This is a genomic window from Bradyrhizobium sp. MOS001, assembly GCF_004634465.1.
Lineage (GTDB): Bacteria > Pseudomonadota > Alphaproteobacteria > Rhizobiales > Xanthobacteraceae > Bradyrhizobium > Bradyrhizobium barranii.
Window position 1 is genome coordinate 1 of sequence record NZ_SPVJ01000022.1, and the last position, 115,343, is coordinate 115,343.

Here is a 115,343-nt window from a genome sequence, read left to right on the forward strand (position 1 = left end):
GAGGGCTCCGCGCCGGCTCCCGCCGCTGCCACCGTCCAACCGGGCAAATCCAACAGCCGGGGCGAACTCAGGACTGGATAAAACTTGGGGGCAAGGTCACCTGCGCCGTTGTGACCTTCAACTTGCCGATGTGCCCTCGCACCTGCAGGAGTTCGTCGACCGCCACGCCGTCCAGGACATTCGGCAGCTTACCCTGCGGCTTGTCTAAGCATGCCGTTTCAGCGCAAGAAGCCAGCGATCGGCATTCCTCGCTTCGGCTTAATGAAGGAGGGCCTAGTGCTTTGAACACCAGGCCCTAAGTTAGCTGCTTCACGCATCGTGACTCGCGGAAGGTTGGATTAACACTAAAAATCTAACGACGTTCCAACTGTCCTACGCTCGTCTGTTCACCTCACAAACCTGCTCTCTTGAAGAAAAACAGGCGACTCCGCGAAGAAAGCCTGTAGGGATGCAACTCACGACGCTAGCGAAGGCGCTCGGGACTTGGAGCATCGCTTGGCTTGGGCGCTTCCCTCTCTGTGGCCCTGCGCTGCCCACGGAAACCCTCCGGATCGTCGCGGCATGATCCAAAAGCCGGCCTAGTGCCGGGCTTTTTCGTTGAGTAGCCTATTTAGCATCCACGAGTGGCCAGCGCCTAACCGGCGGGTTTTTCTTTGTCCTCGTGCGGCTGCTCGCCACGGTTTTCGGCAGTCTGCTCCGAATCCCCCGGCTTCTTTCCGGCCATGTTCCCAGGGTTGTAATGGTACTTGCCGTCCGGATTCTCGCCCGGCTGCTTCTCATTGGGATTTCTGTTGTTGTCATCGGCCATTGGCTGTTCCTTAGAGGGAGGAACAACATGCAACAGGGCGGGCAATCCCTTAGTTCCTACCGGTGGCCTAATTCGGCCAGTACCCCAAATTAGGACCCCCCCTTCTCTGCGTCCTGGGGTGGGCAACGGCCGCATCCGTTGCCGCGATGAGAAAAACCGTTTGGGTTTCACTGATCTGGTCGAAGCTCGGAGCGCTTCTGCAGGTTGCGTTCGGTTGTTCTGACGGTGTACTCAAAGCGGGTCGAGATCAGCTCCCTCTCGACGCTTACTACTAGTGCCCACGCATTCTTTGCACGCTGTATGTGGGCGGAGATCACGTCTCACCTTCCGCAAGAGCGCGAATCCGCTGAATCGCAATAAACTCCACGGGCGTTCCTATCTCCGCAGTAATACGGTGCCGACCGTGTTCCCCGCTGTGCTTCTTGTCACTGTGGGTTGAGCATGGCAGCATAGCTTTCCGCCGTCATTTTAATCTGCGGTGCGCCTAGAACATTACAAATTGTATTGTTGATTTGAGACCTAAATCATGTGGTTCTATTTCGGGTTAGCGTTCAGCTCATTTTTCTTTGGCGCGGCTGCATTCATCCTGTACGCCGCATTCGATCTCCCGGCCGAGATCTATTTTGATGAGAACTAAGAAAGACCAAGCCTCACATTTTTTTTGCAGGAAACCTGAAACTTCCCCCGTTGGATGCACGTACCTCCCGTTGATTGATTCAACATGCGATGGCGTGAAATCCGTTTGGTTAAGTTCGCTTATCAAGAGCGTTTTAGGAATATTCGATGGACAATGATCGCGTGGATGTTTTTGCTCGTCGCGTGGCCGAGCTCGCTTCACAATTATCGGAACTGGAAATACTCAGAGACAAAGTTGCCGAGGCGCAGCGACGCGTCCTCGGTCGTACCATTCCCTCATCAGGCGCGTTGATGAAGGGACGAAACCGATTGACTTGCTTGTTATAGGAACTCGAGACGCACAGGGTTTCTTAAATGATGCTGAGCTTGTCCCTCAGCTGGCGGAGCGGCCCCGGCATTACATCAAAGCGCCTCTCGGCTGGGGCCGTCTCCCTAAAGAGCTGTTCCAGCGCGAATGGCATCAGGCATCTCAGTGAAGCCCGATCCTTGATGGGCGGCGGCTTCCGACCAAGCGACCATGTTCAATTCGCGTGCCTACTACGCGACCAATACAACCCGTCATAAGTTTCTACCGTCGCTTCGGTTGCTAGCTTCACCATCACTCGGTAAGCGGCGTCATTCGCTTGAGTGAAGCTATCACGGATAGCTGTCGCGAGCTCATTCTCGCTAACCTCCAAGCGTGAAGCCCATCGCAATTCGGCAATTGCAAACATGAGGCGTGAGACACACGCGCACAACCAGGGCTGTCCAAATTCACAAGGTGTAAAGCACGTGCAACAACAACGCTGCGGCATCGTTCACAAGTGGACACTCCATGGGGATAAATGCGGCCTACCCTCGTCTGGCGCCGGTTGGATTCGCCTCCGTTCCGAAGTGCAGGCGGCCTCAGCTCGTCACCCTTCCAAAGCTGAGGTCGCTTGCTCCAAATGGGTGGCTCACCTTAATTCAGAAGCTTCGGGTCGAAATCGATTTCGACGATGACACCTTCGATATCGGGCGTATCTACGCCGAAAATAGACGTGCAGACACGACAAGGCCTTGCGCTCATCGCCGTCGATGTGGAGCTGGATGCGGTAGCCGTCGTACTTGATCTCATGACTCCAATCGACGCCCGACGGGGCTTTCATCCTGAGACTGGCGAGCTGAGGCTTGATGAAGCCCGGCATCGCCGGGCTTGATGAAGCCCGGCATCGCCGGTCGGGTACGCCGCATACGCAACTCACAAAAATAACCCGCCGTCGGGGGGCCAACGACGGGCAGTCTACCTTCCTTCTTCAACGAATCTCCAACTACGGAAGCCTGAGATGTGTTCCATCCGTGAATGCACTCCAACGTCTCCCACAACCGCAAACGCCTTCCCGGATATTTTTGAAGCGCTTCTCGAAGAGCGCACGACGGGATGCGATAAAGAGAACAGCCTATGGGATGTCGGTCTGGCTTGGGATGCTCGGGCCGATGCTGTGCGGTTTGTTCAGGAAGAACTCGCGGTTGCCGAAAGCCGCCTCCGCATACTGGTCAATCGCAACCTGGATGGCGTCGATGTGCCTATGGCACCAGCCCTCACGGGTACCGAGCCTTCTGACAAGCTAACGATCCGCAGCGCGTCATCCGGTAATGGCCGCTGCAATGCCTTGGCCTCGTCCCACGGCGCGTGCATCCACAGGTTCCCGCTCCTCCACCCTGGGAACCGCTCCAGCAACCGAGAAGGCGGCTTGATCAAGATCAACGCCGCCGCTCGACTGCCGTAAAAAGTGGTGCATGGCATCAAGACGACTTTTCACCATCGAACTGACCGCGATTGCGGTCATCGTTCTCAGCATGGCCGTACTCGCGTACATCGGGTTCGCCATTTGGTCAGAACTATGAAGACCGAGGTGCGCCGAGGCCGCCGCTTACTGTTTGGTGATCTGGAGCATGGCATCAATGAAACACTGTCTCGCTGCTTTCGCAATCGCCGCCAGCCTGTGCGCACCAGTTGCGCGCGCCAACGATGCCCTGGAAGCCGAGGTGCGGGCCTACGCCCCGGTCTTCTCCCTCGCCAAAGCATGTGACATCAGGATCAGTGAGGCCACTTCGAGTGACCACCGCGCCATGCTCGAAGCGGTGAAATCCGACCCGAACGCCGACAAACTCGCCTACCGCCTCCATTACGAAGCGCAGACGGCCTACATCAAGGCCCGCGATGGAGGTCAACGGGTCACCTTCTGCAAGGACTTTATCACGGCCAACAGCCAATACGCCAAGGCGCGCTTCACTGCCGTCGTCGAGGACCTCATGAGCGACGTTAGCACAAGTGTACAGAAAGCGATTGCCCACAACGTCTGCGGTGCACCCCCCGTCAAGCTATCCAAGGCCGACTGGAAGCCGTACGCGCAAATCAAACAGATGCTCCAGAACGAGCAAAAGTTGGCCAGGAAAAACGCCGAGGCGAACGGCTGGAACGTCACCGAGGAAACAACGGCGGTCACGGAACAGTTCTGCGCGGCGGTAAAAACCCGATGAGCATCCCGGCGCATCAGCCGGTAGCCCTCGTGCTTGATTTCGTGGACCCAGTCCGGGCCAGACGGCGGCTCGGCCACCTTCGACGGTAGACACGGTTCGTTGAAGCCGGAGGGACGCCGCTGAATCAAAATTCTTCATTCCTTCGAGGCCGTCAAGGAAAGGGTTGTTGAGTTGCGCTCGCGCCGCGCAATCCTCTTTGTCGGCCCCGCGCATGACGATACTGAGTGCGTCATCCGGCAGCGGTGGTTGCAGCGCCTTGGCTCCATCCCACGGTAGGACAGGCAACAGTTTAATAAAATTCGCCACTTAACTCTAAATCAGGTTCCAGATTTTCAGTCCAGTTGAAGGGCGTATGGTTGCTTTCATTAAACCATGCGCTTCCGTTACGTACCTAAAGCCAGCGCGGCCAACGTACCGAGGACTGCACATGAACAAGCATCCTACCGAAGGGCTGCTCTTTTTTGATGGCAGCCAGGATTTGCGGATCATTGCTTACGATGTCAGCCGAACCGGCGCCGTCGTCCACTCAGACCGGCTCGGCCTGCTACCGATCGATTTCTACATCACGTTCGACGACTTTCTGACGGTGGCAAAATGCCGACTCACATGGCGCTATCGCGACGATTTCGGCGTCGTTATCGACCGCTGGCTAGATCTGCGTCAGCGGATCGCGGGCAACCAAGCAGGATAAGGCAGATCGCATCGGCCCCGGCGGACAACCATGAAAACAACGCCGCGCGATTATGTTCGAGCCTCGATCAGAAGCGCTGATGCGCTGGTGTGCCAGCCGTGCTCGCACGGCGACGAGCGAGGGCCGTCAGTGGTTGGTTATGCATCCACCGACGGCCATTTTCTGATGGGCATTTCGTTGTAGCGCGCGTGGTTCAGCTCTTCGGCGGTGAACAAATCGCATGTCCAAGCGCCGCCCATCCATGGGCTGTTGGCTCCATACCCTGCGGTCACTGATTTTCCGTCCGTACTCGATCAACCCGGCGCCAAAGCCACCACACCGACCGTGTACTGCGGCCCTCCCGATTCACGAAGCCGAACGAGAACACGTGGGGGTCATGCGTGACTTCGCCTCGCGCGGCGGCTTCCAGTGCGCTTCGCTGCGATTTGGTCAGTCCTATGTCGTCTGGAGGTTCCTGCGCCATCGCCCAACATTGCCGTCCCGAAGGAAACTATGTCGCGAACCATAGCTGATGATGGTCCACTTTTGAGCGTAGGAACTCCGGGCAAAAGTTGGCCCGCCGGGGCTGGGGGCTGGAAGGCGCCGGAGAGATCTTTGGAGGAGGACATCCGTCAAGGGCGGGGCCGTTGAAGCGCTGAGATAAGTAGCCGTCGTCAGCAAGTGCAATTTGTGCCATTCGGCTTATCAACAACGGAAAGGCCATTGCCGCTGATGGATACACGGGAACCGGTGTTGCGAAGCGAGATTTCGACCATAGTATGTGCGAGCGAATTGGCCGCTTTTTGAAGGATAACTCGAGACCCATGGGGCGCTGGAAAGTAAGTTGGACCGAGCAAGAGGTCGAAAAGCTCAAATTGCTGGCGGGCACCATGCCGCTCTCGCTGATCGCCAAGGAACTTAATCGCACCACAGGCGCCGTGCTGGCGAAGGCGATGGGAGAAAAGCTCACGATAATCGTGCACACACATAGCGGTCGGGCCTGAGCCCAGGCGCCGCAGATTTCGTTTGGCCGGGGGCGGTATGGGCGTGGATCGGGAACGTCAGCGCGGATTGGACGCAGGCCGGCGTTGGGCCAAGGTTGCGACCGCGCATGAGATTGCCACCGTAGTCAGCGGATCATTCGACGACGTTTGCCGCATCATGCCGCCCGATGTATCGGACCACTTCGTTGGCGGCTTCCGTGAGGGGGTGCTCCACGTCTGGCGCGGTGCGTGATTTACCTGCAAGCAATTGGAGTGCGGTATCAAAAGACAAATCTGACGCCGCACGTAGTCCCGTGCCGCCACACTACATGGCAACGCCTCGTCGTCTTGAAGCCATCCAGCGACAGATCGAAATCGCGAGAAAACACGTAGAACGGGCAGTGAAACTTCGCCCCCTGATCGTTCACGTCCTTCACCACGCAGCCATGAACGCCGTCAATTTCGTCAAAGTGAATCATCGCGGGTTGGTTGATTTCAATGCGCGCCAATGCTCGCCGCTCAATCATCGGACCAACTCCAAAAGTCATTGGATCAAAAAACTAACGCGATAATCGGCGCAGACTATCGCGACGATTTGGATTTAAAAGTAAGAGACCATAACTTTTTAAAATTGTACGAGGTTGAAATCTTTCCAAACGTGTGCGCGCGTGGTCCCCGCGCGATCTTGTGCATGTTTCGCGCCCGGCAAACCAATCCAGCCGAGACGACGGGTGGCGCGACGGCGTAGGTAGTCAGCGCGAGATCAAACGATTGGATGCCGTCAAAACGGCGCCAGCAATGCCGCCTTAGCCACTCTTACCGGTGAGGACCTGATCTTGAAACGTAGAAGAGCACGTCATGCCGCCGACCGATCAGTCGCGAAATCATGTTGGCGAACTGAACGAGAGAAAAAATTGCGAGGAATTCCAAAATCATTTCGAAAAGCCTCCGGGTTCGAAAATTCACTATCGTAAAACACGCCCCAGCCCGGAGACCGCAAATCTAAAACTGTTTGCTGCGGCGAAAACGCAAAATGGAACAGTTCCACGAAGAAACAATGAAACAGCTGCTTTTCGGCAACAGCATGAGGAGATTGCAGCGTTCTCGAAAACACGCTGTCATTGCCGCGACGTGCGCAGCATCGGCTTCAGTGCGCGCGGCGATTGCTGTCGCTCACGCCGCAAGTACCGCAGGTAGGCAACGCGGCTTTGACCGAGCCGGAAGCCGCCGCCTTGCCGTTGGATCACGCCTTCGGCTTGGAGCTTGTCGATGTACGTCCGGCTGCAATCGAGGTGGAGCGCCAAGGCAGACGCGCTGACGGTCGCGGGTTTGTCGGATCGCGGTCGGGCGACAGGCTTGGCGACGGGCGCGACGGTTTCGGACATCAGCGTCATTCCTGTTGCGTCGCGGCAGGATAGCTCACGTCCCGTTTCGGCGGCCATAGCAAACCTTGGCCAGCCCGGTCGCGGGTGACCCTACTAGGCGACATCACCCCTCTGGCACCCCCGCCATGCGCAGGCCTTCGTGGATGCGCTCGCGCGCAGTAAGGAAAATCGGATTATCGCTAGGTGCTTCGAGGCGGAACCGACGAAGAGTGAAACTTGGAATGAGTGCAAGTCCAGTTCTTGCAGAAACCCGCGCTTCATCGGCTGCGCCTAGCAGGGCCAAGACTGCGGCGAGGTTGAAATGGTCAGGTGGAAAACTGCGGTTGGCCTCTATGCTCTGTCGCAGCCAATCGACGGCCTCAGCATCAGAACCGAGATGCACTTTGGCTACACCTATAAAAAACATCCATTGATACGCGCTAAGATCGCGAGGGGAGAGACGGAGGGCCCTGAGTTCATGTCCTTCCGTCTCAGCGGCGCGTCCCAGATAGAGCTTTCCCAAACCAATTCCGCCGTGCGCGAAAGCCAAGTTGCGATCAATTGCTAACGCACGCTCGCATTCAGAAATGCCGTGTGCGGCACGGTTCGTCATCAAATAGACGCCGCCCAACGTCAGGTGGGCCAAGGCGTGGTCCGGCGCAAGGGACAGCGCCCTCTCAGATAACACTTCGGCTGCTGCGAGTTGCGCATCGCGGTCATCGTTCACGAAAATTGCTGACATTGCGACGTGGACACCGGCGACGCCGAGCATTGCCGAAATGCTCTCGGGGTCGAGAGCTATTGCTCGCTCAAAAAAGCCGCGCGCTTGGGTCAAATTCTTGGGCGTCCACCCCTTGTATAAGGAGGCAAGGCCCTGGAAAACTAAGTCCCTCGCATCTGGATGCAACGAACGCTCCGCTCGGCGGGCCTCGGCGGCAATGAGTTCGGCATCGAGCGCGTTGGCGAGCCGCGCTATGATTTCGTCTTGCATCTCGAACAAGTCGGCGATGGGTTTGTCGAACCGCTCGGCCCATAGGTGGCTCGCGGTTTCGGCATCGACAAGCTGCACGTTAACGCGAAGCTGGTTGTCAGACCGCTGTACAGAGCCTTCCAGAACATAGCGCACGTTTAGCTCGCGACCTACCTGCTTCAGATCGACTGCCTTGCCCTTGTAGGTGAATGCGGTGTGTCGTCCGATTACCAACGAACCTCTTATTCGTGACAAGTCCGTAGTCAGGCTCTCGGTCACGCCATCTACAAAGTAGTCTTGCTCCGGATCACCGCTGAGATTGGCGAAGGGTAGCACCACGATGGACAGTCGGGGCGTCGAGGGCTGGCTTGGCAGCCTGTCGCTGCTATGCGCTGCCGAGCCAACCGGGACAACCGCAGGCCTCTGGGCGTCGCGCACTGCACCAACGAAGCGGAAGCCCTTGCGCGACAGTGTTCTGATTAGGCGCTGTCTCTCACCCGTGTCGCCGATTGCGTTTCGAGCAGCATTTAGGCGGGTCGTAAGTGCGGCATCGGATACGATGCGTCCTTTCCAGATGGCGCTGATGAGTTCTTCCTTGGTAACGACGCGCTCCCTGTTGCGGATCAGGTATTCGATCAGGTCGAACACCTGTGGCGTGACAGGAACCATGACCTGACCGCGATGCAGTTCCCGCCGATCAACGTCCAACGCATAATCATCAAAGAGGTAGCGCAACTCACAAATCCTCGGGGGCCTGCCGTGAAATCTGGAGACCAAGAGTAAGCCAGAGAGGAGCAAAAGATAAGCTACACGTTTAGCGCGCGTTGTCACGTCCGGCAGGCTCGCTTGGTGCCGTGTTGTGCCCCCTGCAACTGCAACCACGGATTTTCTCACACCAGATTTCCGCGATGGGCGTGGTCGCGCGGTCCCCCCGGAGGGTCGCGGCCTCCACAGTACCTTGGCGACCGTTGAGCCGGTGCGGAGGGGTCGCCATCGTCAGACGGTCCCCGCCCGCGCTCTCCCTACGTTGATTTAGTCAATGTCAGCGATCCCTTAGCGCTCAAGCCATGTTCAGCCGCACCTGAGGGGCTCCCGTCACTTTCAGTGACGCAAGCGCAAAGAGGGAGGTCTGCCATGCATCCGAAGCAGCGTCTTTCGATCAAGTCAGCGACTGTTACCGGGATTGCTGCTAGCGCCTTGTTGGGGCTCGCAGGTCTCACTCTCAATCCAACCCCAGCCAACGCGGTAATTTACTGCACGTATGTTGGCTATCCTGCCGGTTGCGTTGCTCGGGCGGGCGTCGTGCTGAGGCCCCGTCCGGTGGCGCGTGCTGCGGTCCGTCATAACGTTGGTGGCAACGCAAATGGCGGCGTCAATCGCATTGGGGCGGGGCGGTAAAGCCTTCTCGCTGGCGACGTGCGAGAAAGGAGCCGTCCCCGCTTCGTCCCGGTGGCGGCATTTATTGTCCCGGTGCGGAGGACAGGCGACCGAGACTGCGCTGCGGCATCGCGGAATGAAGCACACGTGGTATGTCACTTTTGAAGTTCCGACAGATGGCACGCTGTTGAGGCGGCGACATCCGCGCTTAACCAAAACGTTCGCAACAGAGGCAGAAGCTAAGGAATTTGCGCAAACCAAATTCACCAGTGGATTGATCGTCACTGCCGGAACCATCATCCCTCACCTGCCGAGAAGGGCAATTCCGTCGGTGGAAATTCCAACTAGGCTTGAACTGCACGGCCAAGTTGATCCAGATCAATAGCTCGGTTCTCGACGTTAGTGACATGCTCTGACAGGGCAGCAAATCGGGAGCCTGAAAATGAGAAGCGTTCAGAGGCGAAACTGTTCAGTCGTCGCAGCGCACTCGCTTTCCTCGGATGCGCCGCTGCACTAGGACTTGCCGCTCCGTCTGCAGTTTTGACGGTCTCGCAGGCTGATGCCCAAACCACCACTACGCCCGCCACGCCCACGACGCCGCCCACAGACACACCGAAGTCGGGGACAGAGCGCCGGCAGGAACGGCGAAGCGGGCGAACAGAACGGCGCCAGGAACGCCGCACCGGACTCACAGAGCGACGCCAAGAGCGGCGCACAGGACACGAAGAGCGCCGAGACACCCGCGACGGCACCACCAGCACCGAGCAAAAAAAGTAATTGGTCCAACTACGGCAACCGAGCCGCCCTTCGCGCATGCTGCAGGTAGGTCGTGCGCCCGGCGCCGCCGCGCGCGGCGCACGCCAGCGCATCGGCGACCAAAAGCAGCCGGACCGCGAAACTAGGGCCTATTAGGGCCCGGCACGTTAGGGCGGACCTCACTGCGACCCGGAAGCAGTCGGAATATCCTACGTTTTTCAGGCACTTCCGCCGACTTCAACAGACCCAAAATACTGCTTGCAGCAAGGACCACACGGTTTTGCCGTACGCGCGGCTCGCCATGTTCGCTGCAGATTTTCCAGCCCTGTCGACGGAGCCCGAAAACTACTGGCGAGACGGGCCTGTCAGCGCCGTTCGTCCGCACGAAGCCTCGGGCTCACGCAGAGCAATCCGGCCCGCCCTCTGCCATTCGCACCCGACGCTGCCGCGTCCACCGCAAGCCCGGCTCGCGACACTGACGACCACATGATCATCCCTCAAGGATGAACCTGGATGGGCGACACATACGCCATTTTCTGAATTTCGGCAACGTGGAATATTTTGTACGATGGGATTTGACATGTTTGCGGTGTTGTGCGCGATGGACGAGTCCAAGTCGAGTGAGCGCAAGTGAAATCGTCTCACCGGTCTCGGTGGACAACCGACGTGCTCGCGAAAGCGACTCCTGACAGATGCGCAGCATCGACCAAGATAGAAATAGGATCTAGTGACTGTCCGCTCACGTCGGCAGCTGACATCGCCCTTCACGCAGAAACTCGACGTGATTTCCTAGCTGAATTCTCCTTCAGATGCAACCTTTGCTAGTCATAGGCTTGCGGATATTGCGCATCCAAGGTTTGGAACGTCGCCCCGGAAATCGGCGATAGTGATCACTCCAATCGGTAGCACCTCGAGTGCGCGAACACGGAACGAATCTGAACCTAGCCGACTCTTCTGCGTAGGTGGGCCCTTGCATACCTCGCCCACGCTCGTTCGTTGAATCAAAACGGACCCTTGAAAAAATCAGTTGCTCAAATGGTTGTCGCCGCTGGCCATTGATTGGTGGACGCACCAGGGCTCGAACCTGCGACCGCTGACTAGAGGCAGTTCGCCTATCTCGGTGCGACGCGTCCATATTGGATAGGTCGCAGGCGCAGCTACGCGATGAGCAACGAAGACAGACACTTTTCCGCTACCGACCTGCCGCTTCAGAGAACCCTTGCTCACGCTGGCGGTCGCGCGATTTTTTTTGATCTCCCGGTGCACACGTCGCGCACACGCCGCCATCTAACCAATTGAAAAACCTGAACTCTCGCTCCAATCCATCATGGGTGCCACGGAAAATTTCCAACGCAAGTCATTCATTTTATTGAACTATTTTATCTAGGATCGACCCCGTATGTGACTGGATCGACTGAGAAATTTGGCACGACGAGGCTTTCGCAGATTGCTCCTTCTAGGCTCATCCATGTCCGAATTGGAAGCGAAAATCTGGCCTTCGGATTCTCACCACGCACACGAAAACCCCATGTACACGTCACTCGCGCAGCGCTCGCCCTTTACGCGGGTCACATTGAAGGCGAATTCGCGCAAACCGGGTCGACATTTGGCCGGCACGTTTTGCGGGAGATCACAAGTGGGAAGAGGTGGTACGCAGCGCTCACGGCGATCTTGTGTTGGTGGCAGATGTCTACGAGTCGCGAGCTCTCCGAATTTCCACAACTGAGCTTTGCCGCGGTGCGATCTATGAAATGGCCCAACTCGGCAAATGCGACGAGCCACTAGCGTCAGAGCCATCGAGCGCGCTTGAAACGCAGGTAAAGCACACCGCACAATACGACGATAATGCCAACGACGACAAAGTAGCCGTATTGCGTCTTCAGCTCGGGCATGTTTTCAAAGTTCATGCCGTAAATTCCGGCAATCGCGGTCGGTACGGCCAGTATGGCGGCCCAGGCGGCCAACTGCCGCGTGATCACGCCCTGACGCTGCTGCTCCAACAGATTGCTCACCTCAAAAACCGAAGTCAGAACATCTCGCAGGGAGTTCACCATCGCTTCGACGCGCCGCACATGGTCCAGGACGTCTTGAAAATAAGGCCGAGCGTTGGCGTCAAGACACGGCGTCTCGAGGTGAACGAGCCGGCCGCAGACCTCCGTCATCGGGCCGATAATTCGCTGGAAGCGGATCAGTTCTTGGCGAAGCCCGAAGAGCCGCTTGACGTCCGCGCGGCTAAGAAAGCTGTCGAGAGCGCTTTGCTCCATGGTGAGAACGCGTTCCTCGATCGTCTCGACCACCGGAAGATAGCCGTCGACGATAAAGTCGAGGATGGCATGGAGAACGTAGTCGGGGCCATAGCCCAGCAGGCTGGGGGCTGCTTCGAGCTGGGCGCGGAGATTGCTATGCGCGCGCGCCGAGCCATGGCGAACCGTGATGATGAAATTCTTCCCGACGAAAATTGCGGTTTCACCATAGGCGATGCGGTCGTGCTCGAGATGGGCGGTGCGCGTCATCACGAACAGCTGGTCGCCATAAACGTCGACCTTCGGCAATTGGTTCGCTTTCAGCGCATCTTCAATCGCAAGAGGATGAAGCCCATAGTTCTTCTCGAGCTGTTCAAGCTCTCGTTCCGGAGGCTCGAATAACCCGATCCAGACAAACTCGGATTTGCCCTTGCAATCGATAGGCTCGTCCAATGAAACGGCTTTTGCCTTCTTGCCATGACGATACAAATGGGCTGCTACGACGCTCACAACGAGCTTCCTCCAAACCTGTCGAGCGGTGTGCACCACCCCGTTACCTTAAATCGCCTGCCTTCATTTTGTTGCAGGCTTGGAGCGCGGGATGGTTCGGATTCAATCTGACGGTCGGGCATCGCGTTTGACCCGCGCATGTTGACGGTCAAGCACCAAGGCTAGGATGCGCACGACGACGTCGATCTGCGCATCCGGTGAGGAAGGGCGTTCATCAGGGTCGAATGCGAGTCCAACCACGGCATTCCGGCCTTCGTCGGTCTCCACGGGCCAGAAATCAAAGCGGGAGGCCAGATTGGGATAGATGCCACTGCGTATGACAGTTCCAGTCGCCAGGGACGATCGTGCCGCCTCCAACTCGGCCTCCTGCGGCTCCACGTCTCCGACTTGCTCGAGGGAAACCACCCTGCCCTCCGTAACGAGCATCACGATGACGGGAACCTGGAAGAGCGTTGCCAGTGCCCGGGACGTAACCGAGACGATCGCCTTCGTATTGTCGGCCGCGACGACATCACGGCAATAGCCTTGCAGCAAGGTCGCGCGCCTTCTTGACAGCCTCGCTTCGGTCGCCCTCTGCCGGGAGGTGAAGGCAACTGCACTCACGATGACCCCGACCACGAACAGCAGTCCAATCGCCCAGATGTTCGCGGGGTCATCGACCGCCAATGAGTAGCGTGGCTCGGTCAGGAAGAAATTGAATGCCAGAGCACCTGATATCGCCGAACAGAGTGACGGACCGAGGCCGAGACTCACCCCTGCGATGATCACTGGAAGCACGAAAATAAGCGACAGGTTGGGGATAGTGACGCTGCTGTCAATACCGACAGCGACGACCGTCGCGGCGGCGGTCATGGCGATTGAAGCAACGTAGCGCGCCAGTTCCGATGCTACCGGACCCAGAAGGGGCTCGGCATCAGGCGCCGGCGCGATGTCCTGCGGCAGCTTCGATTCAACATCCGTCACCACTTGAACTCCCGCCTGGCAGGCGACACACGTCGGCCGAAAAGCAAGCCCGTCAGCGTGTGCTTGCGGCGCTGATAGCTAACCGAGCATACAACAACTCCATCCACATGTGAGCCGCATCAAAGGCAAATTCAACGTCGCGCGAAGCGCGCCGTCGCCCGGACTGTCAGGTATTTGATCTTCCGGCTGGCTGAGGCAGCGCCGCGGGTCAGCCATGAGCGCGCGATCATTCCTGTCGAGGACGCGAAGAGGTGATCGACCGCGTGGGGGGAGAGACAGACTCGGCCAGATATTTCGCACGCCATTTCGGCCCTGGGCCGCGCATGTAATGATTTTCCGGCCGGTATCTGGCGGACGGTCCGTACCAGGCCGGGAACAGGAACGTCATCAGCACCTCAAGGGCGCGATAAGTGAGGAGCATCAGCCTAGCGAACGATTCCCTTGCCATATTGCCCCCGAAGCCAGACGCCGCCGATACCCGCGTTCGCACTCTTGGTTCGCACTCTTGGGAGTGAGATCGCGGTCAATCCGGAATGAATTGGTTCGATCCTCGAGGGCAAACCGGCTGCGATGTGATCGCCGCCTAGGCACCCTGGCCTCCACGAACGGATATCGCATGGAAGCATGATGTGGGTGATCGGATAGGAAATCGAGATAGCCCGGCGTCCGCTCATATAGGCGCCGCATAGTGGGCACGACTGCCCGAGAACCGAAGTTCATCAGTCGCCGTCGCGAGCAACGGCAGACATTTGGCGGCCATGACGGTCGTCGCAATGCTGGCGAACGGTCGTCGGCCGGCGGTGCGCTAGTTCTTCTTCTTGGACGCCTTTGCCGCATCAGTGGCGCGGGCGCCACCCCAGGGATCGTACTTCTCGTCAGGCACCGGAATCCTGTCCAGCGCGGCCTTGTAAGCCTTCTCGTCGACCTTTGGCCGGCTTTCGACGGGCGGACCTGAGTTGCCGCGGCCTCGGCCAAAACCCTGTGCGTTGGCTACGAAAGTGGAGGCCAGCACGGCCGCGACGGCAACAACGAGAGCCGGGAGTGCGCGCCTTCCGCCGATCATGCTCATTCCTCCTGCGGCGCGAACGCCTATTGTCCGGATGGTGTGCGTACGCCGTGCCAAGCGTCGCGCACCTGGTGATAGTGGGCCTCCGGCAGATAATCCGGCGTATCGAGATTGAGCGTGCGGACATCCAGCCGGCCGACGGCGCTGAGCAGCGTGTAGGAAGCGATCACCCGGTCGCGCTGCGCCTGGATCTGACGCGAACGGGCCGCGGTGAGGTCCTGCTGGGCGTTGAGCACGTCGATCGTGGTGCGCTGGCCACCGGCCGCCTCGCGGCGGACGCCCTGCAATGCGACGTCTGCCGCCTTCGCCTCCGACTCGGCCGCTGTCAGTGCGACCTTGGTGCCCTCATTGGACACCCACGCGCCGACAACCGCCGTCCGCGACTGGCTCCTGACCTGCTCAAGCACCAGACGGCTTTGCGAGGCGAGTTCCTTGGCCTGGCGCGTCTGGGAGGCCGCGGTACCGCCGTCATAGATTGGTACGTTGATCTGGCCGAGGATCGAGGCCTGATTGGTCGCAAACGTGCTCAGCGTGGAATCCGAATCCTTGGAGCGGCTGGCGTTCGCCTGTACGGCAACCGTCGGGAGCAGACTGCCTTCTGCGACCTCGATCGTGGTCTGCGCGACGTCGACATCGTAGCCCGCACCGAGCACCGCCGGATGCTCGTGATTGGCGGTCTCGATCGATGCCGGCATCGTCACTGGCGATAACCGATCGACCGGCGTGGCCGGCGTCAACTGACCGGGCGGCCCGCCGATCACCTGGACGTAGGTCGCTTTGCTGATGGCAAGCGTCACCTCAGCGGCATTGAGATCGGCAAGGCCCCGACTGAGGCGCGCCTCGGCCTGGGCCGTATCGGTCGGCGTCACATCGCCCGCATCGAGACGCTTCTTCGTCGTCGCCTGGATCTCACGCAGCACTGCGACGTTGGTGCGCTGCGCCTCAACCAGGGCCTGATTGGCCAATACGTTCATATAGGCCGTGACGGCGTCGAGCAGCACGCCCTGCCCGGTGTTACGCAGCGCCTCGCGCCCCGACAGAACCTGATACTCGGCGACGCGCACGCTGTTGGCGGTCTTGAAGCCGTTGAACAGAACCTGGCTGACGGTCACGCCAATCGTCCACGGACGCAGCGTCGCGCCCTGGATCGTATTGTCGGGCAGCGTATTCCTGACCGCCTGCAAACCCGCGCTGAGGCTCGCGACCACCTGCGGCCGGTAGCCGGCGAGCGCCTGCGGCACGTTCTCGTCCGTGCCGCGCTGCCGGGCACGATCGGCGTTGAGCTGCGGGCTCGACTGATAGGCCCGGACCAACGCCTCGGACAGCGTTTCCGCGCGCGATGGCACGCAAACCGTCATCGCCGCCCCGGCAAGGAAAAGTACCAGTGTCCGGCCGGACGCTCGCACAGCCCCCCTGACGATCTTGTTACGCACGCCCCACCTCATTCTGCCGGCGCCAACTGAGGCTGCGCCGCCAGGCCCGGCCGGGTCCGCCGCGAGAACATCGAGATCAGTGCTGGCAGCGTGACCAGAATGACGATCGGCGCCAGCATCATTCCGGCGACAACCACGACCGCAAGCGGCTTCTGCACCTGCGAGCCGATGCCGCTGGAGAGCGCCGCGGGCAAGAGCCCAATGCCCGCGACCACGCAGGTCATCAGCACCGGACGAAGCTGAAGCTCGCCGGTGCGGAGGATCGCGGCACCGCGTTCCATACCCTCGTCGATCAGCGCGTTGTACTGGGACAGGATGATGATTCCGTCCATCACCGAGATGCCGAACAGTGCAATGAAGCCGATTGCCGCCGAGACGCTGAAGGGAATGCCGGTCACGAGCAGGCCCAGGATGCCGCCGAGCACGGCCATCGGGATCACACTCATGGTCAGGACGGTGTCGATGATCGAGCCGAAATTGAACCAGATCAGCATGGCGATCAGCGCGAGGCTGATCGGCACCACGATCGACAGCCGCCGGATCGCATCCTGTAAATTGCCGAATTCGCCGACCCATTCGAGATGCGAGCCCGCCGGCAATTGCACGTTGGCCGCGACCTTCTCCTGCGCCTCCTGGATGGCGCTGCCGAGATCGCGCTCGCGCACCGAGAATTTGATCGGCAGATAGCGTTCCTGCTGCTCACGATAGATATAGGCGGCGCCGGACAGGACCTTGACTGTCGCGACTTCGCTCAGCGGCACCTGCGTGACGCCGTTCGGCCCCTGCGCCCCAATTCGCAAATTCTGGATTGCCTCGGCGCTCTTTCGGAACTGTGGTGCAAGGCGGACGATGATCGGGAAATGCCGGTCGGAGCCCGGCTCGTAGAGGTCCCCGGCGCTGTCGCCACCGATCGCGGTCTTGATCGTCGCATTGATATCGCCCGGCGACAGCCCGTACCGCGCGGCGCGGGCACGGTCGACATCGATCTGGATGGTCGGTTGGCCGAGCGAGGTGAAGACCGCAAGGTCAGTGATCCCCAGAACGGTGGCGAGCTGCGCCTTGATCTTGTTTGCGGTGTCCGTCAACGCCTGGAGGTCACTGCCATACAGCTTGATCGAGTTTTCGCCCTTCACGCCCGACACGGCCTCCGAGACATTGTCCTGGAGATATTGCGAGAAGTTGAACTCGACGCCCGGAAACTTTTCCTGAAGCTGCCCCAGCAGCATGGCGGTCAGCGCGTCCTTGTCCTCGCCCTCAGGCCATTCCTTGGCGGGCTTGAGCGGCGCAAAGAATTCTGCGTTGAAGAAGCCGGCGGCGTCGGTACCGTCGTCTGGCCGGCCATGTTGCGATACCACCGACTCGACCTCTGGCCGGGCAGCGATCACCTTGCGCATCTGGTTGACGTAGGAGTTACCCTCCTGGAGCGAGATGGTCGGCGGCAAGGTTGCGCGGATCCAGAGATTGCCCTCCTCCAGCTTGGGCAGAAACTCGAGCCCGAGCAATCGCACGGCGACGACCGTGATCAGGACCAGGACGGCGCCGCCCGCCAGCACGACGCGGCGATGTGCGAGCGATCGCGCCAGCACTGGCATATAGAGCCGATGCACCCAACGCATCAGAAACGTCTCGGTCTCCTCGACATGGGCCGGAAGGATAATGGCGCTCAGCGCCGGCGTGACCGTGAAGGTTGCAAGCAGGCCGCCTGCGAGGGCATAAGCATAAGTCCGTGCCATCGGACCAAAAATATTGCCTTCGACGCCGCTCAAGGTGAACAGCGGCAAAAAGGCCGCGATTATGATGGCTGCGGCGAAGAAGATCGAGCGCGACACGTCGGAGCCAGCCGTCAGGATGGCATGATGCTTCATGTCCATGACGGTGCGCGACGAGATCGTCGCCCGCTCGCCCGGCGTCAGCCGCTCGGTATGCGACAGGCGCCGGAAGATCGCCTCCACCATGATCACGGTCGCATCCACGATCAGCCCGAAATCGATCGCCCCGACCGATAGCAGATTGGCGGATTCGCCTCGCAGCACGAGGATGGTGACCGCGAAAAACAATGCAAACGGAATCGTTGCGCCGACGATCATCGCGCTGCGCAGGTCCCCAAGGAAGATCCACTGCAACAGCACGATCAGGCCGATTCCGACCACCATGTTCTCCAGCACGGTGTGGGTCGTGGTCTGGATCAGGTCCTTGCGGTCATAGATGCGCTCGATGCGCACGCCAGGGGGCAGGATCGACGAATTGTTGATGCTGGCGACGAGCTCTTCGACGCGCGAAATGGTCGGCGAGCTCTGCTCTCCGCGGCGCATCAGGACGATGCCCTGAACGATGTCGTCGTCCTGATCCTGGCCGGCGATCCCGAGCCGCGGTTGCTCGCCGACGGTGACAGTCGCGACGTCGCGGACCAGCACCGGCGTGCCGCCATTGGAGGCCACCATCGTATTTTCGAGCGCGTGGATCGAACGGATCAGGCCGACGCCGCGAACAACGGCGGATTGCGGGCCGATATTGACGGTGTTGCCGCCAACGTTGACGTTGGCGTTGTTGATGGCCTGTTGAAGTTGCGGGAGCGTCAAGCCGTTCGCCACGAGCTTGTTGAAATCAGCCTCAACCTCGTAGGTTTTGGTCTTGCCACCCCAGCCAGTTACATCGATCACGCCCGGGACGGTGCGGAAACGCCGTTGCAGGACCCAATCCTGCAACGTCTTCAGATCGAGCACGGAGTAGTTGGGCGGCCCCACCAGCCGGTAGCGATAGATTTCTCCGATCGGACTCAGCGGCGAGATCTGCGGCTGCGCATTGTTCGGCAACGGCGGTAATTGCGAGAGGCGGTTCAGAACCTGCTGGAGGGCCTGCTCGTAGGTGTAGTCGAATGAGAACTGCAGCTTGACGTCGGACAAGCCGTACAACGAGATGGTCCGGATCACCTTCATGTTCTTGATGCCGGCAACCTGAGTCTCCAGCGGGATCGTGATGTAGCGCTCGATCTCCTCGGCCGACAGCCCCGGACTTTGCGTCACGATGTCGACCATCGGCGGCGTCGGATCGGGATACGCTTCGATGTTGAGCTGCTGAAACGCGATCAGGCCGCCGGCCAGCATGGCGGCGAACAGGCCGACCATGAGGAAGCGGCGACTGACTGCGAAGGCGACGAGACGTTCCATGTGAACCGGCTTGCCTTGAGTTAGCTGCCGGAAGCGGCACGGTCGATGAACAGGCTTCCGCGCGTGACGATCTTTTCGCCGGCCTTCAGGTTGCCGCGCACCTCAACGAGGTCGCCATTGGTCAACCCGATCTGGATTTCGCGCAGCTCGACGGAACCGTCGTCGCGCGAAACCCAAACCCGGACACGATCGCCCTCGAAGATTAGAGCCTGCTTCGGCACGCCGACTGAGGGACGGTTTTCGCCGGCATAGACCGTAACGTTGGCGAACATTTCCGGCTTGAGCGATCCGTCCCTGTTGTCGATGGTGGCGCGGACCATGAGACGCCGCGTTGACGGATCGATCGCGGCGGCGACGTAATCCACACGCGCCTTGAACTCGCGACCGGGAAGCGCCAGCACCGTAAAGGCGATATCCTGTCCGATGGCGATGTCCGCAGCCTCGCTCTCGCGCACGAAGGCCGTGAGCCAGACCGTCGAGAGGTCCCCGATCACGAACACCGGATCGCTGGCACTGCTGCTGATGAACTGGCCGGGACCGATCTTGCGCTGCACGACCGTCCCGCCGATTGGCGAAGTGATCGGCGTCTCGGCGCTGATCTGGCGCGTCTCCTGGAATTTGATGATCTGATCCTCGGACCGCCCCAGGATGCGCAGCCGATTGTGCGCCGCCTCGAGTGCGGTCTCCGCCGAGCGCATGTCATTCTGCGCTGTGATGAGATCGGCCTGCGCCTGCTGCCAGTCCTTGAGAGGCACCGCTTTGCCGGCATAGAGATCGTTGGCGCGCTTCTCGACGATCTGCGCGAGGTTGAGCTTGGAGCGCGCAGTATTGAGGCTACCGAGCGCCGTCACGAAATCGTTCAGGCCCTGCACGGTGTCGGTGGCTTCGACCACGAACAGCGGCTGCCCGCGCTCGACGACATCGCTGGGCTTCACCAGAAGTTTCACGACACGGCCCGCATAGGGCGAGAAGATCGGCGTGGACCTGTCTTCGTTAACGGCGATCTTGCCCTCCGTGACGTGCTCCGCACGAAACACCCGCTCCGTCACCGGCGCAATCGAGAGCGTGGCCAGCTCGGATGCGGTCGGAACGTAGCGCGGCGGCTTTACCTTGGCCTGGCTCGACATCTCCATGGATTTGCCATGTGACGCGAGCAACCGCGTCGCGCCGACGGCCCCAATGGCAAGCGCGATCGCCGCAGCCGCAAGCGTAACGACTCTTTTCCGGCTAAGGCTCGAACCGGCGTTCATGATGCAAACGTGCGCATTGACTCATGCACTCCCGTGCCTCCTGCGAGGCCTTGGCTTACTTGCCCAAACGGGGCTCAATTCTGAACGCGGCCGCGCCACATTGGAGATCTCGACCCGCGGTCGTACCGCATCGGACCGTGATTGCCGGACATGCCGTCGGCGATCCGCCGTGATGCTCCCAGGCTGTCAAGGCGTCGGCAGCGCGTAGCATGGTTCGCTTGCACAGAACTGACAGCACGTCCTCTCAGCATCACGCTCGCGGCAACAGAGATCACGATCCGCACGGCGCGTCCGCTCACAGGGCACGCCGTGCCGATCGATCTCATTGGCTCGGCCACATCGGATATTTGGGCCCGCCATAGTAGCGCATCTGGTGAGTACCCGGCGCATCTGTTGCAGTGGCACCGAGATCGCTCACGCATCCGGCAAGGCAAGCGCCAAGCCCAACGAGAGCGATCATCGCCGCAACTTTCAGTCTTCGTCTCGAGCCGATCATGCAGTCCCCCTGCCTCCTGGCGTCAATACTTCGCGACCACCGCGTTGCCGCCGAACTTGAAGTCGAGCCCGACCATCACGGTCGAATAGGTGTTCGCCACCGTGTACGGCAGCACACCGTTGGTCGGCGCATCGCGATGGAACGTGCCGTAGTCGAAATAGCGATACTCGAACTTTCCGATCAGATTGTTGGTGAACGCATAAGCGATGCCACCGCCGGCGGTCAGGCCGCTCCGTGTGGCCTTGAACGTGTCCACGCCGACGCCGGGATTGGTGTTGGTGTGCGTCAGCTCGCCATAAGCCCAACCGCCCGTGAAGAACAGCAACAGGCGGTCGACCGCGATGCCGCCGCGCCCCCGGAGCGTGGCACCCCAGCCCAGCTTTGTCGCGTCATTCCAGCCGAGCGCGAAATTGTCGTTGCCCTTGATGTCAGCGCCAAAGCCGTCTGCTTCGATACCGACGACGATGTTGCCGCTCTGCCAGTTGGCGCCGATCTCGCCGCCGCCGAAGCCACCCGTCGATTCGTAGTTCGCCGTGAAGTTGGCGAAGCCCACCGGTCCGGTGGCGTTGTTCACGTTGTGATTGCCGAGCCCCCAGCCGCCGAAGACGCCGACATAGAAGCCGGACCAGTCATAGGCCGGCGCGGCGACTGGCGGAGCCTTGCCGTAGATCGGGAGATCGGCGCCAAACGCCGGCGACATCGCCGTCAATGCGCCCAATGCAACCGTTGTGAGAAGAATCTTTTTCATTGTTAGCCCCTGTCGAATGTCTCTTCCGAAGTGGGTGGCGCTCGCGGCGCCACCCGTCCGCAGAATCAGAAGTGGATGATGATGTCCGCCGAACCGATGACGGCCGTCTTCTTGTTCGGGGGAATGCCGAAGTTGGCGTTACCGTTGAACGCCGGCGCGTCCAGCGCGTGATACACCGACACTTCGGGCCGGATCTCGATCTGCGGCGAGAACCAGTGCTGCCAGCCGATCCCGGTCTCGACGTAGCGCGTCTTCACGCCGGTACGCTGTCCCTGCTTGTCGTCGAACCACTCGAGACGATAGGAGATGTTGTCCATCTTCGTCGGGCTGTAGTTCACGTAGGTCAGGAAGGTCTGGACCGACGCCGTGCACGAGAGCTGGGTTGCGTTGCCGCAATGCGCGCCGAATGGTGCGTTCCAGGGCATGACGTCGAGCGAGAACGGTGTACCGCTGGCCACGAGCGCGACCGAGGCCGGATTGTCGAGGTTGAGCACGTTGTTCTGGTGCTCGTTGTAGGTCTCGAACGAGATGTGCCACTGATCGTTGAACTTGTGATAATAGGTCAACCCGTACCACTGGAGATTGTTGTAGCCCCAGGTGCCGTTGTTGATGCCGTTGGCGATCACGTAGACGCCGTCATTGCCGCTATCGGTGACGTAGCGGACGGCCGCGCTGAAGGTGGGCTGCGCGCCGGGATCTTTCAGCATGGTGCTGTCCGGGAACAGCGGATTTGGATTCGCGTTGGCGATCTTGGCGCCGACATGCCAGGGCATCGCTTCGGTGCCGACTGAGAATCCTCCCTGGATCATCCAGTTCTTGTTCAGCGCGAGCGAGGCGTTAATTCCGGTGTTCGTATAGTTGTCGAACGTGTACGTCATCGAATGCGTATACATGTAGTTGTTCGGCGCGAGCTGCGCCTCGATGTCCGGGATCGAGATGTAGCGGCCGAACCTCAGCAGAAGGCCGTCGGCCAGATAGGGAATGAAGACCTCGCCATAGGCCATCGGCATGTCATAGCCGTAGTTCCTGTTCTGCTGGAGGAGCTGATTGCTCCACAAGCCGTAAGCCGTGGTGTAGCGATAGTTCTCGCCATAGATCGGCGCGATGCGGAAGCCCCAGTCGATGTGGTCCTTCTGGACTGTGTCGGGCAGTCGCTCGATATAGACCACGGCCTGATCGAGCTGAACCGTGTTCGGATTGTAGTCGTATGCTGCCGGCGAATTGCCGCCGCGGACGGTGTTGTTGCTGAGGTTGCCGCCGGCGTTGACCCAGCCATAGACCTGAATGTGCGCGTCGTTCATCCACTGCCCGACCGCCGTGTTGCTCATCGCGTTCATCAGCGGGCTGTCGACCGAGTTCGGACGCGTGACGCCGATTGCAGTCGCACCGCCATAGGGCCATTCGGTGAACGGCATCGGCGGAATGCTCTGCGGTGTCGCAGGCCATCCGTCGCGGCGCGACGCCGCCGCCTTCGGATCGGACGGCGCGGCCTCATGGCCCCATTCGAGCCGATAGTAGTTGATGAAGCGGGTCATGAAGTCCTGACCCAGATAAGAATCCATGCACGCATAGTTCTTGTAGGGATCGCAGAACGTCTTCCCCACGGGCGGAAGCGTGTCCGCTGCATTGGCAGCGCCGCCAATCCCCATCGCGACCAGCGATACGCCCGCCAAAAGATAGTTTCTCATCATATTGCCCCAAGCTGTTGGACCGACGCCTTCCAGGCGCTCTTTCGGTTTGGTTAAGCTTCAGGTGCAATCTTTCGTGAGGCAGGCAAAAAAAAGCGATGCGGTTTCCGGCGCGCGTTCGTTAAAATAAAATAGCGCGAGACGCCTCGCGGGCGTCATTTGCATTCGTAAGCATCAGATGCTCACCGCGTTTGCTCAAATCGTCAGCGAAAAAGTGGTCTTTTGCCGTTAGAACGATGATGCAGCGCAAAAGTTCACTTCGCGCTGTGTCATTTTCGTCATAGTGCGCGACGCGCTGTGCTCGACTTACTCGCAACCAAGCGCCGTTTGCTTGCCACAGCTATTATTTTGCTACGTATGTGCGCCAGATTGTCGATCGAAGATATATGCCTGGACTCGCTAAGCTCGCCACGTAGGCAAATTTGCTTCGCGAGGTTTGATCATGGAAGCCGTGACTTGTGCAGCGCGCGCCAGCGACAACACAACGGCGGACGGTGTCGCGTTCGACCTCGGCTTCCTGCCGAAGGACCTGACGCGGCAATGTTGCAGCTTGATCGAATCGTATCACGAGGTTCACGGCTTCGCCTCGTTGCCCAATATGCTTTGGCACTTTCGCTTGGGCCCGCTGATCGAACGGCACACTGAGCTTCGCCGAATCCTGCGCCGAGCCTCGACGACCCGCAGCTCGAAGAAGGCCAATGACGGCTTCGTGCAGATCGCGACCACGATTCTCTCCCTGGAGATTCTGGCGAGCAGCTTCGCCGGATGGAGCGCGATCTATCCGGTCGCCGGCGAGACCGCGCGTGACGTCCTGAAACAGAGTGCGCACGGGCCGCATATGCCGCTGATGGACTTCTATCTCTATCCGCCCAAGCAGATCAGCGCCGCGGCGGTCGCGGCCCTTGCGCTGCCTCAGACCCGCTCGGCCGACGAAGCCGGCCTTTACCGGGCATCTAGGCCGGAGCTTCTCGGCGAGAAGCGCGCCCTGCAATATGCGAGCTTGGTCCGGCAGGCATAAGACGCCTCACCGCCACGAATCGCGGCGTTGCCCTGAGGCCCGGTACGATCGTTGAGGGAATCAGAACCCGACTTCGCCTGACGCGGAGTCTGGAGCGAACCTTTTCCGTAGAACTACGGAGGCTGCGGCTATTTCTTTTTTATGTTGAACCACTCCCAACATCATAGATTTTCTACGTCGATCTGGAACATCGTTCCTTCGCCGGGTAGTTGACGACATCGAAGAGTCTGCATCACGACATTGAACGGGTTCTGGTGCGCGCCGTTGGTCGACGCATGCCGATAACCATCGAATTTCCGAACATTGTCCGATCGGGTCTTGTTTGACCATTGATCCGTTGCGGCCGACGCGGCCGGAGCCGGATCTTTCGATGTCGCCGTCGGCAAGGGCATGTACGTACTTTGATTCTTCATCCACCTCTGGGCCGCATGTTTTCGATGACGAGCGTGCGGCAGACCGATTCCAAATTGCCATCCTCGGGGATACCGGCCCTGGATGAGGTCGCGTCGCTGCGTGTCGTCGTGTGGCGCAACGTGATCCCGGTGTTGCTGTCGGTTCTGAGCATCGGACTGGTCACCACCGCGCTGTTCGCACTCAGCACGACCTTGGCGTCAAGCCTGGTCCCGATCGCCTACCTCGTTCCAGTCATGTATGCTGCGACTCGATGGGGCGTCTGGCCGGCAATGACGGCATCGATCACGGGCACGGCAGCCGCGGATTTCTTCTTCTTCGAACCTCTTTACAGCTTTCGCGTCGACAACCCGCAGGAGGCGGTCGATCTCCTGCTGTTCCTGATCGTTGCGCTGGTCAGCAGCAATCTGGCCTCGCGGCTGCGCAAGGAAACGGACACGTTGCGACAGCGCGAGAAGGAGATGCATGCGCTCTATGACTTCTCGCGTCGTCTCGCCTCCTGTTTTACGGTCGCGGACTTGATTTCCGCCATCCGTCAACATTTCGAGGTCGCCTTCGGTCACGCGGCAACTCTGTTCGTGACGACCGCGGACGGGCATTTCGAACCGCCTGAGTCCCGCTTCGCGCCACTTTCAGTGCAGGCAACTGCGGCAGCGATGAATTCCGGAGCGGGTCCAGGGTTGCGGACCATCGTCGACGAGCAGCGCGGCGAGATCTGGCTGCTCAGGGCGATCTCGTCAGATTCCGCTATTCACGGCGTGATCGCGGTCAATATCGGTCTGGGTTCCCAGCCAGCGATTGAACGGCGGACTCGACGGATCCAATCAATCCTCGACGAGACCGCGCTGACGCTGCAGCGCCTCGACATCGGCAAGGTGATGGAGAGCGCGCGATTGCGCCTGCAGGCGCAAATGTTACGCGACGCCTTCCATGGAACACTGTCGCACGAGCTTTGCACGCCGCTCGCGGCGATCCAGGGTTCGGCGAGCGTGCTGGAGACCATTCCAGCCATATGTGGGGACGCGCGCATACAAGCGCTGGTCGAGGCGATCTCTGACGAGGCGAGCCATCTCGACGGCTATATCAGCAACCTGCTCAGCGCGACTCGCGTCGCCGCGGGCGGACTGAGTCCGCGCCGCGAATGGGCGGACCCGAGGGATATCGTCCACGGCGCCATCACGCGCCGCGCGCGACGGCTTTCGGCGCATCGGATAGAGGCAACTTTCGCAGATGATCTTCCGCTGCTCCACGTCGACTCGGGCCTGGTGGAGGAGGCTTGCGGGCAGATCCTGGAGAACGCCGCGAAATACTCGCCGTCCGGTTCGACGATCACCGTGGACGTGCGTTGCGAGCCCCATCGCGTGCACGTCGTCGTGTCCGATCAGGGCGTTGGTATCACCGCCGATGAACAGCAAAAGCTTGGGCAGCGATCCTTTCGAAGCGCGCGACATCAGGCATCGGTGCCGGGGTCGGGCCTCGGCTTCTGGATCGCCTCGACCTTCATCCAGGCCAATGAGGGCATGATCACGGTTCATAGCCGCGGCCAAGGACAGGGAACAACAGTATCGATCTCCCTGCCCGCGCTCGAGCCATCCACCTCCGAACCGATCACGCTGACAGATGAGTAAGCCCGCAAACGTCGTTCTCCTGATCGACGACGAACCGAAGATCAGGCGCTTCCTCCGCGCCGGCTTCGAGCTCAACAGCTTCGCCGTGCTCGAGGCCGAAAACGCCACCGAGGCGTTGAAGCTCGCGACCTTCAGTTCACCTGACCTCATCGTTCTCGATCTGGCGCTACCCGATCTTCACGGCGCGGAGGTGCTGGAGCGGATCCGCGCGTGGTCCAACGTGCCGATCATCATCCTTTCCGTCGCTGCCGGCGAGGACGAGAAGGTACGTCTGCTCCAGGCCGGCGCCGACGATTACGTCGTCAAGCCGTTCGGCATGGCCGAACTGCTGGCGCGAAGCGAGGCCGCCTTGCGGCGGTACTTCAAGTCGGCGACGGAAAATCCGGTCGTGGTCGCAGGCCCGCTGTCTGTCGATCTCGTGACCCGTACGGTCTCGCTGAACAACAACCTGGTTCGCCTGACGCGCAAGGAATATCGGCTGCTGCACGTTCTCGCCATGCATGTCGGCCTCGTCGTCACCCACGATCAGCTCCTGAAGGATATCTGGAACGGCAATCAGCGCGACAACATCCAGTACCTTCGGATCCTCGTGCGCAAGCTTCGCCAGAAGATCGAGGCCGACCCCAACCAGCCACGTCTCCTGGTGACCGAGTCGGGTGTCGGCTATCGCCTTCAGAACCGTCTGGACGCCGCGCCGGTGGCGGCACGGGTGAGTTGATGCTTCGCCCTTCTCCAAGACGATCCTTTCACGTCGTCGTGTCCTGGTCCGGCGATGCATGTAAGGATTGGTCCTGGGAAATCCGGCGCAAGCGCAAGCCGATGGGCATCAGGCTTCGTGAAGCCGGGTTTCGCTCGCACCGGGCCGCACACGAGGCCGGACGCATCGCGCTCGAAGATTTCCTCAACGGACTGGTCATCGAGCGCGCCTCGCGATCCGCGCTCTGACCAGGGCTGACCCATACCTTGCGCCGTTCGCGAGTGCTGGCATGCCTGCGCACGACGCGCAGAACACCCATCGTATAAAAATAATATATTTCCATCCCCGAACCGCGTAGCTTGCCCAACAAAAGGGCGAGTGCCGTGGACTTCCTCATTCAAACATTTAGCGTTTTTGGCATTGACGCCCAGTACTGGATGCTTGCGGGCGCGGCCGTTGTCGCAATCTTCATCATCTTCGCCTGGCGAACGCGCGACAGGGATTGACGGGATTGCGCACCGGACCACCGGCACAAACACAGTGATACAATCTCAGGCGACCTTCGACGTATCGCGCGGCCATGTCCGGCGTCTCAATTTACCGAAACCACTCCGCGAGTCCGGAAGCTATTTTTCCTTAATTCTTTTCGGCATTTTGCGATGTCGCGAGCGTACAACGCGCGCGCAAAAAGCGACCTCCGCGCGCTCAAGCAGCCCTTTCGGCATCGCGGAATCCGTGCGCTGTCCCTAACATCATCTCCGAAGGTGAATTGGCCTCATGGCCATGCAGGGGGCTCGAATGTACGGACGATTGAAATCTCTTGTTGTCGCAAGTGTGCTGATCGGGCTCGGCGCGGCGAGCGCCGCAGTCGCTGCCGATCTGCCGTTGAAGGCGCGGCCAATGGCTGCCGCTCCGCTCTACAACTGGACCGGCTGCTACCTCGGCGCCAATGTCGGTGGCGGCTGGACACGGCTGAATACGGCCCGCGCGCTCGACGTCGGCGGCGTGGCTGCACCGAACGACTACGGCCGCGAGAAGGACAGCGGCGTGATCGGCGGCGGCCAGGTCGGTTGCGATTTCCAGACCGGCAATCTGGTGTTCGGCGTCGGCGGCAGCTTCGATTTCGGCAATATCAAGGGCAGCCACGCCTTGACCGACTTCCCCGCCTTCTCCGAAGCGAACAACCTGAAAGAGATCTACACCGCGACCGGCCGCATCGGCTATCTCTGGACGCCGCAATTCCTCGGCTATCTCAAGGGCGGTGCGGCCTTCATTCGGGAACGCAACCAGGTCTTTGCGCCTGGCGGCGCGCTGATCGAGTCCGCAAGCTTCATGCAGCCCGGCATGACCATCGGTATCGGCGCCGAATGGATGTTCGCGCCGAACTGGTCGGTCTTCGCCGAGTATAACTACATGTGGTTCCTCGACGACAGCGCGCGGGCGTTCACACTGGCCGGCGGCGGCGCGGGTGAAGTCATCAACGTCCAGCAGCGTGCCTCGACCGCGCTGGTCGGCCTAAACTACAAATTCCATTGGGATGCCCCTGTCGTCGCCAAATACTGAAGTCTCTCGGCAAACCTCCAACCCCTTGAGCCCCGATACGTCCGGGGCTCCTTTTTTGAGCGAGGCTCCGGTTCAGGCCAGCCCTCCATTGTCCGATCTGTGCAACGCCACCAGGGATGGGGAAGTCTCATGGATTTGCGCTCTTGGCTTCTCATCCTGGTGACGGCCGCCGTCGCGCACGTCATTCTTCATGCCTTGGATCGCCAGATCGACGCCGGCATCCATCGCCTGTCGGAGGCAACGATCAACCATCCTGGTGCAGGCAGCAGGGCGGAGCCCGACATGAGATCGGTGACGGCACGAAGCGCCTACATGCGCAACGAACGTTGAACGCACCTCAACCTCGTCCCGATCCTATGCCGTTCCTATGAGATAAGCCTGCCTGTCCCCTCGAAATCATACTGGCCGCGAACGATATTGGTCGCGCCATTCAGGGCAAACTCTCGTTCCAGTGCGCCCGCGCACCTACTGTAAGGAGTATCTTCGTGCTCCACCCCGCTCCCTTCACCGATCGCGACCAGGTGGTCGAGACCATGATCTCGCTCACCCATCTGTCGAATCTCAATCGCGCGATCGTCGCGGGCCGTGGTAGCGCCGAACTCTATCAGGCGCTGCGCCAGCGCGGCTTCACCCGAATTGGACTGCCCTCCATCTTCTTGCGCAAGCCGGCCTTTTCCGTCGGCCTCATCACCGTGCAAGACATGTTCAGTGAGTTCGAGATGGCGCTGTCCCAGATCGCACCATCTCTCGGCACGACCGCTGCAATCGCGGTGCTGATCAAGTCGAACGAGGCGGGCTTCGCGCTCAAGGTCCGCAAGAAGCTCGAACAGCTCGGCTTCCGAATCGAGGCCGGGGTCAGATGCCGTCAGGGCTTCGTGATGTCCGCCTACCGGCAGGATTCTGCCCAGATGAAACGGGCGGCCTGAAACGCGGAGCTGCGGCTGATTCCGTCTATATGAGTTTCCTATGCGGCGGCGCCGCAGGCGCTCTCGCTTTCCTACGTCCCGCACGTCATCATGCCGCTGCAGGCACGTTGCGGCGAACGATCGCGATGTTTTGGGAGCTTCATGACGTCGCCCTACTACCTCGCCATGGCCGCCTTGTTGGGCCTGGTGACAACGTCCTCCTCCCTGATCGGCGCCGCGATCGGACTTCACGCCCCCTTTTCAAAGCGTCCCCAGGCGCCGCACCTCAATCTGTATTGCCAGCCCTGGAAACGACGCCAGCAACCCCTCAATCGCATTGCAGTGCGAGCAGACGAAGAAGCGGCCCGGCTGCTCCGGATCCTCAAATCCGGGCTTCAACAGGAACAGGCGATCTCCAGTCATGTCCTATCTCCCGAAGTCGATGTAAGCTTCAATGGCCGAACAGCCGGTAGCTCCGATCCGCATCGCGCAAGTGCCGGCTCTCATTGGTCCAGCCTACTGCACGCCGATAGCTGCCGAGCACTGCGGCTTCCTTCAACGCGGCGACGTCGACCTGTTGCGGCGCGTCGGCGAATGGCGAGACGAACAGCGCATCCTCGGGGCAGTAGAGCTCGCACAGGAAGCAGGTTTGGCAATCGCTCTGGCGCGCGATCCTAGGGATGTCGTCGGTCTTGTCGAAGACATTGGTGGGGCACACGTTGACGCAGATGTCGCACGCCGTGCAGCGCTCGACATCGATGACCTCGATCATTCCGCGGCCTCCGCGTACTGAGAGGAACGCAGCGGGCGCGCCGAGGTCCAGACGTCGTCGAGCCCTCCGGTCGTCACGTAGTGGCGATAGCGGTCGTCCTGCTCGGGATAGTCGTCGCGGCGATGCATACCCCGGCTCTCCTGACGCGCCAGCGCGCTCCGATACATCCAGCGCGCCGTTGCGAGCATGGCCGTGGCCTCACGTGCGCGAAGCAGATCCTGCTCGTCTGACGCGCCGGCATTCGATGCCTCAGACCAGAAGCCGTCCAGACGCCATAACGCCTCGCTGAGGCGCCCGGCTTCGCGGAAATAGTTCAGCTCGTACGGAAACACCTCGTTCTGAACGTTCCGGGCGAGCTTGTCAGCCTGAAGCGGTCGCCCGCTGCCGGAGCGAAGCGCAACGCTGCCGCGCCGAAATGCCTGACGCCCGCTTGTGCTGCCCAGTTGATGCGCGAATTCGGCGGCGCCCTGACCGGCCCAATACCCCGACGACATTGCCCAGGCCGCATTGTGGCTACCGCCCCCGGTGAAACCACCGCAGATCAGCTCGCGGGTTGCCGCGTCGCCCGCAGCGTAGAGACCTGGAACGGTAGTCGCGCAGCTGTCGTCAACGATCCGCAGGCCCCCCGTGCCGCGGACGGTCCCCTCGAGGCGAAGCGTGATCGGAAAACGCTGCGTGAACGGATCGAGGCCGGTCCGGTCGAACGGCAGGAAGAAGTTCGGCTGAGATACCCTCATATGCCGCTGGGTCTCGGCGTCGGCCTCGTCGAGCCGGGCGTACACCGGGCCCTTGCGCAACGCCCGAGCAATAATCGACCGGCCGCCCTTGGATGACGCCCCCGGGATCACACTGCCTTCCTCGTCGGTGAAGTTTGCCCAGCTGTAGAACAGGGTCTTGGTCACGGAGCCGAATGCCGGCGAGATAGCATAGGCGTTGGAGAACTCCATGCTGGTGAATTCCGCGCCGGCCTCGGCCGCCAGGAGATAGCCATCGCCGGTCAGAACGTTCGAGCCCAACGTCTTGCTAAGGAACGCGCATCCGCCGGTGGCGATCACCACAGCCTTCGCATTGACCACCCAACGGTCGCCTTTCTGCCGTCGCAGGCCTGCGGTGCCGGCCACCACGCCGTTCTCGTCCACCAAAAGCTCGAGCGCTGGCGAGTGATCCAGAATGGTGACGCCGGCTTGCTTCGTTCGCTTGCGCATCAGCCGCATGTATTCCGGACCCTGGAGCGAATTCCGCTGCGGCTTGCCGTCGTCGTCCGAAGGATAAGGATAGCCCCAGTCGGCGAGCTGGTTGCTCTGGGCGTAGGTCCGGTCCAGCACGCGCGCCATCCAGCGACGGTCCTGGAGGTGGCCACCGAGTTTCTCACGGCTGGCCATCGCGGCCTCGCGGCGTTCCGGAGCGGGGTCGACGTACCAGACACCGGTGCCGGCCGCCGCGGTCGCGCCTGAGGTGCCGCAAAACCCCTTATCCGTCAGCACGACGCGCGCACCACGCTCGGCGGCGCTTATTGCGGCCCATGTGCCCGCGGGACCGCCACCGAGCACCAGCACATCCGCATCGAACACGACGGATCCTGCCGAACTCGATAGCTTCTCGGCACGGCCAGGTGGGTTTGTCATCGCTCGTCTCCGGATTGAATCTGTTCAGAACGCGGGTATCTGACCCGGCAGTTTGTCCTTGATGGTCTGGCGGACCGTATCGTTCTGATAGGCACGCACCAGCTTCGCGACCCAGGGCGCATCCTTGTCCTTCTCGCGAACGGCGATGAAGTTGTTGTAGGGATTGTTGACCGAGGATTCGATTGCGATGGAGTCCTTGCCGGGAATGAGGCCGGCGGGGACGGCGTAATTGGTGTTGATGACCGCAGCATCGACGTCGTCCAGGCTGCGCGGCAGTTGGGCGGCGTCGATTTCACGGATCCTGAGCTTCTTTGGATTTGCGGCCACATCGAGCGCGGTCGGCAGGATCCCCACGCCGTCCTTGAGCTCGATCAGCTTTTCGGCCTGAAGTAGCCGCAGGGCCCGGCCACCGTTCGACGGATCGTTGGGGATGCCGATCGACGCCCCCTCCTTGATCTCGGCAACCGACTTCGCCTTGCGGGAATAGAGCCCGATCGGTGCGACGATCGTCTCTCCGACGGCGACGATCTTGTATCCCCTGGTCTTGATCTGGTTGTCGAGGAACGGCTTGTGCTGGAAGGCATTCGCATCGAGATCGCCGACATCCAGCACGGCATTGGGCAACAGATAATCGTTGAAGACGACGACCTGCACATCGAGGCCGTCCTTGGCCGCGATCTCCTTCACCTTCGCCCAGATGATTTCGGCATCGCCGCCCGATATCCCGACCTTGATCTTCTGATCCGCGGAGGCCGGCGCGGTGAATAGTGCAAAGGCGGCCATCACGAGCAACAAGCGACGTCTCATGGTCTACGATCTCCTTATCGAGCGATAATCTGTTCCGACGTCTAGCCGACGCGGGCAACCAGGACGTCCGCCGTGGCATCCGCGAACTCAGACGACATGTCGTTGAAGAGAGCAAGCTCCTGAACCGTCGCAGCACGCGGACGATGGCTCGAACCGTTGGAGCCTTGAAGGAAGAAACGATCCAGAGCCTGCACAAACCCCGGCGAGCCTGCAATCTCCGATGCGTGCCTCTCGCTTCCCGCCACGAAGGCAAAGCTCATCTGATTGACGTCGACGACATAGATCATGGTGCAGTTTCCCAACGGACGGCGCCCTCCTAGCTGCTGAACCCCGCCGGGATGAAGGCCGGGATCTTCTCTTCGATGAACTGCTTCACTTCCGGCGAGTTGAACACCTGGATAAATGCCTTCAGGCGCGGATCGTCCTTCTTGTCGGGCCGGGCCGTGAAGCGCAGCACGAGCCCGTCATCAACGGTGCGGTCGATGATGAGCGCAGATTTGGGATCCCCGCCGGCCGGAATGAGGTAGGTGATGTTGACGAGCGCCAATGTTACGTCGTCGAGCGACCGATAGGTTTGGGCGGGGTCGAGCTCGACGATCTTGAGGTTCTTTGGATTCTCGATGATGTCGAACTTGCTGACCGAGAAGCCCTTACCGGGCGCCAGCTTGATCAGCTCGGCCCGCTCGAGCAGGATCAGCCCGCGTGCGCCGTTGAGCGGCTCGTTCGGAATGGCGACGCTGTCGCCGGACTTGATGTCGTCGAGCTTCTTGATCTTCTTCGAGAACAGGCCGACCGGCGCAATGACGCCGACCTTGTCGACCTGCACAAGGTTGAAGCCGCGTTGCCTATTCTGAAGCGCGAGATAGGTTGCATGCTGGAACAGATTGGCGTCGACATCGCCGCTGTTCACGACCTCGTTCAATGCCACCCAGTCCGACAGCTCGACGATCTTGACGTCCTGCCCTTTCTCCTTGGCCAGCTTGGCGGCAAAGGACGCCAATTGCCCAACCGGGCCGGCGCTGGTCGCGATCTTCAGCGGCTCGCCGGCGAAGGCGGCCGCCGTGAGAGCAAGCCAGAGACCTGCGGCCTGGGCGGTGCGACGAAGAATTTTCATGATCTCAAGTCCCATTACGATTCAGATGATGTGCCTTACGCAGCCTTGCGCGCCCCAACGTCGGCCTGTGCGAGCGCCTGACCGAGATCCGCCAAGATGTCGTCGGGATGCTCGATCCCCACCGACAGGCGTACGTAGCCGGGCGTGACCCCGGCGGCGAGCTGCTCGGCTGCGGTCAGTTGCTGATGCGTCGTCGATGCAGGATGAATGGCTAACGACCTGGCATCGCCGATATTGGCGACGTGATAGAACAGCTTGAGCGCGTCGACGAAGCGACGGCCGGCCTCGACGCCCCCTTTCAGCTCGAAGCCGACCAGCCCGCCATAGCCGCCCTTCAGATAGGCGTCCGCCCTGCGCCGGTTCTCTCCGTTTTGCAGACCGGGGAAGATCACGTTCGAGACCGAGGCGTGCTTGGCGAGGAAGTTCGCGACCTTCACCGCATTCTCGTTGTGCTGGCGGATGCGCAGCGGCAGGGTTTCGAGGCCCTGGATGAACTGGAAGGCATTCTGCGGCGCGATCGATGCGCCGAGGTCGCGCAGCAGCTTGACGCGGGCTCGCAAGATGTAGGCGATCGGGCCAAGCGGCTTCGCGGCCTCAGTCCAGATCGCGCCGTGGTAGGCCTCGTCGGGCGTGTTCAGAAGCGGAAAGCGATCGGCATGCGCGGCCCAGTCGAAGTTGCCGCCGTCGACGATGGCGCCACCGATCGCGGTGCCGTGGCCTCCGATATACTTCGTGGTCGAATAGACCACCACCGCAGCGCCATGCTCAAACGGGCGTGCGATCAGCGGCGACGCCGTGTTGTCGAGGATCAGCGGCACGCCAAGCGAGCGGCCAATGTCCGCGACCTCCTTGATCGGGAATACGTGCAGCTTGGGATTCGGAAGCGTCTCGCCGAAATAGACGCGCGTCTTGGCGTCGGTCGCGCGACGGAAGTTTTCGGGATCGGCGGGATCGACAAAGCGCACTTCGATGCCGAACTGCTTCAGGGTCTGCGATAGCAGTGTCCAGGTGCCGCCGTAGAGATCGGTCGAGGACACGATATTGTCGCCGGCCTGGGCAATGTTGAAGATCGCGAAGGCGGAAGCCGTCTGTCCAGAGGCAACTGCGAGGGCGGCCGCCCCGCCCTCGAGTGCAGCAAGTCGATCCTCAAAGGCCTGCTGGGTAGGATTGCCGATACGGGTGTAGATCGGTCCGAGCTGCTCGAGTGCGAACAGGCGCGAGGCGTGATCGGCGTTCTCGAACTGGAACGACGTGGTCTGATAGATCGGAACCGCGACCGCGCCGGTGGCGGGGTCGGAGCGGTAGGATCCGCCATGCAACGCCAGCGTCTCGAAGTTCCGGGTCTCCAAGGTCATCTGCAATTCCCTTTCGATCTCGAGAGCGCGCCATGCGCGGCAAGCCGTGCTTGTCGACGAAAATGATGCGGTCGGATTCTGCTGCTGTCGAGCGTGTCTGAAAAATAGCGATGCGCGTGCTGCGTCATTGCAGCTTCGCAACGCGTTTGTTCCCGGTCTTTCGCTGAATTGGAAACAAACTCGCTCGCGCAAAATGTTAAAAATGCTCACGCGAAGAGATGTTCTTTGCAATTGGCGATTGGGCCCGACCATGACGAGACCGCGCGAGCTGCGCTTTAACGCTTTCAACATGACTGCGCCCAGCCACAATTGGGCGGGCCTGTGGTCTCATCCGCGCGATGCGTCCATCGACTACAACACGCTCGATTATTGGGTCGACTACGCCAGGACCGCGGAACGCGGACTGCTCGATGGCATCTTCCTGGCAGATGTGTTCGGCGTTTACGACGTCTATGGCGGCACGGCCGATACCGCCGCCCTGCATGCGGTGCAGCTTCCGAACGCGGATCCGACGCTGCTCGTATCCGCCATGGCGCTCGTCACCAGCCATCTCGGCTTCGGCATCACATCGAACCTGACCTTCGAGCATCCCTATCAACTCGCACGTACGTTTTCGACGCTCGACCATCTCACCAAGGGCAGGATCGGTTGGAACATCGTCACGGGTTATCTCGACAGCGGCGCGCGTGGGATGGGCCTTCCGGCTGGCCGCGCCCATGACGAGCGCTATGACGCGGCCGAGGACTTTCTGACCGCGGCTTACAAGCTATGGGAGGGAAGCTGGGAGGACGATGCGGTTCGCCGCGACCGCGGCAGCCGCGTCTTCACGGATCCCGCTAAGCTCCACCGGGTTCTGCATGATGGTCGCTACTTCAAGGTTGACGGCATCCATCTCGCCGAGCCCTCGCCGCAGCGAACGCCGTTGCTGTATCAGGCCGGCACCTCGAAGCGCGGCCGCGCCTTCGCCGCCCGGCACTCGGAAGCGATCTTTCTCAACGGTCAGACCAAGCCAATCCTCGCACGCGCTGTCCGCGAGATTCGAGAAGCGGCCAAGACCTATGGCCGCGATCCCTACGACATCCGCCTGTTTGCCGGCGCGACCGTGATCGTGGCGCCGACGCGGTCCGAGGCGAATGATCTGCTCGAGGACTACGCACGGCATGTCGATCAAACCGGCCAGCTCGCCTTGTTGTCGGGCTGGACCGGCATCGACTTCTCGACCTACCGGCCCGACCAGCCGATCGAATATGTCGAGAGCAACGCCATCCAGTCGATGGTCGAGAATTTCACGGTCCGGAGCGACCGGCCGGTCAATGTCGGCGACCTCGCCAGATTGAGCCGCGCCGGCGCCCGCTCGCCCTTCGTGGTCGGCTCGCCGCAGGACGTCGCCGACGAGCTGATCGCTTGGGCTGACGAGACCGACGTCGACGGGTTCAACCTGTTCCGCCTGGTCGCGCCGGAGTCGCTGAACGCCTTCGTCGACCTCGTGGTGCCGGAGCTGCAATCGCGCGGCGTCTACAAGACCGCATATCGCGACGGCGCGCTACGCGAAAAGCTGTTCCCGGGACGCGGCCCGCGGTTGCACACGACACATCCCGGCGCGAGCTTCCGGCGCGCGCCTTCGACGACTGCGCTCCAATCCGACGCCGCCGAATAGCAAGGACGGAGCTCACGCCTGCGTGCGATGCTCGCGGAACGCGGCTGCCAGCGCCCCCAAGGCGGCCCGTGACCGCCGATCGGTCAAGGACGAATGAAGCACGATCTCGGACGGCGGCAGCTTGGGAAGCCCAAGCTTCTCGCCGATGTCGATCGTGCCACTCGGCGCGATCCGATACGACAGCGGCGCGATGGCGAGCCCCGCCACGACGGCGGCGTGAACCGCCGAAGAGCCGCCTCCCAGGAACACCTCGATCCATTTGATGCCGACCGCATCCAGCGCCTGCGTGGCTACGTTGCGCACGCCGCAGGTCGGAGCCAGCGCAGCCAGACGTAAGGGCTCTCCCGGCCTGTGCTCGAACCCCTGCGCCGCAAACCAGCCGAAGCGCTCACGCGCCAGCGTCTCGCCATCACGACGATCGTCCTCGCGCTGGACGATGGCCGCATCGAGCCGTCCCTGGTCGAACAGGTCGAGGAGGTTGCGCGAATTGTCGAGCTGGACCTCGATGGTCAAATTTGGATCGTGCGCGTGGAGACGTGACAGCAGGGCTGGGACTTCCGGCCCGGCGACATGCGCAGCGATACCAAGTCCGAAGTGACGCGGAGACGCATTGAGCCCCGCGATCGCGCGTTCGTGAGCAACGATCAGCTCCCGCGCGCCCTGCAGAAAGGCCGTCCCTTGCGCAGACAGCCGGACCGATCGCGGTGTCCGCTCGAGCAACCGATGCCCGATGCGATCCTCGAGCCGCTTCAGCTTGACGCTGATCGCGCCCTGCGTCGTCCCCAAAGCCTTGGCGGCACGCGTGAAGCTGTGAAGGTCGGCCACCATCACAAAGGCTCTGACGGCATCGACATCGAGCGAGAGCATTCCATCATCCGGCTTTGTTGTCTCTGAAATCTATATCGATCGGATTTTGTTGTGGTCAAGGGCCCCCTATGTTCGCTCAGCCTGAAGCGGGCCTAAGCGCACGGGACACCAATCCCTCCCGGAGCGAGCGATGGCGCATGCGTGCTGGCAATCGACACCATGTTTGGAGGTCACGGCCTTGACGGTCTTATCATCACGACGAAACACGATCGCCCTTGCCGCAGCCTGCCTCGCGTCCCTCATGTTCGGCCTGGAGATATCCAGCGTACCGACGATCCTGCCGACGCTCGAGACGGTGCTGCACGCCAGCTTCCAGCAGCTGCAATGGATCATGAATGCCTACACGATCGCGGTCACGACGGTGCTGATGGCAACCGGCACGCTGGCAGATCGCTATGGCAGAAAGCTTGTATTCGTGGTCAGCATCGCCGTGTTCGGCCTCGCCTCCCTGATCTGCGGTCTGGCGGAAGACGCGCTCCTCCTCATCGTCAGCCGCTTCCTCCAGGGCATGAGCGGTGGTGCGATGCTGATCTGTCAGGTCGCGGTTCTCTCCCATCAATTCCGGGAAGGCCCCGAGCGCGCCCGCGCCTTCGCCGCCTGGGGGATCATCTTCGGCATCGGTCTTGGTTTCGGACCGATCATCGGCGCGACGATCGTCGCGGTCTCCGGCTGGCAGTGGGTGTTCCTGATCCACGCATTCATCGCAATCGTCACGATCGCGCTCGCCGTGACCGGCGTGCGGGAGTCGCGCGATCCCGAGGCAAAGCACCTCGACATCGCAGGCATTGCGACGCTCTCGACGTCGGTGTTCTGCGTCGCCTTCTATATCACGGAAGGCCCCGACTTCGGCTTCACTGGCCCAACCGGCCTTACGGTCGCCGCGACGGCCGTTCTGAGCTTCATCGCCTTCGTGTTGGCGGAGTTGCATAGCGCCCGCCCGATGTTCGACTTCTCCGTGTTCCGGATACGCGCCTTTTCGGGCGCGCTGCTCGGATCGGCCGGCATGAATTTCAGCTTCTGGCCCTTCATGATCTACCTACCGATCTTCTATCGCAGCGCCCTTGGTTACGACAACGTCGCAGCTGGCCTTGCGCTTCTCACCTACACGCTTCCGACGCTTGTGATTCCGCCGCTCGGCGAACGGATATTGCTGAGGTTCGGCGGCGGCATCGCCATTCCGGTCGGCCTGTTCGTCATCGGACTTGGCTTCATGCTGATGTGGGCCGGTAGCGGCGTTGAGCATGTTACCTGGTTGACACTGGCACCAGGATGTCTGCTTGCGGGCGCTGGCCTTGCCCTCACCAACACACCGGTGACCAACGTCACGACGGGAGCGGTGTCGAGCACGCGAGCCGGCATGGCATCGGGCATCGACATGAGCGCCCGCATGATCGCGCTCGCCATCAACATCGCCTTGATGGGCTTCATCCTGATCGCCGGCATTTCCTCCCGGCTGAGCAGCGCGCTTCCCGGTGCGCTCGATGCCAGCCATCTGCAACACCTTGCGGAGCGGATCGCCGGCGGCACCGCAGGCATGTCCGACTTCCCCGAGCTGAGCCTCCTGCCGGCAGCGGAAACTGCCGTGCAAGATGCGCTGATCCACGGCTTCAGGCTGATGATGCTCTATGGCGGACTGTCCGTCTGGATCATGGCGCTGGTAAGCTTCGCGATTTCCGGCGAGAGCTATGCCGCACGGAAGCGCTCCGCGCAGAACAGCGATGAGCCAAGCTGTGTTCCCCGCTCATCGCCCTGCTCGGATGCGTCCAGGCAGTGCGCTACGACAACATCCTTTCCGCGCCGATAACTCCATTCTCAATTCCGAACGCACGAGAGAATGTTCGTTCCCTTCTGCGCCCGACTGCGAAATTGCCACGCGGACCCGTTTGCCGGCAAAGTGAGCCGTCCAGTCTCCCCAAACAGAGGTCGAGACGGCAAGGCAGTTTCGTTGAACAGGATACCCGAAATGCATCATCTCACGTTCCGCCTGCGAGCCCTTGCCGCGGTTGCGCTCGGCTTCTTGGCCGTGGCGTCCGTTCAGCCCGCGAGATCCGATGAGATCCGCATCGGCTATCAAAAGTCCTCGACACTAACGGCGATCCTGAAGACCAACGGGGGGCTGGAGAAGGCGCTGGCTCCGCTCGGCGTCACCATCTCCTGGCACGAATTCACCAGCGGCCTGCCGCTGCTGGAAGCCATCAACATCGGCAGCATCGACTTCGGCGCCGACGTCGCCGACACCGTGCCGATCTTCGCGCAAGCCGCGGGCGCCAAGCTCGCCTATGTCGCGGAGGAAGCAGCCTCGCCGGCGGCGCAGGCGATCGTCGTTCCACAGTCTTCAACTATCAAGACCATTGCTGAGCTCAAGGGCAAGAAGATCGCCGTCACCAAGGGTGCCGGCAGCCACTATCTGCTGCTTGCGGCGCTGGCGAAATCCGGGCTCAACTTCAAGGACATCACGCCCGCTTATCTGACACCCGCCGACGGCCGCGCTGCGTTCGTTAGCAACAACGTCGATGCCTGGGTGGCCTGGGATCCGTTCCTGACCAGCGCCTTGCACCAGACGAAGGGCAGCATCCTGACGGACGGTAGCAACGGTCTCGCGAGCTACAAGCGCTACTATCTCGCCTCGGCCGCTTATGCGGACAAGCATGCCGAAGTCCTCGACGTGATCTTCGCCAAGCTCTCGGTGACCGGCAAATGGGTGAAGGCGCAGCCGAAAGACGCGGCCACGTTGCTGGCGGGCCTCTGGGGGATTGACGCGGCGACCGTCGAAGAGGCCAACAGCCACCGCTCCTATCAGGTGGGCGCGGTGACCGGCCCGGGCCTGTCCGAGCAGCAGCGCATTGCGGACGCGTTCCACGCCGAGGGCCTGATCCCCGTGAAGATCGATACCACGGCGATCAAGATCTGGGCGCCGAAGGGGTCCTGACTTCCGGCTTAGGCCGCGCTCAAGCCACGCTGGATGTCCGGCACGGATGCCAGCAGGCTCTTTGTGTAGGCGTGCTGCGGTTGCCTGAGCACGGCCTCGGCGCCACCCTGCTCGACGATGCGGCCGTTCTGGAAGACGAGCACGCGGTCGCACAGATGCTCGATGACGCCGAGATCATGCGAGATGAACAGCAGCGCCGTTCCGAGCCGCGACTGCAGCTCGGCCAGGAGGTCAAGCACTTGGGCCTGGATGCAGATGTCGAGCGCCGAGACCGGCTCGTCGCAGACGATGATGGCGGGTTCAGCCGCTAGCGCCCGCGCGATCGACACCCGCTGACGCTGGCCGCCGGACAATGATCGCGGCACCCGATCGAGATGATCGACACTCAGGCCGACCAGTTCGAGCAGCGACACGATCCGGTCCAGGCGCGCGATGCGGCCATCGGCGCCCGGAAGATTTTCCGCAATGATGTCCCTGACGCGGTAGCGCGGATCGAAGCTGCTAAGTGCGTCCTGCGGGATGTATTGCAGCTTGCGACGAAGCCGGCGGCGCCCGGCTTCCGCGACCGAGGACCAGGGCTCTCCGAGCAATGTTACCTCACCGTCATCCGGGTGAAGCAGCCCGAGCACGATCTTGGCACAGGTGGATTTTCCCGAGCCGGATTCGCCGACGATGCCGACGACCTCGGCGGCCCTGACATCGAAGCTGATGTCCTGCAGGACCACCGACTTCGCCCGCCCGGCGGCTTTCGGCGCAATGAAACTCTTCGAGATCTCCTTGACTTCGAGCACGACCTCGCCTGCCGCCTGTCGCTGCGGCAAGGGCTCCCGCACGATGGAGACCGCCGTCGCGTCGCTCGCACCGGGCTCGAACCTCGCCGACGCGAGCCTGGACCCGCGCGACCGCCCCGACGGAATCGCCGCGATCAACTGCCGCGTATAGGGATGGCGCGGATGGGTAAGGACATCGCGAGTCGACCCACTGTCGACCACCCGGCCGTCGCGCATCACGATGACACGGTCGGCGATGCCGGCGACCACCGCGAGATCGTGACTGATGAGCAGGAGACCCGCCCCCTCCCGGATTCGCTCCGCCAAGACCTGGAGCACCTGCGCCTGGACGGTGACGTCGAGCGAGGTCGTCGGCTCGTCCGCGATAATGAGATCGGGATCAGCCGCGATCGCCGACGCGATCAGCGCGCGCTGGCGCAGGCCACCGGACAATTGATGCGCATATTGCAGAGCACGATCAGCGGGGTTGGGAATGCCGACCTTGCCGAGCGTCTGCAGCGTCCGATCCCGGATAGCGCCTGCATCGGTCAGAATGCGATGGCTCGAAATGACCTCGGCAACCTCCTGGCCGATCGTGCGCAAGGGATCGAGCGAGACCAGGGCATCCTGCATGACGAGCCCGGTCACGGTCCCGCGCAGCTTGCGCCAGTCGGCTTCGCCGAAGCTGCGAGCGTCACGTCCCTTGATCTCGAACCGGTGCGCGGCGGTCCTCGCACCGTCGCCGGCGAGATTGAGCAGGCTTCGCGCGGTGATGCTCTTGCCCGAGCCGGATTCACCGACCAGGGCAACGCATTCGCCGGGCCTGATCGTCAGATCGAAATCAACAACGATCGGCTTGCCACCATTGGCGCCGGCAAAGCCGATGCTCAGTCCCTGCACCTCGACGACCGGCGCTGCCCGATCTATCTGCGAACCTACGCTGCTCATGCAAGCCGCCCTTCAAATCTCTGCTGTAGGTGATTGCCGATCACGCTGAAGGCGATCACCGTCGCGGTGATGGCGAGGCCCGGGAAGACTCCAGGCCACCAGGCGACGCGCAGCACATCCCGGCTCTCCGCCAGCATCACGCCCCATTCCGGCGTCGGCGGCTGCGGTCCGAGCCCGAGGAAGCTCAGGCCGGATACGATCAGGATCGTCGAGCCGATATAGACGGTGGCGATGATCGGGATGGCAACAAGGACGTTGGGCAGGACGTGCCGGATGAACACTTGCCAGCGGCTCAACCCGTAGATCGCGGCCTGCGTCACGTAATCGGCATCACGTATCAGCTGAGTCTGCGCCCGCACCACGCGACCAAATTTCGGGATGCCGGCGATGCCGACCGCGATGGCGATGTTGAGCATGCCTTGGCCGAGGAAGGTCACGATCAGCATGGCGAGCAGCACGCCGGGAAATGACGACAGCATATCGAACAGGCGCGACACGGCCTCATCCAGAATGCGATTGCGCTGGCCCGCGATGATGCCGAGGACAATGCCTGCTCCGAGTCCGACCGCAACACCGCCGAACCCGATCAGGAGCGAGTAGCGCGTGCCGAAGACGGTCCGCGCGAAGACGTCGCGGCCGAGCCGATCGGTCCCGAACAGATGCGCCCAGCCCGGCGGCTTCAGGCCCTCGCTGAAATCGCCGACGAGCGGATCGAAGTGCGTGAACAGCGAAGGCGCGATCGACGCCGCGATCAGGAGCGCGACGAAGACGAAGGACAGGACGAGCCCGAACGGCAGACGGCGCCGAACAGCGATTGCAGCCAGATGTGACGCCTCGAAGCCAACGAGGTCTTGCGGGGCCTCGAGCGGTACGGCCGTGTCGAAGGAGCGATGCGACGGCGCGGTCATTGGGCCCTCAATCTCGGGTCGATCAGCACATAGAGGATGTCGAGCAGCGTGGACGCGGCAACGTGGATGAAGGCTGCGAGCAGCACGACGGTGAGCACGACCGGTACGTCGTGGGTCAGCACCGCGCCCAACGTTACCGTGCCGAGGCCTGGCCGGCCGAACACCTTCTCGGTGATGACCGCACCGCCGAGCAGACCGCCGATCAGCCAACCGCCTAGCGTCACCGCCGGCAAAAGAGCGTGCCGCAACACGTGACGCCAGCGAATGACGAGTTCGCCGACGCCGCGCGACCGCACGGTCGTCACGAAGGGCTGGTCGAGCGTCTTCTCCATGGCTTCACGCAGAACCTGCGTCAGCAGGCCGGCGGTCGGCAATGCCAGGGTGATCGCCGGCAGCACGAGGGAATTCCACCCCTCCGCGCCCGATACTGGAAACCAGCGCAGATTGAACGAGAATGCCATCAGCAGGAGGATGCCGAGCCAGAAGACGGGCGTCGAGGCGAACACCAGTTCGACGAACGAGGCCAGCTCGCGCGAGAACCGCCCTCGCCCCGCAGTCAGCAGCGCGATGAAGCCGGCAATCAAGATCGCAAGCACGCCGGCCGTGAGCGCAAGCTCGACGGTCGGCAGAAGCTGCGATCCGACGACCTCGATCACCGGCTGGCGCAGCACATAGGACGTGCCGAAATCGCCGCGGAGGATGCGCGACAAGAACTCGACGTATTGCTCGGGCAACGAGCGATCGAGGCCCCATTCGGCTGCGATCGCCTCACGGAGGCCGGGATATTCGACGTCACCGGCGAGGATGTCCTGAATGCGGCCGGGCAGCGCATGCAACGCGAGAAACGTTGCTGTCACGCTCGCCCAGGCCACCACCAGGCTGGTGAACAGCCTGGAGACGATGCGGGACCACATGGCCTACTTCTTCGCGATCCAGAAATCGTAGGCGCTGGACGGCGAGTCGAGGCCGGCCTCGAAGCCCAGACCGTTGACGTTGCTCTTCGCCGCCAGGAACCAGCTCGGCGCGAACAACGGCACGATGAAGGCCTGGTCCACACCCCGCTTCTGAATCGCGTCGGTGAGCTGCCGCTTGCGGACAGGATCGGTCGTCCGCAACGACTCGTCGATCTGGCTCGTGATCTCCTGGTCTGGATTGGGAATGTTGGAATAGAGGAAGCCCTTCGATCCCAGCATGTCCCAGAGCTCGCGGGCAGGATCGGACGGATTGTCCGTATTGGGATAGATCACCCAGGTGCCGTTGGCGTTGTTCTTGGCGTATTCGCCCGCCGTGATCAGGCGCAGGTTGAGATCGAGGCCGACATTCTTGCGCAACGCCGCCTGGACGCCCTGGATAAGGATGTCGCGATTGTCGCGCACATAGGGCTGCGGATAGCCGACCTCGATCGAGAGGCGCTTGCCGTCCTTGGTGCGGAAGCCTTCGGAATCGCGGCCAGTCCAGCCGGCTTCGTCGAGCAGCTTGTTGGCGCCAGCAATGTCGTTGCCCCAGGAACCGACCAGTGCCTTGTTATAGGCGGGATTGGCCGGGCCGATGATCGACCAGGCGCGCGGCACGGTGCCGAGATAGACCTGCTTCACGATCGGCTCCAGATCGAAACCGTCGCGCAGCGCGCGGCGCACGCGAACATCGTCCGCCGGCGGGCGCGTGTAGTTGATGTTGAAGGTGAAGGACGTGCTGGCGCCGGACGGGCCGGTCAGCAGCTTGAAGCCCGGCTGCTCCGCGAACAGCGGCGCATCGGTCGGCTGCACGCCCTCGATCAGATCCACCTGCCCCGAGGTCAATGCGCCCGTGCGAACGGCATATTCGGGGAGGAAGCGGAAAGTGACGCGGTCCAGATGAGCAGGTCCGTTATGCGCGGCATTGCCAGGCGCCCAGTTATAGGCCGCGTTGCGCGCGAACACCGCGGACTGGCCGCGCGTGTAGCTCTCGAACACGAACGGTCCCGTGCCGGCCAACCCGCGTCCACCTCCGCAGAGATCACCCTTCGCCAGCGATTTCGGCGAGATCAGGCCGAGCTTCACATTCGAGGTCGACTCCAGGAAACTCGAATCCGGCGTCGACAACACCAGTTTGACCACATAGGGCGAGACCACTTCGGCACGATCGTAGGCCTGGAGCAGCGAGACCGCGGTGACCGCGTTCTCGGGCTTCTTGACGAAATCGTAGTTGGCCTTGACCGCTGCAGCGTCGAACTTCTCCCCGTCGTGGAAGACGACGTCTTCCCTCAGTCTGTATGTGTATTCCTTGCCGTCGGTCGAAATCGACCACTCGGTCGCAAGCCAGGGTGCGAACGTGCCATCCGCCTTCTTCGCGATCAGCGAGTCGATGTAATTGCGGGCCACGAAGAACGCGGCCTGCTGTGACGAATAATGCGGATCGAAGCATGATGGCTCGGTCGTCACGCCCCACCGCAACGCGCCTCCGGAAACCGGCTTGTCTTCGGCATACGCTACATTCGACGCAAGCAAGGCAATCGCCACGCCGCTCACCAGCAAATTATTCTTCTTCATCCGCGTCACTCGCAATCGTTTCTGCTGCTGCCCCTGCAATCGGCGCATCGAACATCATCAATTGAAGGATGACGTTCGTTTACGCTTCATCCGATCTGCACGAGGCGTTATCTCTTGTTGCATCGCGATGTAATTCGTCGTCGCGCGCAAACGCAACATGCAAACGGTCGCGACCGCGGCTGCACATGAAGTTTGAAAAATTATTCGAGCACTCACGCCGACGGTGGATGAAATCGACGACGTCGAACGCCAATCCGACAATTCGATGCTGCGCGATCGTTGCGTATCGTGACCCGACAACCAGCTGACCTTTGGAATCCCCATGTCGCCACGCCAATTGCACCTGAACGTCAACCTGCTTCACTCCGGCGTATATCCGTCAGCCTGGCGACTGCCCGACAGCGATCCACGCGCCTTCTTCGATCTCGGTCATTATGTGCGCGTGGCTCAGATTGCCGAGCGCGGCAAGTTTGACGCAATCTTTCTGGCGGACTCGCCAGCCGTGAACGACCGCATCGACTGCCGGTCGTTCACGTCGATGGAGCCAACCATCGTGCTGGCAACAGTTGCCGCAACGACCAGGCACGTCGGTCTGATTGGAACGGTGTCGACGACCTACAACGAGCCCTACAACATCGCACGCCGTTTCGTGACGCTCGATCACGCCAGCGGCGGCCGCTCGGGATGGAACGCGGTCACCACGGCAGATGCCGCTTCAGGCCGCAATTTCGGTCTGTCGTCGGTGACGGAACACAAGGCCCGCTACGAGCGCGCCAAGGAGTTCACGGAAGTCGTCCACGCATTGTTCGACAGCTGGGAGGACGACGCCTTTGTGGGCGACAAGGCGAGCGCGCGATTTGTTGATACGTCGAAAGTGCACCCGATCGCGCACCGCGGCCCGCATTACTCGGTGGCCGGACCTCTGAACGTCCCACGCTCGCCGCAGGGGCGACCGGTCACGGTGCAGGCGGGTGGCTCGAATGACGGGCGCGATTTCGCGGCAGCTTATGCAGAAGCCGTATTCACGCTGGCGCAAAGCATCGAGGAAGGCGTCGCGTATGCGCGCGATCTGCGCGCACGCGCCGCGTCCTATCGTCGTTCCGGCGATTCCATCGTCATTCTGCCCGGGCTCGCCACCGTCATCGGCAGCACCGAGGCCGAAGCCAAGCGGCGACAGGACGAGCTCTGGGAACTGGTGCCGATCGAATACAGCCTGGCGCGGTTGGCCGGCACGCTTCAGATCGACCCTACCCTCCTCGAGCTCGACAAGCCCCTGCCGGATCCCCTGCCGCTTCCGGTCAATGCCAACCACACCATGTTCCAAGGCACCGTGAATATCGCACGGCGTGGCAATCTCACAGTCCGACAGCTGATCCGCGCGCTCGGAGGCGGCGTCGGACATCGCATCATCGTCGGCACGCCGGAGCAGATCGCCGACGACATCGAGGCTTGGTTCAAGGCGGGTGCCGCCGACGGTTTCAACCTCATGCCAGACGTACTGCCGTCCGGTCTGGAGACCTTCGTCGATACCGTCGTGCCCATCCTACAGAGTCGCGGGCTGTTCCGCACCGAGTACGCCGGCTCGACGCTGCGCGATCATTTTGGCCTGCAGCGACCAGTGAGCCGATATGCGAAGCGGTCGCCGGAGGTCGCATCAGCCTAGCTGTCCCGACTATCTATCCCAGAGATCGAGCCCGCCCGTCGGCGGGCTTGGCCGATCGCCTGGCCCGCACGCGCGGAATTACCTCGAGTGCAAATCGCCGCATCTCGGCCTCGAACGGCTGGAATTGCAGCATGAAGAGCTCGATGCCGGCCGCATGGAACGCCTCGATGCGCTCCGCCACCTCGTCATAGCTCCCGACCAGCCCCGCGGCAGTACCGCCATTGCTGCCAACGCGCGGGGTCTTCTGCATGGTCTGCATCATCACGACCTTGGGGTCGGTGTTCTGCTTCAGGATCGCCTTCATCGGCGCGTCCTTCGCGGCGAGGCTCAGCAACCGCTCATGGGCGGATTGCGCCTGCTCCCTGGTTTCGCGGGCGACGACGAAGGCCGACAGACCAAAACGCAGCGGCGGCGTGTCACCGCGCGGACGTGCCGCGACATCGGCGATCAGGCCGGCGACATCCTCCAGCGGTTGGCCATTGATGAACCAGACGTCGCCATGGCCGGCGACCAGATCGCGCGCCGGCTCCGACTCGCCGCCGACATAAATGGCCGGCCGCTTGCGGTACAAGCTGGTCGGACGCAGCGCATAGTCGGTGACGTTGAAATGCTCGCCCGCATAATTGAGGCGCTCGCCTTCCATGAGGCGCGAGACGACCGATATCCACTCGCGGCCGTAGGCGTAGCGTGCATCGTGTTCCGGGAAGCCGATCCCCGCCTTCTCCAGTTCCGGGCGGTTCCAGGCATTGACGAGATTGAGCGCGAACCGGCCACGGCTGATGTTCTCGATCCCCAGCGCCAGCTTCGCTAGCACCACGGGGTGATAGAGATAGGGCTTGATCGCGGCGATGATCTCGATGCGCTTAGTCAGCGCCGCGATCGCTGCCGCGGCGCTCCAGGCCTCGAGCTGATCGAGGTCCTCCTGATGCGGATTGATCGTGTGCTGCGCGATCAGCGTGGAATCGTAGCCGAGCTCTTCGGCTGCGAGAATGAGATCGCGATTGCGCTCCCAGGATGCATCATAGGGCTCTTCCGGATCCTGATGCGCCGCGCGCGGCCCGTGCACCAGGGCCCAGATGCCGAAGCGAAGAGGTGCAGTCGCCATCGTGCTCTCCTGTGACTTTCTCTCGTCAAGTTCTCGATCGTCGCCTGTTCTCGCCAAGGCCTGACGCAAGATCAAGCACATCCGCCTCAAAAGATTTTCTTTGTCGCGCAGCGGCACCGTGGCGACAGCAGATCACTCCGGAGCGAACGACAATTGAAATAGCGCTCTATTTCTGTCGGCACGATTTCATGGGACATTTTGCGCTGAACAAGGTTTCACGTCTTGAGCAATATCGAACTGAGCCAAATCGACCGCACGACAATCGTCGCTGACAACGCGCCGTCATCGCAAGGCAGCATGAAATCGCCTGCGGCGGCAAGCAAGCTTGGCGCTCGCGGCCTCCAGCTCCTGTCCTGGGTTGCACCCCTGCTGCTCGTTGTCGTTTGGGAGGCACTTGCACAGGCGGGATGGCTTTCGCCGCAGGTGCTGCCTGCACCAAGCAAGGTGATCCGAACGGCGTACAAGCTCGTAACCACCGGGACCCTGTTGAACGATCTCGGCGTCAGCCTGCTGCGTGCCGCGGCGGGCTTTGCGATCGGGTCTGCGGTCGGCGCCACGCTTGGCATCCTTGTCGGCTTCTCGCGGGTAGCGGAAGCCGCGATCGACCGCAGCGTGCAGATGATCAGGGCCATCCCTTTCCTCGCCGCGCTCCCCCTCGTCATCGTCTGGCTGGGCGTCGGCGAAGCGGAAAAGATCTTCCTTGTCGCACTTGGCGTCACGTTCCCGATCTACATCAATACGGTGCTCGGTATCCGCCAGGTCGATCCCAAGCTGCTCGAGTTGGGGCGCGTCCAGGGCCTGAGGTCGCTTCAACTGATCCGCCGGATCATCCTTCCCGGCGCGCTGCCGTCGATCCTGACCGGTGTTCGTTACGCTCTCGCCACGGCGTGGCTCGCGCTGGTCGTGGCTGAAACCATCGGCGCGCAGTCGGGGATCGGCTTTCTCGCGATGGATGCGCGCGAATTCCTGCGCACCGATGTGATCGTCCTGACGATCGTGATCTACGCGCTGATCGGCGTCGCGGCCGACGCCATGGCGCGCTTTCTCGAACAGCGTCTCCTCGCCTGGCATCCGAATTACGGAGCAGCGAGATGAACGTGCACGTCGCTCCGCAGCCCTCCGCGCCGTTCGAATCCGGACCGGCCGTCGTTGTCAGCAACCTCGTCCGCAGCTACGGCAGCCGCGTCGTGATCGAGAAGCTGAACCTACGCATCGATCGTGGCGAATTCGTCGCCCTGCTCGGCGAGAGCGGGTGCGGCAAGACAACATTGTTGCGGGCGCTGGCCGGGCTCGACCCCATCCAGGGGGGCCGTATCGTGGCGCCCCGCCGGCCGGCCGTGGTGTTTCAGGAGCATCGGCTGCTGCCCTGGGACAATCTCTGGCGCAATGTGGCGCTCGGCTTGCAGGTTCCGGATCCTCGCGAACGCGCCGCCGAAGCGCTCACCGAGGTCGGCCTCGGCGACAGGCTCGACGACTGGCCGCGCAATCTTTCAGGCGGACAAGCCCAGCGCGTTGCCCTCGCCCGCGCGCTGGTGCAGCAGCCCGAGCTTCTGCTGCTCGACGAGCCGTTTGCCGCGCTCGATGCGCTCACCCGTATCCGCATGCACGAGCTGGTCCGCGAGCTGGTGGCCAATCATCAGCCCGGCGTCCTGCTCGTCACCCACGATGTCGACGAAGCCATCGCGCTGGCCGATCGCATCCTCGTGATGCGCAACGGCGCAATCGCCTACGAGCATCGCGCCGGGCGTGGAAGCTCGGCATCCATCTCGCGCGCCGAACTCCTTAGCGAGCTTGGCGTGGTCTCCCATTCTCCCAGCTAGGTCATCCGGAAGGCAAAAATGTCCGACTCATCGATCGCCAAACCATCCCGGCGCAGCTTCCTCGGCTCCGCAGCCTTTGGCATTGGCGCGCTCGCCGGCATGAATATCAGCGAATTCGCCCAGGCCGCGCCTGGCCGTACCACCGACACGGTCCGCCTGACCTGGGGCCTGAGCGGCCTCAATCTGATCGCCAAGGAGCGCGGCGAGTTCGAGAAGGTGCTGGCCAAGGATGGCATCAAGGTCGAGTGGCTCGGCCCCTTCCCGAATCATGCGCCGACCTTGCAGGCGGTGACGGGCGGCAGCGCGGATTTCAGCTTTGGCGGCAGCACCACGCCTGCGCTCGCCGCTATCATCGCCGGCTCGCCGCTGGTGTTCACCCAGTTCGTGGTCTACGAGCCCCGCACCACGGCGATCATCGCCAAAGACGGCTCCGGCATCGACAAGGTCGAAGACCTCGTCGGCAAGTCGGTCGCGGTCAATCGCTCAGGCCTCGGCGAGTTCCTGCTGGTCGCGGCGCTCGAGAAACACAAGGTCGACCGCTCCGCGGTGAAGTTCGTCTATCTCAATCCTCCTGATGCGGCGCCGGCGCTCGCCTCCGGCAAGGTCGACGCCTGGTCGATGTGGAGCCCTGGCGTCGACATCGCCCGGCTCGAATACAAGGCGCACGACATCTTTCTGGAAGGCCGCGATCTCGAATTCCAGATCGACTACACGTCCTATCTGACCACCCGCAAGTTCGCGACCGACAATCCCGCGCTCGTCCGCGCCGTGAATGACGCGTTCCGCGCCGAGGGCAAGTGGATCTCGGAGAACTGCAAGGATGCCGAGTACATCGCGCAGAAGGCCGGGAAATACAGCGATCAGGTCCGCGACCAGTTCATCGCGATGAACCGCAAATACCGCTACTTCGCGGTCAACGACGAGCGCTTCATCAGCGAGCTGCAAAAGGCCGCCGACTGGCTCGTGGCCCGCAAGGTTCTGCCGGAGCCGGTCAAGGTGACCGATCATCTCGCCCAGCTCTGAAAACGCTACCAACAGGCCAAGACAATGAACAAGACTGTATCCGCCCCCTCTCTCGGCACATCCGAGCCGATCAAGGCTGGCTCGCCGGAGCTGGAGGCTCTGCTCAACCAGATCGCCGAGGGGGCCAGCGACCGCGAGCGCGACCGCGTCCTGCCCTTCGAGGTTATCGATCTCATCCGGCGGGCACGCCTTGGCGCGTTGCGGCTGCCGTTGGACGCCGGTGGCGCCGGCAGCACGATCCGCGATCTCTTCGCCTTCGTCATTCGCCTCGGCGAGGCCGACGCCAATGTCGCGCATATCCTGCGCAACCATTTCAGCGTGGTCGAGCGCCTGGTGCGTTCCCCCAAGGACGAGCAGAGCCGGCAATGGCAGAAGGCGGTCGCCGAGGGCGCCATCATCGGACTTGCGACGACCGAGCTTGAAAGCCCGCGCGTCGGCAATGTCACGCCCGGGACGACGTTCACGCCCGACGGGAACGGCGATTATCTGCTGAACGGCACCAAATACTACAGCACAGGCACGTTGTACTCGGATTATGTGCTGGTGCGCGCGGCCGATCCGTCCGGAGCGACGGGCGCCACGATCGTGCCGATCAAGCGCGAGGGAATCGAGCTGGTCGACGACTGGGACGGGCTCGGGCAGCGACTTACCGCAACCGGCACGACGCACTTCCGTAACGTCAAGGTCAGGCGCGAGGAAGTGGTGTTCGATACGCCGGACGGCGGTTATGGCGTGCCCTATTCCAACACGTTTGCACAGCTCTTCCTGACGGCGGTCGTTGCCGGCATTGCACGCGCGACGCTGCGCGATGCGACAGCCCTGGTCCGCTCGCGCAAGCGTACGTTTTACTACGCGCCCACCGAGATCCCGACCGACGATCCGCTCCTGCAACAGACGGTCGGCCAGATCGCCAGCGGCGCTTTTGCGGCCGAGACGGTGGTGCTGGCGGCCGCCGAGGCGCTCGACATTGCAACCGATGCGTTCGACGCCGGCGCGGCGAACGCTACAGAGGCGGCGCACACCGCCGCGCTGCTCTCGGCAAAGGCCAAGATCATCACCGATGATTTCGCCATCCGAGGTGGCAGCCTGCTGTTCGATGTCGGCGGCGCATCGGCGACCAAGAAGGTCACCAACTTCGACCGTCACTGGCGCAATGCGCGCACGCTCTCTTCGCACAATCCGACCACCTACAAGGCGCGTTCGATCGGTGAACACGAGATCAACGGCACGCCGTTGCCCGCGAAGGGCTTTTTCTGAGAGCGAACAGGCCGATCCACGGCGTCCGATGCGAGGAGCGACAGATGGGAAAGTCCGACATTCATCTGGTCAGCGGCGATGACGAGGTCGAGCATCAGTTTCGAGCCGTGATGCGGCGCCTGGCCGGCGGCGTCACCATCATCACGGCCGGCCGCGACGAGGACATCACCGGCATGACGGTGACGTCCCTGACATCGCTCAGCGCCAGTCCGCCCCGGCTACTAGTCAGCGTCAACCGGCAGGCCTCGTCCTTTGCTCGAATCGCGCGCTACGGCGTATTCGGCGTCAACATTCTGGGATCGGATCAGCAGGCCCTCGCCGGGCGCTTCAGCGACGGAAGCTTGAAGGGCCACGAGCGCTTCGACGGGATCAGATGGTCCGCGGGGGCGGCCGGCGTGCCGCTGCTTGGCGACACTCTCGCAACCATCGAATGCAAGGTCGAGGAAATCATCGAACGGCACTCGCATGGCATCATCATCGGCAGCCTGTTGAGCTTCGAGCTGTCCCGCGAACTGTCGGGCCTGGTGTACTGGAACGGCCAGTACATCAGGATCACCCATGACTTCGACCTCGACCTCCTCGCCGAGATCAGCATTCCGTTGGCCCATGTCAGATAACCCGCCGGAATCGCCCAGCGGCGGGCGCTGGCAGCTTGACAGGATTGTCGCCGAGCTTCGCCTCTCGCGCGAAGAAACACACAGCATAAGGCGCGACGGAGAGGCGCGACGCGCTCCCTCGCGCGAGGCGCTTCAGGCCATTCTGGATGGCCTCACCGAGGCGCTGTTTCCGAGGCATTACGGTCAGTTCGACCTCGACGGCGAGAATATCGACTATTTCGTCGGCAATCGCCTGAGCATCGCCCTCGACGGCCTTTGCGACCAGATCCACCGCGGCGCACGATTCGTCGGTGACGAGCTGATCCCGGGCTACCGGCGTGAGGACGCGGTCGAGCTGACGCGGCAGTTCGGCGAGCGCCTGCCGGTGGTGCGTGGACTCCTGATCTCCGATCTGAGAGCCGCCTTCGTCGGCGATCCCGCAGCCAGGAACTTTCCGGAGATCCTGATCGGATATCCGGGCATGACGGCGATCATCCATCACCGGCTGGCACATATCCTTGATGGGCTCAATGCGCGCTTGATCGCCCGACTTGTCGCGGAGATCGCTCATACGAGAACCGGGATCGACATTCACCCCGGCGCCAGCATCGGATCCGGCTTCTTCATTGATCACGGGACCGGTGTGGTCATCGGGGAGACCGCAATCATCGGCGACAATGTCCGGATCTATCAGGCCGTGACGCTCGGCGCGCGCCATTTTCCAACCGACGACGATGGCCATTTGATCAAGGGCGATGCACGGCATCCGATCGTCGAGGACGACGTCGTGATTTATGCCGGCGCAACCATCTTCGGTCGGATCACGATCGGCCGGGGCGCGACGATCGGCGGCAACGTCTGGGTCACCCAGGACGTGCCGCCGAACAGCATCGTGACGCAGGCCACCGCCCGCAACAAGCAGGGTTAGGCGGCCGGCGCCTTCCAGCGCATCAGGCGGCGCTCCAGCGTCTCGAGGATCGCGTTGAAGACGAGGCCGATCACGGTAATGCCCAGGATGCCAAAATACATCTGTGGGATCAGGAAGCTGTATTGGCTGTTGATGATGAGATAGCCGAGCCCCGATTTCGCGCCGACCATTTCTGACGCCACCAGGACCAGCATCGCGGATGCGCTCGCTAGACGGATGCCGACGAAGATTGTCGGCAATGATGCCGGCAGGATCACCTTCCGGAACAACTGGCTCGGTGTCGCGCCCATCGTCCGCGCTGACTTGACCAGCAGCGGATCGACCTGGCGTACGGCCGCGATCGTATTGAGCAGCAGCGGCCAGGCGCAGCTATAAACCACCATGGTGACCTTCGAGAGCTCTCCGATCCCGAGGAGCAGGATAAACACCGGCAGCAGAGCCAGCGGCGCCGTGTTACGGGCGATCTCGATGATCTGGTTCAGGAAGTCGCCCAGCCGGGCGTACCATCCCGTCAGCACACCCAATGGCACGAACAGGACAATGGCGATCAGGAAGCCGCTCAGGGCTCGCAGCAGGCTTGCACCGACGTCGTCATAGAGTTCACCGCTCTGCGCGAGCTGCCAGCCCGCGGCGATCACCTCGGAGAACGGCGGCAGGAACGTCACGTCGATCAACCCGAGGCGCGGCGTCGTCTCCCAGACAGCCAGGAACACCAGCAGCAGCAGGGATCGTTGCCCGATGATGCCGAACCATCGCACCAGGCTGCCCGTCGCGGCGGCAACCGCGCCGGCGCGTGGTCTGGCCCGATCCTTCGGACTCCCCTCGGCGAGTTCCAGCAGCGTCAGGATCTCCAGATTAGACATGGGCCAACTCCTTCTTTCCTGCACGCTCGCCGTCCGGCGCGGGCACCTGGGAGCCCCGCGCCTTCAACACTTCGTCGCGCAGCAAGGACCACACCTCGTGCCTGACCTGCCCGAACTGGGGCAGCGAGCGGACGTCCTCGGTCTCGCTGTGCAGCTCGGCGGGAATATCGACAATCTGCTTGATCCGGCCGGGGCGCGAGGTCATCACGGCCACGCGCTGGCCGAGCACGACGGCCTCGTCGATGCCGTGCGTGATGAACAGGATGGTTTTCCCGGTCCTGCGCCAGATCCGCAGCAGCTCGCCTTGCAGCGTCTCACGCGTCTGTGCGTCGAGCGCGGCAAAGGGCTCGTCCATCAGCAGCACCTCCGGATCGTAGGCAAGGCTTCGCGCGATCGCGACGCGCTGCTTCATACCGCCGGAGAGTTCGTGCGGATAGCGATCGGCAAAGCCGGACAGTCCGACTAAATCGAGATAATGCAGAGCCCGCTCGCGCCGCTCCCTGGCTTTGAGACCCGCAATATCGAGCCCGAACTCGACGTTCTGCGCGGCTGTACGCCAGGGGAACAGCGCGTACTGCTGGAACACAATGCCGCGGTCGCGCGCCGGGCCCTCGATGACCTTGCCATCGAGCAGGATGCGTCCGCTGCTCGGCGCCGTCAGTCCGCCGAGCAGATCCAGCAAGGTCGACTTGCCGCAGCCGCTCGGCCCGACCAGCGCCAGGAATTCGCCGGCACGAACATCCAGCGTGATATCATCGAGCGCGGTGAAGCTCTGCGCCGGCCCGCCATCCTTGCCGCGGACCAGGAACTCCTTGCGGACGTGCTCGAAGCGGATCTTGGCCATGGTCATTTGGCCTCCGCGGTCTTGCCGGGGCGGAAATGGTTGAACTCGTTGGTATAGATGTCCGATGGCTTGAGCTGGTCCTGCTTCAACAGACCGTCCTTGACCAGCCAGTCGATCCACACCTGGAGCTCAGCATCGCCGATCACCCCGCCCCTGGTCGCGACACCCGTGCTCTTCCAGTATTTGATGGGTGTTGCGTCCTCGTTGCGCTTGCGATCGGCAATGATGCGTTCGAAGCGGGCGCGGACCTCCTCGGGCGGCGTTGTCTGCGCCCAGGCGATGGCACGGGACACGCCCTCGATCAGCTTGCGGGACGCGTTGGGATTGTCCTTGATGAACTTGTCTCGCAAGACATAGGAGCCGCCAGTGAAGTTTCCGAAGATGTCAGAGTCCGCGAACAGCCTACGGATGCCGCCGCGCTCCAGCGCCTTGTCGCGCAGCACGCCGTTCAGCGTGCTGACCTCGACCTGCCCCTGCCGCAGAGCCTGCTCACCGGTGACCGGCGGGATCGCAACCAGCGCCACTTGCTTCGCCTCCGCCGGCGTCAGGCCATTGCGGGCCAGATACTCGCGCAGCACGAATTCGAGATGCGCCCCCAGCGTGTTCACCGCGACCTTCTTGCCGATCAGGTCGCGCGCGGACTTGATCGGACTGTCCTCCTTCACGTAGTAGCCGTTGTAGGTGTTGTCGTCCGAGCCGTAATAGCCGACAACAGCCTTGATCGGCGCCCTGGCTGCGATCAGCTTGATGATCGCGCCATAGAACGCGCCGCCGATATCGATGTCGCCGGTGACGACGGTCTGGATGTCCTGCGGACCGCTGATGGTGTTGCCGACCCATTTGAGCTTGAGCGGCGCGAGATAGCCGAGATCGTCGGCCAGTTCGATGAACGTCACCTGCCCGGCCCAGCCCTGGTAACGAATCTCGGTCTTTTCGAGCTGCGCCTCGGCCATGGCACTGCTGGCGAGAGCCGTCAGGCCGAGGCCGGCCAGACCTAGTTGCCGCCCTCTTGCCCGCAGGCCGGCAACCAGACGACGCAACGCAGAGATAGCGATCTTCATTGTGTTCACTCCATTGCTCGGTTCAGGCGGCCTTCGCCTGGGGCTTCGCCGCCTTGACGCGGGTCACGCTGCTGCGGCCGTCGATGCTGACCGGCACCTCGCCATCGATGGTGGCACGCCGGACCACGCGGTGCTGGTCGCCATAATCGTTGACCGCGTAGTGCTGGGTCGCGCGATTGTCCCAGATCACCACGTCACCTTGCCGCCAGCTCCAGCGCACGGTGTTCTCGGGTGCGGTGATGTGCGACTGGAACAGGTCGAACAGTTTCTGGCTGTCGTAATTCGAAAGGCCGACAAAGCGCTGGACGAAATTGCCGAGCACCAGCGTCCGTTCCCCGGTTTCGGGATGGACGCGAACGACGGGATGCTCGGTCTCGTAGACGGTCGCCGTGAAGACCTCCTCGAATTGCTTCCGGTCAGCCTCGCTCGCACGGGTCTTGACTGCGTAGTCGTAGGCATTGCTGTGCACCGCCCACAGCTCGTCCGCGAGCTTGCGCAGCGGAGCCGGCAGATCCAGATAGGACGCCGCCGTGTTCGACCAGATCGTGTCGCCGCCGAACTCGGGGATCACGACGCCGCGCAAGACTGAGATCTTCGGATAAGCGTCGACGAATGTGACGTCGGTGTGCCACTGGTCGGCGCGCCCGCCTCCGCGCGCGGAGTCAAGTTCGAGGATCGAGGCCGTTCCCGTGGTGGCGCCGACCGTGGGATGTGGCACCAGCTTGCCGAGCCGATGGGCAAAACGCTCCTGCTCGGCATCGTCGAGATGATTCTGGTCACGGAAGAAGATGACTTTGTGCTCGAGCAGCACCTGGTTGATCGCCGCAATCGTGCGATCCGGAAGATCGCCCGAAAGCTTGATGTTCCTGATTTCGGCGCCGATACGGGCCGATCGCTTGACGATATCCGAACGCGGAATGACGTTGTCGATGGTGATTCCGTCTGTCATGTCATCTTCCCCGAGACCGCGATCCATTTGGACAAGGCTCCGCCGTTCGCCGATCGCTGCTGCGATGGCGGAGTGAAAGGCAGTGATGTTGCGATCGATCCTCTTGCGAGACCGCCGTCTGCTCTGGCAACAATCGCGTCTGGCGGGATCTTCCCCAGGGGCTGCATCGATGCAGCCCCTTGTTCAGTCACAGGATGCTAACTCAAGGACTTCGGAAATAGCTTCCAAAGTTCGAGGCCGTTAAGAAACAGACGCATCCACGATCATGGCGTGTCCAGTTGCTACTTGCACTCTGCTCTATTCTGCCGCGACGATATTCGGCGACCGCCAGACGGCCGACGCGTAAAGGGCCGGCTCGAAGTCGTCGGCGATCGGCCCGTTGATCCGCGCCTCGTGCGCCGGAAGGTCGTCAAGGAACAGATCCCTGCTGATCCGCGCCACGACGCCCGGAATATCGCGCTTGAAGCTCGGCACGTCCCCAATCGGCAGGCCGAAGCTGACGAATGCCGCGGGGTTGAACACGTGGATGTTCCGCAAGTAAGGCGCGCGGCCGGGCTCCTTCTCCAGGAATTCATGGCCCGCACCGAGATAAGGGTGTGCGCCCAGGGCCTCGTCCTGCTCGTCCGCGGCCGGAGAATAGCGGTCGCGCCATAGCAGGATCTCGTCGGAAAAGGCGACGAGCTCAGGCCGCTTCGCTAGATCGACCTGGTAGCCCGTACCGGCGATGACGAAATCGAATGCGATGTCGCCCTCCGTCGTGGTCGCGAGCAGCCGCCGTCCGAACGGCTTGGCTGACGTCCACGACGCTGCCAGATGAAGGTGGAAGTTGGGAAACTTGACCGCACGCGCGATTGCATCGGGCGGCGGCGTCGATCCCGCGCGACGGAAGCGAATGGCCTGATGCCAGCGCACCGCGTCCGGGAGCACCCCGTAATTGTCGTATGCGCCCGGATATCCACGCGTCCTGATCACAGGCTCCGAGGCCACCCTGCCGCGTCGCGCAAAGAGATGCACCTCCCTCGCCCCTGCTTCGAGCGCAACTGCCGCGGCATCGAACGCAGAGGCCGCACTGCCCAGCACCGCAACCGACTTGTTTCGCAGCTTGGCGAAATCGATCGCCTCCAACGTATGCGCGTAAAGCTCCTTTGACAGATTGCGGGAGAGCACGTCGGGGACGGACGGACCGCCGTTGCTTGGGAAACCGCTGGCAAGGATGATCTTGCGGGCCGTTTCCGTCTTCGCTTCGCCCGCTATATCGAGATGAAGCCGCAGGTGGTCCTGCGCCGGTTCGATACGAACAAGCTTGGTACGATAGCGCACCTCGATGCCGAGCGTGTTGCGATACCAGTCGAGGTAGGCGGCCCAATCCACGCGAGCAATACGATCGATCGCTTCATATGCGACCGCGCCATGGCGGGCTTCATACCAAGCCTGAAAACTCAGCCCCGGCAGACCAAGCTCCGGTCCGGGCAGCCCCTTCGGCGTGCGCAGCTTGTGCATGCGCGCGCTGCTCAGCCATGGACCGGACGACGCCGCGTCATGTGATGCATCGATCACCGTGACCCTGCCGATGCCGGCACGGCGCAATGCAAAGGCGAAAGCGCTTCCGGATTGCCCGCCCCCGATGATGGCGACGTTGTGGTCGCCCCCATGACGATCCGGAACCCAGTTCTGCGGATCTGGACCAATCAGACGCAAGGTCTCGCGAGCCGCCTCGTCGACATCAGACTGAAACATGTTGCACCCGGATTTGTCTGCATCAGATGCGACCAAATCGTAGAAGCCAACGACACTCAGTCAATGAAATGGAATCGGTTTTGTTTGGCGGCCCGAACAACGAACCCACCGCGAGGGCACAGCGTGTTGAAAGATTTGCGCCGACAGCGCGGAGCAAGCCAGGAAGGGCGACGGGACATTCGCTCGCACGTCGGCTTTCAGTTGAAGCGATCGGTTCGTGACATCATCTACATAATTCGTTCCCGCCGCTAGATTCATGCTCGCGTCGCACCGAACAACGCAAATCCATTTCATCGACTTTTCTTAGCCTGGCAACATAGAGTTCGTCCCGATCAAGCCGTCTCGACGGCTGTTGGAGATTTTGGACAGCACGATGTCGACCCACGGCGTCATCAGCCTCGAACAGGACACGCTCGAGCTTGCACGGACCTACGAGCAAGCCGGCATCCTCCAGTTTCACCATGGCAAATTTCTCATTGGACCGCTGGCTTTGAAGTCAGGGGATCGCGTGCTCGATATCGGTGCCGGCACCGGCCGCCTGAGCGAATTCGTCGCGGGACTTGTCGGCCCGACCGGGCGCGTGATCGGCATCGATCCCCTGGAGAACCGGGTCGCCATCGCGCGTCTGCGCGCCTCGGGGACGCTGACCTTCGATGTCGGCCGTGCCGAGGACCTTTCGCGCTTTGGACCCGCGGAATTCGACGCCGTCTACCTCAACAGCGTCTTCCACTGGATCGCGGACAAGCGGCAGGCGCTGCGCGAGATCGAACGCGTCCTCAGGCCGGGCGGCCGGATCGGGCTGAACGTTCAGGATCCGACCAAACCTCACGAGTCGCGAACCCTGCTCCGCCAGGCGATCGAACAGGCCGGCTTCGGCGAGAGAAGCAGCGAGTCGCATCGCGTGCTCGGATCGACTGAGGACGAGCTAAAGGCTCTGTTTGCCGAGGCGGGCTTCGTCGATTACCGAAGCGATCTGCGCTCGCTCATCGATCTCCACGACGACGTGGACTCGGTGCTCGGATGGTCCGAAGCCAGCGCATTCGGCAACTTCCTTGGCAGCTTCTCCTCGGAAGAACGGGCAGCGATTGACGCTGCCTTTGCCGCGCTCGTCGAGGCGAAGCGCACTCCGGAGGGCCTTCGCCTGGAGCGATATCTGCGTTTCGCCTTCGCGCGAAAGCCGAGGTCACGCACCGTCACTTCCGTCTCGTAGCCGCTCCGCCTCTTCTCGCATCTGGACATTCGAACCATGGGCAATCAACGGCAGCTTGTTCTCAACCTCTTCATCTATCCCGGCGGCCATCACGAAGCCGCGTGGCGCTACAAGGGATCTGAACCAGATCGCATTCTCGACATCACCCACTATCAAGAGCTTGCGCAGCGCGCCGAAGCCAGCAAGTTCGACGCCATCTTCTTTGCCGACGGACCGGCGCTGGCGGACAATGTCCGTTACGCCCAGCGCTTTCGCTTCGAGCCGATCACATGGCTCGCGGCTATCGCCGCGGTGACCAAGCGCATCGGCCTGATCGCAACGGCATCGACGACCTATACCGAGCCTTACAACCTCGCGCGCCTGTTCGCCTCGCTCGACCATCTGAGCCAGGGCCGCGCCGGCTGGAATATCGTGACGACCAGTGCGCCACAAGCAGCGCAGAACTTTGGCCTGCCCGAACACCCCCCGCATCACGAACGCTACGAGCGCGCCCGCGAATATCTCGACGTGATCTCGCGGCTCTGGGACAGCTGGGAGGATGACGCGCTCGTCAACGACCCCATCTCGGGCATTTTTGCCGATACCAGCAAGATCCACACGCTCGACCATGTCGGCAAACACTTTCGCGTGCGCGGCCCGCTCAACATTTCGCGCGTGCCGCAAGGCCGGCCGGTCTATGTGCAGGCCGGCGCCTCCGACGACGGTCGTGCCTTCGCCGCCCGTTTCGCGGAGGCAATCTTCACCGCGCACCAGACCCTGGACTCGGCTCAGGCTTTCTATGCGGACATCAAGCGCCAGGCCCGCTCCTTCGACCGTAGTCCTGACGAGATCAGAATCCTGCCCGGTATCAGTCCCTTCATCGGCAGCACGCAAAAGGAGGCGGATCGCCTCCAGGACGAATTCAACGCGCTGATCCAACCGGAATATTCCCTGACCCAGCTGCGCCAAATGATCGGCGTCGATCTCTCCGGCTATGATCTCGACGGCCCCGTCCCGCGCCATCTCATCGACACCGCGAGCGCGCGCGGCGTTGCAAGCCGCTTCAAGCTGGTGGTCGACATCGTCGACCGCGAGAAGCCGACCATCCGCCAGCTGGTGCAGCGCCTCGCCGGCGCGCGCGGCCATTGGGTCATTGCGGGCACGCCGGAAAAGATCGCCGACAACATCCAGAGCTGGTTCGAGGGCGGTGCGGCGGACGGATTCAACGTGATGCCACCCTGGCTGCCCGGCGGCTTCGACGTCTTCGCCGAGCAGGTCGTCCCGATCCTGCGCAAGCGCGGCCTGTTCCGCGAGGACTACACCGGAACGACCCTGCGCGAGCATTACGGCCTGGCGCGTCCCGCCAGCATCTACTCCAACGCGGTCAAGGCGATCGCCTGACACCGCTTCCGCACTGACATCCCAACTCGAGACCAGTAAGAAGACATGAAGACAGCGTTGTTTCTCCTCTCCGGCCTTTTGGCTCTTTCCCCTTTCGCCGCCGAAGACGCCTTGGCACAGCAGCCCGCGAAGCCGGAGCTCCGGGTCGGCTTCGTGCCGGGACCGTATATCGACGAGTTCAAGATCGGCGTCGAGCCCGAGCTGAAGAAGAAGGGCTACAAGATCCGCTATGTCGAGTTCTCGACCGGCCTTGAAGCCAACAATGCGGTATTCAAATCCGAGATCGACGCCAATGTGATGCAACACACGATCTTTCTCGATTCCTACAACGAGCGGCAGACGACCGATCTCGTCGGCATCGTCCACGTCCCCACCCCGCCGATGGGCCTCTATTCGAAGAAGCATCCGCTGGGCACGCCGATCAAGCCGGGCTCGAGCGTCGCCGTGCCGAACGATCCGGTCAATCTGCAGCGCGCGCTGTGGGTGCTGCGTGACCTCGGCCTGATCGAGATCCGTGATAGCAAGTCGGTCGACGTCACCGAGCTCGATGTCATCAAAAATCCCGGCGGCATCAAGATCGTGCCGCTCGAGGCCGCACAGGCGCCACGGGCGCTCGACGACGTCGATTTCGCCGCCGTACAGGGCAATTTCGCGATCTTCAGCGGGCTGAAGCTGACCAATGCCTTTGCGCTGGAGAAGATGACCACGCCCTACATCAACGTGCTCGCGGTGAAGAAGGCTAACGCCAATGCCGAATGGGCCCAGGACATCGTCGCCGGTTACAAGTCGCCGACGTTCAAGACGGCAATCCGGGCCGACCGGTTCTATGACGGGTTCACTTTGCCCGATTACATGAAGTGAGGGAATCGCATGTTCGATTTCACGCTTGAATGGGCCAGCCGCCGTTCCACCGCCGAGCGCGCGATCGACGCGCGAGCGATGACCAGTAAGCTTCGTTTCCAGGAGGCTTTCGTCCTCCCGCTGGTCTTGCTGATCATCTTCCTGTTCGCACTGGGCATCATGACAGGAGCTCATTTGAACAGACGAGCAAACCACGCTTTGCCGTATCTCGTGTCGGGGGGCATGGGTATGCCCATGCTCTATCCCGCATCGGAGTCCTGTCGCAGGCCATCGAACCTCGGTTCCCTGCCGCGGCTCCGGCAGGCTGAAGTGCTTGCGCTACTGACGGCCGACTAGCGGCAAGACTATGCCTTCCATGCTTTCGGCGCGGCGATGGATATCAAAATCATCCATCTCAGCCGAGCATCGTGGAATTTTCCAGCCGCGCTCGCGACGACGCCAGCATGATTCAACCAAACTGATTCCGACGAGTGTGTAGCAATGTTCAATTCCACCCCCGCCGTGATAGCTTTTCCGGGTTCTCGTCCTACACCGTCGTCCGGAGTGAACATGAGCTACGTCATCTCGCTGCATTCAGGCTTCGCTCGTTTGATCGAACAGGCACGTGGATGGTTCCGGCGCTCGCTGCGGCCACGGACAGGCGGCTCGGACAACACGCAGGACGATCTCTACGAGATCTTCCTGTTTGGGCCCCACGGCTGACGCCCGGCAACGCGTCCAACTTTTCATCACACTGAGGTTTATGACATGACCGACGCTGCGTTGCAGCTCGCCGAGACTGGACGCCGCCTCGACGCCATCGACCGCAAGATCCTGACGGTGCTTCAGGAGGATGCTTCGCTCTCGGTGGCCGAAATCGGCGACCGGGTCGGCCTGTCGTCCACGCCCTGCTGGAAGCGCATTCAGCGGCTCGAAGCCGACGGTGTCATCCTCAAGCGCGTTGCGCTGGTGGACCAGAACAAGATCGGCCTCGGCCTTTCGGTGTTCGTCTCGGTGGAGAGCGCGGATCACTCCGACGTCTGGCTGAAGCGTTTCGCCTCAGCAGTCAGCGCAATGCCAGAGGTGATGGAATTTTACCGGATGGCCGGCGACGTCGACTACATGCTGCGCGTCGTCATTCCGGACATGCCGAGCTACGACGTGTTCTACAAGAAGCTGATCCACGCCGTCCCGCTCAAGAACGTCACCTCGCGCTTCGCGATGGAGAAGATCAAGTCGATCACGGCGCTGCCAGTGCCGCCGATTGCCGTGGAATAAGAGCCAACAAAAGACGAGCCAATTCCACGCGACGAATTGACAGATCGCGAACCGAGGCATCCTTAGACGACGGCGCCGCAAATCCTCTCGTTTCTGGTTGGATTGGAGTGCGTGGTGAGATTTGGCGCTACTATCTGCGCACTACTGCAATCGCCCGCCGCTACGCCACATGTACCCGATCTCAGACATTCGTATCGTAGCGCCTGCTGAGCGCTTCGATCCACCTTTGGACGCCTGCTCACACTGGCTTTGATGGGATTTTTCTTGATCCCCCGGTGCACACGTCGTGCACACGCCACTATCTAACCTATTGAAGGACTTTAATTCTCGCTCCGGTCCATCATGGGCGCCACGGAAAAATTCCAGTAATTACAAGCGCTTATCTCAGCCAATGAATGTATTCCTGAAGTCGCAAGGCCCTGATCCGCAACGCTTTTATTTGCGGCGGAGATAGTTGGCCGCCAGCGGTACAACATGAGGTGCCGCATGCGCAAATGTTGTACCGCACATCTAAGCGATTGGCCGCGTTTTGCTTTCTTTTTCGCGGTCGTAATGCCAGTCCGTCGGCCGGAAGTGCCGTGATTCTCTCTGGGTCGTACAACAAACTCACACTACTTGAGCGCGACAATATCCATCTCGGCGTGAATATTTGAATCGGAAAGTAAACAGGAAAATCGACGATGGATCGTGATCGCCTGCTGAATGATCTGCTTCCGCATCGGATGCAGGCAGTTGCCACGCTCAATCTCGCGCTAAAGCTCTACGCTACGTATGGCGTAGCGCCGATGAATCTCCTATGCAGGCGATAAGCTGGTAGTCGAAGGAAACCTGCTCGCCTTCATCAACCCAGCAATCGAAGCCGGAATAATGCACTGTCGTGCGCTGCTGGAGTTTCTTGGGCTATGCAACGACAACGGGCGGCTCGGTAACATCAGCCGACCACGTCGCCCCACCGACGTTGGAATTGAGCACTTCAGCACATCAGAAGGGTCGCTGGAGAAAGTCACGCCAGATAAGGTGCTGCGCCTGTACCCAGGGCCGAGCGATGAAGCGGAAAACGCATTGCTCGCTGTATTTCACGTGACGAACAAAGGACTCGCTCACGTCACCAAGGATCTGAGCGAAAACCCTGGGTACGGCCCGCTGGTGGAGATTGCCAGCAGAGGCGTCCCATCGCTGATGGTGAGTTACCTCTACACACCACTTGGTCTGCCTGCACCGGAATACAAGCTCACACACCGACCGCGCGGCGAGTGACTGGCTCGTTGTCGTTCGACGGCTCGAACACCACAACTGCGCTCGGGAAAGGTGCGCTGTTTTTCGATCCTCCGAACTTTACCGGAACCTTCCACAGACTGCAGCGCGCATTTCGATGGTAGAAAAATTCATTCTTCGCGCGCCGGCATCAATGCCACTCTACTCCGCGCGGGGTCTTGCGGAATGTCCTTTCAAGCCGGCGACACACCACGAGAGTTGACGAGCTCGAGAAGATCGTTTCGACGCCGGACTCGAATTGGCATACGACCAAGAGCGGCAATCGACGGGTATTTGGCCGCAAGACGACCTCGGTCGAGTGCGTTCGCGCTGGCAACAAGATAACCGTCACTCACATCGTCCTGATCCCGAGGCATTTGTTGTCCATCTCCAGCGAAATTTGGAATGGCCAGGTCCGTTCGTTTCGCCTCTCCTACGCAGAAATGTCGATCGTGCCCAAACATCTCTATGAATGGGTGCTCCGACCAACGCCACCAATCGCCAGGGGCTATCCATGTCTGCGCGCTTCTTTTCGCTCTTGCTCACCCGACGTCGGCTGTTGGTCGCGACCTCCGTGGTAACAGCCGTCGCCGTGACGGCAATGGCAGGTCTCTCTCCGGCTCAAAGTGCTGGCGCTCCACCGAACGGCGGCGACATCACCTTCCTCATCGACTCGCTCGGCAGCACCTGGATTCCGAACAACAGCGCGATCTCCAGCTTCCAGGGCCACATCTGGGGCCACGTAGCCGACAAGCTCGTCTATGTCGATGCTGACGGCAAGGTTAGCCCCTGGATCGCCGAAAGCTGGGAGCAGAACGGCGAGGCCACACAGTTCACCCTGCACCTCAAGAAGGGTGTGACCTTCTCCGACGGAACACCGCTCGACGCGTCAGCCGTGGTCGCCAATCTCGACATCTGGCACGCAGGCCGGCGGAACGAGGGGATCAATCCGATTGGCCTCTTCCCGAAGACTTACGACCATGCTGAGGCGGTCGATGCCACCACAGTCAAGGTTGTCTTCAAAGCGCCGACGCTCGGGTTTATCCCGACGCTCGGCTATCACGGCTCGATCCTCATCTCCCCGAAAACGATCGCGCAGCCCGCAGCCCAGCAGGCTGATCTGGCCAAGACATCCGGCAGCGGCCCGTATGTGGTCGCTTTAGGGCGACTTCGTCAAGCTGGTCAAGCGCAAGGACTACAATTGGGGGCCGGCAGCCGTCGGCCACACCGGTCCGGCCTACCTCAACTCTATCGCCTACAAACTCGTGACCGAGCCGTCGCTGCGGGTCGCCGCTGTCCAGTCGGGACAGGCCGATGTCGCCTACAGCCCCTCACCGCAGGAACTGAAATCGCTCAAGGAAGCGGGCTTCACGGTCGCAACCCCGCGCTATCTCGGTTTCGTCAACGGCCTCGCGATCAACACCAAGCTGGAGCCATACAATGACGTGAAAGTGCGCCAGGCTCTTCAAGCCGGCATCAACCGGAAGGAGATCATCGACACCGTCTATACGCCTGACTGGAAGCTGGCGACGTCTTTCATCCAGAGCAACGTGCCGGGTGCGACCGACCATAGCGAGCTCCTGGCCTACAACCCCGGCAAGGCGGAGAAGCTTCTCGACGAGGCCGGCTGGATCAAGGGTGCTGGCGGCGTCCGTGCCAAGGACGGCAAGCAGCTGTCGCTGACGCTCCACTCCAACCCCTATCTTGCGACGGCAAAGTCGATCGACGAGCTCATCGCCCAGCAACTCGGCAAGCTCGGCTGGAAGGTCACCATTCGCGCCTACGACGTCGTGACGTTCGGCGAGAAGGTCCGGTTCGGCGGGCCGGCCGTGCCGGCCTACGAGGTGACGCGCAGCTTCATTGACGCCGGCACGGTGGCCAGCATCCTCACCGACGCCAACAACGGCGAGAACTGGTTCAACCTCGGCGACAGCGACAAGAAGCTCAATGAACTGCGCGACAAGATCGCCGGCGCGGCCTCTCTCGACATTCGCAATCCGCTGCTCGATGAGTTGCAGACCTACGTTCTCCAGCAGGGCTATTTCATCCCGCGCACGCAGATCGTCCAGCGGATCTACGTGCAGTCCCCGAAGCTCAAGGGGGAGGTCTACAACGGCATCGCCTACGCCAGCTATTACACGGCAACGATCGGCGAGTAATCCGCAGTGCAAACAAGCAGCGTGAGGAGGCGACCGGCATGAGAAGCGCCTACCTGTCCTATGCCGCGAAGCGCTTCGCCCAAGCCGTCGTCGTTATCCTGCTGGCTTACGTCTTCACTTTCGTCGTCGTGAGTATTTTGCCTGGTGACCCCATCACCAACGTGCTGCGCGACCCGCAGAATGGATTCAGCGAGGATCAGATCAACGAGATCATCGCCGCCCAAGGCCTGGACCGGCCAATTCCGATCCAGCTGTGGGCGTCCTTGTCCAACTTCGTGACCGGCGACCTCGGCCTGTCGATGCGATCCAACCGGCCTGTGACGACCCTGATCGCCGAGGTTCTCCCTTCGACACTGATCCTTGCATCCGCAGCTTTCGCCATCGCGCTGCTGCTGGCGGCCACGATCGCCTACGGCACCCAGTTCCTTCCGAAACGGTTCGGCCAGGGCTTGCTGCGTGGCTTCCCATCGTTATTCCTGTCAGTGCCGAACTTCGTGATCGGCTTGGTGCTGATCCACATCTTCGGCTTCCAGCTCGGGTTCTTTCGCGTGATCGCGCCGGACAGCTTCTGGGCGACCTTCTTCGCCGCGGTCGCGCTCGGCATCCCCATCTCCGCACGGATCACCGAGGTGCTGATCGCGAACCTCGACAACGAGTCCGAGCAGGAATACGCCGCCGTTGCGCGCAGCCGTGGGCTCGGGCAGATGCGCCTCTTTGCCAAGCACCTGCTCAAGCCGTCTTCGCTCCCGGTCATCACCGTCATCGCACTCGCCATCGGCGAACTGCTCGGCGGTTCGCTGATCACCGAGACAGTGTTCGGACGCACCGGCATCGGCAGCCTGGTGCAGCGTTCGGTGAGCACGCAGGACCTGCCTGTCCTGCAAGCGGTCGTCTCGCTTGCGGCAGTGGTGTTCGTGCTCGTTAACCTGATCGCCGACCTCGTCTACCCCCTGCTAGACCCGCGCGTGAAGCTGATCGGCGGTCGCAAGGTCTGCCCGACCACCGCCGACGAGAGCTCCGCCAATCTTTCCCAGGCGGTGACGCCATGACCGTCGCCTCCGTCTCGCCGGCCTCGCGCATCGCGGCGATCAGCCGGCTGACAGCCCTTCGGGTGCCGCCGACCGTCGCGCTCGCCTTCGTGGTCATCGCGCTCGTGATCGCCTGGTCGCTCGCACCTGGCCTGTTCACGAGTCATGATCCCGCCAACGGCGTCCCCGCTGACAAGCTGCTCAGCCCCAGCGCAGCACACTGGTTCGGTACCGATCACCTCGGTCGCGACCTCTATACCCGGGTCGTCTATGGCACGGCCTCCTCGGTGACGAGCGCGCTCATCGCGGTCGTCATCGCCGCGGTTGCCGGCGGGCTCATCGGCCTCCTGGCCGGCTTCCTCGGCGGCTGGATGGACATCGTGCTCGCCCGCCTGGTGGATGTGCTGCTGGCGATCCCGAACTTCCTGCTGGCGGTCATCGTTGTCACCGCGATAGGTTTCGACACCACGAACGCTGCGGTTGCGACCGGCGTCTCGGCGGTCGCCGTGTTCGCGCGGGTGATGCGCTCGGAAGTGATCAAGACCCGGCAGGCCGTTTTCGTCGAGGCATCGTTCCTGATGGGCGGCTCGCGCCGGCACATTCTGTTGCGGCACGTGCTGCCGAATGCATCGCGCTCGGTGCTCCCGCTCGCGGTGCTGCAGTTCGGCCTGTCGATCCTGGTGATCGCCAGCCTTGCTTTCCTCGGCTACGGCGATCCGCCTCCCGCCTCCGACTGGGGCCTGCTGATCTCGATCGGCAAGGACTACCTCAAATGGCCGTGGCTGGTGTACGCCCCCGCCTTCGTCACGATCGCGACCGTCCTCTCCGCAAACAGGATCAGCCGATGGCTCCGCAAGACAGACTGACCGCCACGTTCACCCGCGCCGAGCGCGTCGCGCCGACGCCGCTGCGGTCGATTCCGCAGCTCCGGGTCGACGGCCTGTCGGTCTCCTATGGGCCGCACGAGGTCGTGACCAACGTGAGCTTTGAACTCGGCCGCGGCGAGAGCCTCGCCCTCATCGGGGAGTCCGGCTCCGGCAAGTCGACGATCGCCCGCGCGGTGCTGCGGCTGCTCCCCAGCGGCGGGCACGCCACCGGCCGCGTCGCGTTCGACGGCCAGGAGGTGCTGGGGATTTCCGAGCGCGGCTTCCGGCCGCTGCGGGGACGAGCCATCGGGTTCGTCCCGCAGGATCCCGCCAACTCACTCAACCCGGTACGGACAATCGGTGCCCAGGCGCAGGAGGCGGCTGCGCTGCTCGACGAGCCCGACAAGACGATCCGCAAGCAGCTCATCCTGGAGACGTTCGCCCAGGTTGGGCTCGACACCCCCCTGCGTGTCTACGACTCCTACCCGCACCAGCTGTCCGGCGGCATGCTCCAGCGCGTGCTGATCGGCCTTGCGATCCTGCCACGGCCGGCACTGCTGGTCGCGGACGAGCCGACCTCCGCGCTCGACGTCACGATCCAGAAGCGGATCCTCGACCTGCTCACGCGGCTGCAGCACGATCTCAAGATCAGTCTGCTGCTCATCACGCACGACCTTGCAATCGCCGCCGAGCGAGCGGACTCGCTCGTGGTGCTCAAGGACGGCGTCATCCAGGAGGCTGGCCGGACCGCTTCCGTCTTCTCCTCGCCGGCGTCGGCCTACGCAAGGAAGCTGCGCGCGGATGTCCCGGCCCTCAACCCCGACCGTTACGCCGCACTGCGCGACACGGGCTTCCGTTCCCTCAAGACCGGCCAGGCACCGAAGATCGAGGTCAGCGCCGTCACGAAGACGTTCACAGTCGACGGCAAGGCGCTGACGGCCGTCGACGATTTGTCGTTCAGCGTCCCTGCTGGCACCACGCACGCGCTGGTCGGCGAATCGGGCTCGGGAAAGACCACGACGGTCCGGTTGCTGCTTGGGCTGGAGGGACCCGACACCGGGAGCATCTCGGTCGCAGGCGAACAAATCACCGGCCGCTCGCCCGAGGCACTGCGGACGGTGTGGCGCCACCTTCAATTGGTCTACCAGAACCCGTTCACCTCGCTCGATCCGACCTGGACGATCGAGCGGCTCGTGCGCGAGCCGCTCGATCGATTCAAGATCGGAACGCAAAAAGAACGGGATGAGCGCGTCCGCGAAGCGTTGGCCGATGTCGGACTTGGCGAGCACCTGCTCTCCCGCAAGCCCGGAGCCCTGTCAGGTGGCCAGCGCCAGCGCGTGGCCATCGCCCGGTCGCTGGTCCTCAAGCCCGACGTGATCGTGCTCGACGAACCCACCTCCGCGCTCGACGTCAGCGTCCAGGCCGGCATCGTCGAAGTCCTGCTCTCGCTACAGACTACTCTGGGCCTGACCTACGTGTTCGTGTCTCATGACCTGGCGCTGGTGCGTCAGCTCGCCCACACCGTCTCCGTGATGCATCGCGGACGCATCGTCGAACACGGGACCGTCGCCGACATCTTCGACAACCCTCAGCAGCCCTATACAAGGTCGCTGCTGGCGTCGATCCCGTCGGGTGGCGACGATGTCGCACACATGCGCACGCGCGCCTTCGGTTGATCATGACCGCGGATTGAATGAGCCGCGGAAGGCCCCTGCCCGCTCAGTTCTCATCATCCAATGCAAGCACGGCAAAGCTCGCGAGCCAGTGCTCTCCCATGTAGTGACCGGCGATATGGGGGAGGCCTGCGGCCAGATGCTCGCGCGCCGCTTCGTGAGCAACGACGCGGCGGGGGTCGCTTGCCGGCAAGGCGTCGCCGAGAGAACGCCAGCACCAGGCGCGGCTGAGATTGAGTCCGTCGAGATGAGCGATCTTGCCGTCGGTGCGATCGGTGACCGTCGCAGGCTTGAACAGCGTTGCCGGCCGTCGTTCGACCAGCCGCGGCAGAAACCGATCAAACCAGGGAAGGAACGCGTCCGAGGGCAACAGCCGCCGCATGCATTCGGCCTCGATAAGAGCCGAGGACTGGAAGTCGTCGCCACTCGGCTCACCCCAGGCGGGACAGTCGGTGTCCTCACCATACCAGCGCTGGCCAGTCTCGTGCAGCAACCTGGCAAGCGCTTCATCCTTTTTGATGCCGGCGTAGTCTGCCGCCATCCGCAGGCCAAACGCCGTATTGAAATGGGTGCCGACGCGTACGGGATAGAACGCCAACGGCAGGAAGTCGCGAAAGCGTTGCGCGATGATTTCGGCCAGCGGCGCGAGATTGCGACTCCAGCGATCGTCAGGGTGGAGCGCCAGTTCAGTCGCGAGCTTCAGGAGCCAGGCCCAGCCATACGGCCGCTTGAAGCCGCGGGCAGTCGGGCGGGCGAAGTAAGCACGTTCGGCGGCGACCTTCTCGGGCACGAATTGCGTATCGAAGAGAGCGCGAATGTCGGAGGCTGCCGCAAAGTCGGGAAACCTGCGCAGCAGTCGCGCCAGCATCCAATAGCTGTGGACGCAGGAATGCCAGTCATAGCTGCCGTAGAAGATCGGATGCAGCTGGCTCGGCGTGCGGGCATCCGCAGGTTCAGCCAGCGCGTGGTCAACGTTATTGGGATATTCGCGCCCGACATGGCCGAGCGCGATGTTGGCAAAATGCGAGGCATGTTCGCGGGTAAGACGGGGCGTGGTCACGGCTTGGCCTTTCCAGTGTCCCGGCCGATCAATGTCTCGATCAGGCGCGGCAGGAGGTAGATCGGAAATTGCGTCGCGGCGAAGTATAGCGCCATGCGTGGCGAGGCGGCAGCACCCAGCGCCGACCAGACCAGGCCGACATTACGGTTGCCGAGGATGAGCCCGACGGTCAGCCGCTGGCTCAAATTGCCCGGCAGCAGCACGACACCAGCTGCTTGAAGGGCGATATTGCATGCAAAGGCGAGCCCGAGGCAGAGCGTGGCGGCCCGCACATCCGCCGCGATCTGCGCGCGAATGTCAGCCATCGTCGCCACCGCAAAGACGAGGAGCGCCGCGACGATGATCCCGTCGACCATCCTGCCATGGGCCGCCAGCACCGGGGCTGCATGCCGGCGGACCAGGAAGGCCACCCCTTCGGCGCCGCCGATCAACAGCGCCAGACGAAGCGCGAGCTCGAGCGCGCTGATCTCGAGTCCGCCGAACCAGCCTGCAAGAAGCGGCACGGTGACCGGAGCCAGCACCATGGACAACACCGTCACCACGAGCGGCACCGCTCCGTCGAGCCCGAGCATGCGTGCCACCGCTGCCGTTCCGCTCGATGGCGGCGCCGAGACGGCGAGCACCGCCGCGAGCGCGATCTCCGGACCAAGGTTCAAGGCGTGACCGGCAACACCGACGACGAGTGGACAGGCCACCATGACGACGGCCGGCAAGAGCACGGAAAGCGATGGCCGTCGCAGCGTTGCGACGACGGCCTGACTGTCGATCCGCAACAGCGTTCCCAGCACGATCAGGAAGATCGTGGTTGGCATCAGGGGGCGAGCGAGGTCCGCAAGAGCCGGAAAGACCAATCCAAGCAGGACGCCAAGCGCCAGCAAGGTCGGTCCGCGCGGGATGAAGTGCAGGAGTGAGGATCGCATACGCCGCGCCCAATCATGTCGTCTCCGCCAGGAGACCACACCCCGCATCATTCTTGAAATCGATTATTACTATATCTATCATCGTTCAAATGAATTTGGCTTCCGTCGACCTCAACCTCCTGGTCGCCTTCGAGGCGCTGATGGAGGAACGCCATGTGACCCGCGCCGGCCAGCGCATCGGCCTGGCGCAACCGTCCATGAGCAGCACGCTGACGCGGCTGCGTGCGCTGTTTGGCGATGAGCTCTTCGTGCGCTCGGCCTCCGGCATGCAGCCGACGGCCAAGGCGCTGTCGCTGGCGCGGCCGATCAGCGACGCTCTGGGCCAGATCAGGGGCGTGCTCGAACCCACATCAGCCTTCAATCCGGCAACAGCCCGCCATCGCCTGTCTATTGCGGCGACCGACTATGGCGACCTCGTCGTGGTGCCGCGACTGGTCGAGGCGTTGCGGCGGGAGGCGCCTGGTATCGATCTCGTGGTGCGCCCCATCATTGATCCGGCCGCGAGTGTCGCAAGCCTGGAACACGGCGATGTCGACGCGCTGATAGGTGGCCATCTTCCCGCTTCCCCGCGCATCATCCGATCCACGCTTTTCACGGAGAGTTTCGTCTGCATTCGCGACGCCAAACGCGCCAAACTGAAAGCCCGTCTCACCAAGGACGATTACACGCGGCTTCCGCATGTGCTGTTCTCCTCCGCCGGCGGCGACGGGCTTCCCGGCGCAATCGACACGATGCTGAGCCGGCACGGACGCAAGCGCCGGACCGCGATCACGCTCGCCCATGTCGTCGCGGTGCCGTTCGCCGTCGCCGGCACCGATCTCGTGGCAACCATGGCCGAGCGCGTCGCGCGCCGCTTCGCGACAGCCGCCGGCGTATCTGTCGTTCCGGTTCCCTATGATGTGGAGCCATTCACCATCGACCTTCTCCACACGCGCCGCGCCATGGCCAATCCGGCGCTGCGCTGGTTCATCGAACTGGTCAATCGCGTCTGTGGGACGCTGTAGCGATCGGCGGGCCGGCAGCAGGCTGCTACTTCCGCTCAATCAGCTGCGCGATCTCCCAGACATGGCCTGAGGGGTCGGCAAAGGACGCAGTTCGTCGCCCCCACGGACGGTCGATCGGGCCATTGAGCAGATCGACGCCAATCTCCCGCAGGGCTGAACAGACCTGATTGACGTCGACGACCCTGATCGTCAGGAGTGCGCGCGCCCCTGCGGAGGACAGCGCGACACGCAGCGGCTCGACAAGCGGCGGTGCCTGAGACGCGTCGAGAAGATTGACCAGGAGCCCACCAAATCGAAGCACGGATGAGACCTCATCCTCCCAGACCGTCTCAGATTTGAAAACCTTGGCGTAAAACGCTTTCGACGAGACAATGTCATCGACGAACAATGTGATGACTTCAACTTCGCTTGGCAGACCATTGACCATGTCGCCCTGCTCCTCACCGTTGCTGCGGCAGCCTGCACAAGCGTGACAAGCCGCTTGCCGCTATATCTCACGATGTTAGAGCGTGGCGCAATTCGGCTAGCCGGGTCATCGGCCCGGCTTGGAAGCCTCGATCCCTAATTGAATAGATCCGGTTCCGCCTCGGTGATCCAGTCCCACAACGGCTGGAAGCTGAAATAGCCGCCCTTGTGCGTTCCGACCTGCCGCGAGGTCAGGCTGGCGATCTCGTGCGGGATCGGCTTTGGCGTACCGGCGGCTTCCGCAAGCAGCTGGGCGCGCGCAGCATTGTCCATGGCGATGTACCACCAGGCGGCGGCCTCGATGGTCGGTCCGACCGTGAGCAGGCCGTGGTTCTGCAAGATGGCCGCCTTCTTTGATCCCAGCGCCTGCGCGATTTTGCGGCCCTCTTCCGCCTCCAGCACGACGCCGGAGAACGGATCGAACAGCACGTGATCCTCGTAGAAGGCGCAGGAATCCTGCGTCAGCGGATCGAGCAGGCGGCCGAGCGCCGACCAGGCCTTGCCATAGGTCGAATGGGTGTGCGCGGCCGCGATCACCTCAGGATGCGCGGCGTGGATCGCGGAGTGAATCACGAAGCCGGCTTGGTTGATCGGCTTGTCACCGATCAGGATGTTGCCGTCATGGTCGGCGAGTTGAAGGTCGGAGACCTTGATCTGACTGAAATGCTTCGACAGTGGATTGATCCAGAACCGTTCGGGAAACTCCGGATCGCGTACGGTGACATGGCCTGCGAGCCCCTGATCGAAACCGTAGCGCGAGAACAGGCGGAATGTTGCGGCAAGCCGCTGTTTGCGGTGCAGCCGCTCTTCCTCGAACGTCGCGGCCGGCGTGCGCTCGACCAGAGAGTATTTCTTGGGCTTCTCGACGACCTTGTTCATTGCTGCGGTTTCCTTCTCTAGTACTCGAGATTCTTGTCGAAGACGTCGGCCAGCGCCACGCCATGCGCATAGGCGTCGAGGTTGACCAGCGTCTTGTCGGCCAGCCGCTTGGCATCCTCGCCACCCGTCCATGACACATGCGGGGTCAGGACGACCTTGGGATGGCGATAGATCGGATCGCCCTCCGGCGGCGGCTCGGGATCGGTGACGTCGAGCGTCGCGCCGGCAATCCGCCCCTCGTCGAGCGCCTGCAACAGCGCACTCTGATCGACGATCCGCCCACGCGCGACATTGATTAGGTGCAGCGACGTCTTGGCCCGCGCCAGCACATCGGCGTTGATCAGACGCGCGGTCTTGGTCGTCGCCGGCAGAGCAAGGACGAGATGATCGGAAACCGCGACCAGTTCCTCGATGCTATCAACCGGCTGGATGCCCGGAAGGACATATGGCCAGGCCGAGCGCCTGAGAACCCTGATGTTGACACCGAACGGCTTGGCCCGCTCGGCGACTGCGCGGCCGATCGCGCCGAAGCCGGCAATCCCGATCGTCTTGCCGGTGAGCGAGCCCAGCGGGCCGATCTTCCACTGCTCGCGATTGCGCGGCCGGATGTCATGGATACGCTTCTCGAAGCCGAGAATCGCCGCAAGGACATATTCCGCGATCGGATCAGCCGAGATGCCGCGGCCGACCGTGACCACCGGACCGTCGAGCAGCCATGCCGGAAAGAAATCGACGCCCGTCGAAGCGGTCTGGATCCAGCGCAGGCCGAACGGCCAGCCGGCCGGCTTCTCCGCAGGCGCCTTGTGCCAGCCCACTAGCGGCCGCGTCAGCAGCACGTCGGCTTCGGGAGCAACATCCCAGGGCGCGCGATCGGCGGGATGATCGATGATCAGCGGGCGCGACCAGTGATCGACCAGCGCCGCACGAATGTCCGGGCCAAGCTGATTGACGATGATCGGCGATCGCACGCTGGTGGAGGCGCGCTGGTTTTCAACTCGGGGAGTGTTCATGTCACGCAGTCACGATGGCAACGATCCGGATATGCTAGGCGTTTGCGGCAAGATAGTCCTTTCAAAGATGACGGGTGTCTTGCAACAAGAGGACGACGCGCTTCGGCAAGACAAAAGGATTTGTCTCTGGAGCCCTGGCGTCTCTGCGGGGGCTCGCGCCCGACGCGGCAAAGGCTCGAACCCGAGCCCCGCTGATTAAGAGCCAGTTGGTCCCATCCCAAGACGTCGCGTCATTGATCGAATAGGTCGCAGTTAGCTGCGTGAGTGCAAAGCAGCTGCGCTTTCCGCGACCAATCCGCCTGCTTCAAAACGCCTGCTCACGTTGGCCTGCGCAAGATTTTCTCGATCTCCCGGTGCACACGTCATGCACACGCCGCCCTTTAACTGATTGAAACAATCTAACCCTCGCTCCAATCCATCACGGGCCACTTTCGGCTAACAACAGCGAAGAAGAGCGAGCCCGGTCTAACGTGAACCGCTCGATGCCGCAGTCGGTCGTCGCGGCGCTTCCTGTTCAGGAGTCGAATCCAATGGAGTGACCTCGTGGAACTCGAATACCTAACGCAGGAGGGCGTTTCCGCGCTGGCGCAGCACAAAGCTTAATTTCGCGACAGCAGGGCATCACTGATCTTCTCGGCCGCCATGATCGCGGGGATGTTGGTATTGGCCGTCGGCAGCCGCGGCATGATCGAGGCATCCGCCACAAAGATGTTCTCACTGCCGATCACTCGGCCCCCGGGATCGACCACCGCCATCCGGTCGGCGGGATCGCCCACGCGGCATGTCCCCACTGGATGCCAGACTCCGAACACGCTTTGCCGTACGAAGGCTTCGAGGGCACGGTCGTCGGCAAGCGTCGCTTGGAAGGCCGTGCCGTTGAGCAGCACGAGCCGGATCACAAGCGCCCTGAGGCCCGCGGGTATGTCGAGCATTGGCCCGAGGATGGACGCAACAATGCGATTGACGGTGCCGTACCGGCTCAGCCGCTTGATCCGCGGAGAAAAGGAGGCCGGGAAGAAATCGCCCGCCTCCGGGTTGAGCGCGGGATGAACGACAAGCTTCGCGAGCAGCCGGACGGCCGCGACCATCCGTTCGAGATCGCGTCGGTCGGACAGCAGGTTGAAATCGACAACAGGATAGGTTTTCGGGTCGCGGCTCGCCAGCGTGAGCGAGCCACTCGAATACGGCCGGTTGCACCAGAGAAAGTAGAGACCAAGCCGCGTGCCCAGCGCATGCCACCCGCCGCGCGCCGAGGCAGTGATGTACATGTCGGAGGCGTCGCAGCCGGGATGTTCGGACGAGAAGCGCATCGCCGCGAAATTGGGACGCCGCCGGGCAAGCGGCAACCGCAACCGGCGCGGCAAATATTGACAGAAGGTCAGTGCGGGATGATCGCGCAGATTGCTGCCGACGCCGGGCAGATCGATCGCCACGGGAATGCCGAGCGCTTGCAGCGCCGCACCCGCGCCGATGCCCGCCCGCATCAGGATCGCCGGCGATTGCAGCGCGCCTGCGGTCAGGATCACGCGGCCGGCGGCGACGGCGAGCTTCTGCCCGCCCCGCGCGACCACGACGCCCGTCGCGCGGCGGCCATCGAGTTGGAGTTGTTCGACCTCGCTGTCCGCCCAGATGGTCAGGTTCGGCCGCGCGCGCGTTGCCGCGTCGAGATATCCGGCGGCGGTCGAGACGCGCCGGTCGTTGCGATTGGAGAAGGCCGGCGGAAAGATGCCGTCCTCGAACTCGCCGTTCTGGTCCTTTCGGAACGGCAGGCCGGTCGCCGACAACGCTTCGCCGACGGCGTGGCCAAACGGCGGCATCGCCTCGCGCGCGATGCGGCGGATTGGGATTGGGCCGTGCTTGCCATGCAGCGGGCCGTGGAAATCCAGGTCCGTTTCGAGCTTGAGGAAGTACGGCAGCACATCCGCCCAGCCCCAGCCGCGCGCGCCGAGATCGCGCCATTCGTCATAATCGCGCGGCAGGCCGCGATTGGCCGATTGCACGTTGATGCTGGAGCCACCGCCCATCACCCGGCCCTGCTCGTAGGCGCGGACGACCGGCTTGCCCTCGGCATTGCGGCCGGCGGCCGCTGACAGGCCCGGCCAGATGTATTTGTCGCCGAAGAACAGCGTCATCGGATAGCTGTCGAGTATTTCCGGCGGCGTCGCCTCGGGCGGCGTGTCCATCCCGGCTTCGATCAGAAGCACGCGGCGGCTTCCGTCTGCGGAAAGCCGGTTGGCGAGCACGCAGCCCGCCGATCCGCCACCGACGATCACGTCGTCGAAATGCAGCCCATCCATTCCCGTCTCATCGCGCAATTCGATGGATCGGCGCGCCCACGAAAGCGGCCGCGCCGATTTGGCTCAGCGGAAGTTACCCTTGGTCTCGGGGATCACGACCGCACCAATCAGGTAGATCACGAACACGCCGACTGCGAAGTAGGCCAGCGACATCGGGATCTCCGCAGGGCTGCCGCTCACCAGCGAGACGAAGGTCGGCATCATGCCGCCCAGCGCAAAGCCGATGTTCCACGACAGACCCGTGCCGCTCGCGCGCAACGCGGTCGGAAAACGCTCGTTGAGGAAGATCAGCACCGGCGCATAGCCGGCATTGCCGATGAAGGCGATGGCGAGCGCATAGAGCGTGATTTGGGTCGTGTCCTTGGTCGCCGCGAGATTGAGGTAGCACAGCGGCAGCAGCACCGCGGCCAGGACGCCGATGATGAGGAACGTCTTCTTGCGGCCGATACGATCGCTGAGCGCGCCGACCAGCACCGCGGAGAAGAACGCCGACACGCTCGCACCCATCAGGATCAGCGACGAGGTCTGGTTCGGGACCGCGTTGATGACCTTCAGGAAGCTCGGCAGATAACCCGAGGTCAGATAATAGCCGGCACCACCGCCGAAGGTTATGAGAAGGTTGACCAGCAGTACGCCGCGATACTCGCCGGAGAACACGTCCCTGACCGGCGCCTTCGAGACCTTCGCCTGCTTGTTGCCCTGCTGGCGCTTGAGCTCCTTGAAGTAAGGCGACTCCTCGAGGTTGCGGAAGATGAACCAGCCGAGCAGCGAGCTCAGCAGCCCCGAGAAGAACATGAAGCGCCAGCCCCATACCGCGAAGGCATCGCCGGGGAAGATCGAGGACGTGATCAGGAAGATGAAGGACGCGAGCAGCGCACCGATGCCGGCGCCACCGCCGCCGACCAGGCCGGACATCGCGCCGCGCCATTGCGCCGGTACCGACTCGGTGCCGATGGTGTGCGTGGAGGCCACGACGCCGCCGACGAAGATGCCCTGCACCAGACGCAGGATCAGGAAGAGGATCGGCGCGATCACGCCGACCTGGGCGATGGTCGGCAGCAGGCCGAACGCCGCCGTGCTGATGCCGACGCCGATGATGGCGATCAGCATGGCCTGCTTGCGGCCGTGCACGTCGGCATAATGCCCGAACACCGCCGAGCCCAGCGGCCGCATCAGGAGCGTCACGGCGAACGAGCCGTAGACCGCAGCCAGCGACAGCGCTGGGTTGCTCGACGGAAAGAACAGCGCGCCGACGACCGGCGCCACGTAGAGCAAAATGAACAAATCGAACAGATCCAGCGCCCATCCGAGCACCGATGCGATGATCGCATTGACCATCTGCTTGTTATCCGCCGACGCCTGTGCGCCCGCGGCCGGCATATCCATCTCAGCCATGCTGTTTTACCTCCCCCGTTTTGATAGAGCCGCGGCTCGCGTCATTGCGAACCGCGGCAGTTTTGTCGCGCATCAGCGCCCGGTGAACTTCGGCGGACGCTTGGCGTTAAAGGCTTCGACGCCTTCCTTGAAGTCTTCCGACTGGCGCAGGCGGCTGTAGCAATGGCCTTCGAGCTCGATCGCGATAGCGAGCGTCGAATCCTCGGTGTCGTTGAGGAGCTTCTTGGCGGTACGTTGCGCCAGCGGCGAGAAGGTGCGGAGCTCGTCGACCAGCTTGTCGGTCGCCTTCTCCAGCTCGGCATCCGGCACACACTCCGTGGCGATGCCCCAGTCGAACGCCTGCTTGGCCGAGATACGCTTGGAGCGCATCACGATGTCCTTGGTGCGGGTGATGCCGACCATCTTCTGCAAGCGAGCCGAGCCGCCCGAGCCCGGGATCTGGCCGAGCTTCTGCTCCGGCAACGCGTATTGCGTGGTCTCCGAGGCGATGCGGAAGTCGCAGGCGAGTGACAATTCGAAGCCGACGCCGAAGCAATAGCCGCGATTGGCAACAATCACGGGCTTGGCGCAACGTGCAGGCGCGGCGATGTTCCAGGCGAGCTTGGAGACGTGCTCGGGGCTCGCTTCCATGAAGCCACCGATATTGCCGCCGCTGGAGAAATGCTCGCCCTCGCCGCGCACCACGATGACGCGCACGCGCGGATCCTCGTCCAGCGTTTCGAAGGTCAGGCGCAGCTGGTCACGCTGCGGCATCGCCACGACATTGTAGGGCGGCCTCCCTAAGATGATGTCGGCGCGCTCATGCGCCTCGTCGATTTCGACCTTGAACCCGTCGAGCTTGGCGAGCCGCGGATCGGCAAATGTGTAGGGTGATGGCATCGGTGCTTCCTTCTGTTGATGATTGATGATCAGGCGGCGTCTGATGGTGGCAGGCGCTCGGCTTCGTATTCACCGGCGACGAGCAGTCGCCGCAGCAGTTTGCCGACCGGCGATTTGGGAATGGCGTCGACGAAGACGTAGCGTCGCGGCCGCTTGAAATTGGCAAGGCCCGTGGTCCGGCAGAACTGCTCCAGCTCGACGTCCGACACGGGGCGATTGCGCTTGACGAAGGCGGCAACGACCTTGCCCCATTTCTCGTCGGCGACGCCGACCACTGCGACCTCGTCGACCGCCGGATGCAGCGACAGGCAGCTCTCGATCTCGACCGGCGAGACGTTCTCGCCGCCGGTGATGATCATGTCGTCGACGCGCCCGGTGACGAACAGGTCGCCGTCGGGATCGACGAAGCCGGTATCGCCCGTAAAGTACCAGCCCTCGCGCAGCGACTTGGCGTCGGCTTCAGGGCGGCGCCAGTAGCCCTCGAAGGCCTCGTCGCCAGCGAGCGTCGCGATGATCTCGCCCTCCTCGCCGACCGCAGCAAGCTCCGCGACCGACTTCGCGCCGATGCGCACGACCTTGACGTGCTGGTTCAGCCCCGCCTTGCCGGCCGAGCCGGGCTTTGCGGCGGCGTTCTGGTCGATCGTAAAGGTGTAGATCTCGGAGCTGCCGTAGTGATTGACGAACAGCTCCGGCTTGAATGCCTCGTTCAGCTTCTTCAGCAAACCGTCGGTCATCGACGCGCCGGCAAAGCCGAGCTTGCGGACGCTGGAGACGTCGGTTTTGGAGAAGGCCTCGTGATGAACGAGGTCGTGATAGAGCGTCGGCACCAGATAGAGGTTGGTAATCTCCTCCTCCTCGATCAGCGCCAGCGCCTGGCGGCTGTCATAGCGCGGCAGGCAGATGAAGCTGCCGCCGATCAGCGACATCGCCAGCAGCGAGCGGACGCCCATGGTGTGGTAGAGCGGCATCACGCCGAGCGTGCGCTCGCCGCGGCCGTAGAGATTCTGCGCGACATGGGCGATCGCCGCGGCGCGTTCGGCCCGATGCCGCCGCGGCACGCCTTTTGGCCGCGAGGTCGTGCCCGACGTGTAGAGCATGATCGACCAGGCATCGGTGCCGACGCGCGGCTCGGCGTCCGGCGCGCCGTCCCTGATCAGATCGGCAAAGCTGGTGGCCTCCCCCGTCCCGGGATCGACGGAAACACGCAGCAGCTTGCCTGCCAACCCCGAGCCCTGCACCGCCTCGGCAGAGATATCCTGATAGACGATCGCGCAGGCTTCGGCGTTCTCGATGCAGTAATCGAGCTCGTCGGCCTTGGCGCGCCAGTTGATCGGCGTGATCACCAGGCCTGCGAACTGGCAGGCCCAGTGCAGCGTCGCCGCCTCCCAGCGGTTTTGCAGCAGCGTGACGACGTGATCGCCGGGCTTGAGGCCAAGGCGGTCGAACGACGCCACCAGTGCGGAGATCTCGCCGTACCATTGCCGGTAGGTCAGGCGCAGATCACCGTCGACAAGCGCAATCGCATGGGGATCGCGCGCGGCGCTGGCGATGAAGCTGCTGGCGAGATCAAGCATCGGACGTCTCTTTTTTGGATGAAGCGAGTTCGGCGGCGGCTTCGAGCGCCGCCTGGATGATCGGTGTGTAGCCGGTGCAGCGGCAGATATGCCCGCTGAGGAGGTCGCGGATCTCGGCCTCGGTCGGCACCGGGTTCCTGGCGAGATAGTGGTCGAGCGACATCAAAATGCCAGCGGTGCAGAAGCCGCACTGGAGCGCGTGGTTGCGGCGGAACGCCTGCTGCAGCACGCCGAGCCGGTCCGCCGACGGTGCGAGGCCCTCGACGGTCCTGAGCTCGCAACCATCGACCTGCGCAGCGAGCGTGAGGCACGACCGCGTCAGCATGCCGTCGACGACAACAGTGCAGGCGCCACAGACGCCGTGCTCGCAGCCGACATGGGTGCCGGTCGCGCCCAGCTGGTGGCGCAGGAAATCGGAGAGCAGCATGCGCGGCTCCGCCTCGCCCTCGACCGGCTTGCCGTTGAGCGAGAAACGGACGGCATGGCGCTGATCTGCCTTGAGACGCGTCATTGCAGCACCTCGCCGATCAGGTCGCGGCCGATCATGCGCACGAGGTCGCGCCGGTAGCGCGCGGTGGCGTGGACGTCGTCACGGGCGCCAAGCTCGTAAGCGAACGCGTTGAGGGCATCATCGAGCGCGCTGCCCTCCAGCCGCGGCCAGTCGCGCACGGTCGGAACGTCGGCGACGCCGCCAACGGCGATACGGACGCCCGTCGGTATCTTCATTGCCGCGCAGGCGACAATGGCGAAATCGCCATGGCGTCGCGCGACCTCGCGGAAGGCGAAGCGCGATCCCTTGACGGCGGGCAGCGAGATTCCTTCGATCAGTTCGTCATCGGCGCGCGCGGTCAGCATCATGCCGGCGAAGAAGTCCTTGGCGGCAACGCGCCGCCGCCGCTTGGCGCTGCGCAGCAACACCTCGCCGCCGAGCGCAACCAGCGTCAGCGGCATCTCGGCGCTGGGATCGGCGTGCGCGAGCGAGCCGCAGATGGTGCCTCGGCTGCGGGTCTGCACGTGCCCGACCCAAGGCAGCGCCAGCGCGACAAGCGGCAGCGCCTCGGCAAGGTCAGGCCATGCCAGGAGGTCGGCCTGGCGCACGCCGGCGCCGATGATGACGGCATCGGTCTTCCGCTCGATCCGGCGGAGCTCCTTCAGACGCATGATGTCGATCAGCAGCTTCGGCTTGGCGAGACGCATGTTGAGCATCGCCATCAGCGACTGCCCGCCCGCGAGCACGCGGGCATCGCCACCCTGCTGCGCGAGGCCTTCGAGGACCTCGCCGACGGTTTCGGCGCGGAGATAGTCGAATGCGGGCGGCTTCATCGGCGCCCCCCGAACAGGCTCGCCACCTTTGCCAGCAGCGCGAACAGCGAGAAGCCGCCCTTCGCACCACCGCCGCCAGCCTTGCGGGCCAGTGCGGTGAAGAACTGGCCGATGATCACGCGCGTCGCGCCATCGAGCAGGCGACCGCCGATGCTCGCCACCTTGCCGCCGATCGCGGCGTCGTAGCTGTAGCTGAGCCGCGTGCCACCGTTGCCGTCCGGTTCCAGCGTAATGCGTCCCTCCGCGTTGCCGAAGCCGAGTGCGCCGGTGGCTCCTCCGCGCAAGGTGACGGCGCGCGGCGGGTCGAGATCGAACAGCTCAACATCGGCGCGATAGCGTCCGCTGACGGGGCCGATGCCCAGCGTGACATCGGCGCGGAAATGCGTGTCGGTGATCTTGTCGACGCGCTGGCAGCCAGGAATGACCGATTGCAGGGTGGCGGGATCGAGCAGCATCGCCCAGACCTGCTCGGGCGCCCCCTTTACCGAGGCCTGTCCCTCGCCGCGCAAGCGCCGGTCGCCTTCGCGCACAGGCGCAGCCGTCGCGCCGCCAGCGGGAGGCGGCGGTTCGGCACCGCGCACCAGCTCTGCAAGTCGCGCCGGCACCAGCGGCAAGGTGATATCGGCAATGCCGAGCGCGTCCGCGACTGCATTGGCGAGGCAGACGGGTGTGGACATGCAATTGCCTTCGCCGACGCCCTTTGCACCGAGCGGCGTGAACGGCGACGGCGTCTCCATGTGGATGATCTGCGGCTCCGGCACCTCGGTCGTGGTCGGCAACAGATAGTCGGCGAGCGTTCCCGTCAGAAAGCTGCCGTCCTCGGCGTAGGCATATTCCTCAAAGAGCGCGGCGCCGAGCGCCTGGGTAAAGCCGCCGCGGATCTGGCCGTTGACCATGCCGGGATGCAGGATGGTGCCGCAGTCGTGCATGGTGACGTAGCGATCGATTCGCGTCTCCAGCGTCGTCGGATCGATCTCGACGCCGCAGAAATCGAAGATGAAGCCGTGGCAGAGCGAGGAGTTGATGCGGTCCTCGTCGTCGGGCGGCGTCAGTTCCGGCGGCGTCCAGAACACGGTCTCGCGGATGGTCTGGCCGGCATCATCAGGCAGCGAGCCCGGCGACCAATGGCTGAGCGCCGCGACGCGCGAGAACGCGATCCGGTTCTCCGGATTGTGCCTGGAGGCAACGAAGCCTTTCGCAAACACGATGTCGGCGGCTTCGACGTTCAACTGGCTTGCGGCGATGCGGGCGAGCCTGCCGGCGACGCGCTCGGCGGCGATCTTCGCGGTGCCCGCCACCGCCGCCGCAAAACGGCTGGCGTAATTGCCGGACGCGATCGACCAGGCGTCCTTGGCGGTGTCGATCTCGGTGTTGACGCGGATGTCCCTAGGCTGGAGACCGAAGACGTCGGCGACGACCTGCGACAGCACCGTGCGATGGCCCTGCCCCTGCGGCACGGAGGCGACGTGAACCGTGACGCTGCCGACCGGGTCGAGCCCGACGGTTGCGGTTGCCTGCGCGCCGTTCTTGGGACCTGCCTTGCGGCGCTCGGCCGCCGTCAGCACGGTGGTGATGTAGCCCATATTGGAGACGCTGGGCTCGACCACCGCGGTGAAGCCGATCCCGTAGAGCCGCCCCTGCGCTCGCGCCTCGTCCCGCTTCGCCTTGAGCTCAGCGAACCTGCCTTGCTCGACCGCAAGCGCGACGGCTTCCTGGTAGTTGCCGGAGTCGAGCAAGGCACCGGTCGCCGTGCGATACGGAAACGCGCCGGCGTCGATCAGATTGCGCTTGATGACATCGAGCGGATCGAGGCCAAGGCCGATCGCGATCCGCTGCACCAGGCGCTCCAGTGCGAAATAGACCTGCGGGCCGCCAAAGCCGCGGTTGAGACCGGTCGGTGTCTTGTTGGTGACGACGACGCGGTTGCGGATCTTGACGTGGCGGATGTCGTAGGCACCGGTCAGATTGCCGTGCATGCGATAGAGCGTCGCGGGTTCGGGCGCGCGCAAATGCGCGCCGCAATCCTCGACCTGGTCCCAGTCGAGCGCGAGGATCTTTCCGTCTGCTGCGACCGCCGCCGACAACGTCGTCGCGCGGTTGGTGGCCGACACCGAGGCAGTGAGATGCTCGAGCCGGTCCTCGATCCACTTCACCGGCCGTCCCGTGACGCGCGCGGCCGCCGCGATCAGCACGATGTAGGGAAACACCCCCTGCTTGACGCCAAAGCTGCCGCCGGAATCCGGCGGTGTACGCAGCCGCAGCCGGTTGCCCGGCACTTTTAGCGCGCGCGCAATCACCGTGTGGATGCTGAACGGGCCCTGGAAATTGGCGAGCACCTCATAGGCATCCTCGCCGGCATCGTGCGAGGCGACGACGCCATAGGTCTCGATCGGCGTGCAGGAATTGCGGGGATAGCGGATGTCGATGGAGAAGCGATGCGGCGCATCCGCAAAGGCCTTTTCAGGATCGCCGTAGCGGAAATGGCGGTCACTGGCGAGATTGCCGGGAAAGCCTTCGTGCAGCACCGGCGCGCCCGATACGAGCGTCCCGAGCGGATCGACGACAGCGGCACGCGGCCGATATTCGACGTTGATCAGCTCGGCCGCATCCTCGGCGCGCGCACGGTCAGTTGCGACGACCAAAGCGACCGGTTCGCCGACATAGCGCACGCGGTCCATCGCGATCGGCCAACACTCCACCGGCGCCTTCACGCCGACGACGAGGCTCGTCGTGACGGCCTTGACGTCGCTGCCGGTCAGAACCGCGGCAACGCCCGGCAGACGCTTGGCGGCTTCAACGTCGATCGAAAGAATATCGGCATGCGCATGCGGCGAGCGCAGGATCGTCGCGTGTAGCGTGCCGGGCTGGACACCGAGATCGTCGATGAAGCGGCCGCGGCCAGACAGCAGCGCGGCGTCTTCGACGCGCTCGATCGAACGCCCGACCCACGGCTCATCGCCACTTCCCGGATTTGCGGATTTGACCGCCTGCAACATGTCCCGGCATACCTCCCGACGCGTTCTTTGACGCGACGATGACGTTTGTCAGGACTGGGGGTGCGGGAGCCATACCGCCCGCTCTCACGACTTACCAAATCGTCTCATTCGAGAGCGTGCAGCGCAATATCGGCCCGCAAGACTCAACCCGCAAGACGCGAGACGTTGCGAAACTCGCGCGGGCTGACGCCGGCGTGATCGCGGAAGAAGCGCGTGAAATGCGCCGGTTCCGGAAACCCAAATCGCTCGCTGAGCTCGCCGAGCGGCGTGTCCTCGCGCATGACGGCGTCGAGCGCGCGCTCCATGCGGACGACATTGAGATACAGCTTTGGCGAGACGCCGAGCGAGGTCTCGAACAGGCGGAAGAACTGCGCGCGCGAGAGGCCTGCGCCCCTCACGAACTGATCGACGTTGGCATAGGAATCGTGCACGCGCATCGCGTCCATCGCGCGGCGGATGCGCCAATCGCAGCTCACCGCGCTCATGCCGCGGATCGTGGTCGGGAAGCTGCGCCAGGGCGTGAATCGCTCGATCACCGCGATCATGAGATCCGAGAGCGTCTGCTCGTGGGTCCGCACCGCATCCGGATTCGCCATCATTTCGGCCGCCAGATGCAGCGTGAGCTGACGGATGCGCGGCGACACCTCGCCCGACGGCCGCTCGAAAAAGCCCGGCGCACCGCTGGCCGCCCAGCCGGGACGGAACTCCTTCAGCCATTCCGGCTCGATATAGAGCGCCATGATCAGCGTGCGCGGGCGATTGGCGTCGTGCACATAGGCATGCGGCTTCCAGCCGTCGACGAGCACGGCGGCGGTGTCCGTCAGCGGCGTGACCCGGTCGCCCACAAGAAACTGCGTGTCGGAGCCCTCGACCTTGAGCAGGACGTGGCAGTGATGATGAGCGTGGCGGACCAGCGAACGGTCCATGTCGAGCAGAGCGACCCTGCCGAAAGCGCCATGAGCGATGCGCAGGGCCGTCGACATCAGTTCCTTCCTCCTGGCAGCGTTGCGCTGCAAAATGATTGCTTCATCGGCGCGGCACTATAGGCAGCACCCGCTTCATATTCCAACGGCGCAAACCGACGCAAGTTGCTTCCGAGCGGTAATCCGCTCATGCGCGCGTCTCCGAAAGAAACCGCGCGACCGCAGCGCCGGGCTCGGCCTGCAAGGCAGTGGCGAGATCGACCTCCTCCTCGCCCTTGACGCGAATGCGCTTGAAAGCGAGCTCGGGCGCGTTGACCGGCGCGGTCGCATCGAGACCCATCTTGGCGCTGATGCCGTTGTCGGTGGTCGGATCGAGCTTGGAGCCGAGCGCGCCGGCGACGACCATGAGGTCGCGGTCGGCCTGGAAGCGCGTCGCCACCGCCCATTCGATTTCCTCGGACGAGGAGATGTCGACGTCCTTGTCCACCACGATCACCTGCTTGATGTCGTAATGGGCGCCGAAGGCGCACATCATGATGTTCTTCGGCTCGCCGTCGTTCGCCTTGTCGATCTTGATCGCGAGGTGGTAGCGGCAGGTGCCGCCGCGCGTCAGGCGAACGTCGATCACGCCAGGAAAACTGCGCCGCAGATGCTGGAGCAGCGTCGCCTCGCGCGGCACGCCGCCGAGGATCAGGTGCTCAAAACCGCCGCCCACGATGGTATGGAAGATCGGTTTCGCACGATGCGTGATCGCATCGACCTCGATCACCTCGCGATTGGCGCGCGGACCATAATATTGGGGGAATTCGCCGAACGGACCTTCCGGTTCGCGCACGCCCTGAAGAATGCGTCCCTCGATGACGATCTCCGCGTGGGCGGGCACGCGGACTGAATTGGTGCGGCACTTCACGACGTCGACGGGCGCTCCGAGCAACGCACCGGCAATCGCCATCTCGTCCTCGTCAAGCGCGGCGATCGCCTGCGAGGCCAACATCAAGGCCGGATGCGCGCCGATCACGATCGCGATCTCCAGCGCCTGGCCCAGCTCCTCCGCGAGGCGGTAGTAGGAGAAGGTGTGCCGCGGCAGCAGCAGCACGCCGATGCGGTTCTTGCTGCTGATCTGACAGCGGTGGATCGAGACGTTCTGTACGCCGGTCTTCGGGTTGCGCGCGATCAGCAGGCCGGCCGTGATGTAGGGGCCGCTGTCGCGCTCATTGTGCTTGGGCACCGGGAGTTGGCGCAGCAGATCGACGTCCTCGTGGACGACGTCCTGCACCGGTCCGCTCGCGACCTCATGCGTCGGCAGCGGATGGCTTGCGGCAGCCAGGAACCGTGGCAGCAACTGGTCCTCGGTCACGCCGATGGAATCGGCGACCCAGTCGCGGCCAGCAAAGAGGTTTGCGACAACAGGAATCTCGTGCCCGTCGGGGCGCGGAAACAGCACGGCGCTATCGCGCTCCAGCCGCTTGGCGACGGCGGCGAGCTCGTCAGCCAGCCCAATGCCCTCGCGGGCGATCGCGAGCTTGCCGCGCTCGGCGAGAAACGCGAGCCAGGCGCGCAGATCGGCGGGCGCGTTCGCGCCTCTCCTCGCAACATTTTCCATTCGCATACGGGTCATTCCTCAGGTCTTCAGGTCAAGGCACGATCTTGCGCAGCGGCGGCGAGCGGCGCTTGAGCGCCTCGTCCTCGCCCCAGCGGCGCACAACGCCGATATCGATGTCGAACAGGTCGAGCACACGGCCGACGGTGTGCTCGACCATGTCGTCGAGGTTCTCGGGTTTTGCGTAGAAGGCCGGCACGGGCGGGGCGATGATCGCGCCCATCTCCGACAGGGCCGTCATCGTCCTGAGATGCCCGGTGTGCAGCGGCGTCTCGCGCACCATCAGCACCAGCCGCCGGCGCTCCTTGAGCACGACGTCGGCAGCGCGGGTCAAAAGCGTCGTGGTCACGCCGGAGGCGATCTCGGACATCGAGCGCATCGAGCACGGCGCCACGATCATGCCGGCGGTGCGGAACGAGCCGCTGGAGATCGCCGAGGCCATGTCGTCGATCGCATGGCAGACATTGGCGAGCTCCCTCACCTCCGCGATCTTCAGGTCGGTCTCGTAGGCAAAGGTCAGCTCAGCGGTCTTCGACATCACCAGATGCGTCTCGACGCCGGCATTGCGCAGGAGCTGCAGCAGGCGCACGCCATAGGTGACGCCGGAGGCGCCGGAAATGCCGATGATCATCCGCTTGGGTGTGGCGTCCTGCATATATCTGATTTCGCTCCCAGACGGCGCGGCCCTCGAGGCCTCGCGGTCCGCCACGAGACTAGGCAATCCCACCCATCACTACAAATAATGATTGATTATATCATCCATCATCTGTGATGATGGCCTCGCGCAAGGAACAGCGAACAAAGGACAGCTCCGTGGAACTCAGGCAGATGCAATATTTCCTTTGCCTGGCCGAGGAAAAGAACGTCACCCGCGCCGCGCGCCAGCTCAACATCGTGCAGCCGGCGCTGAGCATGCAGATCGCCAAGCTCGAGGCCGAGCTCGGCCAAAAGCTGTTCGACCGCAGCGCCCAGGGCATGAATCTGACCAGCGCCGGCGAGGCGCTGGTGCGGCTGACCGCGCCGATCGTGCGTGACGCCGAGTACGCGCGGCAGGAGATGGCGCAGCTCGGCGGGCGCATTTCGGGGCGGGTCTCGGTCGGCCTCATCACGTCGGTGGCGCAGAGCACTATGGCCAGTTCGTCGGCGACGGTCGCCAGTCGTTATCCCGAGATCACGCTGTCCGCCTGCGAGGGCTATACCGAGACGCTGGTCGACTGGGTCAACACCGGCCAGCTCGATTTCGCGCTGATCAACGTGCCGCGCCGGAAGACGCCGCTGGCCGCGCATCACATCATGGATGAGGAGATGGTGTTCGCCTGCCGCAAGGACAGCCCGGTCAGGCCACCGGCAAAGCTGCGCTTCGACCACATCGCGAATTTCGACCTCGTGCTGCCGTCCAAGCGCCACGGCCTGCGGCTGATCCTGGATGAGCACGCCGCCGCCGTCGGCATCGACCTGCGGCCGCGGCTCGAGCTCGACACCCTCCCCGCGCTCTGCGACGTGATCGCGACCACCGACTTTGCCACAGTGCTGCCGACCATCGCGCTCCGGCAATCGCTCGCGAGCGGCGCCATCCGGGCGCATCGCTTCGACCAGCAACGGATCGTGCGCTCGATTGCCTGGGTGCATCACCCGCGGCGAGCGGTGTCGGTCGCGGCCAAGGCGGTGCTCGATGTCATCAGCCACGATCTTGCGCAAGCGGCCGCCGTCGCGAGAGAGTTTGTGGAGCCATTCATCGGCAGCACGACCTCATCGCCCCGCAAGGCGCGCAGCAAGACGCGGCGGAAAGCGATCTCTTGAGTGCAGGATTTCTGCTCGGACAAGATGTCGCGCCCACTGCAAAATGAGACGGGTTGGTAAGTTTTGAGACGTGCAGGCATGACGGTCGTAGCGGCCTGCTAACTACGGTCCAGGCGCAGAAAAACGCGACCTGGCGCTCATCCCCGACGACTCCCGTCCCGGACGCTCCCTGGGCTCGCAGAACAAGACACAGTCGGGAGATTCAGTCCGAGATGGCACGGTTCGGTCGCAGCAAGATCACAGATGGCGCTCACCAGGAGAGCGAGGGATTTCGTCCTGACCGGAGGTCGCTGCTCACGCTCGGTGGTGGCGCCCTGCTCGCAGCAACGGGAATGCGGCATGCAAACGCGCAAGACTATCCGACCCGCCCGGTCCAGGTGCTTGTGCCCTTCGCCGGCGGCAGCGCCAGCGACGTCATCACCCGCATCCTGCTCAACCGCATGTCCATGTCACTCGGGCAGGCCTTCGTGGTCGACAACCGCCCCGGCGCCGGCGGCAATAACGGCACCGCGGCTGCGGCGCATGCCGCACCCGACGGCTACACGCTCCTTATGAGCACCTCCGGTCCACTGGCCGCGAACAAGTCGCTTTACAAGGAGCTGCCCTACGATCCGCAGAAGGATCTCGTCCCGATCGGCCTGTTCGCGACGTTACCGAATGTCATCGTGATCAATTCGAGGCTGCCACCGAAATCACTGAACGAGCTGATCGACTATGCCAAGGCGCATCCGCGGGAGCTGAACTACGGAACGGTCGGCGTCGGCTCGTCGCAGCATCTGGCTGCCGCCTATTTCGAGCAGCTCACGGGCACCGAGATCACGCACGTTCCCTATCGCAATATCGCCGCCTATACGCCGGACTTCATCGCGGGCCAGGTCCCGCTTGGCTTCCAGCTCTTGCCGAACGTCATCAGCCTGATCAAAAGCGGCGATGCACGCCCGCTCGCGGTGGCCAGCGACAAGCGCATGACCGCGCTGCCGGATGTACCGACCGCAGCGGAGGCGGGCCTCAAGAATTACGAGAGCGCCGCTTGGCTTGCTCTGCTCGCGCCCGCGAGCACAGGCAAGGCCGTGCTCGACAGGCTCTATGCGGCAATGGCGGAAGCCGTGAACGATCCGAAGGTGCGTGCCCTCTTCGTCGAGCAAGGCGCCGAGCCCATGGTGATGGACCCACAAGGCCTGAAGGATTTCATGACATCGGAAACGACGAAATGGGCCGCGGTCATCAAGAAGATCGGCATCGAGCCGATGTAACCCCGAGCTTTTGTGCAATTATCGGCATCGTCCGGATGATCCATCCGCGATAGCTCGCCAAAAAGCGCCTCCAACTTACGCTGCCGTGAAGGGCCGCAGATCCATGTGCCGGTTGACATCCTTATAGAGGAGATAACGGAACCGACTTGGGCCCCCGGCGTAGCACGCCTGCGGACAGAACGCCCGCAGCCACATAAAATCTCCTGCCTCGACCTCGACCCAGTCCTGGTTGAGCCGGTAGACGGCCTTGCCCTCCAGAACGTAAAGACCGTGCTCCATGACATGGGTCTCTGTGAAGGGGATAGATGCGCCCGGCTCGAACGTGACAATATTGATGTGCATGTCATATCGGATATCGGCCGGATCGATGAAGCGTGTGGTCCTCCATCTCCCATCCGCATCTGGCATTAGCGTCGGTGCGACCGAGTCCTCGTTGGTCACGATGACGTCGGGGTGAGCAAGCCCCGGTACGCCCTGATACAGCTTGCGGATCCAATGAAAATGCGCGGGGCTCGAGCCGCGATTGCGAATGCTCCAGCCGCGGCCGGGTGGAAGATAGGCAAAGCCCCCGGGTCGCAGCTCCCGCTCCTTGTCCGCCACCTCGAGGCTCAATTTGCCACCCGCGACGAACAGCGCGCCTTCGGCATCCTTGTCCGGCTCCGGCAACTCGCTTCCCCCACCCGGTGCCACCTCCATAAGATAATGGGAAAATGTCTCGGCGAAGCCGGAGAGCGGTCGCGCCAGCACCCACACACGCGTGTTATCCCAATGCGGCAGATGGCTGACGACGATATCGCGCTGCACACCGCCGGGTATGACCGCATATGCGTTCGTGAAGACCGCCCGGCCGCTCAAGAGCTCCGTCTGGGCCGGATGGCCGCCCTGCGGCACGTGATAGGTTTGCGATGGCATGGACGTGGCCTCCGATAGGTTTCCCGTGTGGTGTGTCGTTGCGCGGCTCTGCTTGCCGCGCGTCATTTTCCGAGAATGCTGTCCGGCGCAAGATCGAGCTGCATCACCTCTTCCAGCCAATATTCCTCAAGATTGTCGCCCCCGCCCTTCCGGTCGACGACGAAGAACGGACTGGAGTCTTCCAGAACAAGCAGCGGATGGTGCCAGCAGTTGCGGGCATAGTTTACGCCCTGGTGTCCCGTTGCAGCGAAGGCCCGATAAGTCGAGGCGATATGCGGATTCGTGCAGACGACGATCAACCAGTCCTTGCGGTTCAAGGGCATGAACAATTGACTTCCAAGCGGATGGCGCTCCATCAACCGGATCGCGATCGGCGCAGGCCGGGTGGAGGCGACAAACCAACTGATGTTGATCTGTCCGCCTTGCGCGGTGACGTCGATCGTGGCGAGATCGTTGAAGCGCCGGGCAAAGCCTTCGTTGATCGGCAGGGGCGTCAACCCATCCGTATCGACGACATCGCCAAACGGCGCAAATGCCTTCCTCGTTAGAGGCTCAATCGAAAGCGTCAGCATCGCCATATTCCAACCAACACTCGCGCTTCACGCCGTCTGTGCACTCGGGACGGGCTCATCTCCGCCGACGGCATCGACCAGCGCCTCACTTGAGGGATTAATCTCGCCGTTCAGGATACGATGCGCCTTTGCCCTGTCGATGTCGCCTTCCCAGGACGCGACGACGACGGTGGCAACGCAGTTTCCGACATAATTGCCGAGGGCGCGGGCAATGCCGATGAACCAGTCGACCGACAGGATGAGCACAAGGCCGATCGCCGGAATAGCCGGGATAGCGGCAAGCGTCGCGGCGAGCACGACGATGGCTGATCCCGGAACGCCGTGCGCGCCCTTCGAGGTGAGCAACGCGATGCCAAGAATCGCCAGGAGATCGCCTGTCGCAAGCGGCGTGTTGGTCGCCTGTGCAATGAAGACTGCGGCCAGGGTCAAGTAGATGGAGAACGCGTCCAGATTGAACGAGTATCCGGTCGGTATCACCAGACCAACCGTCGACCGCTTGATGCCGAGCTGCTCGAGCTTTCGCATGGTTTGCGGCAGAACGCTGTCGCCTGCGGCGGTGCCGAGAACGACCATCAACTCTTCGCGCAAGTAGGCGAGCAACTTGAACAGGCTGAAGCCGGACAGTCGCATGATTGCGCCAAGCACCACGATCACAAACAGGACCACGGCCAGATAGAACAGGCCGACGAGCCCGCCGAGTTGCTTGAGCGAACCAACGCCGTACTTCCCGACCGTGAAGGCGATGGCACCGAAGACGCCGATCGGCGCGAGCCGGACGACGAAATTCATCATCTTGAAGATGATCTCGTTCACGCGCTCGATGAACTCGACGACCGGCTTCGCTCGCTCGCCGCACAAGGACACGGCGCAGCCGAACATGATCGAGACGATCAGCACCTGCAGGACGTCGCCGGAGCTGAAGGCCCCCACAATCGTCGAGGGGATGAGCTTCATCAGGAATTCGGAGACGCCGCCTCCCGCGACCTGAACCGCGGTTTGGCTGAACCCGCTAAGGGCCTTGGCGTCGAGGGTCTTCGGGTCGATGTTCATTCCTGCGCCCGGCTCGAAATAGTAGGCAAGCCCAATGCCGAACACCAGTGCGACGGTGGTGACCATCTCGAAATACAGGAGAGAGCGGATGCCAACCCTTCCAACCTTCGACAGGTCTCCCGCCGCGGCGATACCGTGCACGACGACGCAGAACACGATCACAGGCACCAGCATCTTGATCAGCTTGATGAAGCCGTCACCGAGCGGCTTCATCTGAAGGGCGAGGTCGGGATTAGCCATGCCGAGGGCGATGCCCAGCATGAGCGCAATGACGACCTGGAAGAAGAGTGACTTGAAGATCTTGGGCACGGCTTTTCCTCGCTTGGCTGGTCTTCGGCTGGCGCGGCTTGGTGGGCCTTCAGGCCTCCGCCTATCTTGTTGTTTGGTGGTGACGTGCCGTCGTACGCACAAAGGAGCGCGCTTGCCGTGATCGCGGACCGCGCCCGGCTCGCAGAGGGCTCCGTCGGGCATTCGTTGACCATCGCGGATCTCAAGTCCAATATATAGAACGACACGATTGATAGGTTTTCCAAATGGATCTCCGCCAGCTCCGATATTTCATCGCCGTCGCCGAAGAACGCAGTTTCACCCTCGCCGCTCGGCGACTCAACCTTTCCCAACCACCGCTGAGCCAGCACATCCAGACGCTGGAGGCCGAGCTCAAGACGCAGCTTCTCCACAGGACCAGCCGCAGGGTCGAACTGACTAAGGCCGGCGAAGCCCTGCTGGGCCGAGGTCGCGCCATTCTCCAGCAAATCAAGCTCGCGGAAGACGAAGTTCAGTCGATCGGCGCTGGCCTTATCGGCACGCTTGACGTTGGTGCAACCGGCTCCATCCTGCGCGGTCGGCTGGCGGAACTGCTTGCCGCCTACCGAAAGGTTGCTCCGTCGGTGAAAACCACGGTGCATGAGCAGGCGCCTGCACTGCAGATCGCAGCACTCCTCAACCGCACGACCAACATTTGTCTCATTCGCAGCGTTCCGACCGAACACGGCCTGACCAGCAAGCTTGCTTGGCGGGAAGAGGTGGTCCTCGCACTGCCGCACGCGCACCCGTTGGCCGGGCGCAAGCGGGTTGCGCTTAGCGAACTAGCATCGGAGGATCACATCGTCCTCGACCCCAATAGCTCGGAGTTCGCACGCTACATCCAGAAATGCTGCGTCGATGCCGGCTTTTTGCCGCGGGTATCCCAGCAGGTCGTCGACGCCCAGTCGATTCCGAGCCTGATCGTGGCGGGCTTCGGCGTGGCACTGGTGCCCCAGTCCATTGCGCGCTTCACGACAGCCGACATTGTATTCCGGCCCATCAGACCCTCGCCACCCTCGGCCGATGTGTTTCTGGTATTCCGAGAGGATGAGACGTCGATGGTCGTGCGCAATTTCATCAAATTGGCCGTTCGGTACCTAAGCCACCGCAAAAGCCCGAGGCAAGCCTCCTGAAAGAGCACGACGGTCGTTGACGCCAGCTCGCTTGCCCGCATTGACGTCAGGCTTCCCTGCGTCGACGCCGCGCATGCCGGCATCTACGCCACTATACAGTTCGTCGCGTCGAATTATGGTTAAGAGGCTCGCAGCGCGTTCGTTAGCGCAGACAGCGCAGCCGGCTGATGCTGACGACTGGGGTAATACATGAAGAACCCGGGAATTGGCGGCGTCCAATCCTCGAGCACACGAACAAGGCGACGTTTCGCAACATGCTCCGCGACCTGCTCTTCGAATGCGAGTCCCAGGCCGGCGCCAGCGAGTGCCGCCTGAATCACCAGGTGGGTGTCATCGATGATGAGCGGGCCATTCACGCCGACCGTGACCGCCTTTCGTCCTTTCTCGAATTCCCACCTGTATGGCCGCCCGGAAGACGCAGGCTTATGCATCGATGGTCATTTAGATCCTTGGGTTTCCGGGGGATGCTTCGTGATGAAAAATAGCTGGGCGATCCGACCACCGCCAATCGCAACTCCTGGGTGACCCGCACCGCGATCATGTCTTCTGAATGTACTCGCCAAGTTGAATACCGGCGTCGAACTCACCCGCAACGAGGTCGACGGGGCCAGTGACGGTAACAACGTCAAGAACGATATCGGGGTAGGCTTCCGCGAACGCCGTGAGCCGCGGCAACAATACCATCACGGCAGCCGACCGGGACATTACAATCCGAAGGCGCCCTGCAGGCCGGTGCCGAACGTTTCGGGCTTCGTTGATGGCACGAGCAATCTGCTCGAGTGCCGGAGACAATTCCTTCAAGAGAGCTGCCCCCGCGGCGGTTGGTGCGACGCTCTTGGTCGTTCGAGCAAGAAGCTGCAGCTCGAGCCGTTGCTCAAGTCCCCGGATTGTGTGGCTCAGGGCAGACTGAGACACACCGATCTTTGCCGCAGCCCACGTAAAGCTCCGTTCTCTGGCGACGATTGCAAACGTAGCGAGTTCGTTCAGTTCGTTTCTCATGATTTATGAATATTCCTCATAACTCCATGTTGTTCAACATGCCTATCCTCATAAGCTACTTTGTCCTAGGTTCGGTCAGCAAGGAAGACTTGAGGCAACATTCTGCAGGTTTCGGCCGGAGACCAGGCTTTCCAGCCACGCGCAGTTTCTTCCCGTTCCAAACGTTATGGATAACAGGCCTATGGATACCGATGCTCGTGCCTTGCGCTCCCTGGCGCAGACCTATTTCGACAGTGCCTATGAAATGGATGCCGACAAATTCGCGTCTATATTCCATCCCTCGAGTTCCGTGACCAAGGTCGGCGACGATGGCAACGTGAGCGTGACGCCAATTGCGACGTGGCTGGCAGCTGTCCGCAATTTGAAAGCTCCGAAGCAACAGGGCCTGGAGCGCCAAGATCGGATCCTCTCAATTGACGTTGAGGGAGAGCTCGCGCTTTTGAAGCTGAAATTGCAAATTCCGCCGCGCTACTTCACCGACATGTTGTCGTGCTTGAGGGTCGACGGAACCTGGAAGATCGCTCAGAAAGTGATGACTTCGAAGCTCTGACGGCTTCTTTGTCGTTTTGAGAGAGTGAATCAAACGCTTGTCAGGTTGTCCGTGAAAGCTCTGTCACAAAGCGCCAACACCTTGGGCTGCGCTTCGGGATCATGGAGGATTTGGTCACTCTCTGATGGATATGTCGACCTGCCCGCCGAGGCCCTCAAATATCCAAACGACAAAGTAGGCAGGCAGACCGAACCGCCTCAGCGGGACGCTTCGCTGGTTCGATTGTCGGTCAACTGCTTCCTATTCGATCGCTCTGGCATGGATCGCGTCTTGATCGATTGTGGAGCGGGCGCGAGCTGGGACCCGTCCATGGGACATCTCGCGGAGGCGATTGCGGAGGCAGGCATCGACACGTCATCGATCACGATGATCGCCCTCACCCATGCTCATGGCGACCACATCAATGGTCTCCTGATGCCTGACGGTCGACGAGCGTTTGATGGCCTGAGGAAGATCGTGATTGGGGAAGACGCCGTCGGGGAGTTTCTTGCCGAGCCCGTGCTGGAGCAGTTTCGTTCGCTCCTTGCCCCCATTAACGGAGGAGATCGGCTGGCCGATCATTTACTGGCGGTGGATATACCTGGGCACGCTCGGGGCCATATGGGTTATCTCCTCAACACTGACGAGGACAATGTCTTGTTCTGCGGCGACCTTATCCACGTTCCCGCCGCACAGTTTTCTCGTCCCGAGCTTACCTGGGCCTATGACGATGACGAAGCCGTGGCGAGGGCCAGCCGGATCAGGCTGCTCCAGGACGCAGCAAATGCGCAGACGTGGCTGGCCGGCGCTCATCTAGGTCGACCAGGCATCGGCAGAGTGGTCGAAGACGCGAAAGGATATGCGTTCATTCCGGTCGCGTAGCGGCCCATGAGCCCGCGCGATGGGCGGCAGCACCTTCGCGCACTCCCTCGTCAGCGCGGGACGACGGCAGTCGCTTCGATCTCGACGCGCGCCGATGGCTCGACGAGGCGCACCACCTGCACGAGCGCCATGCTGGGGTAGTGGGTGCCAACCACCTCGCGATAGGCCTTGCCGAGCGCCCTCAGATTCGCGGTGTATTCATCCATGTCGACGACATACCATGTCAGGCGCACGAGATGGTCCGGCCGGGCGCCGCCTTCCGCCAGGATCGCAACGATGTTTTCGAGCGTCTGCCGAACCTGCGCGACAAACCCGTCGGCGAACCGACCCGCGATATCCCAGCCGACGACACCACCCGTCACAACGAGACGTCCATCGGCCATGATGCCGTTGGCATATCCCTTCGGCTGCGGCCAGCCACTGGGCTGAAGCACTTGAAGGCCGCTTGTAGCGGCGGCTTCTGATTTCGACATCGTACTCATGCGGAGTTCTCGATCCTCTCAGCGCGGCTTCAGGAGATCGCGCGCGACAATCAGTTTCTGGACCTCGGTCGCGCCCTCGTAGATGCGCAGCGCGCGGATTTCACGGTAGAGGCTTTCGACGATCTCACCCTTGCGCACGCCGCGGCCGCCGAACATCTGGACGGCGCGGTCGATGACGCGCTGCGCGGTCTCGGTTGCCGTCAGCTTCGCCATTGCAGCTTCGCGCGTCGTCGGAAGCTTCTGGACGTCGCGACGCCAGGCCGCGCGGTAGGTCAGCAGCGCGGCGGCGTCAGTCTCCGTCGCCATGTCGCCGAGCGCGGCCTGGGTCAGCTGGAGATCCCCCAGCGTCGCACCGAACATGTGCCGGTTGCGCGCATGCGACAGCGCTTCGTCCAGTGCGCGCCGCGCAAAGCCGAGGGCTGCGGCGGCGACCGATGCACGGAAGATATCGAGGGTCTGCATCGCGAGCTTGAACCCGCCGCCCGGCGCGCCGAGGCGACGGCTCGCCGGAATCCGGCAATTGGTGAAGCGCAGCGTCGCCAGCGGATGCGGCGCGATGACGTCGATGCGGTCGGCGATGCCGAAGCCGGCATCATCCGGGAAGACGACAAAGGCCGAGATGCCGCGGGCGCCGGGCGCCTCGCCCGTTCGCGCAAACAGCGTGTAGACGTCGGCAATACCGCCGTTGGAGATCCAGGTCTTCTCGCCATCGATGACGTAGTCGTCGCCGTCGGCGCGCGCGGTGCAAGACATCGCCGCGACGTCCGATCCGGCCTCCTTCTCGGACAGCGCGAAGGCCGCCAGCCATTCGCCGGAGCGAACCTTCGGCAGCACGGCCATGCGCAGGTCGGCCGAACCGCCGAGCGCGATTGCGCCGGAGCCGAGCCCCTGCATCGCGAAGGCGAAATCGGCGAGGCCATCGGCATAGGCGAGCGACTCCCGCGACAGGCAGATCGAGCGGGAATCGATCGTCGTCGCATCGCCGTCGGGCGCCGCTACGGCGCAATCGAGCACCCCCGCCTCGCCCATCGCGCGCACCAGCTTGCGGCAAGCGCCATCGACATCAGTGTGATCGATTGTGTCGAGAGCCCCCGACTGCACGAAGCGATCGAGCGCCTCGCCGACCGCATGATGACGCGGCTCGAAAAACGGCCAGTCGAGCCATTCGCGTCGGATCACTTTCGCCGTGGAGCTCATCTGATCCCTCCTCCGCTCATTGCCCGGCCGCAGCCGCGGCGCGCGCCAGATTGGTTTCGTATTGTCCCTTGGCGGACAGATACTGCTTCGGCCACTCGACCTTGGTGATGCCGATGCGCGCGGCTTCGTGCAGCGTCCAGGCCGGGTCGGCAAGATGCGGCCGCGCGATGGCGCAGAGATCGGCGCGGCCGGCCGCGAGAATCGAATTGGCGTGATCGGCCTCGGAGATCGCACCGACTGCGATGGTCTCAATGCCGACCTCGTTGCGGATCAGGTCGGCGAACGGCGTCTGGAACAGGCGTCCATAGATCGGCCGCTCGTCCTTCCAGACCTGCCCCGACGAACAATCGATCAGGTCCGCCCCTGCCTCCTTGAACATGGCGGCGAAGATCGCCGCATCGGCCGGAATGTTGCCGCCCTCGGTCCAGTCATGGCAGGACAGGCGCACCGACATCGGCCGGTCGGACGGCCACACCGCGCGCATCGCCTCGAACACCTCCAGCGGAAAGCGCGCGCGGTTTTCATGGCTGCCGCCGTATTCGTCCGTACGCCGGTTGGTCAACGGCGAGAGGAAGCTCGACAGCAGATAACCGTGCGCGCAATGGAGCTCGAGCCACTCGACGCCGGCGGCAGCGGCACGACGTGTTGCCGCGACAAAATCGTCGCGCACGCGGTCCATGTCGCCGCGGTCCATCGCCCGCGGCATCTGGCTGTGCGGCAGATACGGCAACGCCGACGCGGAGATCAGCGGCCAGTCTCCGGATTCAAGGGGTTGATCGATCCCTTCCCAGGGCACCCTGGTCGCACCCTTGCGGCCGGCGTGGCCGAGCTGAATCCCCACCTTGGCATGCCCGACGCCATGGACGAGCTCGACCAAGCGGCGCCACTGCGCCGCCTGTGCATCGTTCCAGAGCCCGAGGCAGCCCGGCGTGATCCGCGCATCGGGCGAGACGCAGGTCATCTCGGCGAAGACCAGCGCGGCGCCGCCCATGGCGCGCGCGCCGAGATGGGCGATGTGGAAGTCGTCGATGAGTCCGTTCTGCGCCGAGTACATCGCCATCGGCGAAACCATGATGCGGTTCGCAAGCGAAAGGCCGCGCACGCGGTGTGGCGTCAGCATCGGTGGCGGCACCCGCTCGCCGTCCTTGACCGCGATCCCTGAGCGTTCGGCGAACCAGCGCTCAAAGCCTTCCAGCCAGGAGCGGTCGCGCAGGCGAAGGTTTTCGTGGCTGATGCGCTGCGAGCGCGTCAGCATCGAATAGAAGAATTGCGGCGGCTCGAGCGTATCGGCATAGCGGTGGCCGACCACCTCGAACCATTCCATGGCGTTGCGCGCCGCATTCTGGATGCGCGCCACGTCGACGCGGCGCACCTCCTCGTACGCGTCCAGCACGGTTTCGATGCCGGCGCGACCGTGGCCATGGCGATCGAACTGGTTGGCGAGCTCGATGGCGTCGTCGAGCGCGAGCTTGGTGCCCGATCCGATGGCGAAATGTGCGGTGTGCGCGGCGTCCCCCATCAGCACGACATGAGACTTGCCGTTGAACACGCTCCATTTGCCGCAGATCAGGCGGCTGAAATTGAGCCAGGCCGAGCCGCGCAGATGGCGCGCATTGGTCAGGAGCTTCGCGCCATCGAGCGTCTCGGCGAAGATTTTTTCGCAGAACTCGATCGAGGCCTGCTGATCGAGCTCGCCAAGCCCGTGGGCGTTGTAGGCTTCTTCCGTGGTCTCGACGATGAAGGTCGAGGTCTCCGCATCAAACTTGTAGATGTGCGCCTGGAACCAGCCGTGCTCGGTCTTCTGAAAATCAAATGTAAAGGCGTCGAACGCCTTCTTGGTGCCGAGCCAGATGAAGCGGTTGGGCCGGATCACCATGTCGGGCTGGAATTGCTCGGCATAGCGAGCGCGGATCCTGGAATTGACGCCGTCACAGGCGACGATCAGGTCGGCGTCGGGGTATTCGAGATCGGATTCGACCTCGCGCTCGAAGACGAGCTCGACACCCAGCGCTTCACAGCGCCGCTGAAGAATATTGAGCAGATGCTTGCGCCCGATACCGATGAAGCCATGGCCCGTCGTGCGCTGGCGCGTCCCCTTGAAGACGAGCTCGATGTCGTCCCAGTGATTGAAGGCGTCCTCGATCTCGGCCGCGCTCTCGGGGTCGGCAAGGCGCATCGCGGACATCATGGCATCCGAGAACACGACGCCCCAGCCGAACGTGTCGTAGGGCTTGTTGCGCTCGACGACCGTGATGACATGCTCCGGGTGCCGGCGCTTCATCAGCAGGCCCAGATAGAGACCGGCCGGGCCGCCGCCGATACAGACTATGCGCATGATCCCTCGCTTTCGCGCGTCGCGCCGTGTGCCGAGCTTTCACCCAAATTATTTTAAGCATAAAATATTTCCTCGGCGCGCGTCTTGTCAAGGCGGTTCTGCAAAGACCCGGCCCACGGGCTGGTCTCCGCGGCGTCGATCTGGAGATTCAGTGTAAATTGGACACACGGCAGCGCCGATTCCGCGCCGCTCGGGCGCAGCCTTGAATTTACTTTTGGCACGAACTATCTTGCCAATGACCACGACAGCTGCGCCGGCTTTCGTCAGGCCACCAAGCCCGGGAGATTCGATTGGCACTCGCGAAGGAGTCCACGCCTGTTTCAAAGAATGGGGCGGATCAGGACGCCGAGTACAGGGCTCAAACGCGGGTCTGGCTCCGGCTGCTCGCCTGCACGACCCTGATCGAAGGCGAGTTGCGGCGCCGGTTTCGCGAAGAGTTCGATTTCACGATGCCCCGCTTCGATGTTCTGGCCCAGCTCGACCGCGAACCGAGCGGGCTTGTGCTGGGAGAATTGCCCAAGCGCCTGATGGTCTCGGCCGGGAACCTCACGCCGATCGTGGACCGCCTGGTTGAGGACGGATACATCACGCGCACGCCCTCGAACCTCGACCGCCGCGTGCAAATTGTCTGCATGACGGTCGAAGGCCGCAAGACCTTCAGACGGATGGCAAAGAGCCACGGCGCGTGGCTTGCCGAGCTGCTGGCGGATTTCCCGGCGGACCGGTTCGACGGATTGATCGGCGAGCTCGACGACCTCAAGGGTGCCGTCAGGGACGCCCTGCAAAAACCCTGAGCGGACCGACAGTCAGCGCCGCACCTTCACTCCGGCCGCCTCGCGATCCCAGGTATCCGTGGTGATGCCCGCCTCGCGCAGCACGCCCTTCTTGATCTTGCCGTTCTCAGTCAACGGCATCTGGCCCAGAATGCGCACATAGCGCGGGATGGCGAAATAGGCGATCTGGCCTTCGCAGTGCCTGACGATATCGACGGGCTCCAGCGATTGGCCCGGTTCGAGCAGGATCGCAGCCGCAACCTCGTCCTCGCCCAGCTCCGACGGCAGCGGGTAGATCGCGCAGGCGGCGACCGCGGGATGGGACTGGATGGTCTGCTCGACCTCCCATGAGGATACGTTCTCGCCGCGCCTGCGTATCGAATCCTTCATGCGGTCGATGAAGCGATAATGTCCGTCAGCATCCCGAACGACCCGATCGCCCGAATGGAACCACAGATTGCGCCAGGCCTCGACCGTCTTCTCCGGCATGCCGAAATAGCCGGTGGCAAAGGCAAAGGGTTCTCCCGCGCGAAGCACGAGCTCGCCGGCCTGCCCGTCAGGAAGCGCTGAATCATTCTCATCGACGATCCGCGCCTCGATTCCGTAGGCCAGATAGCCCATCGTTCCCGGACGATCCGACGGGATCGTGCCCGCGAACACGAAGTTCGTCTCGGTCGACCCGTAGCCGTCGACCAGCGGCACGCCAAACCGCTGAAGGAACGGACCGTGGATTTGCGGCGGCACGCCGCCGCCAAGCGCGACGCGAAGACGATGCGCCTTGTCGTTCGCATTCGTCGGCTGCGCCAGCAGCATCGACGCCATCGCGCCGAGCAGATAGCCGACCGTCGCATTGCGCCGTTGCGCGGCCGCCCAGAATCCGGACGCGGAGAATTTCGGCTCCAGCACGTAGGTGCAGCCGTTCAGGAGCGCCTGATAGAACGCGTTGAGCGCGTTGGTGTGAAACAGCGGCAGTGTCGTGAACAGCACATCGCCCTCGCGGATGCCGAGCGCTCGCGCCGAATAAATGCCCCACCAGAACAGCTGCGCCTGCGGACAGCACACACCCTTCGCTGGCCCCGTCGTGCCCGAGGTGTAGAGGATCGCAACGGTGTCGCCGGGACGCACGGCACCCGCCGGGGCCGCGGCTCCCAGCGCCGGCAACGGTACGGCGGAAAGCCGGGCATCGACTGCACCGGCGGCAGCTCCGACGATCCAGGTGCGGGGTGGCAGTTCAACACCCGCCTCGACGCTCTCGATCGCGTCGACGAACTGAGTCTCGACGACAAGGAGCGCGGGACGCGAGTTGCGGAAGATGTGGGAGAGCTGGAAGCCGCGCAGCGCGGTATTGATCGGGACCGCGATGGCACCAAGCCACGCGCAGCCGAGATAGACCTGCAGGAACTCCGGACGGTTCGAACACATCAGCGCGACCCGATCGCCCGGCCTGATCCCGGCGTCGACGAGCGCCTGGGCCGACGCGGCCGCGATCGCCGCGGTCTGCCCAAAGCTCCAGCGCGTCTCACCGGCGACGAGGAGCACGCGCTCGCCGTAGCGCTCGGCCTGCCGGGTGAGGATCGTTGAGAGGATGCGGTCCGACGCCGGAAACAACGTCACTGCACACGCCCAGGCCGGCGTCACGTTCCCCCGGCCGACCGCGTCGCTGACGTTCACCGGCGCGTTCTCCGTCACGATCATGCTCCCGTCTCAGGGCAACAGCTTGTATTTGCCGTTCTCAATCTGGACCATGACGCGCGAGCGATCGTCGACGCCATGCCGATCCGCCGGTGTATAGGTGTAGACGCCCTGCGTCCCGACGACCTCCTTGGTCGTGAACAGCGCCTGACGAAGCGCGGTGCGGAATTCCGGCGAACCCGACTTGGCACCGGTTGCCATCGCGCGCTTGGCGGCATCGGCGAACACGAGCCAGCCGTCGAAGGAATAGGACGAGAATGAATCCGTCGGCGCCTCGCCGTTCGCCTTCTCGAAGGCAGTGCGGAAATCCAGGGCCACCTTCTGGATCGGATTGCTCGACGGAAGTTGCTCCGCCGCGGTCACGGGTCCAGTCGGGCAGATGATGCCGTTGGCGGCCTTGCCGGCGAGACGCAGGAAATCGGCGCTGATCAGCCCATGATTGCCGTATAGCGGCCCTTTATATCCCCGCTCGGACAAGGCGATGACCGGCAACGCGCCGGGCGTTCCAGTGCCGCCGAGCATGATCGCGTCGGGACGTGCGGCGAGTGCACGCAGCACCTGAGCCGTCACCGAAGAATCCGATCTGGCGTAGCGTTCGTTGGCAATGATCTTGATGTCGGTCGTCTTCACACTCTGCTCGAGCGAGTTGTACATGAGGTCGCCGAACGCATCGGAGAAGCCGATGAACGCGACGGTCTTCAGGCCCTTCGTCTTCATGTGATCGACGATGCCTTGCACGAGAAGCGGCGTCGGCTGCGGCGTCTGGACGACCCAGGGGCCGCCGTCGCCCGGCGGCACCGGCGCGATCGGTGACACCGCGATCATCGGCACTTTCATCTCGATCGCGGCGGTCGCCATCGCCAGGGTCTGCGGCGCGCCCGACGTTCCGATCAGGATATCGACCTTCTCCTGCTCGACGAGCTTGCGCGCGTTGCGCGCCGAGGCGGTGGCATCGGAAGCGTCGTCGAGTTGGATGACGCGGACCTTCTCGCCGCTGATCTCACCGACATAGGCCTCTCCCGCGGCGATGCCCTTCGCATTCGGGATGCCGATCGAGGATACCGGCCCGCTGAGACCGGTGACGAAGCCGACGAGGATCTCGGCCTGCGCAAGTTGCGGGACGGCGAGAAGCAATGCGGTGGAAGCCAGCAGGCTCTTGATCAAGTTCATGGCACCTGTCTTTCGTGAGGATGTCTTGTTCCGATTGGCAAGCGCCATGGATTGGATTCAGGTTGACGCAACCAGCGCGATGACGCGAAGCGGACTGCCGGAGCCGTTCTGGATCTTCAGCGGCGAGGCCACGATGACCGCCCCGGTGGGTGGAAGCTGATCCAGGTTGCACAGGCATTGCAGGCCGTAGCGTCCGGCGCCGTGCAGGAAATGATGCGCTGGATAAGGCGGCTCGAAATGACCGGCCTGGCCCGCATCCGTACCGATGGTCTCGGTGCCGAACCCGATGACGCCGCGCTCCTCCACCAGCCACTTCATGACGGCCGCGTTGGGGCCGGGCGTATGTGCGCCGTCATCCCTGAGATTGGAGTAGTCGCGCCAGCCCTTCTTCGACCAGTCGGTCCTGAGCAGCACCCAGTTCCGCTCGGGGATCCGGCCGTGCTTTGCTTCCCAGGCCTCGACGAGCGGGACCGTCAGCAGGAAATCGGGATCCTGCGCCGCCTGCGCGGAGCAGTCGATCACGCAGGCCGGCGCGATCATGTCCTTGGTCGGCATCGTGTCGACGGCATTGTTCGGCAGGTTCTTGCCCGTGAACCAGTGAATCGGCGCGTCGAAATGCGTGCCGGTGTGTTCGCCAAACGTGACGTTGTTCCAGTACCAGGCCGGACCGCGACCGTCATAACGCGAGATTTCCTGGATACGGACCGGCGCGGCCTGGCCGAACTCCGGCGGCAGCACGATGACCGGAAAATCCGGACTGAGCGTAAACGTTAGATCGACGACGCGCACCGCGCCGGAAGAAACCGCACCCGCCAGCTCCAGGAGATTGTTGCTCTGCATCGTCACGTCCTCCGGCTTGGTTGAAATCCCGATGTCACCTGTCGAGCTCGCGCTCGAGCGCTTTCGGATTGGCCGCGAGACGTTGCCGGATCTCTTCGGCGACATCTCCCACATACATCTCCTCGAGCCCGCCTTTGAGACCCGACACGATCGCCTGCGCGATTGCGCGCGGCGCGACCTTCGGCGGCGGTACGGTCTGGAACCACTCGGTGTCGACGGGCCCGGTGAACAGATTCATCACCCTGACGCCGCCGGGCCTGAGCTCGGCGCGGAGGCAGTGCGAGAGCGAGAGGCACGCCGCTTGCGAGGCCGAGTAGGCGCCAAAGGCAGGCCAGTTCGCCAGCGCATGGACCGAGAGAATGTTGACCCACGCGGCACTGTTGTTGATGCCATCGGCACCCCGCATCCGCATGGCAGGGCCGAAGGCCTGTGCGAGGTTGATGAAGCCGAGATAGGCTTGGTCGATCTCGTCGCGCGCGATGCTCGTGCCCCTGCGGTCGAGCAGGCCTCCCGGCCGCACATATTCCGTCGTGTTGACGAGGATATCGACCTTGCCGCCGATGTCGGCCGCGAGATCCGCCGCAGATTTCTCGTCGGCCGCGTCAAGAGTCACGATCTCGACTCCGTCCTGGCCGCGCAGCAGCTGCTCGCCGGCGAAAGGCCGCCACGGTTCGGCAATGCCGACGAACACCGTCTTGGCGCCTGCAGCCTTCAAGGCGGCGACGGCCTCCTGACCGATCACGCTCCGACCGTTGGTGACCAGCACGCGCCGGAATTTCGGATCGGCCGTCATTTCCCGCCATTGCTTGTCGTCTGCCATGTTGGGAGTCTCCCCCTCGGGATGGGCAAAGGCCACTGCCTGACCGCTCTTGTCGAGTTGAAACGACATGCGGACCGGTGCCCCCTCCACGCAGTCGGCATGGAGGTGCGTCACAATCGTCGGACCGCATTCCATCTTCACGAGGCCGATGCGCCAGGGCGCCCGCTCGCGAAAATAGACATCGCTCGGCACGCGCGCAGTCGTTTCGGCAAGAAGAACACCGCGTCGTGGCGCATCGACGAAGGCAAGGCCGGCCGACAGGCAAGACGGGCAGGCCTCCCGCGCCGGATAAGCAAAAGAACCGCAGGCGTCACAGCGTTGCAGCATGAAGCGGCCCTCTGCGGCTGCCCGCGTAAACCCATGCGACGTCCTGCTGCGCGGTCGCGGCGGCGAAGCAGGCAGCCGCGTCCGCAGCAGCGGGTCCTTGCGCCGGGGCGGCTTGATCGGCTCTATCATCGCGACGACCCTGCAAAGATCGCGGCGCCCGAGGCGAGACCACGGTCATAGTTGATCATACCGAACCCCGAGGCCAAGGCGAGGCTCGCGTTCTCGACCTGCGTGGGGCCTGCAGTCCCCAGAACCTGTCGAAGTCCCTCGACGAGACCGAGATAGGCGCCGGCGGCGCCGGCCTGTCCGGCCGAGAGCTGTCCGCCCGACGTGTTGTGCGGAAAGTCGCCGTCGATGGTGAGATCGTGCTGGCGCACGAACTCGGCCCCCTCCCCCTTGTTGCAGAATCCGAGGTCCTCGAACTGCATCATCGTGATGACGGGGTAGTCGTCATAGGTCTGTACGATATCGAGATCGTCGGGCCTCACGCCGGCCATCGCGTAGAGCTCGCCGACGTCCATTGCCCAGCCGCCGCGGACCTGCATCGGATCGTCGGCAAAGGCATTGTGCCGCTCGATCGTCGAAAGCAGCCGTGCTGCCGTCAGCCCGAGCGAAGCCGCGGTCTCGTCCCGCATCACCAGGAAGGCTTCGGCGCCGGCGCATGGCATCACGCAGTCGAAGAGATGGATGGGATCGGAGATCGGCCGGGCCGCCAGATATTGCTCCATCGTCAGCGGCGTCTTCATCAGCGCATGCGGGTTGCGCAGGGCATTGGCGCGCTGGGCGACGGCGATCCTGCCGACATCCTCACGCGTGACGCCGAAGCTCCGCATGTAGTTGCGGGCGATCAGCGCGAAGCTCGCATTGGCGCCACCGGCGCCATAGGGATAGACGGCATCCTGGTTGAAGCGCGAGAAGTTCTCCAGCGTCAGCCGGAAGGAATCGACGTGGTTGGTATCGCCGGCGATGCACGCCACGATGTCGGCGTCGCGCGCCTGAACCGCGCGCGCCGCTTTTCGCAAGCCTGCGATGGCGCTGGCGCCACCGAGCGGAATCGTATCCAGCCAACGCACGCAGAGCCCGAAATGCTGCGTCAACCCGATCCCGCTGTCGGTGCCCATGGTGAAGCTGGAGACGCACAGACCGTCGATGTCGGAAGCCTTGATGCCGGCCTGCGCAACGAGCGTACTCAGTGCCCGGCCGATCCACCACTGCGCACTCTCGATGGAGTAGCGCGCATAGGGAATCGTGACGGGCGCCGCAATCACGACGCCGTCGTACGGTGTGCGCAAGGTATTGGTCACCAACCGTCCGCCTCGTTCGTTGTCTCAGATGACCGTCAGCTTCACGGCAATATTGCCGCGGGTTGCATTCGAATAGGGGCAGCGCTCGTGCGCGCCCGCGACGACCTCCTCGGCCACCGACCTCTCGACACCGGGCAGATTGACCTTCAGTTCGACGGCGAGCGCATATCCGACGGGAACCGGACCCATCGCAACCTTCGCGGTCACTGACGGCTCAGCGGATGGGACGACCTTCCGGGTACGCGCGACGAGCTTGACCGCACCGAGAAAGCAGGCGGCGTAGCCGGCCGCAAAGAGCTGTTCGGGGTTGGTGCCTTCGCCCCCGGGACCGCCCAGCGATTTCGGCACGGACAGCGATACCGACAACAGGCCGTCGGCGCTGGCGGCCTTGCCGTCCCGGCCGCCGGTCGCCGTCACCTCGGTCTCGTACAGGATCTTTTCGGGAGTCATCATCATTCATTCTCCAGTCCTAGCGGCTGTTGCGAGCAAGCAGTGCGCGGAAATCGTCGCGCGCCTGGGCGCTGGCCCGCTTGAAGCTCGGCCCGCGGCTGGGCTCGGTGCCATTGAGCTGCCGGAGCTGCACCCACATCTCGGCACTTTTCAGCGCCACCGCCGCGCAATTGACCACCGGCGCGTGCCCGACCTTCAGGCCATGCTCCCTTCCGATCAGAAGGCCCGGCAGTACACCGGCGGGGATCACGACGTCGGCGCCGTGCTCGATCAGCGGGCGTGCGCAGGCGACAAAGTCCTTGATCATGCGGGCTTGCGCGGCCTGATCTCCGTCAAAGGCATCGGCGAAATCCGCCGGCTTGCAGCCAAGGCCGGTCACATGGACCACGCGATCGCCGAGGCCATAGCGCTCGGCCTGCTCGTAGTGCCAGACCTCGAAGACGGGATCGAGCGTCACAAGGCCGAGCCTCCGGCCGAGTTGAGAGGCCGCCAGCAATGTCGCCTCGCCGGTCCCGATCACGGGAATGTCGAGCGTCGAACGCAACTCGTAGAGTCCGGGATCCTGGAAATGTCCCATCACGAAGGCGTCGAACCCGCCCTCCTCGGCCGCGATGCCGTTGTCGATCGCCTGGACGGCGCAGCGCAATTCCGCGAGCCGTCCGAACTCCCGGTCGGGCGGCGAAATGCCCTCGACGTGAACTGTCGTGCCCGATGCGGCGATGTTGTTGAGGTATTCCGACAGCCGCGCCATGTAGGGCGCGTTCACGCTCGCATCAACGAAGCTCTGCCAGAAGATGCGCATCGTCCTTCTCCTCAGGCGGTGATCGGAGGATCGGTCGTCGACGGCCGATAAATATATTTCAATCATAAACTAATTCACGCGTCAAATGCGCTCGGCGTCGTCGCCGACGGCCACCGCCACCGCAAGGGAAGCCCGGCCTTTTCGTACGCTCGATCGGCATTGAGGCGCCGCACTCTGGCGAAATTGTATGCAACAACATTTTTTCTGACAGAGCCGTGACACGTGTTGACGGCTCCACCAACAATACTTTAGGCTTTAAGTAATTCCTCGCCGGCCAGGGACCGGTGGATGTTGCAGGGCACCGATTTTGAGAGACTCGATCGTGTGGACAGTCGCCGTGCTCGAACAGCCGGCAGCAACAGCATCGCCGGCCGCGCATCGCGGCCGGGCCAACGGCCTTTCGTTGCTTCAGGAAAGTCCCGCCCGCATCTGCGGATGGGCCTGTCGTTCGAGCGGCAACCAGCGCCATGGCCGCTGAGATCCGGCCGAGCAAACCCTCTTCGGTCGCGCCCGGATTTCGGCGCTGCAGCAAAGCTTTCAATCAGTTCATTCGTCGTTCGGGCTCCCCGCACGGCAGCTTCGAGGCATTCCTATCCAGCACCAACGGAGGAGAACGCGTATGCGCAAGACTCTGAGCCTACTCGCACTTGTCGCCGGACTCTTCGCAGCGCCGGCTGCGCAGGCCGACATCACCATCGGCTTCGTCACCTCGCTGAGCGGCAACGGCTCGTCGATCGGCATCCCCTATGGGCGCGGCATCAACGCCGCTTATGAGTACAAGAAGACCATCAACGGCGAGACCATTCGCCTGATCCAGCTCGACGACGGCTCCGACCCGTCGGCCGCGACCCGCAATGCGCGCAAGCTGGTCGAAGAAGAGAAGGTGGACCTCCTGATCGGCACGGCCACGGCGCCCTCGACCATCGCCATGGCGGCGGTGGCGAGCGAGCTGAAAGTGCCGATGATCGCGGTCTCGCCGATCGGCAAGCTGCCGGATACGCCGGAGCAGTGGGTGGTGTCGGTGCCGCAGCCGGCCTCTCTCCTCGTTAAGATCGTCGCCGACCGCATGAAGCGCGACGGCATGAAGAACATCGGCTATGTCGGCTTCTCCGATGCCTGGGGCGACCTCGTCTACAACGGCGCCAAGGCCGCCGAAGCCGCCGGTGACATCAAGATTCAGACCAACGAGCGCTATGCCCGCACCGACACCTCGGTCACCGCGCAGATTCTCAAGGTGATGGCCGCGCGTCCCGACGCCGTGCTGGACGGCGGCTCGGGTACGCAAGGCGCGCTGCCGCTCCTCACGCTCGCCGAGCGGGGCTTCAAGGGAAACACCTACGGCACGGTGGCACTCGTCAATCCGGACTTCGTCAATGTCGGCGGCAAGGCGGCCGACGGCATTCAGGTCTCCGCGGGTCCCGTGATCGTCGCCGAGCAGCTTCCCGACGAGCACTTTGCCAAGAAGATCGCGCTGGATTTCCGCAGCGTCTACCAGAAGATCCATAACATCCCGACCACCGACGGCTTCTCCGCCTATTCCTTCGACGCCTGGCTGATTTTCGCCAACGCTGCCGAGCGCGCGCTCAAGACCGCCAAGCCCGGAACGGCGGAATTCCGTGCGGCGCTGCGGGACGCGATCCTCAGCACCAAGGAGCTGCCGGGCGTGCATGCCGTCTACAATTTCAAGCCCGGTGCGGTCACCGGCGTCGACGAGCGCTCGCTCGTCGTGGTGCGCCTGACCGGCGGCGCCTGGAAGTACGCGCCATAACCGGATCAATGGCCCCGGCATCACAGGGAGCAACGACGTCTCAATGACGAGCGACATTGCAGCCATTCTCGCGATCGACGGGATCGCCACCGGGGCCGTCTATGCCCTGGTGGCGATCGGGACCGTCCTGATCTTCACGGTGACGCGCGTCATCTTCATTCCCTTCGGCGACATCGCGGCCTTCACCGCGCTGACGCTTGCCGCCCTCGACGCGAAGCGCTTTCCGGGCACGGGAGCGCTGGTCGTGATCCTGGCCTGTCTTGCGACCCTGATCGAGATCATCTCGCTGGTGCGCTCCGGCGAACTCCGGCTGCTGCCCCGTGCGCTGTCCTTCTATCTCCTGCTTCCGCTCGCCGTGGTCGGTGTAGCCTGGCTTGTCATGCGCCTGGACCCGCCGCTTGCCGTCAGGCTCCTGCTGGCGCTGATGCTGATCACGCCGATCTCGCCGCTTCTGGATCGGATCGTCTTCCGTCCAATTGCTGACGGCACCGTGCTGCTGTTGCTGACGGTGTCCGTCGCGCTGCATTTTGCGCTGGTCGGCCTCGGCCTGTTGTTCTTCGGGCCCGAAGGGGTCCGAACCGAGCCGCTGACCTCGCTCTCGACCGAGTTCGCGGGCGTGCTGATCTCGGGCCAGACCATGCTGATCGTGATCGCGGCCCTCGTTTTCAGCGGCCTCCTCTACCTCTTCTTCGACTTCACGCTGGTCGGAAAATCGCTACGCGCCACGGCCGTCAACCGGACCGGCTCCCGGCTGATGGGAATACGCCCCGCCCGCGCCGGCACGATCGCCTATCTGCTGGGATCGCTGATGGCCGGCGTATCCGGCATCCTGATCGCGCCGGTGAACACCGTGTTCTACGATTCCGGCTTCCTGATCGGCCTCAAGGCCTTCGTCGGCGCCATCGTCGGCGGCATGACCAGCTATCCCGGTGCGGCGATCGGCGCCGTCGGCGTCGGCATCCTCGAAAGCTTCGCCTCCTTCGAGAGCAGCGCGCTCAAGGACGTCATCGTCTTTTCGCTGCTGATCCCGATCCTGATCTGGCGATCTCTCGCCTCGCTGCATTCCGAGGAGGAGATCGAGGAATGACGCGCCTCCACATCCAGCTTGCCGCCGTCCTCGCCGTGCTGTGTCTCGCGGTGGCTCCCTTCGTGCTCAGTCCGTTCAGCATCACGCTGATGAACTATATCGGCATCTATTCGCTGGTCGCCATTGGTCTTGCACTCCTCACCGGCGTCGGCGGTATCGTGTCGTTCGGACAGGCGGCGTTCGTCGGTGTCGCGGCCTATGCAACCGCGTGGGTCTCCGCGTTGAACGGGTACTCCCCGTGGCTCGGCCTCGTGTTCGGCGTGGTGCTGACCTGCGGCGTCGCAACCGTTCTCGGCGTCGTCACCCTGCGACTTCAGGGCCATTTCCTGTCGCTCTCGACCGTCGCCTGGGGCCTTGCGATCGGCTTCCTGTTCGGCAATGTCGAGGGGCTCGGCCGCTTCAACGGCATCTCGTCGATCCCGCCGATCAGCTTCGGTTCCATTGCGCTGGTCACGAGCGCCCAGATCTATTTCCTGATCTGGGGCATCGTCGCCGCAGTGCTTTTCCTCGGCTACAACCTGCTGGACTCCCGGCTCGGCCGCGCCATGCGCGTGCTCCGCGGCGGCAATACGCTGGTCGAGAGCCTCGGCATCAACGCTTTCCGCATCAAGCTCGTGACCTTCGTGATCGCGGCCTTCCTCGCCTCGCTCTCCGGCTGGCTCTATGCGCATATGAGCCGCTTCATCAGCCCGGGTCCGTTCGATGCCGGCATGGGCATCGAATATCTGATGATGTCGATGGTCGGCGGCGCCGGCAGCCTGCTCGGCGGCGTCGTGGGGGCCGCGGTCGTCACGCTGCTCAAGAACAGCGTGCAGGATTATCTGCCGCTGATCGCCAAGGGTGCCTCCGGCCAGCTCGAGATCGTCGCC

At 62.9% G+C, this 115,343-nt stretch carries 102 protein-coding genes and 3 pseudogenes (1 of these 105 running past the window's edge); 46 read left to right on the plus strand and 59 right to left on the minus strand.

Translation table 11 applies throughout. From position 1 onward, the window contains the following. Positions 1-634: 634 nt before the first annotated feature. Complete coding sequence (locus CT676_RS44260; RefSeq protein WP_167768145.1) at positions 635-808, minus strand: hypothetical protein; 174 nt, start codon at positions 806-808, stop codon at positions 635-637. Between the two features lie 783 nt (positions 809-1,591). On the opposite strand from CT676_RS44260, the gene CT676_RS24490 reads away from it, so the two are divergent. From CT676_RS24490 to CT676_RS24520, 5 genes are all read left to right on the plus strand, one after another. Further along, on the plus strand, positions 1,592-1,771 hold the full coding sequence (locus CT676_RS24490; RefSeq protein WP_135215563.1) for a hypothetical protein: 180 nt from the start codon (positions 1,592-1,594) through the stop codon (positions 1,769-1,771). Positions 1,772-2,748: 977 nt separating this feature from the next. Further along, on the plus strand, positions 2,749-3,192 hold the full coding sequence (locus CT676_RS46285) for a hypothetical protein (protein WP_167768146.1): 444 nt from the start codon (positions 2,749-2,751) through the stop codon (positions 3,190-3,192). A gap of 175 nt (positions 3,193-3,367) precedes the next feature. After that, entirely contained in the window at positions 3,368-3,946 is a 579-nt protein-coding gene (locus CT676_RS44270; protein ID WP_028159900.1) for a hypothetical protein, read from the plus strand. 427 nt (positions 3,947-4,373) lie between these two features. Then, the gene (locus CT676_RS24515) at positions 4,374-4,637 is read left to right on the plus strand and encodes a hypothetical protein (RefSeq protein WP_028159901.1); all 264 of its coding nucleotides are present in this window, start codon (positions 4,374-4,376) and stop codon (positions 4,635-4,637) included. Positions 4,638-5,440: 803 nt separating this feature from the next. Continuing rightward, complete coding sequence (locus CT676_RS24520) at positions 5,441-5,620, plus strand: hypothetical protein (protein WP_135215567.1); 180 nt, start codon at positions 5,441-5,443, stop codon at positions 5,618-5,620. Between the two features lie 260 nt (positions 5,621-5,880). Here CT676_RS24520 and CT676_RS24525 read toward each other — a convergent pair whose 3' ends face one another. The 3 genes from CT676_RS24525 to CT676_RS24540 all read right to left on the minus strand — a co-directional run bounded on the left by CT676_RS24525 (position 5,881) and on the right by CT676_RS24540 (position 8,668). Further along, positions 5,881-6,126, minus strand: coding sequence for a PilZ domain-containing protein (locus CT676_RS24525; RefSeq protein ID WP_041955408.1), 246 nt, complete (start codon positions 6,124-6,126; stop codon positions 5,881-5,883). Between the two features lie 591 nt (positions 6,127-6,717). Further along, complete coding sequence (locus tag CT676_RS44275; RefSeq protein WP_155256154.1) at positions 6,718-6,984, minus strand: hypothetical protein; 267 nt, start codon at positions 6,982-6,984, stop codon at positions 6,718-6,720. Between the two features lie 103 nt (positions 6,985-7,087). After that, a complete protein-coding gene (locus CT676_RS24540; RefSeq protein WP_167768147.1) occupies positions 7,088-8,668 on the minus strand; it encodes a winged helix-turn-helix domain-containing protein in 1,581 nt (526 codons plus the stop codon). Between the two features lie 399 nt (positions 8,669-9,067). Between CT676_RS24540 and CT676_RS45345 the strand changes: the two genes are divergently transcribed. Beyond that, positions 9,068-9,331 carry a hypothetical protein gene (locus CT676_RS45345; protein WP_135215570.1) on the plus strand — a complete coding sequence of 88 codons (264 nt, stop codon included), beginning with the start codon at positions 9,068-9,070 and terminating at the stop codon, positions 9,329-9,331. Between the two features lie 115 nt (positions 9,332-9,446). Next, the gene (locus CT676_RS24550; protein WP_049826481.1) at positions 9,447-9,695 is read left to right on the plus strand and encodes a hypothetical protein; all 249 of its coding nucleotides are present in this window, start codon (positions 9,447-9,449) and stop codon (positions 9,693-9,695) included. Positions 9,696-11,853: 2,158 nt separating this feature from the next. Here the strand turns inward: CT676_RS24550 and corA are convergent. From corA to CT676_RS24600, 8 genes are all read right to left on the minus strand, one after another. Then, complete coding sequence (gene corA, locus CT676_RS24560) at positions 11,854-12,819, minus strand: magnesium/cobalt transporter CorA (RefSeq protein WP_085404139.1); 966 nt, start codon at positions 12,817-12,819, stop codon at positions 11,854-11,856. Positions 12,820-12,921: 102 nt separating this feature from the next. After that, positions 12,922-13,782, minus strand: coding sequence for a DUF4118 domain-containing protein (locus CT676_RS24565; protein WP_244623267.1), 861 nt, complete (start codon positions 13,780-13,782; stop codon positions 12,922-12,924). A gap of 805 nt (positions 13,783-14,587) precedes the next feature. Then, positions 14,588-14,845, minus strand: coding sequence for a hypothetical protein (locus tag CT676_RS24575; protein WP_085404141.1), 258 nt, complete (start codon positions 14,843-14,845; stop codon positions 14,588-14,590). 26 nt (positions 14,846-14,871) lie between these two features. After that, positions 14,872-16,206 carry a TolC family outer membrane protein gene (locus tag CT676_RS24580; protein WP_094184388.1) on the minus strand — a complete coding sequence of 445 codons (1,335 nt, stop codon included), beginning with the start codon at positions 16,204-16,206 and terminating at the stop codon, positions 14,872-14,874. Between the two features lie 83 nt (positions 16,207-16,289). Beyond that, positions 16,290-19,448, minus strand: coding sequence for a CusA/CzcA family heavy metal efflux RND transporter (locus tag CT676_RS24585; protein WP_135215573.1), 3,159 nt, complete (start codon positions 19,446-19,448; stop codon positions 16,290-16,292). Between the two features lie 20 nt (positions 19,449-19,468). Next, on the minus strand, positions 19,469-20,698 hold the full coding sequence (locus CT676_RS24590; protein ID WP_085404144.1) for an efflux RND transporter periplasmic adaptor subunit: 1,230 nt from the start codon (positions 20,696-20,698) through the stop codon (positions 19,469-19,471). 518 nt (positions 20,699-21,216) lie between these two features. Next, positions 21,217-21,942, minus strand: coding sequence for an outer membrane beta-barrel protein (locus tag CT676_RS24595; RefSeq protein ID WP_071915194.1), 726 nt, complete (start codon positions 21,940-21,942; stop codon positions 21,217-21,219). Positions 21,943-22,007: 65 nt separating this feature from the next. Next, complete coding sequence (locus CT676_RS24600; protein ID WP_085404209.1) at positions 22,008-23,630, minus strand: outer membrane beta-barrel protein; 1,623 nt, start codon at positions 23,628-23,630, stop codon at positions 22,008-22,010. 442 nt (positions 23,631-24,072) lie between these two features. Here CT676_RS24600 and CT676_RS24605 point away from each other — a divergent pair, with 442 nt between their 5' ends. The 8 genes from CT676_RS24605 to CT676_RS24640 all read left to right on the plus strand — a co-directional run bounded on the left by CT676_RS24605 (position 24,073) and on the right by CT676_RS24640 (position 29,873). Next, positions 24,073-24,648: a hypothetical protein gene (locus CT676_RS24605; protein ID WP_085404145.1), complete on the plus strand. Its 576-nt coding sequence runs from the start codon at positions 24,073-24,075 to the stop codon at positions 24,646-24,648. Positions 24,649-25,094: 446 nt separating this feature from the next. Continuing rightward, the gene (locus CT676_RS24615) at positions 25,095-26,687 is read left to right on the plus strand and encodes a DUF4118 domain-containing protein (RefSeq protein WP_161495916.1); all 1,593 of its coding nucleotides are present in this window, start codon (positions 25,095-25,097) and stop codon (positions 26,685-26,687) included. Further along, positions 26,680-27,405, plus strand: coding sequence for a response regulator transcription factor (locus CT676_RS24620; protein WP_085404147.1), 726 nt, complete (start codon positions 26,680-26,682; stop codon positions 27,403-27,405). The genes CT676_RS24615 and CT676_RS24620 overlap by 8 nt, the downstream gene beginning before the upstream one ends. Beyond that, entirely contained in the window at positions 27,405-27,632 is a 228-nt protein-coding gene (locus tag CT676_RS24625) for a hypothetical protein (RefSeq protein ID WP_135215575.1), read from the plus strand. Before CT676_RS24620 ends, CT676_RS24625 begins: the two co-directional genes overlap by 1 nt. A gap of 135 nt (positions 27,633-27,767) precedes the next feature. After that, entirely contained in the window at positions 27,768-27,890 is a 123-nt protein-coding gene (locus CT676_RS46100; protein WP_256376419.1) for a hypothetical protein, read from the plus strand. Between the two features lie 292 nt (positions 27,891-28,182). Beyond that, positions 28,183-28,947, plus strand: a complete 765-nt coding sequence (locus CT676_RS24630) for an outer membrane beta-barrel protein (RefSeq protein ID WP_161495917.1) — start codon at positions 28,183-28,185, stop codon at positions 28,945-28,947. A 129-nt stretch (positions 28,948-29,076) separates the two neighbouring features. Continuing rightward, positions 29,077-29,277 carry a hypothetical protein gene (locus tag CT676_RS24635; protein WP_085404149.1) on the plus strand — a complete coding sequence of 67 codons (201 nt, stop codon included), beginning with the start codon at positions 29,077-29,079 and terminating at the stop codon, positions 29,275-29,277. 155 nt (positions 29,278-29,432) lie between these two features. After that, on the plus strand, positions 29,433-29,873 hold the full coding sequence (locus CT676_RS24640) for a hypothetical protein (protein WP_081369286.1): 441 nt from the start codon (positions 29,433-29,435) through the stop codon (positions 29,871-29,873). A gap of 252 nt (positions 29,874-30,125) precedes the next feature. Here CT676_RS24640 and CT676_RS24645 read toward each other — a convergent pair. The 7 genes and pseudogenes from CT676_RS24645 to CT676_RS24675 form a co-directional block, all read right to left on the minus strand. Then, positions 30,126-30,275 (minus strand): annotated as a pseudogene (locus tag CT676_RS24645) (DUF3088 family protein); the annotation flags it as partial. Between the two features lie 28 nt (positions 30,276-30,303). After that, on the minus strand, positions 30,304-30,624 hold the full coding sequence (locus CT676_RS24650; protein WP_071915201.1) for a ferredoxin family protein: 321 nt from the start codon (positions 30,622-30,624) through the stop codon (positions 30,304-30,306). Then, on the minus strand, positions 30,621-32,249 hold the full coding sequence (locus CT676_RS24655) for an FAD-binding protein (RefSeq protein ID WP_135215576.1): 1,629 nt from the start codon (positions 32,247-32,249) through the stop codon (positions 30,621-30,623). Before CT676_RS24655 ends, CT676_RS24650 begins: the two co-directional genes overlap by 4 nt. A 24-nt stretch (positions 32,250-32,273) precedes the next feature. Beyond that, entirely contained in the window at positions 32,274-33,056 is a 783-nt protein-coding gene (locus tag CT676_RS24660) for a MetQ/NlpA family ABC transporter substrate-binding protein (protein WP_085404151.1), read from the minus strand. Between the two features lie 41 nt (positions 33,057-33,097). Further along, entirely contained in the window at positions 33,098-33,343 is a 246-nt protein-coding gene (locus CT676_RS24665; RefSeq protein ID WP_085404152.1) for a hypothetical protein, read from the minus strand. Positions 33,344-33,372: 29 nt separating this feature from the next. Beyond that, entirely contained in the window at positions 33,373-34,170 is a 798-nt protein-coding gene (locus tag CT676_RS24670) for a MetQ/NlpA family ABC transporter substrate-binding protein (protein ID WP_085404210.1), read from the minus strand. Between the two features lie 35 nt (positions 34,171-34,205). Next, entirely contained in the window at positions 34,206-35,525 is a 1,320-nt protein-coding gene (locus tag CT676_RS24675) for a PLP-dependent transferase (RefSeq protein ID WP_085404153.1), read from the minus strand. Positions 35,526-35,775: 250 nt separating this feature from the next. Here CT676_RS24675 and CT676_RS24680 point away from each other — a divergent pair, with 250 nt between their 5' ends. After that, positions 35,776-37,182, plus strand: coding sequence for an LLM class flavin-dependent oxidoreductase (locus CT676_RS24680; protein ID WP_085404154.1), 1,407 nt, complete (start codon positions 35,776-35,778; stop codon positions 37,180-37,182). A 12-nt stretch (positions 37,183-37,194) separates the two neighbouring features. Here CT676_RS24680 and CT676_RS24685 read toward each other — a convergent pair whose 3' ends face one another. Next, the gene (locus CT676_RS24685; RefSeq protein ID WP_085404155.1) at positions 37,195-38,049 is read right to left on the minus strand and encodes a LysR family transcriptional regulator; all 855 of its coding nucleotides are present in this window, start codon (positions 38,047-38,049) and stop codon (positions 37,195-37,197) included. A 130-nt stretch (positions 38,050-38,179) separates the two neighbouring features. On the opposite strand from CT676_RS24685, the gene CT676_RS24690 reads away from it, so the two are divergent. Both CT676_RS24690 and CT676_RS24695 read left to right on the plus strand, forming a co-directional pair. Further along, on the plus strand, positions 38,180-39,853 hold the full coding sequence (locus CT676_RS24690) for an MFS transporter (RefSeq protein ID WP_201266246.1): 1,674 nt from the start codon (positions 38,180-38,182) through the stop codon (positions 39,851-39,853). A gap of 159 nt (positions 39,854-40,012) precedes the next feature. Next, positions 40,013-40,978: an aliphatic sulfonate ABC transporter substrate-binding protein gene (locus CT676_RS24695; protein ID WP_193560906.1), complete on the plus strand. Its 966-nt coding sequence runs from the start codon at positions 40,013-40,015 to the stop codon at positions 40,976-40,978. Positions 40,979-40,986: 8 nt separating this feature from the next. Here CT676_RS24695 and CT676_RS24700 read toward each other — a convergent pair whose 3' ends face one another. From CT676_RS24700 to CT676_RS24715, 4 genes are read right to left on the minus strand one after another with little or no spacing between them, the layout of a single operon-like run. After that, positions 40,987-42,696: an ABC transporter ATP-binding protein gene (locus tag CT676_RS24700; RefSeq protein ID WP_085404157.1), complete on the minus strand. Its 1,710-nt coding sequence runs from the start codon at positions 42,694-42,696 to the stop codon at positions 40,987-40,989. Then, the gene (locus CT676_RS24705) at positions 42,693-43,604 is read right to left on the minus strand and encodes an ABC transporter permease (protein ID WP_094184389.1); all 912 of its coding nucleotides are present in this window, start codon (positions 43,602-43,604) and stop codon (positions 42,693-42,695) included. The genes CT676_RS24700 and CT676_RS24705 overlap by 4 nt, the downstream gene beginning before the upstream one ends. Further along, on the minus strand, positions 43,601-44,518 hold the full coding sequence (locus CT676_RS24710) for an ABC transporter permease (protein ID WP_094184390.1): 918 nt from the start codon (positions 44,516-44,518) through the stop codon (positions 43,601-43,603). The genes CT676_RS24705 and CT676_RS24710 overlap by 4 nt, the downstream gene beginning before the upstream one ends. Before the next feature lie 3 nt (positions 44,519-44,521). Then, positions 44,522-46,132 carry an ABC transporter substrate-binding protein gene (locus CT676_RS24715; RefSeq protein ID WP_193560907.1) on the minus strand — a complete coding sequence of 537 codons (1,611 nt, stop codon included), beginning with the start codon at positions 46,130-46,132 and terminating at the stop codon, positions 44,522-44,524. A gap of 322 nt (positions 46,133-46,454) precedes the next feature. On the opposite strand from CT676_RS24715, the gene CT676_RS24720 reads away from it, so the two are divergent. After that, positions 46,455-47,795 carry an LLM class flavin-dependent oxidoreductase gene (locus CT676_RS24720; RefSeq protein ID WP_085404158.1) on the plus strand — a complete coding sequence of 447 codons (1,341 nt, stop codon included), beginning with the start codon at positions 46,455-46,457 and terminating at the stop codon, positions 47,793-47,795. 13 nt (positions 47,796-47,808) lie between these two features. Here CT676_RS24720 and CT676_RS24725 read toward each other — a convergent pair whose 3' ends face one another. After that, the gene (locus tag CT676_RS24725; RefSeq protein WP_135215577.1) at positions 47,809-48,900 is read right to left on the minus strand and encodes an LLM class flavin-dependent oxidoreductase; all 1,092 of its coding nucleotides are present in this window, start codon (positions 48,898-48,900) and stop codon (positions 47,809-47,811) included. A 297-nt stretch (positions 48,901-49,197) separates the two neighbouring features. Between CT676_RS24725 and CT676_RS24730 the strand changes: the two genes are divergently transcribed. From CT676_RS24730 to epsC, 6 genes are read left to right on the plus strand one after another with little or no spacing between them, the layout of a single operon-like run. Then, positions 49,198-49,995 (plus strand): ABC transporter permease subunit, encoded by a 798-nt coding sequence (locus tag CT676_RS24730; RefSeq protein WP_085404212.1) that lies wholly within the window; start codon positions 49,198-49,200, stop codon positions 49,993-49,995. Next, positions 49,992-50,720, plus strand: a complete 729-nt coding sequence (locus CT676_RS24735; RefSeq protein ID WP_085404160.1) for an ABC transporter ATP-binding protein — start codon at positions 49,992-49,994, stop codon at positions 50,718-50,720. The genes CT676_RS24730 and CT676_RS24735 overlap by 4 nt, the downstream gene beginning before the upstream one ends. An 18-nt stretch (positions 50,721-50,738) precedes the next feature. Next, on the plus strand, positions 50,739-51,743 hold the full coding sequence (locus CT676_RS24740) for an NrtA/SsuA/CpmA family ABC transporter substrate-binding protein (RefSeq protein WP_085404161.1): 1,005 nt from the start codon (positions 50,739-50,741) through the stop codon (positions 51,741-51,743). 24 nt (positions 51,744-51,767) lie between these two features. Then, positions 51,768-53,000 carry an acyl-CoA dehydrogenase family protein gene (locus CT676_RS24745; RefSeq protein ID WP_085404162.1) on the plus strand — a complete coding sequence of 411 codons (1,233 nt, stop codon included), beginning with the start codon at positions 51,768-51,770 and terminating at the stop codon, positions 52,998-53,000. Between the two features lie 44 nt (positions 53,001-53,044). Continuing rightward, positions 53,045-53,617, plus strand: a complete 573-nt coding sequence (locus CT676_RS24750; protein ID WP_085404163.1) for a flavin reductase family protein — start codon at positions 53,045-53,047, stop codon at positions 53,615-53,617. Then, a complete protein-coding gene (epsC, locus tag CT676_RS24755) occupies positions 53,607-54,524 on the plus strand; it encodes a serine O-acetyltransferase EpsC (RefSeq protein WP_085404164.1) in 918 nt (305 codons plus the stop codon). Before CT676_RS24750 ends, epsC begins: the two co-directional genes overlap by 11 nt. Here epsC and CT676_RS24760 read toward each other — a convergent pair. From CT676_RS24760 to CT676_RS24780, 5 genes are all read right to left on the minus strand, one after another. Then, positions 54,521-55,387 carry an ABC transporter permease gene (locus CT676_RS24760; protein WP_085404165.1) on the minus strand — a complete coding sequence of 289 codons (867 nt, stop codon included), beginning with the start codon at positions 55,385-55,387 and terminating at the stop codon, positions 54,521-54,523. The genes epsC and CT676_RS24760 overlap by 4 nt on opposite strands. Next, entirely contained in the window at positions 55,380-56,237 is an 858-nt protein-coding gene (locus CT676_RS24765; protein ID WP_085404166.1) for an ABC transporter ATP-binding protein, read from the minus strand. Before CT676_RS24765 ends, CT676_RS24760 begins: the two co-directional genes overlap by 8 nt. Then, entirely contained in the window at positions 56,234-57,292 is a 1,059-nt protein-coding gene (locus CT676_RS24770; RefSeq protein WP_193560908.1) for an ABC transporter substrate-binding protein, read from the minus strand. Before CT676_RS24770 ends, CT676_RS24765 begins: the two co-directional genes overlap by 4 nt. Before the next feature lie 22 nt (positions 57,293-57,314). Beyond that, the gene (locus CT676_RS24775; protein ID WP_085404214.1) at positions 57,315-58,241 is read right to left on the minus strand and encodes a TauD/TfdA family dioxygenase; all 927 of its coding nucleotides are present in this window, start codon (positions 58,239-58,241) and stop codon (positions 57,315-57,317) included. A gap of 297 nt (positions 58,242-58,538) precedes the next feature. Beyond that, complete coding sequence (locus CT676_RS24780; RefSeq protein ID WP_085404167.1) at positions 58,539-59,978, minus strand: NAD(P)/FAD-dependent oxidoreductase; 1,440 nt, start codon at positions 59,976-59,978, stop codon at positions 58,539-58,541. Positions 59,979-60,351: 373 nt separating this feature from the next. Between CT676_RS24780 and CT676_RS24785 the strand changes: the two genes are divergently transcribed. From CT676_RS24785 to CT676_RS24830, 11 genes and pseudogenes are all read left to right on the plus strand, one after another. Next, the gene (locus tag CT676_RS24785) at positions 60,352-61,188 is read left to right on the plus strand and encodes a methyltransferase domain-containing protein (protein ID WP_085404168.1); all 837 of its coding nucleotides are present in this window, start codon (positions 60,352-60,354) and stop codon (positions 61,186-61,188) included. A gap of 36 nt (positions 61,189-61,224) precedes the next feature. After that, a complete protein-coding gene (locus CT676_RS24790; RefSeq protein ID WP_085404169.1) occupies positions 61,225-62,568 on the plus strand; it encodes an LLM class flavin-dependent oxidoreductase in 1,344 nt (447 codons plus the stop codon). A 45-nt stretch (positions 62,569-62,613) separates the two neighbouring features. Beyond that, complete coding sequence (locus CT676_RS24795) at positions 62,614-63,429, plus strand: MetQ/NlpA family ABC transporter substrate-binding protein (protein ID WP_085404170.1); 816 nt, start codon at positions 62,614-62,616, stop codon at positions 63,427-63,429. A gap of 9 nt (positions 63,430-63,438) precedes the next feature. Beyond that, positions 63,439-63,765 (plus strand): hypothetical protein, encoded by a 327-nt coding sequence (locus CT676_RS24800; RefSeq protein ID WP_085404171.1) that lies wholly within the window; start codon positions 63,439-63,441, stop codon positions 63,763-63,765. Positions 63,766-63,978: 213 nt separating this feature from the next. Next, entirely contained in the window at positions 63,979-64,131 is a 153-nt protein-coding gene (locus CT676_RS44280; RefSeq protein ID WP_155795282.1) for a hypothetical protein, read from the plus strand. 45 nt (positions 64,132-64,176) lie between these two features. Continuing rightward, positions 64,177-64,686 (plus strand): Lrp/AsnC family transcriptional regulator, encoded by a 510-nt coding sequence (locus tag CT676_RS24805; protein ID WP_063984182.1) that lies wholly within the window; start codon positions 64,177-64,179, stop codon positions 64,684-64,686. Between the two features lie 867 nt (positions 64,687-65,553). Beyond that, positions 65,554-65,943, plus strand: a complete 390-nt coding sequence (locus CT676_RS24810) for a hypothetical protein (RefSeq protein ID WP_085404172.1) — start codon at positions 65,554-65,556, stop codon at positions 65,941-65,943. 511 nt (positions 65,944-66,454) lie between these two features. After that, a pseudogene (locus CT676_RS24815) lies at positions 66,455-68,099 on the plus strand (ABC transporter substrate-binding protein). Positions 68,100-68,137: 38 nt separating this feature from the next. Next, the gene (locus CT676_RS24820) at positions 68,138-69,148 is read left to right on the plus strand and encodes an ABC transporter permease (protein WP_085404173.1); all 1,011 of its coding nucleotides are present in this window, start codon (positions 68,138-68,140) and stop codon (positions 69,146-69,148) included. After that, a complete protein-coding gene (locus CT676_RS24825) occupies positions 69,145-69,993 on the plus strand; it encodes an ABC transporter permease (protein WP_085404174.1) in 849 nt (282 codons plus the stop codon). The genes CT676_RS24820 and CT676_RS24825 overlap by 4 nt, the downstream gene beginning before the upstream one ends. Next, positions 69,972-71,669, plus strand: coding sequence for an ABC transporter ATP-binding protein (locus tag CT676_RS24830; protein WP_135215578.1), 1,698 nt, complete (start codon positions 69,972-69,974; stop codon positions 71,667-71,669). Before CT676_RS24825 ends, CT676_RS24830 begins: the two co-directional genes overlap by 22 nt. 43 nt (positions 71,670-71,712) lie before the next feature. Here the strand turns inward: CT676_RS24830 and CT676_RS24835 are convergent, their stop codons facing one another. After that, on the minus strand, positions 71,713-72,726 hold the full coding sequence (locus CT676_RS24835; RefSeq protein ID WP_085404176.1) for a DUF2891 domain-containing protein: 1,014 nt from the start codon (positions 72,724-72,726) through the stop codon (positions 71,713-71,715). Beyond that, complete coding sequence (locus tag CT676_RS24840; protein ID WP_085404177.1) at positions 72,723-73,646, minus strand: hypothetical protein; 924 nt, start codon at positions 73,644-73,646, stop codon at positions 72,723-72,725. The genes CT676_RS24835 and CT676_RS24840 overlap by 4 nt, the downstream gene beginning before the upstream one ends. Positions 73,647-73,735: 89 nt before the next feature. Between CT676_RS24840 and CT676_RS24845 the strand changes: the two genes are divergently transcribed. After that, the gene (locus CT676_RS24845; RefSeq protein WP_085404178.1) at positions 73,736-74,650 is read left to right on the plus strand and encodes a LysR family transcriptional regulator; all 915 of its coding nucleotides are present in this window, start codon (positions 73,736-73,738) and stop codon (positions 74,648-74,650) included. 25 nt (positions 74,651-74,675) lie between these two features. Here CT676_RS24845 and CT676_RS24850 read toward each other — a convergent pair whose 3' ends face one another. The 13 genes from CT676_RS24850 to CT676_RS24910 form a co-directional block, all read right to left on the minus strand. After that, positions 74,676-75,077, minus strand: a complete 402-nt coding sequence (locus CT676_RS24850) for a VOC family protein (protein WP_135215579.1) — start codon at positions 75,075-75,077, stop codon at positions 74,676-74,678. A 134-nt stretch (positions 75,078-75,211) separates the two neighbouring features. Next, positions 75,212-76,126, minus strand: a complete 915-nt coding sequence (locus CT676_RS24855) for a class II aldolase/adducin family protein (RefSeq protein WP_275552121.1) — start codon at positions 76,124-76,126, stop codon at positions 75,212-75,214. Further along, on the minus strand, positions 76,012-77,004 hold the full coding sequence (locus CT676_RS24860) for an NAD(P)-dependent oxidoreductase (RefSeq protein WP_135215581.1): 993 nt from the start codon (positions 77,002-77,004) through the stop codon (positions 76,012-76,014). Before CT676_RS24860 ends, CT676_RS24855 begins: the two co-directional genes overlap by 115 nt. A gap of 599 nt (positions 77,005-77,603) precedes the next feature. Then, a complete protein-coding gene (locus CT676_RS24865; protein WP_085404181.1) occupies positions 77,604-79,301 on the minus strand; it encodes a GMC oxidoreductase in 1,698 nt (565 codons plus the stop codon). 63 nt (positions 79,302-79,364) lie between these two features. Further along, positions 79,365-80,696 (minus strand): MFS transporter, encoded by a 1,332-nt coding sequence (locus CT676_RS24870; protein ID WP_085404182.1) that lies wholly within the window; start codon positions 80,694-80,696, stop codon positions 79,365-79,367. Between the two features lie 72 nt (positions 80,697-80,768). Then, a complete protein-coding gene (locus CT676_RS24875; RefSeq protein WP_085404183.1) occupies positions 80,769-81,575 on the minus strand; it encodes an enoyl-CoA hydratase-related protein in 807 nt (268 codons plus the stop codon). Between the two features lie 29 nt (positions 81,576-81,604). Further along, a complete protein-coding gene (locus CT676_RS24880) occupies positions 81,605-83,149 on the minus strand; it encodes an AMP-binding protein (RefSeq protein ID WP_085404184.1) in 1,545 nt (514 codons plus the stop codon). Beyond that, positions 83,142-83,660 (minus strand): (2Fe-2S)-binding protein, encoded by a 519-nt coding sequence (locus CT676_RS24885; protein ID WP_085404185.1) that lies wholly within the window; start codon positions 83,658-83,660, stop codon positions 83,142-83,144. Before CT676_RS24885 ends, CT676_RS24880 begins: the two co-directional genes overlap by 8 nt. After that, entirely contained in the window at positions 83,657-84,472 is an 816-nt protein-coding gene (locus CT676_RS24890) for an FAD binding domain-containing protein (protein ID WP_085404186.1), read from the minus strand. Before CT676_RS24890 ends, CT676_RS24885 begins: the two co-directional genes overlap by 4 nt. Then, positions 84,469-87,468, minus strand: a complete 3,000-nt coding sequence (locus CT676_RS24895) for a molybdopterin cofactor-binding domain-containing protein (RefSeq protein WP_085404187.1) — start codon at positions 87,466-87,468, stop codon at positions 84,469-84,471. The genes CT676_RS24890 and CT676_RS24895 overlap by 4 nt, the downstream gene beginning before the upstream one ends. A 143-nt stretch (positions 87,469-87,611) precedes the next feature. Then, the gene (locus CT676_RS24900; protein ID WP_085404188.1) at positions 87,612-88,451 is read right to left on the minus strand and encodes a helix-turn-helix transcriptional regulator; all 840 of its coding nucleotides are present in this window, start codon (positions 88,449-88,451) and stop codon (positions 87,612-87,614) included. Between the two features lie 127 nt (positions 88,452-88,578). Then, positions 88,579-90,000, minus strand: a complete 1,422-nt coding sequence (locus CT676_RS24905; protein WP_085404189.1) for a UbiD family decarboxylase — start codon at positions 89,998-90,000, stop codon at positions 88,579-88,581. A gap of 25 nt (positions 90,001-90,025) precedes the next feature. Continuing rightward, the gene (locus CT676_RS24910) at positions 90,026-90,646 is read right to left on the minus strand and encodes a UbiX family flavin prenyltransferase (protein ID WP_085404190.1); all 621 of its coding nucleotides are present in this window, start codon (positions 90,644-90,646) and stop codon (positions 90,026-90,028) included. 173 nt (positions 90,647-90,819) lie between these two features. Between CT676_RS24910 and CT676_RS24915 the strand changes: the two genes are divergently transcribed. Continuing rightward, a complete protein-coding gene (locus CT676_RS24915) occupies positions 90,820-91,791 on the plus strand; it encodes a LysR family transcriptional regulator (protein WP_085404216.1) in 972 nt (323 codons plus the stop codon). Positions 91,792-92,003: 212 nt separating this feature from the next. Beyond that, on the plus strand, positions 92,004-93,044 hold the full coding sequence (locus CT676_RS24920; protein WP_085404191.1) for a tripartite tricarboxylate transporter substrate binding protein: 1,041 nt from the start codon (positions 92,004-92,006) through the stop codon (positions 93,042-93,044). Positions 93,045-93,119: 75 nt separating this feature from the next. Here CT676_RS24920 and CT676_RS24925 read toward each other — a convergent pair whose 3' ends face one another. From CT676_RS24925 to dctA, 3 genes are all read right to left on the minus strand, one after another. After that, on the minus strand, positions 93,120-93,956 hold the full coding sequence (locus tag CT676_RS24925; protein WP_085404217.1) for a bifunctional allantoicase/(S)-ureidoglycine aminohydrolase: 837 nt from the start codon (positions 93,954-93,956) through the stop codon (positions 93,120-93,122). Between the two features lie 62 nt (positions 93,957-94,018). After that, on the minus strand, positions 94,019-94,528 hold the full coding sequence (locus CT676_RS24930) for an ureidoglycolate lyase (protein WP_085404218.1): 510 nt from the start codon (positions 94,526-94,528) through the stop codon (positions 94,019-94,021). 27 nt (positions 94,529-94,555) lie between these two features. After that, a complete protein-coding gene (gene dctA / locus CT676_RS24935) occupies positions 94,556-95,887 on the minus strand; it encodes a C4-dicarboxylate transporter DctA (RefSeq protein ID WP_085404192.1) in 1,332 nt (443 codons plus the stop codon). A gap of 224 nt (positions 95,888-96,111) precedes the next feature. Between dctA and CT676_RS24940 the strand changes: the two genes are divergently transcribed. Continuing rightward, the gene (locus tag CT676_RS24940; protein WP_063984203.1) at positions 96,112-97,017 is read left to right on the plus strand and encodes a LysR substrate-binding domain-containing protein; all 906 of its coding nucleotides are present in this window, start codon (positions 96,112-96,114) and stop codon (positions 97,015-97,017) included. Positions 97,018-97,136: 119 nt separating this feature from the next. Here the strand turns inward: CT676_RS24940 and CT676_RS24945 are convergent. Beyond that, positions 97,137-98,019 (minus strand): annotated as a pseudogene (locus CT676_RS24945) (LysR substrate-binding domain-containing protein). Positions 98,020-98,197: 178 nt separating this feature from the next. On the opposite strand from CT676_RS24945, the gene CT676_RS24950 reads away from it, so the two are divergent. Together CT676_RS24950 and CT676_RS24955 are read left to right on the plus strand one after the other, a co-directional pair. Continuing rightward, positions 98,198-98,566: a nuclear transport factor 2 family protein gene (locus tag CT676_RS24950; RefSeq protein ID WP_085404219.1), complete on the plus strand. Its 369-nt coding sequence runs from the start codon at positions 98,198-98,200 to the stop codon at positions 98,564-98,566. A gap of 51 nt (positions 98,567-98,617) precedes the next feature. Continuing rightward, a complete protein-coding gene (locus tag CT676_RS24955; RefSeq protein WP_275552122.1) occupies positions 98,618-99,427 on the plus strand; it encodes an MBL fold metallo-hydrolase in 810 nt (269 codons plus the stop codon). A gap of 50 nt (positions 99,428-99,477) precedes the next feature. On the opposite strand, the gene CT676_RS24960 is transcribed toward CT676_RS24955, so the two are convergent. Genes CT676_RS24960 through CT676_RS24970 form a run of 3 tightly spaced genes read right to left on the minus strand, consistent with a single transcriptional unit; the run spans position 99,478 to position 103,441 of the window. Continuing rightward, positions 99,478-99,909: a RidA family protein gene (locus CT676_RS24960; RefSeq protein ID WP_085404194.1), complete on the minus strand. Its 432-nt coding sequence runs from the start codon at positions 99,907-99,909 to the stop codon at positions 99,478-99,480. Positions 99,910-99,927: 18 nt separating this feature from the next. After that, positions 99,928-101,106, minus strand: coding sequence for an acyl-CoA dehydrogenase family protein (locus CT676_RS24965; RefSeq protein ID WP_085404195.1), 1,179 nt, complete (start codon positions 101,104-101,106; stop codon positions 99,928-99,930). Between the two features lie 16 nt (positions 101,107-101,122). After that, positions 101,123-103,441 (minus strand): bifunctional salicylyl-CoA 5-hydroxylase/oxidoreductase, encoded by a 2,319-nt coding sequence (locus tag CT676_RS24970; protein WP_085404196.1) that lies wholly within the window; start codon positions 103,439-103,441, stop codon positions 101,123-101,125. Between the two features lie 290 nt (positions 103,442-103,731). Here CT676_RS24970 and CT676_RS24980 point away from each other — a divergent pair, with 290 nt between their 5' ends. Continuing rightward, a complete protein-coding gene (locus tag CT676_RS24980) occupies positions 103,732-104,235 on the plus strand; it encodes a MarR family transcriptional regulator (RefSeq protein WP_028149405.1) in 504 nt (167 codons plus the stop codon). Between the two features lie 12 nt (positions 104,236-104,247). On the opposite strand, the gene CT676_RS24985 is transcribed toward CT676_RS24980, so the two are convergent. The 7 genes from CT676_RS24985 to CT676_RS25015 are packed head-to-tail and all read right to left on the minus strand — an operon-like array spanning position 104,248 to position 111,619. Beyond that, on the minus strand, positions 104,248-105,909 hold the full coding sequence (locus tag CT676_RS24985; RefSeq protein WP_085404197.1) for an ATP-dependent acyl-CoA ligase: 1,662 nt from the start codon (positions 105,907-105,909) through the stop codon (positions 104,248-104,250). 9 nt (positions 105,910-105,918) lie between these two features. Continuing rightward, entirely contained in the window at positions 105,919-107,076 is a 1,158-nt protein-coding gene (locus CT676_RS24990) for an ABC transporter substrate-binding protein (RefSeq protein WP_085404220.1), read from the minus strand. Between the two features lie 57 nt (positions 107,077-107,133). Beyond that, complete coding sequence (locus CT676_RS24995) at positions 107,134-107,916, minus strand: cyclase family protein (protein WP_085404198.1); 783 nt, start codon at positions 107,914-107,916, stop codon at positions 107,134-107,136. A gap of 34 nt (positions 107,917-107,950) precedes the next feature. Beyond that, positions 107,951-109,192, minus strand: coding sequence for an SDR family NAD(P)-dependent oxidoreductase (locus CT676_RS25000; RefSeq protein WP_085404199.1), 1,242 nt, complete (start codon positions 109,190-109,192; stop codon positions 107,951-107,953). Continuing rightward, on the minus strand, positions 109,189-110,367 hold the full coding sequence (locus tag CT676_RS25005) for a thiolase family protein (protein WP_085404221.1): 1,179 nt from the start codon (positions 110,365-110,367) through the stop codon (positions 109,189-109,191). Before CT676_RS25005 ends, CT676_RS25000 begins: the two co-directional genes overlap by 4 nt. Positions 110,368-110,391: 24 nt before the next feature. Then, positions 110,392-110,820 (minus strand): organic hydroperoxide resistance protein, encoded by a 429-nt coding sequence (locus CT676_RS25010; RefSeq protein ID WP_094184397.1) that lies wholly within the window; start codon positions 110,818-110,820, stop codon positions 110,392-110,394. A 16-nt stretch (positions 110,821-110,836) separates the two neighbouring features. Then, positions 110,837-111,619, minus strand: a complete 783-nt coding sequence (locus CT676_RS25015; protein ID WP_063984212.1) for an aspartate/glutamate racemase family protein — start codon at positions 111,617-111,619, stop codon at positions 110,837-110,839. A gap of 619 nt (positions 111,620-112,238) precedes the next feature. Here CT676_RS25015 and CT676_RS25020 point away from each other — a divergent pair. The 3 genes in view from CT676_RS25020 to CT676_RS25030 are tightly spaced (at most 43 nt apart) and all read left to right on the plus strand, a layout consistent with a single transcriptional unit that may run on beyond the window. Then, positions 112,239-113,387 (plus strand): ABC transporter substrate-binding protein, encoded by a 1,149-nt coding sequence (locus tag CT676_RS25020; protein WP_135215582.1) that lies wholly within the window; start codon positions 112,239-112,241, stop codon positions 113,385-113,387. A gap of 43 nt (positions 113,388-113,430) precedes the next feature. After that, complete coding sequence (locus CT676_RS25025) at positions 113,431-114,474, plus strand: branched-chain amino acid ABC transporter permease (protein WP_135215583.1); 1,044 nt, start codon at positions 113,431-113,433, stop codon at positions 114,472-114,474. Next, positions 114,471-115,343, plus strand: partial view of a branched-chain amino acid ABC transporter ATP-binding protein/permease gene (locus tag CT676_RS25030; RefSeq protein WP_085404202.1) — the start only. Its footprint extends 897 nt past the window's final position; the window shows 873 of its 1,770 coding nt (coding positions 1-873); its start codon is at positions 114,471-114,473; the stop codon falls past the right edge of the window. Before CT676_RS25025 ends, CT676_RS25030 begins: the two co-directional genes overlap by 4 nt.

What these genes read in the sequence shown, in the direction of transcription:
- CT676_RS44260 (WP_167768145.1), bottom strand. Translation starts at nt 808, where the DNA reads ATGGCCGATGACAACAACAGAAATCCCAATGAGAAGCAGCCGGGCGAG.
- CT676_RS24490 (WP_135215563.1), top strand. Translation starts at nt 1,592, where the DNA reads ATGGACAATGATCGCGTGGATGTTTTTGCTCGTCGCGTGGCCGAGCTC.
- CT676_RS46285 (WP_167768146.1), top strand. Translation starts at nt 2,749, where the DNA reads ATGTGTTCCATCCGTGAATGCACTCCAACGTCTCCCACAACCGCAAAC.
- CT676_RS44270 (WP_028159900.1), top strand. Translation starts at nt 3,368, where the DNA reads ATGAAACACTGTCTCGCTGCTTTCGCAATCGCCGCCAGCCTGTGCGCA.
- CT676_RS24515 (WP_028159901.1), top strand. Translation starts at nt 4,374, where the DNA reads ATGAACAAGCATCCTACCGAAGGGCTGCTCTTTTTTGATGGCAGCCAG.
- CT676_RS24520 (WP_135215567.1), top strand. Translation starts at nt 5,441, where the DNA reads ATGGGGCGCTGGAAAGTAAGTTGGACCGAGCAAGAGGTCGAAAAGCTC.
- CT676_RS24525 (WP_041955408.1), bottom strand. Translation starts at nt 6,126, where the DNA reads ATGATTGAGCGGCGAGCATTGGCGCGCATTGAAATCAACCAACCCGCG.
- CT676_RS44275 (WP_155256154.1), bottom strand. Translation starts at nt 6,984, where the DNA reads ATGTCCGAAACCGTCGCGCCCGTCGCCAAGCCTGTCGCCCGACCGCGA.
- CT676_RS45345 (WP_135215570.1), top strand. Translation starts at nt 9,068, where the DNA reads ATGCATCCGAAGCAGCGTCTTTCGATCAAGTCAGCGACTGTTACCGGG.
- CT676_RS24550 (WP_049826481.1), top strand. Translation starts at nt 9,447, where the DNA reads ATGAAGCACACGTGGTATGTCACTTTTGAAGTTCCGACAGATGGCACG.
- CT676_RS24575 (WP_085404141.1), bottom strand. Translation starts at nt 14,845, where the DNA reads ATGATCGGCGGAAGGCGCGCACTCCCGGCTCTCGTTGTTGCCGTCGCG.
- CT676_RS24580 (WP_094184388.1), bottom strand. Translation starts at nt 16,206, where the DNA reads ATGACGGTTTGCGTGCCATCGCGCGCGGAAACGCTGTCCGAGGCGTTG.
- CT676_RS24585 (WP_135215573.1), bottom strand. Translation starts at nt 19,448, where the DNA reads ATGGAACGTCTCGTCGCCTTCGCAGTCAGTCGCCGCTTCCTCATGGTC.
- CT676_RS24590 (WP_085404144.1), bottom strand. Translation starts at nt 20,698, where the DNA reads ATGAACGCCGGTTCGAGCCTTAGCCGGAAAAGAGTCGTTACGCTTGCG.
- CT676_RS24595 (WP_071915194.1), bottom strand. Translation starts at nt 21,942, where the DNA reads ATGAAAAAGATTCTTCTCACAACGGTTGCATTGGGCGCATTGACGGCG.
- CT676_RS24600 (WP_085404209.1), bottom strand. Translation starts at nt 23,630, where the DNA reads ATGAGAAACTATCTTTTGGCGGGCGTATCGCTGGTCGCGATGGGGATT.
- CT676_RS24605 (WP_085404145.1), top strand. Translation starts at nt 24,073, where the DNA reads ATGGAAGCCGTGACTTGTGCAGCGCGCGCCAGCGACAACACAACGGCG.
- CT676_RS24620 (WP_085404147.1), top strand. Translation starts at nt 26,680, where the DNA reads ATGAGTAAGCCCGCAAACGTCGTTCTCCTGATCGACGACGAACCGAAG.
- CT676_RS24625 (WP_135215575.1), top strand. Translation starts at nt 27,405, where the DNA reads ATGCTTCGCCCTTCTCCAAGACGATCCTTTCACGTCGTCGTGTCCTGG.
- CT676_RS24630 (WP_161495917.1), top strand. Translation starts at nt 28,183, where the DNA reads ATGTACGGACGATTGAAATCTCTTGTTGTCGCAAGTGTGCTGATCGGG.
- CT676_RS24635 (WP_085404149.1), top strand. Translation starts at nt 29,077, where the DNA reads ATGGATTTGCGCTCTTGGCTTCTCATCCTGGTGACGGCCGCCGTCGCG.
- CT676_RS24650 (WP_071915201.1), bottom strand. Translation starts at nt 30,624, where the DNA reads ATGATCGAGGTCATCGATGTCGAGCGCTGCACGGCGTGCGACATCTGC.
- CT676_RS24655 (WP_135215576.1), bottom strand. Translation starts at nt 32,249, where the DNA reads ATGACAAACCCACCTGGCCGTGCCGAGAAGCTATCGAGTTCGGCAGGA.
- CT676_RS24660 (WP_085404151.1), bottom strand. Translation starts at nt 33,056, where the DNA reads ATGAGACGTCGCTTGTTGCTCGTGATGGCCGCCTTTGCACTATTCACC.
- CT676_RS24665 (WP_085404152.1), bottom strand. Translation starts at nt 33,343, where the DNA reads ATGATCTATGTCGTCGACGTCAATCAGATGAGCTTTGCCTTCGTGGCG.
- CT676_RS24670 (WP_085404210.1), bottom strand. Translation starts at nt 34,170, where the DNA reads ATGAAAATTCTTCGTCGCACCGCCCAGGCCGCAGGTCTCTGGCTTGCT.
- CT676_RS24675 (WP_085404153.1), bottom strand. Translation starts at nt 35,525, where the DNA reads ATGACCTTGGAGACCCGGAACTTCGAGACGCTGGCGTTGCATGGCGGA.
- CT676_RS24680 (WP_085404154.1), top strand. Translation starts at nt 35,776, where the DNA reads ATGACGAGACCGCGCGAGCTGCGCTTTAACGCTTTCAACATGACTGCG.
- CT676_RS24685 (WP_085404155.1), bottom strand. Translation starts at nt 38,049, where the DNA reads ATGCTCTCGCTCGATGTCGATGCCGTCAGAGCCTTTGTGATGGTGGCC.
- CT676_RS24690 (WP_201266246.1), top strand. Translation starts at nt 38,180, where the DNA reads ATGGCGCATGCGTGCTGGCAATCGACACCATGTTTGGAGGTCACGGCC.
- CT676_RS24695 (WP_193560906.1), top strand. Translation starts at nt 40,013, where the DNA reads ATGCATCATCTCACGTTCCGCCTGCGAGCCCTTGCCGCGGTTGCGCTC.
- CT676_RS24700 (WP_085404157.1), bottom strand. Translation starts at nt 42,696, where the DNA reads ATGAGCAGCGTAGGTTCGCAGATAGATCGGGCAGCGCCGGTCGTCGAG.
- CT676_RS24705 (WP_094184389.1), bottom strand. Translation starts at nt 43,604, where the DNA reads ATGACCGCGCCGTCGCATCGCTCCTTCGACACGGCCGTACCGCTCGAG.
- CT676_RS24710 (WP_094184390.1), bottom strand. Translation starts at nt 44,518, where the DNA reads ATGTGGTCCCGCATCGTCTCCAGGCTGTTCACCAGCCTGGTGGTGGCC.
- CT676_RS24715 (WP_193560907.1), bottom strand. Translation starts at nt 46,132, where the DNA reads ATGAAGAAGAATAATTTGCTGGTGAGCGGCGTGGCGATTGCCTTGCTT.
- CT676_RS24720 (WP_085404158.1), top strand. Translation starts at nt 46,455, where the DNA reads ATGTCGCCACGCCAATTGCACCTGAACGTCAACCTGCTTCACTCCGGC.
- CT676_RS24725 (WP_135215577.1), bottom strand. Translation starts at nt 48,900, where the DNA reads ATGGCGACTGCACCTCTTCGCTTCGGCATCTGGGCCCTGGTGCACGGG.
- CT676_RS24730 (WP_085404212.1), top strand. Translation starts at nt 49,198, where the DNA reads ATGAAATCGCCTGCGGCGGCAAGCAAGCTTGGCGCTCGCGGCCTCCAG.
- CT676_RS24735 (WP_085404160.1), top strand. Translation starts at nt 49,992, where the DNA reads ATGAACGTGCACGTCGCTCCGCAGCCCTCCGCGCCGTTCGAATCCGGA.
- CT676_RS24740 (WP_085404161.1), top strand. Translation starts at nt 50,739, where the DNA reads ATGTCCGACTCATCGATCGCCAAACCATCCCGGCGCAGCTTCCTCGGC.
- CT676_RS24745 (WP_085404162.1), top strand. Translation starts at nt 51,768, where the DNA reads ATGAACAAGACTGTATCCGCCCCCTCTCTCGGCACATCCGAGCCGATC.
- CT676_RS24750 (WP_085404163.1), top strand. Translation starts at nt 53,045, where the DNA reads ATGGGAAAGTCCGACATTCATCTGGTCAGCGGCGATGACGAGGTCGAG.
- epsC (WP_085404164.1), top strand. Translation starts at nt 53,607, where the DNA reads ATGTCAGATAACCCGCCGGAATCGCCCAGCGGCGGGCGCTGGCAGCTT.
- CT676_RS24760 (WP_085404165.1), bottom strand. Translation starts at nt 55,387, where the DNA reads ATGTCTAATCTGGAGATCCTGACGCTGCTGGAACTCGCCGAGGGGAGT.
- CT676_RS24765 (WP_085404166.1), bottom strand. Translation starts at nt 56,237, where the DNA reads ATGACCATGGCCAAGATCCGCTTCGAGCACGTCCGCAAGGAGTTCCTG.
- CT676_RS24770 (WP_193560908.1), bottom strand. Translation starts at nt 57,292, where the DNA reads ATGAAGATCGCTATCTCTGCGTTGCGTCGTCTGGTTGCCGGCCTGCGG.
- CT676_RS24775 (WP_085404214.1), bottom strand. Translation starts at nt 58,241, where the DNA reads ATGACAGACGGAATCACCATCGACAACGTCATTCCGCGTTCGGATATC.
- CT676_RS24780 (WP_085404167.1), bottom strand. Translation starts at nt 59,978, where the DNA reads ATGTTTCAGTCTGATGTCGACGAGGCGGCTCGCGAGACCTTGCGTCTG.
- CT676_RS24785 (WP_085404168.1), top strand. Translation starts at nt 60,352, where the DNA reads ATGTCGACCCACGGCGTCATCAGCCTCGAACAGGACACGCTCGAGCTT.
- CT676_RS24790 (WP_085404169.1), top strand. Translation starts at nt 61,225, where the DNA reads ATGGGCAATCAACGGCAGCTTGTTCTCAACCTCTTCATCTATCCCGGC.
- CT676_RS24795 (WP_085404170.1), top strand. Translation starts at nt 62,614, where the DNA reads ATGAAGACAGCGTTGTTTCTCCTCTCCGGCCTTTTGGCTCTTTCCCCT.
- CT676_RS24800 (WP_085404171.1), top strand. Translation starts at nt 63,439, where the DNA reads ATGTTCGATTTCACGCTTGAATGGGCCAGCCGCCGTTCCACCGCCGAG.
- CT676_RS44280 (WP_155795282.1), top strand. Translation starts at nt 63,979, where the DNA reads ATGAGCTACGTCATCTCGCTGCATTCAGGCTTCGCTCGTTTGATCGAA.
- CT676_RS24805 (WP_063984182.1), top strand. Translation starts at nt 64,177, where the DNA reads ATGACCGACGCTGCGTTGCAGCTCGCCGAGACTGGACGCCGCCTCGAC.
- CT676_RS24810 (WP_085404172.1), top strand. Translation starts at nt 65,554, where the DNA reads ATGCACTGTCGTGCGCTGCTGGAGTTTCTTGGGCTATGCAACGACAAC.
- CT676_RS24820 (WP_085404173.1), top strand. Translation starts at nt 68,138, where the DNA reads ATGAGAAGCGCCTACCTGTCCTATGCCGCGAAGCGCTTCGCCCAAGCC.
- CT676_RS24825 (WP_085404174.1), top strand. Translation starts at nt 69,145, where the DNA reads ATGACCGTCGCCTCCGTCTCGCCGGCCTCGCGCATCGCGGCGATCAGC.
- CT676_RS24830 (WP_135215578.1), top strand. Translation starts at nt 69,972, where the DNA reads ATGGCTCCGCAAGACAGACTGACCGCCACGTTCACCCGCGCCGAGCGC.
- CT676_RS24840 (WP_085404177.1), bottom strand. Translation starts at nt 73,646, where the DNA reads ATGCGATCCTCACTCCTGCACTTCATCCCGCGCGGACCGACCTTGCTG.
- CT676_RS24845 (WP_085404178.1), top strand. Translation starts at nt 73,736, where the DNA reads ATGAATTTGGCTTCCGTCGACCTCAACCTCCTGGTCGCCTTCGAGGCG.
- CT676_RS24850 (WP_135215579.1), bottom strand. Translation starts at nt 75,077, where the DNA reads ATGGTCAATGGTCTGCCAAGCGAAGTTGAAGTCATCACATTGTTCGTC.
- CT676_RS24855 (WP_275552121.1), bottom strand. Translation starts at nt 76,126, where the DNA reads ATGGACGGGTGGCGAGGATGCCAAGCGGCTGGCCGACAAGACGCTGGT.
- CT676_RS24860 (WP_135215581.1), bottom strand. Translation starts at nt 77,004, where the DNA reads ATGAACACTCCCCGAGTTGAAAACCAGCGCGCCTCCACCAGCGTGCGA.
- CT676_RS24865 (WP_085404181.1), bottom strand. Translation starts at nt 79,301, where the DNA reads ATGGATGGGCTGCATTTCGACGACGTGATCGTCGGTGGCGGATCGGCG.
- CT676_RS24870 (WP_085404182.1), bottom strand. Translation starts at nt 80,696, where the DNA reads ATGGCTGAGATGGATATGCCGGCCGCGGGCGCACAGGCGTCGGCGGAT.
- CT676_RS24875 (WP_085404183.1), bottom strand. Translation starts at nt 81,575, where the DNA reads ATGCCATCACCCTACACATTTGCCGATCCGCGGCTCGCCAAGCTCGAC.
- CT676_RS24880 (WP_085404184.1), bottom strand. Translation starts at nt 83,149, where the DNA reads ATGCTTGATCTCGCCAGCAGCTTCATCGCCAGCGCCGCGCGCGATCCC.
- CT676_RS24885 (WP_085404185.1), bottom strand. Translation starts at nt 83,660, where the DNA reads ATGACGCGTCTCAAGGCAGATCAGCGCCATGCCGTCCGTTTCTCGCTC.
- CT676_RS24890 (WP_085404186.1), bottom strand. Translation starts at nt 84,472, where the DNA reads ATGAAGCCGCCCGCATTCGACTATCTCCGCGCCGAAACCGTCGGCGAG.
- CT676_RS24895 (WP_085404187.1), bottom strand. Translation starts at nt 87,468, where the DNA reads ATGTTGCAGGCGGTCAAATCCGCAAATCCGGGAAGTGGCGATGAGCCG.
- CT676_RS24900 (WP_085404188.1), bottom strand. Translation starts at nt 88,451, where the DNA reads ATGTCGACGGCCCTGCGCATCGCTCATGGCGCTTTCGGCAGGGTCGCT.
- CT676_RS24905 (WP_085404189.1), bottom strand. Translation starts at nt 90,000, where the DNA reads ATGCGAATGGAAAATGTTGCGAGGAGAGGCGCGAACGCGCCCGCCGAT.
- CT676_RS24910 (WP_085404190.1), bottom strand. Translation starts at nt 90,646, where the DNA reads ATGCAGGACGCCACACCCAAGCGGATGATCATCGGCATTTCCGGCGCC.
- CT676_RS24915 (WP_085404216.1), top strand. Translation starts at nt 90,820, where the DNA reads ATGCAATATTTCCTTTGCCTGGCCGAGGAAAAGAACGTCACCCGCGCC.
- CT676_RS24920 (WP_085404191.1), top strand. Translation starts at nt 92,004, where the DNA reads ATGGCACGGTTCGGTCGCAGCAAGATCACAGATGGCGCTCACCAGGAG.
- CT676_RS24925 (WP_085404217.1), bottom strand. Translation starts at nt 93,956, where the DNA reads ATGCCATCGCAAACCTATCACGTGCCGCAGGGCGGCCATCCGGCCCAG.
- CT676_RS24930 (WP_085404218.1), bottom strand. Translation starts at nt 94,528, where the DNA reads ATGCTGACGCTTTCGATTGAGCCTCTAACGAGGAAGGCATTTGCGCCG.
- CT676_RS24940 (WP_063984203.1), top strand. Translation starts at nt 96,112, where the DNA reads ATGGATCTCCGCCAGCTCCGATATTTCATCGCCGTCGCCGAAGAACGC.
- CT676_RS24950 (WP_085404219.1), top strand. Translation starts at nt 98,198, where the DNA reads ATGGATACCGATGCTCGTGCCTTGCGCTCCCTGGCGCAGACCTATTTC.
- CT676_RS24960 (WP_085404194.1), bottom strand. Translation starts at nt 99,909, where the DNA reads ATGAGTACGATGTCGAAATCAGAAGCCGCCGCTACAAGCGGCCTTCAA.
- CT676_RS24965 (WP_085404195.1), bottom strand. Translation starts at nt 101,106, where the DNA reads ATGAGCTCCACGGCGAAAGTGATCCGACGCGAATGGCTCGACTGGCCG.
- CT676_RS24970 (WP_085404196.1), bottom strand. Translation starts at nt 103,441, where the DNA reads ATGCGCATAGTCTGTATCGGCGGCGGCCCGGCCGGTCTCTATCTGGGC.
- CT676_RS24985 (WP_085404197.1), bottom strand. Translation starts at nt 105,909, where the DNA reads ATGATCGTGACGGAGAACGCGCCGGTGAACGTCAGCGACGCGGTCGGC.
- CT676_RS24990 (WP_085404220.1), bottom strand. Translation starts at nt 107,076, where the DNA reads ATGAACTTGATCAAGAGCCTGCTGGCTTCCACCGCATTGCTTCTCGCC.
- CT676_RS24995 (WP_085404198.1), bottom strand. Translation starts at nt 107,916, where the DNA reads ATGCAGAGCAACAATCTCCTGGAGCTGGCGGGTGCGGTTTCTTCCGGC.
- CT676_RS25000 (WP_085404199.1), bottom strand. Translation starts at nt 109,192, where the DNA reads ATGATAGAGCCGATCAAGCCGCCCCGGCGCAAGGACCCGCTGCTGCGG.
- CT676_RS25010 (WP_094184397.1), bottom strand. Translation starts at nt 110,820, where the DNA reads ATGATGACTCCCGAAAAGATCCTGTACGAGACCGAGGTGACGGCGACC.
- CT676_RS25015 (WP_063984212.1), bottom strand. Translation starts at nt 111,619, where the DNA reads ATGCGCATCTTCTGGCAGAGCTTCGTTGATGCGAGCGTGAACGCGCCC.
- CT676_RS25020 (WP_135215582.1), top strand. Translation starts at nt 112,239, where the DNA reads ATGCGCAAGACTCTGAGCCTACTCGCACTTGTCGCCGGACTCTTCGCA.
- CT676_RS25025 (WP_135215583.1), top strand. Translation starts at nt 113,431, where the DNA reads ATGACGAGCGACATTGCAGCCATTCTCGCGATCGACGGGATCGCCACC.